We start from the raw sequence: 115,343 nt of genomic DNA on the forward strand, positions 1-115,343 counted from the left end.
AAGGACGTTCTTTTTGCGCACCAGACCACCGTAGAAAAGAGCCAAGCCAGGAAGGGTCATGAAAATGACCAGGGCAGTGCTCGTCATCTGCCAGGCGTTATGGCCAGGGCCAGGGCCTGCGATGTTGGACTTCCACTCGACATCACCGTCTTTACCGGCCTGGCCGTTGGTGACGTATTTTTCCAAGTCAAAGATCCGCTGCTCAACCGTTGGAGCGGCGGGTTCAGCAGCCGGAGCTTCAGCGGCTGGCGCTGGGGCTTCTGGGGCGGCAGTCTCCTGAGCTACCATATGGCCCAGGGAAAAAAGAGTAGTGACAGCGAGACCGCACACAAAGGTGCGCCAAGAGCGGGTGACCGGAATCATAAGTGGTTGGTTATATGTTGAAGGTTAGCGGATGCGGTTGGATCCGCTGAGCCATCAAAAATCAAACGGAAGCACCATTCATGCCAAGCCTTCATTTATTCATAACCCCTTGATCCACAAGCCTTTTTAGACCAACACAGTGCGCACATGAAGATTCTGAAACAGGTCATCCATCCAATACACCCATCTGCCCCTTCTGAAATTCCTCGAATGCCTGCTCGATCTCCTCATCCGTATTCATAACGAAGGGACCATGCCCCACCACGGGCTCGTTCAGCGGCTCGCCGTCCATGACCAGAAAATGAGTTTCCGCACGGGCATGGATATGGATGCTGTTTCCCTCCTTTTTAAACATGACCAGATCTCCCTCCTCAGCCTGGCCTTCATCGTTGACCAAGATCTCTCCCGCCAGCAGCAGCAGGGCGGTCGTATGGCCATCCGGCACGGGCAGCGTCACCGTCTTCCCCGCCCCAAGGGTCACATCCCAAAGCTGAATGGGGGAAAACGTCTGGGCAGTGCCCGCGTGGCCATCGTATTCCCCGGCGATCACCCGCAGGCTGCCCGCCCCGTCCGGCAACGCCACGGAGGGGATTTTTTCTTTGAGCAAAGTTTGGTAGCGGGCAGGAGCACCCTTGTCCGTAGAGCGTAGATTCACCCAAAGCTGCACCATCTGTAGCGTGCCGCCCTGACGGGTAAAATCAGCTGAATGGAACTCCTCATGGATGATCCCCCGCCCCGCCGTCATCCATTGCACATCCCCAGGGCCGATCTTGCCACCGCCGCCGCTGGAATCACGATGCTCCAGTTCCCCTTGGTAAACGATGGTCACCGTTTCAAAGCCCTTGTGCGGATGCGCCCCCACGCCGCGCTTTTCCTTTCCCGGGCGGAAGACGTGCGGGGCCGCATAATCAAGCAGAAGAAACGGGCTCAGCTCCCGGCCCAGGCCGTTGTAGTCAAAAACGGAGCGCACAGGAAAGCCGTTGCCCACCCAATGCATGGCGGAGCTGTGTTGGATACGATGGATCGATTTCATAGTTCTTAGATCGGTAGCGCAGTCTGGAGGGGATTCATCCGCCATCGGACCGCACAGGGGGTTGAAAATTCAGTCGTTCGCCTGGAGCAGAGCCTGTAGATCCAGAGCACGTGTAAACATGGCCAAGCTGCCATCGGCATGGCGGGGCCATTCAGCCTCTGGCCGGTCCCAATAAAGCTCCACACCATTCTGGTCCGGGTCATGCAGATACAGCGCCATGCTCACGCCATGATCCGCTGCGCCATCCAGGGAGATGCCCGCCTTTTGCAATCGGCGCAGAGCATCCGCCAGGGCACTGCGGGTGGGGTAAAGGATGGCCGTGTGAAACAGTCCCGTCGTCCCCGGCGCAGGCGGCTTCCCCCCGCGGCTCTCCCAGGTATTCAGGCCGATGTGATGGTGATATCCGCCCGCCGAAATAAACGCCGCGTCTTTTCCATAACGCTGCATCAGCGTGAACCCCAGCACCCCTGTATAAAACTCCAGCGCCCGCTCCAGATCCGCCACCTTCAGGTGGACATGACCGATGCGTACTTGCGGATGAATGGCCGGTGCTGCTTCAGGAATCATATTGCAACCATGACTCATTCTATACTCCCCTAAAATGCCAGTTCCTTGGCCTCAGCATGTTTGTGCTTTGGTCTAGGATATAAACAAAGACCCGCAGCACCGTTCGGCCACTGCGGGTCTTTTCGAATCTGTTTGGTGCGGTCGCTTCTTATTCAGCGGCTGTTTTGCGGATGGGCAGCATCTTTTGAGCAAAGGCGGCGGTGAGCTGATTGGAGGCGAAGCTGATAGCCGCACGAGCAGAGTCCACCACAGCAGCCATGCCGAAAAATTCGTGGGTCACACCTTCGTAGTTTTTGAGGGTGACGGTCACGCCTTGTTCCTTCAGTGCTGCGGCCAGCTTTTCACCATCGGAGCGCAGAGGGTCGATATCGGCGGTGATGATGGTGGTGGGTGGGCAGCTTTTCAAAGCGGCACCGGCCAGGGCAATGGAAAGCAGGGGATCCTTCGCATCCGCAGGGCTGGCCAGCGTGTGCTTGGCGAACCACTGCATCATCGGCAAGTTTAGGGGCTTGGCATTGGCGTGTTCACGATAGGAGGGCGTGTCCATGGTGGTTGCATCTGTCACCGGATAGACCAGCACTTGGTGCCGGGGCAATGGCAGGCCCTGGCGGGCGGCCATGAGGCTGACCCCCGCTGCCAGATTGCCACCAGCACTTTCACCTACCACGGCGACGCGGGACGCATCCCCGTTTAGCTCCTTGGCATTTTTCAGCAGCCATTGATACGCGGCAAAGACATCATCATGCGCCGCCGGAAACTTATGCTCCGGGGCCTGCCGATAATGCGTGGAGACCACCACCATCCCGCCAGCATTGCAGAGCGCGCGTGGGGTGGCATCATACGTATCCAGATCAGCAATGACCCAGCCGCCCCCATGGATGTATAGCACCATGGGAAAAGGGCCCTCACCAGCAGGGGTATAGATGCGCACCTTCACATCCACATCCCCATACTTGAAGGTTTCATTTTCCACATCGGCCACTTCTTCAGGAGCCTTAATGTCACGTTTTTTGATGAGGCTGGCGACAGCATCCGCAGGGCCGGGCTGCTTACGTGCCTCCGCTGGAGTCAGTGTTTCCAGCGGCTTGGGATTGAGCGCGGTCAGCTCATCGAGAACGGCCTGCATCTGGGGGTTTGGCACCGCCACAGAGGCTGCCGGGGTTTCGGTCTGCGCAGTCAAGGAGCCGCAGGTGAGAAGCATGGCAGCGATGCCTGCCGCCCCCTTGGCAATGCGGGGGATGGATGAGCGTGTGAAGTTTTTCATGTCAGAGTGAAGTTTCGTTTTCCAACGGCTTGCGGTGTCCTTTCAACATGAAGCACCCGCTCGGTTGACCGCTGAAGACAAAGGTGTTCGGCGGTGTGTCGGAAAGCGGTTGCATGCAATGCGCCTGCGGGATGAATCTTATTAGGCGCGACAGGTGTGCCATCCCCGATTTTATCCAGGCAGCGGCAGAGATGTGTTTCTTCAAAAATATAAACCAAACCCTCCTGACATAGGATTGTCAGGCGCCTCTGGCATCCTCTCACTCAGCTTAGGAATAACCAAAAAGATGAATACCGAACCCACTCCAGTGATCACCCGTTTTATTGAAGCCATGAACGCCCAGGATGGTGCCGCCTTTGTCACCTTGTTCACACCGGCCGCCATCGTCCATGATGAAGGACACACCCACCAGGGCCACCCGGAGATCCAGGCCTGGATTGAAAAAGCCTGGTCCAGCTATTCCCCCAAGGTGGAATTGCGAGATGTGCTGACGGCTGGCCCCAGCACTGTCTTTGCTGGCGAGGTTTCGGGCTCATTTGATGGCAGCCCCATCGTGCTGAAGCATCACCTGACCATCGCGGATGATCTGATCACGGAATTGCAGATCGCCCCCTGAGAACCGGGAATAAAAGTCCCGCCGGTGGCTCTGACGATGCACCTGACTACGACGGCTGAATGCCGCTGAATCCGTTGCATCGTCACCCCTCATCGCCATCGTTCACTCAACCATGAAAGCCATCAGCTTCCACCAATCCCTGCCCTGCCAAGATCCTGAAAGCCTCGTCGATGTGACCCTCGCTGAACCTGTTCCGGGGCCTCGTGATCTGTTCGTGGAAGTGCGGGCCATCTCGGTGAATCCGGTGGATACCAAAATCCGTGGTGGCGGCGGACCCGTGAGCCCTGGCCAGGCACTGAAAATCCTGGGTTGGGACGCCGCCGGGATCGTCAAAGCCGTGGGGGATGAAGTGACGCTTTTTGCCCCTGGGGATGAGGTCTATTATGCAGGTGACGTGGACCGCCCAGGCTCCTATGCAGAGCTGCAATGCGTGGATGAAAGACTGGTCGGTAAAAAGCCAAAAACGCTGAGCTTTGCGGAAGCTGCCGCACTGCCGCTCACCACCATCACCGCCTGGGAAATGATGTTTGATCGCATGCGCATCAGCGCCACGGAGCCGGGCGCCATCCTCATCGTCGGCGGGGCAGGCGGAGTCGGCTCCATCGCCATCCAGCTAGCCAGACAGCTCACCGCTTTAACCGTCATCGCCACCGCTTCACGCCCAGAGACTCAGGCCTGGTGCCTGCAGATGGGTGCCCATCATGTGATTGATCATGGCCAGCCACTGGCCGCCCAGATCAAAGCCCTGGTGCCGGATGGACTGACCCATGTGCTGGCGCTGACGAAAACGGAAGATCACTACGATGAAATCATCGAAGCCATGGCCCCGCAGAGCGCCATCGCCCTCATCGAAAATCCGGCCCGGCCTCTGGAACTGACAAAGCTCAAGGCCAAGAGCATCTCCCTGCACTGGGAGTTCATGTTCACCCGCGCCCGTTATCAGACGCCGGATATGGGCAAGCAGGGAGAGCTTCTCATCGAAGTGTCACGCTTGGCGGATGCAGGCCAGATCCAGACCACTTTAAAAACGGACCTCAGCCCGATCAATGCCGCGCAATTACGCCAGGCCCATGCGCTTATCGAAAGTGGCCGTAGCATTGGCAAGGTGGTGTTGGCGGGCTTTTAAACCTGACTGATTCACCACCGCTGCCTTCCTGCAAATCGCAAGTCTAACCAGCGGATTTGATTGCAAAACGCAGCTGTTTGCAACCCTGCCAGACTCAGATGAAATTCGCAAGAATCTCACGCTGAACATGTTACGCCAATCGCTCTCCTTTGGCACTGTCTATGCACTAATTAGCAATTACTGGTCGCCCCCTTAGTTTGATTCGCTGTCCGTGAGAGCAAGAGCAAACGGGGGCAAGCGACTGGTGCAAATTTTTAGACTTTCGTCGCTCCGGGCCTGTCGGAGTGGTTTGATGGATTCGGGAGATCTTTCATAACCACTCCGCAGGCCGGAACGGCGACCAACTGCGACACTTCTCCAGTTTTCCTGACCATGATTTTTGACCTCGTCCTCATCATCGCCTTATCAGGTGCCTTCGGCTTCACCGCAGCTTATACGCTGACACCTTGAGCGGTCGTGCAGATGAAGCGATGGATGTTTGACGCTCGACTTAGCCGCAGAGGGGCGGAGGAGCAGAGAGGGCTAATTTTTTGTTAGGCACGGAGGTTAAAAAGCCCCCCTCAAGCATGCAGGCAGGAGTGCCCGCATCACTTTCTGGCTCCACGCTACGAATGGCCAATTGATGAGTATTCTTCCTTCATCTCTCTGCCTGCTCTGCCCCTTGGCCTCTTTGCGGTGAATCGATCGATGTTTAATGCCCGCCTTACCCGCAGAGGGGCGGAGGAGCAGAGAGGGCCAAGCTGTCTATTATGGTGCAGCTTTCGTGTGCGCTTTGAAGAACTTCACGATGATTGGCGAGGTGTCCTTGCGGAATTCATGCCCTCCCGGATGCAAGGCGGTGACGACTGGATTTCCCCGAGTGGATGGGTAAATGGTGCACCGGTCATCCGCCTCCCAGGTCTGCCCGGCAGCGCATTCATTCAGACGTTTCAGCACTTCGATCGTCGCCTTCTGCCAGGTGAACTTCACTAGCGGATCATTCTCCCCCGCGATGTGCATGACCGGTTTTGGCTTGAGCAGTGACATCACTTTGGGTGCTGCCGAGGCTGAAGGAGCCACGGCAGCGAATACATCGCCACGCGTCCCCCAGAGCAGGTAGGTGAAGCCGCCCCCGTTGGAATGCCCCGTCGAATAAATGCGCCGCTCATCCACCTTCAAATCCGCCTTCAGACTGGCTAAAACGGCATCGAAGAATTTTAGATCGCGGTCTTCCATCGCCCCTGGTCCAGACTGCCAGCCGGGCTTTTTCCCTTGAGGATCTGTCAATTGCCCCGGCGTATTCAGCCCCTGCATGTAAACCACCACCGCCTCCGGCCATAGGGACGGGAAAGGAAACATCCGGGAAGCGTTTCGCATGTTTCCGCCATGGCCATGAAAAGCAAAGATCAAGGGGGAGGGTTCCCTCAATGCCTGCGGCGGGACATAGAGCAGCGCCTCACGATTGACTTCATCCACCATCCAGGTTCTGGACTGCAAAGACTCGGCTGCATGGAGGCTGGCAGCGGCCGTTAATAGAATGAGAAAGGAAAATACCCGGTTCATGCAACCATGGAACACCGCCCAGGCGCACGGGTTGCACCTCAAAATTCAGTTCCGCTGCTTCACACAACCACAAAAAAGCCCCGCTTTGCAGCGGGGCTTTTGAAAACAAAACAACGAAACAACGAACGCCAGCGGTTAACGCTTGGAGAACTGGAAGCGCTTGCGGGCACCTGGGCGACCTGGCTTCTTACGCTCTTTAGCACGGGAGTCACGGGTCAGAAGGCCAGCCTTCTTGAGAATGCCACGATGCTCAGGATTCACAGTGATCAATGCGCGGGAGATGCCCAGCTTGACTGCGCCGACCTGACCGGTGATGCCACCGCCGCAGGCGTTGACATTGAAATCGAACTGCTGACGTGTGTTAGTCAGGGCCAGGGGGGTCAGGATCTGGTTCTGCAGGGCGACAGTCGGGAAGTATTCTTCGAAGTCGCGACCGTTGACCGTGATGGATCCGGAACCGGCCAGGATGTGCACGCGGGCGATGGCGGTCTTGCGGCGGCCAGTGGCGTTGGTGATGGGCTTGCTCATGTAACGTGAATCTTAGAGGCTGAAATTAGGCGACCACTGTGAATGGCTTTGGGTTCTGAGCAACGTGAGGATGCTCTTCACCGGCGTACACTTTCAGCTTGGTGATGATAGCGTTGCCCAGGCGGTTGTGGGGGACCATGCCTTTGACAGCGCGGTGCACGAGGAGAATAGGGCGGCGCTGGCGGACTTTTTCCACCGTCTCCACCTTCTGGTTACCGATGAAGCCACCACGCTTGCTGGTGTAAGTCTTCTGCTGCTCTTTTTTACCCGTCACGCGGACTTTGTCAGCATTGATGACGACGACGAAATCACCCGTGTCCACATGGGGGGTGAATGTAGGGCGGGTCTTGCCACGGATCAGGTTAGCGGCGGCCACGGCGACCTGGCCCAGGACTTGGTCCTTGGCGTCAATGACCCACCATTGGCGGTTCATGTCGTGGGCTTTGGCAGAGAATGTCTTCATAAGGTTCTTGTGAAAGCGCGGTGAATGGCAACGAGCCGCCGCGTTAAAATGAGGGCCGCGAGAGTAAAAGTTTCTCGCCAAGTGTCAAACGGAAACTCGGTCTTATTCAGAGAGAATCTGTTTTCAGATCCATCCAAAAGGCCGCGCAGACCGTTTTTTCCTCCCCGTTGGATCGGGGTACCCTTCCCTCATAACTGGGGCGGAAGCGAAAAGAAAGCTTCTCTTGCACCTTTTTCCTCGCTCCATGGACGACTCATTTTATTTATTAAAATTATGAAATTTCTGTGGATCTTCTCATTTATGCTAAAATAAGATGTTTTGATTCTCTCAGTGCCATTTCTCCCGTGAAATTCATGACTCCCCCCGTCCCCTTTGATGAGCAGGAAAGGCTCGCCGCTTTGCATGAACAAGCCATCCTGGACACTCCAACAGAGGGGGAGTTCGATGAAATCACTGCCCTGGCTGCAGAGATTTGCGGGACCCCTATCGCCCTCATCACCCTCGTGGATGAGACTCGGCAGTGGTTCAAATCCCGCCTCGGAGTGAATGTACATGAGACCCCACGCGAGGTGGCCTTCTGCTCCTACTCCATTTGTGGGCAGGGGCTGTTCATCGTCCCGGACGCAGGTATCGACCCACGTTTCTCACAAAACCCGCTGGTGCAGGGGGATCCCCACATCCGCTTTTATGCCGGAGCTCCGCTGCTGAGTGATAGTGGTTCAGCCCTCGGCACCCTCTGCGTCATTGACCGGGTGCCCCGCCAGCTCACAGCGCGCCAGCAAAATGCCCTGGCAGTGCTCAGCCGCCAGGTCATGCGCCAGATGCAGTTCCGCAAGCAGGTACAGACCCTGAAAGAAAATGAGACCGTCCTGCGGGAGCAGGCCACCCTGCTGGACAAGGCGCAGGATGCCATCCTGGTGAGGGATCTCCATCACCGCATCCTCTACTGGAACCGCAGTGCCGAGCGGCTTTATGGCTGGAGCGCCCAGGAGGCCGCAGGCCGCAGCATCCATGAGCTCATCTATGATGATACGGACGCTTTTTTCTCCTCGCTGGCCCGCACTCTGGCAGAGGGGGAATGGACCGGAGAGCTGAAGCAGGTCAGTAAAACCGGCAGCCCGCTCACCGTCGAGAGCCGCTGGACACTCGTGAAGGATGACCAGGGAAAGCCCAAGTACATCCTCTCCATCAATACAGACATCAGCGAGCGCAAAAGGATGGAGCAGCAGTTCCTCCGCGCTCAGCGCATGGAAAGCATCGGCACGCTGGCCGGCGGCATCGCCCATGACCTCAACAACGTCCTGGCCCCCATCATGATGTCCATCGAGCTGCTTAAAATGGACGAGCGGGACCGCACGCGGCTTAATATTTTGACGACCATCGAGGCCAGTGCTCAGCGCGGGGCAGACATGGTGAAGCAGGTCCTTTCCTTCGCGCGTGGGCTGGAGACCCAGCAGATGAATATCGAAACCTCCCAATTGCTGCGCGAGATCGAAAAAATCTCTCAGGAGACCTTCAATAAGAGCATCGAAATCCGCAGCGACATAGCGGCAGACCTCTGGCATGTGGAGGGAGACCCCACCCAGCTCCATCAGGTGCTGATCAACCTTTGTGTGAATGCGCGGGATGCCATGGCGCACGGCGGCAGGCTGACCATCACGGCCAAAAATGTGAACCTGGATGCGGCCTATGAAGCCGCCAATATGGAGGCCCAAAAAGGGCCTTATGTACGCATCCAGGTGGAGGATACCGGCATCGGCATGAAACCCGAAATCCAGGAACGCATCTTTGAGCCCTTTTTCACCACCAAGGAGCTGGGAAAAGGCACCGGCCTGGGCCTGTCCACCACACTCGCCATCATCAAAAGCCACGGTGGATTCATCCGTGTCCACAGTGAGCCCGGCCACGGCACCCGCTTTCGTGTTTACCTGCCTGCCGCACCCAATGAGGCTGCCGTCTCTGTGCCCATGCCGGAGGCGGAACTGCCACGCGGCCACGGCGAATGCATCCTCGTCGTGGATGATGAAAGTGCCGTCCGCCAGATCACCCAGCAGACTCTTTTGGCCTTCGGCTATCGTGTACTCCTGGCAGCGGATGGTTCCGAAGCCATCGCCATTTATGCCAGCCGCCATCAGGAGATTACCGCCGTCATCACGGACATGATGATGCCGGAAATGGACGGCCCCGCTGTCATCCGGGTGATTAAGCGCATGAATCCAAAGGTGAAGATCATCGCCGCCAGCGGCCTCAATGCCCACAGCATGCTGGCCAGAGCCACCGCCGGGGGTGTCAATCATTTCATTCCTAAGCCCTACACTGCTGAAATACTTCTGAATACCGTTCACAGCGTATTGTCGGAGGCCGCCTGATCCCTGCCCACACAGCACAGCCCTTGTTTCCAGGCAGACTTCGGCGCTGGCACCCGTTATAACGTCCTACAAGAAAGGACAATATTGGCCGCATCATGCAGGTTGCACAGGGGGGCTGCATGCACGTCACTTCGTTTGGTTTCAAATGAAATCATTTCTCCGATCCTTTCCCTTGTGAACTCCCCTATCGTCAATCCAAGTTCCCCCATGCCTCTTCAGATGGAGTGGCAGGAGGCCGTGTTGGATTCGATTCCCGCTCACATTGCTCTGTTAAATAGTGCGGGAGTCATTCTCGCCGTTAATGAAGCGTGGAGGCGCTTTGCCAAAGCAAATTCTCTCCAGGACCCAAATTTCGGGATTGGTCAAAGCTATTTAAAAATCACTGCTGGGAGCTGTGGCGAACTGCCCCCAGTTGAGTTGCAGCCAGCCGAAGGTATTCGCCGCGTGCTCAATGGTGAATCCATGGAATACAGCCTGGAATACCCCTGCCATTCCCTCACTGAAAAAAGGTGGTTTCAGTTGCTGGTCACTCCGCTGAACAGCCGCAGTTTCAAAGGGGCAGTGGTCATGCACATCGATGTGACCGAGCGCAGACTGGCCGAAGAAAAACTGAAGGTGAGTGAGGAAAGATTCCGCGCCACTTTTGAGCAGTCCGCTATCGGCATCGCCCATGTCGCCATGGATGGCAGGTTCTTGAGGGTTAACGAAACGCTCTGCAACATCACTGGTTATGCGGAGGATGAACTGTTGGAAATGAAATTCCACCAGCTCACTCTACCGGAAGAGCTGGCGGACAGTGAGTCAGCACGCCAGGCCTTAGTGGCCGGGGAGATCCGCGTCTTTTCCACAGAGAAACGCTACCGCAGAAAAGACGGCAGCCTTATCTGGATCAATCTCGTCGTCACCTTGTCCGATGATGCCACGGCCACTGAAAAATATTTCATTTCAGTCTTTAAAGACATCACCCCGCGCAAGCTCGCGGAATTTCGTCTTCAGCGTCTGAACCGTCTATACGGCGTCCTCAGCAAAGTCGCGGAGGCCATCGTCCGCACGGGGGATCTCCAGACTCTCCATCAAGAAGCCTGCCGCATCCTGGTGGAGGACGGGCAGCTCAAGATGGCCATGGTGATAGAAGTGGAGCCCACCAGTGGCGAGTTGCACACTGTCGCCAGCCATGGAGAGACCGGAGATTACCTGACCGATTTAATCATCACTTCCAAAGATGAGCCCCATGGCAGAGGCACCATCGGCACTTCTATCCGCACGGGCACTTACGATGTTTGTAACGACTTCGCCACAGACCCACGAATGGCACCGTGGCGTGAGGTCGCCCTCAGGCATGGCTATCTAGCGACAGCCTCCTTTCCTCTGAAAATGGGAGACTCCACGATGGGAGCGCTCGTCATTTTTGCCGATGAAGCCGGGTATTTTGAAGAGGATGAAATTCGCCTCATGGTCACCGTCGCCCAGGATCTTTCCTTTGCCATCCAGACGCTGCGAAAGGAGCAGCAGCGTTTGCAAACGGAAAAGAAACTGCGGGTCAGCGAGTCCAACATGGCCCTGGCTCAGAGCATCGCCCATTTTGGCAGTTGGGAGTTGGATTTGGCCCAGGCTGAAGACATCGACGCCAATCCCCTGCGCTGGTCGGATGAAATGTACCGCATCGCTGGTTATGAGCCGGGCGGTGTGGAAGTGAGCAACGATTTGTTTTTTCAACTGGCCCATCCAGAGGATCATCAGATCATCCGTGAGACCATCCGGTCTGCTATCCAAGAACGCAGACCGTACTCCGTGGTGCACAGGCTCATCCGCCCCAGTGGAGAAATCCGGGTGGTGCATGAGACTGCCCAGCTTTTTACAGATGAAGCCAGCGGCCAGCCACTGCGCATGGTCGGTACGGCCCACGACATCACCGAAAGCCAGCGGGCGGAAGAGGCCCGCCGGGACAGTGAGGATAAATTCCGCCAGCTCGTGGATAACATGACGGATGTCTTCTGGATCACCTCCGCCGACTCGCAGTCTGTCCACTTCATCAGTGCCGCTTATCAGCAGATCTGGGGCCGGTCACCCGAAAGCCTGTGCTCTAATCCAAACCAGTGGTTAGAATCCATCGTCCCAGAAGATCAGGAGCGTGTGAGTACTCTCTTTGCCACCCTGCATACGGACGCCCCCAAAGTCTCCTGCGAGTACCGCATCCACCAGCCAGATGGCAGCATCCGCTGGATCCATGACCGCGGATTTCAGATTCGCGATTCCGCAGGCCGCCTGCTCCGTCTGGCCGGCATCGCCACAGACATCACGGAGCGCAGGACCCTCCAGCAGCAGTTCCTCCGCGCCCAGCGTATGGAGAGCATCGGCACCCTCGCTGGAGGCATCGCCCATGACCTCAACAATGCCCTGACGCCCATCCTGATGTCCATTGAGCTGCTAAAGCTCAATGAAACAGATCCCTCACGCCTCAAGGTACTCAATACCATCGAGCAGAGTACCCAGCGCGGCTCAAACATGGTCCGGCAGGTGCTCAGCTTCGCCCGTGGTGTGGAAGGTCTGCAACTGGATCTCCAGGTGGAACCTCTCCTCCGGGAAGTCGAAAAAATCTGCAACGAGACCTTCCTCAAAAACATCCAGGTCCAGTGTCACATCCCCCCGGACATCTCCATCGTGCGCGGAGACCCTACCCAGTTGCATCAAGTACTGATCAATCTGTGCGTGAATGCCCGGGATGCGATGCCCCATGGCGGCACGCTCAAGCTCGCTGCCAAAAACGTCCACCTGGATGAAAACTATGCCGCCATGAACATCGAGTCCAAGCCGGGCGACTATGTGCGGATCCTGGTGGAGGATACCGGCGAGGGCATGCCGCAAGACGTGGTGGAGCGGATTTTCGAACCCTTCTTTACAACGAAGGAACTCGGCAAAGGCACCGGCCTCGGCCTTTCCACCACCCTGGCCATTGTGAAAAGCCACGGGGGATTCGTCCGTGTGTATAGCGAGCCGGGCACAGGTACGCGCTTCCATGTTTATCTCCCCGCGTACAAAGAAACTAGCGAAAGCACCGCAGATACAGTGCCCGAGGAGCTGCCGCGTGGGAAGGGGGAGCTTATCCTCCTGGTGGATGATGAGGATGCGGTGCGCCAGATCACGCGACAGACATTGGAATCCTTTGGCTACCGGGTGCTCCTCGCCGGGGACGGCTCAGAAGGCACCGCCGTGTATGCCACCAACCTGCAGGACATCTCCCTCGTCTTGACGGATATGATGATGCCCGTCATGGATGGGGCTACCCTGATCCGCATTTTGAAACGCATGAACCCACAGGTGAAAATCATCGCCGCCAGTGGCCTGGGTGCCGGAAGTATGGTCGCCAATGCCGCTAAAGAAGGCGTGCATCATTTCATCATGAAGCCTTATACAGCCCGGACACTCCTCCTCAATGTACGGGATGCCCTCGCCAAGGATCCCTAAAAAGCCTCTTGCTCGCCACTGGCACGATTGATTGCCAACAGTCCTTTATTTAAAGGAAGTTAAAATCCGTGAATAACCCGTAAATGACATGCAATTTTCACCAGGATTGTTTGACTCTCTAATCAATCGGATTATGGGCGCGTGTGGAATCAACAGCAACACGGCAGCTCAATTCTCCGATTAGGCCGTGGCAGACTCTGCTCAGTCTCTTCGGTAATACCAGTCTGCGCACCCGGGCCTGGTGCATCGCTGGCATCTATGCGGTGCTGGCCACCCTATGGATCTATTTTTCGGATGCCGCCCTTTTGGCCCTGCTTGATGCTCCTGAATTGATGGTCAAGTGGAGCGTCTATAAAGGCCTCGGCTTTGTCACCGTTACAGCCGTGGCGCTGCTGCTGATGATGCGCTGGGCCTTTGGCACTATCGGGGACGGCTATGAAGCACTCAAAATCCATGAGAAGGAAATCGACCGGCTCAAGAAGCTTTATTCGGCCCTGAGCCACATCAACCAGTCCATCGTCTGGACAAAATCCCGGGAGGAGCTTTTCCCCCGCATCTGTGAAAGCCTGACGCTGCATGGCGGATTTAGCATGGCATGGATCGGCTGGTATGAAGCGGAATCCGGCACCCTGGCACCCGTTGCATCCTCTGGAGACGTAAACGGCTACCTCAAGGATATCCACATCAGTACAGATGACCGCCCGGAAGGCTGCGGAGCCGCAGGCACGGCCTATCGCGAAGCCCGACCCGTCATCAGTAATAATCTGTCAGAAGACCCCTCTGCCCTTCCCTGGCATGCCAAGGCCCCCCGCCACGGGTTGCTGGCATCCGCCGTTCTTCCCATTCGCTTTAAAGGGACTGTCTGCGGCACCCTGAACGTTTATGCCAGTGAGGCAGGTTTCTTCCAGGAGCAGGAAAAGGAACTCCTGGCGGAGGCCGTCAACGACATCTCCTACGCGCTCGAAAACCTGGCCAGCGAAGCAGAGCGCCAGCGTGCTGAGGCACTGGCCCAAAGAGAGATGCAATTCTCCGCCACCATGATCGAGACCATGCCTGGCATCCTGTATTTTTACAATGACCAGGGCCGGTTCATGCGCTGGAACAAGAACTTCGAATCCGTCTCCGGTTATACCGCTGAGGAGATATCCACCATGCACCCCCTGGACTTTTTTTCCAGTGAGGATCAGCGCCCTTTAGAGGAGCGCATCGCCGAAGTTTTTGACCAGGGAGAATCCTACATTGAGGCCCCCTTCCAGTCCAAAAATGGGCGCAGCTCCCCCTATTATTTCACCGGCAGGCGGGTGGAATACGATGGTCAGCGGTGCCTCGTCGGTGTCGGCATTGATATCTCCGAGCGCATGCAGGCTGAGAAGGCCTTGAAGAAAAGTGAGCAGCGCTACCGCTCCACCCTGGAAAACATCCTCGAAGGTTGCCAGATCATCGGACACGACTGGACCTACCTTTATCTGAATCACGCCGCCACAGTGCACAACCGTCGGCCACGCGAAGAGCTCATCGGCAAACCCATGATGGAAATGTGGCCGGGCATTGAAACCACGCCGATCTTTACCCTTCTCCAGCGCAGTTTGAGGGAAGGAATCGCCCTGCATGAAGAAACTGAATTCACATTCCTGGACGGCACCAGCGGCTGGTTTGATGTCCGCGTCCAACCCGTGCCTGAAGGCATCTTCGTCCTCTCCATTGACATCACAGAGCGGCATCAGGCAGAAAAAGCCCTGCGCGATCTCAATGAAAGCCTGGAACTGAAAGTCATCGAGCGCACAGGCCAGCTCCAGCAGGCCCTCGTACGCGCAGAGGCGGCAGACAGGTTGAAGTCAGCCTTCCTGGCCACCATGTCCCATGAGCTGCGCACCCCGCTGAACTCCATCATCGGCTTCACCGGCATCCTCCTCCAGGGGCTGGCAGGTCCTTTGAACCCTGAGCAAAACAAGCAGCTCGGCATGGTACGCGGCAGCGCCCGGCATCTGCTGGAACTCATCAATGATGTCCTGGATATCTCCAAGATCGAGGCCGGGCAGTTAGAAGTGCGCGTGGAACAATTCCCCCTGCCGGATTCCATTGAGCGCGTCCTCGCCTCCCTGAAGCCATTGGCGGAAAAAAAACGCCTCTCCCTCATATGCCATCTTTCCCCAGAGATAGGCACCGTCACAGGAGACCGCCGCCGGGTGGAGCAGATCCTCATCAACCTCCTGAACAATGCCATCAAATTTACCGAGCATGGCAGCGTCACCCTCACCACAGAAATGGAAACCACAGGCCCCTGCCCCGTCCTCCGCCTCAGCGTGGCAGATACCGGCATGGGCATCAAGGAGGAGGACCTAAACAATCTCTTCCAGCCCTTCCGCCAGATCGATACCGGCCTAGCGCGCCAACATGAAGGCACCGGCCTGGGACTGGCCATCTGCCGCCGCCTCATCGCGCTTATGGGCGGGGAAATTTCAGCTTCGAGTGAATGGGGTAAAGGCAGCCTCTTCACCGTCACCCTCCCGCAAAAACCCAAGCCTGCTTCCCAGCCATGAGCCGCACCATCCTGATGATTGAGGACAATGAGCAGAACAGTTATCTGGCCACGTTTATCCTGGAAACGCAGGGCTACCGCGTTCACTCAGTGCCAGACGGCCTCCAGGGTATCGAACTGGCGCAAACTTTGAAGCCGGACATCATCCTTCTCGACATTCAACTGCCAAACATGGATGGTTATGCCGTGGCCAAAGCTCTGCGCTGTATTGACTCTTTAAAGCAGACTCCCATCATCGCCGTGACCTCTTATGCCATGCAAGGGGACAGGGAAAAATCCCTGGATGCCGGTTGCACCGGTTACATCGAAAAGCCTATCAACCCCGACACCTTCGTCACCGAGATCGAACATTTCGCCGCCCGCCCTTCTCTCCCATGACCCACGTTCTGATCGTCGATGATAAGGAAGAAAATCTGTATTACCTCCAGGCCCTGCTGACGGGGCATGGCCATCAGGTCACAGCGGCGTGCCATGGCGCTGAGGCGCTGGTGAAGGCCCGGCAACAGCCACCGGATGTCATCATTTCGGACCTGCTCATGCCCGTCATGGATGGCTATACCCTGCTGCGTCACTGGAAGGCGGATGCACGGTTGAAAAAGATCCCCTTCATCGTCTATACCGCCACTTATACCGAGGTGGAGGATGAAGAATTGGCCCTCAATCTAGGAGCGGATGCTTTCATCCTCAAACCGGCGGAGCCGGAGGACTTTCTGGAAAAACTCAGGGGTGTACAAGCGAATGCAGCAAGGCTCATCCCTGAACCGCCCCGCATCCCCAGCGCCGCCACGGAAGAGATTTTCCAGGTGTATAGCCAGACACTGATCCGCAAGCTGGAAGAAAAAACTCTCCAGCTTGAAGAGACTAACCGCGCCCTGGAAAAAGACATCCTCGAGCGCAAGCAGGTGGAAGCCTCCCTGCGCGCCAGTGAAGCCAGTCTAACCATCGCCCAAGGCATCGCCCATTTTGGCAGTTGGGAGCTGGATCTGGTGAGCCTGGACAAAATGGATGAGAACCCCCTTTCCTGGTCTGAGGAAATGTACCGCATCGCCGGTTTTGCACCCGGCTCCGTCGATGTGACACCCACCCTGTTCATGCAACTGACCCACCCGGATGACCGGACCCAGGTCAGGCAGGCAGTCTTGCGTGCCGTACGGGATCGTCAGGTCTATTCCATCGTCCACCGCCTCATCCGTCCAGATGGCCAGGAACGCATCCTCCATGAAACGGCCCAGATCTTTTATGATGAGGAATCCGGCCGCCCTCTGCGCATGGTGGGCACTGCCCATGACATGACAGAGGAGAAGCAGGCGGAATTGGAGATCCAGCGGAAGACGGACCTCCTCCGCGCGGTCGCGGACAGCACTCCAGATGCCGTTTATATCAAAGACCTCCAGGGCCGCTATCTCCTTTTCAATGAAGGAGCGGCCAAACTCGTCGGCAAAAAAGTGGAGGAAGTCATCGGTCAGGATGATCTCTTTCTCTTCGGCCAGGAAGGTGCCCGCATTGTCCATGAAAGTGACCGTCAGGTCATGCAATCTGGCGAGGCCCTCACCACGGAGGAGATACTCACCGCAGATGGCGTCACCCGTACGTACATGGCCACCAAGGCCCCGTATCGCGACAGCCGTGGAAAGATCCTCGGCCTCGTCGGCATCTCCCGGGACATCACCGAAAGCCGTCGTACCCAGGAGGAGCTGAACAAGACTGCCGCCCGCCTTTCCACCACCCTGGAAAACATGTCGGATGCCTTTTACCTCCTGGATCCACAGACCTGGACTTTTGTGTATCTGAACGCCGAAGCGGAAAAACTGCTGAAACGGAAGCGTGAGGAGCTGTTAGGCCACGTCATCTGGGAAGCTTTTCCTGAGGCGGTGGAATCTGACCTGTATCACACTTACCACCAGGCCGTGCAGGAGCATCGGACCCTCCGGCTCGAATTCTATTACCCTGAGTTGCAAAACTGGTTTGAACTCCATGCCCATGCCTCCAACGAGGGTCTGGCCGTTTATTTCCGCGTGGTCACCGAGCGCAAGCAGGCGGAGATCGCCCTGCGCACCATGGTGAAGGAAAATGGCGACCTGCGCTCCGCCCTGGACGAACACGCCATCGTCGCCCGCACGGATGCCAAGGGAAAGATCACCTATGTCAATGACCGGTTCTGCGCCATCTCCCAATACTCCCGCGAGGAGCTCATCGGGCAGGATCACCGTCTGGTAAACTCCGGTCATCATTCCAAGGAGTTTCTGGGGGACCTCTGGAAGACCATCAATGCAGGCCGTGTGTGGCGGGGTGAAATCAAAAACCGCGCCAAGGACGGCAGTAACTACTGGGTGGAGACCACGATCGTCCCTTTCCTTGATGATGAAGGCAGGCCCGTACAACACGTGGCGATCCGGGCGGACATCACCGAACGAAAAAAAGCCGAAGAAGCCATCCAGGAAAGTGAAAGCCGTTACAAACACACAGCCAACCAACTGACCAACGTCCTGAACTCTTCCCTGGACGTGATTTGCACCGTTGATGCTGCGGGCAGATTTCTGCAGGTCAACCAAAGCTGCAAAACCATCCTTGGTTATACTGTCGAGGAGTTGTTGGGAACTCCTTACATGGACAAGGTGTTGCCGGAAGACCACACTAAAACGGTGGAGGCAGCCAAAGCCATCATGTCGGGAGAGGCGACCAGCCATTTCGAAAACCGCTATGTGCGCAAAGACGGCAGCATCGTCCACATCCAGTGGTCCGCGCGCTGGTCTGAGCTGGATAAGGTCATGTTCTGCGTCGCACGTGACATCACCGAATCCAAACTGAATGCCGAGCGCATCGCGGAGCAGGCAGCCCTCCTGGACAAGGCACAGGATGCTATCCTGGTGCGGGATCTCGATCACCACATCCTCTACTGGAATCGCAGCGCAGAGCGCCTCTATGGCTGGTCCGCACAGGAAGCCATCGGCAAGTCCATCCAGGAACTCCTTTACCGGGAGCCCTCCGCCTTCATCGCCGCCACCCAGGCCACCATTACGGCTGGCGAATGGACAGGTGAACTCCAGCAGATGACCAAGGACGGCAAGCCCATCACCATTGAAGCCCGCTGGACCCTGGTGCGCAACCAAGCTGGCGAGCCGAAGTCTATCCTCGCCATCAACACGGACATCACCGAGCGCAAAAAGCTGGAGCAGCAATTCCTCCGCGCGCAGCGCATGGAGAGCATCGGCACTCTGGCCGGTGGCATCGCCCACGATTTGAACAACGTCCTGGCCCCCATCATGATGTCCATCGAGCTGCTGAAGCTCAATGAACAAAACCCACAGCGCCTGAGCATCCTCAACACCATCGAAACCAGCACTAAACGGGGTGCGGATATGGTGAAGCAGGTCCTCTCCTTTGCCCGGGGGATGGAGGGGCAGCAGCTCGAAGTGGCCGTGGCACCGCTCCTGAAGGAAGTGGAAAAAATCTCCAACGAGACCTTCCTGAAAAACATCGAGGTCCGCAGCACCATCCCCAATGATCTTTGGACTGTAGAGGGAGACCCCACCCAGCTCCATCAGGTGCTCATCAACCTCTGTGTAAATGCACGGGATGCCATGCCCAATGGCGGCACCCTCACCATCGCCGCCACCAATGTCCGCCTGGATGAGCATTATGTGGCCATGAACCTGGATGCCAGGGTGGGTCCATACGTGGTCGTCAATGTCGAGGATACCGGGACGGGCATGAGTCCGGAAGTGATGGAGCGCATTTTTGAGCCGTTCTATACGACCAAGGAACTGGGCAAAGGCACCGGCCTGGGCCTCTCCACCACCCTGGCCATCATCAAAAGCCATGGCGGTTTTGTCCGCGTTTACAGTGAGGCAGGCCACGGCACCCGCTTTCACGTTTACCTCCCCGCCCACACCGAAATCCGCGCCAAAAACCCGGATGAATCCGTGGAGGAACTGCCACGCGGCAGTGGTGAGCAGATCCTCCTCGTGGATGATGAAGCCGCCGTGCGCCAGATCACCCGGCAGACGCTGGAGGCCTTTGGCTATCGTGTCCTCCTGGCCGCCGATGGGGCTGAAGCCACGGCCCACTTCGCCATGCAAAAGGATGACATCTCCGTCGTGCTCACGGATATGATGATGCCCGTCATGGACGGCCCCACCATGATCCCCGTACTCATGCGCATCAAGCCGGAAGTCCGCATCATCGCCGCCAGCGGACTGAATGCCAATGGCATGGTGGCCAAAGCCGCCAATGCAGGCGTGAAGCATTTTATTCCCAAGCCTTACACCGCCGAAACCCTGCTGAAGACACTCCGCAGCGTACTGGCCGAATAAGCCCCGCCCTCGCCACCCGCCCAGTTTTAAAACTGCTCCACATCCCGGTAATGCCGCACCTGATACCCGCGCTGCCTCAGCAGCGGGATCAGCCCCTTGTCTGCGGCAAAGTGGCCCGTGCCCACCAGCAGCATCACCTTCTCCCCCTTCTTCAGCATCTCCTCCAGCCGCCCCATCCAGGCCAGATTGCGGTTAAAGAGGAAGAGATCCATCAGGTCAGGAAACTTCGCCTGCTCGCGGAAAAGCATCTCACTCAGCGAATCCAGCTCCCCTTCTTTCCAGGAGGTGATCATCTCATCAAACTCCTTCGGCAGCGTGCTTACCTCCCCCAGCGTCTGCACCAGCATCTCATTCTGCTGCGCAGGAGTCAGCTTCGCAAAAAGCTGCAATTGGAATTCCACACTCTCCAGCCCATCCGCAGGTTTTTGATCCCGCTTCGCCCGCTCCTCAAAGTGGTGATCCACCCCCCACTCCGGCTTCGCCCCCAGCGCTGCGTATTCGGTGGAAGTGATCAGCAGACTCACAAACCAGGGCCGGTAACGGTTCAGTGATCCTGGGGATATCCCCCGCGTCGCTGCCCACTGGCTATACTCCTTCCACGTCTCCGGCGTCACATTCTGCTCCAGGGATTCACCCTCCGGATACATGCCCAGCTCCCGCATCCGCGTCGTCATGGATGGCCCCTCTCCCGCCCCAGGCGGCAGCTCGAAGATCACCCGGTCCGAGTTCGCATACGCCGCCTCATACGCAGGGGAGAGCGGATAATCATCCTCCCTCAAAATATGGATCGTCCCGCACAGGAAGAGTCGTCCCCCCGTCTCCGGCGCATCCACCACCCACACACTGCCCGCCTGACTGGCCGCCGAAACAGGCGTATCCGGCGTGCGCTCCCCCCCCCTCTGGTTGCACGCAGAAAGGAAAAACAGGCAGGTCACTGCCAGCGGATGACGAATATTAAACACCCCCCGATTCAAACACGCACCCCACCCCGCTGGCAACCGCGATATAGAGAGAAACCAGTCCTGGCCCACTTGGCTTTTCCCCTCAATCTTTTGTAGTCCACTTGAGATGGAGACCCTGCCGGTTCAGCATTTCCAAATACTCTTCAGCCGTCAGTGCAGGATTTTTGAGGCTCTCATGTTGCATCCTCATCGCTTTGAGAACTGCCGTTGGCTCGCTCTCCATAAGCCTTGTTAAAAATAGATCCGGAGTGACAGCTTCGATGCCATACTCATTCAGGATCTGTTTTGGAAAGTCTTTCAAATTCCAGGTGATGATGAATTCCGCCCCACACTCGATAGCCGCAGCAAGAACGTGCCGGTCATTCAAATCCGGAAGCACTAGCGCCGGGATGTGTCGCTCGTAATCAGTCACCACCGCATCCAAGGCGTGACGATTCATCAGGTCACGCGTGCGTTCCAATTGCGCGCGGCTCAAGTCCTGCCGCTCTCGAAGCACGGCCGTCATCCATTCTTCATGTATCCTCTCCGTCCATCGGGCATGGATGGTCTCGTTCACAGCAAGATACATGAACAGACTGCGCAAAGCGGCAGGATACAGAACACAGGCGTCCAGAATAACGGTCGGGGAAATCATTGAATGCCCAAATTCAGACTTTGGTCATACGCTGCCAATTCCTCCAGGGCTTTGAGACGCGCCTGTTTCTCCCTCTCCTTATAGGCGATCACTTCACTGGCCAGGGCTCTACGGTGGCTCCCCACCTTGCGGCTAGGGAAGGCCCCTTCATCGAACAACCTTGCGGCAAATGGACGCGAGACATTCAATAATTCGGCAGCCTCCTGTGGGGACACTTCTTCCTCAATAGATTTGAGGGCAACCCCCTTCCCTTCAGCCACTTTGGCCAGCGCATCGAATAGAATACCGCACAATACCCCAGGAATCTCTACCTCCTGACCTCCAATCTTGATACCCATCGGAGCGTCGCGACCTTCGCTCAACTTTCCGAGTATGCGGTATGACTTTTGAGCAAGAAGCACATCACTTTGCGTGGGTACTATGGGATGATCGGTCGTTGGCATAAGCTTCTTCCTTTTCAAATCGTAGCATACGCTGATTCCAACTGCAATATCTGAAACAAACGTAACAATTGAATGCATTCCCGCATAACCCAGGACACCCTATCGCACACCCAATAAGCCTCCCACCTTTCCCTCACTTCCCGGTTGCTCCCCTGCCCGGAAACTCCTACCGAATCAGCATTCTACCATGACACACGATACACCCCTCATCCTGCCCTCCCTCCTCGCTGCCGATTGGTCCAAGGTCGCCGCTGAAGTGAAACGCGCTGAAGAGGTGGGCGTACAATGGCTGCACCTGGACGTGATGGACGGCGCATTCGTGGATAACATCTCCTTTGGCCCCCAGATGGTGCAGACCGTGCGCAAGTGTACGGACATGTATCTGGACGTGCATCTCATGATCCACCGCCCGGACCATTTCCTGGAGCGATTCCTCCATGCGGGTGCGGATAACATCACCATCCATGTCGAGGCCCGTTATGACACCTCCGTCATCGAGACCCTGCGCCGCATCCGTGCCGCCGGAAAGCATGCCGGCATTGCCCTCCACCCGGACACCCCTTTTGAGGCCGCCATTCCATACGCGCATGAAATTGATCTCCTCCTCGTCATGACCGTCGTCCCCGGCTTCGGCGGGCAGCCGTTCATGGAAAAACAGACCATGCCAAAACTGGCCGCCGCGCGTGATTACCGGGATGCCCATGGCCTGAAATACCACCTCGAAGTGGATGGCGGCATTTACACCAACACCGCCCCCATCGCCAAGGCGAACGGAGCCAATCTCTTCGTCTGCGGCACCTCCTTTTACGGCCCCGCAGACACCCCACAGGCCATGGCTGAGCTGACCGCTTGCGTGGCCTGAGGAAGCTCCTCCGCCTTCCCCTGCCCCTTTGTGCGTAACTACCTGCTGCTGCATTTGGTGATCCTCGCCTGGGGCTTCACCGCCATCCTGGGGAAGCTCATCACCCTGCCGCCCATTGAGGTGGTGCTTTGGCGCACTGCCATCGCCTCCGCAGGCTTTGCCATCCTGGTCCTGTGGCAAAAGCAGCGCCTCCAGGTCAGCCGGGCGGATCGCTGGAAAATGCTGGGCATCGGTGCCCTCCTGGGCCTGCACTGGATCCTCTTCTTCCAGTCGGCACGCCTCGCCACGGCCAGTGTCAGCCTGGCCGCACTGCCCACCGCCATGCTTTGGTGCAGCCTCATTGAGCCCCTCGTGGATGGCACCCGCCGCTGGCGTCCGCTGGAGCTGCTCGTCGGCACCGTCATCGTCGGTGCCGTGTGGATGATCTATGAGGTGGAGTTACGCTATTGGTTAGGCTTCACCGTCGGCATCATCTCAGCCTTCCTGGCCGCCCTCTTTTCCGTGACCAATAAGCAGCTCGTGGCCCGCCAGCAGTCCTTCGTCATGGGTTATTACCAGATGCAGGGTGCCCTGGTGGTCACCGCCCTGGCCTGGATCTGCACCACCCCATCCCAACTCACAGTTCCCGGCCCGTGGGATGCCCTCTGGCTCTTCATCCTGTCCACCGTCTGCACCGTCGGCGCCTACGCAGGGTATATGACCGCCCTCCGCCACATGTCCGTCTTCACCGTGAACGTGGTTTATAATTTGGAGCCTATCTATGGCATCGTCCTGGCCGTTCTCATCTTTGGCTCACAGGAGCACATGAGCAGCGGCTTTTACATCGGTGCCAGCATCATCATCGGCAGTGTCTTGCTCATCCCCTGGCTCAACCGATGGGTCACCGGAGAACGCACGGCTGCCGTTAAAGAGCCGCCTTTCATACCGTAAAGTCTGGATGCTCCCATCCACCTCCCGCCGCGCCTTTCTCAGCAGCAGCCTCGCCTCCCTTGCTGCCACGGCCATGGCTCAGGAAAAAACGTCCCCACCAGGGACAGCCGCGCCGGAGCCGGTCATCGACATCCATCAGCACACCCATTTCCACCAGCGGGGGGATGACCACCTCCTCGCCCACCAGCAGGCCATGGGCATCACCACCACCATCCTCCTGCCCGCAGGCACGCCCACCAGCCGCCCCTCCACCCACGAAGGCCGCTCCAACGGCCTCGGTGCACAATGTTTGGGCACGGAAACTTGCCGCAAAATCGCCCAGGACCATCCCGGTGCCTATCTGTGGGGAGCCAACGAAGTCACCGACCAGGACACAGCTCCCGCCGAAATCGAAAAATGGCTCAAGCTCGGAGCCTGCATCATCGGCGAGCAAAAATTCGACGTGGAATGCGATTCCAGCCAAAGCCAAAAGCTCTACGAACTAGCCGCTGCCTATCACGTGCCCATCCTGATGCACTTCCAAAACGAGCGTTACAATCGCGGTTACGAGCGCCTCCACACCATGCTCGCCAAGTATCCCCAGACCACCTTCATCGGCCATGCCCAGACCTTTTGGGGAAACATCGACAAACATCACCAGCCCAAAGATCTTTACCCCAAAGGCAAAATCACCCCCGGTGGCCTCACCGACCGTTTCCTGGCCGATTACCCCAATTTCTTCGCCGACATGTCTGCCGGTTCCGGCCTCAACGCCCTCACTCGGGATGAAGAGCACACAACCGCCTTCTTCCAGCGCCACCAGGATAAAATCCTCTACGGCAGCGACTGTGCCGACCACTTCGGCCGTGGACCCGGCTGCCAGGGTGCCCAGACCATCGCCATGATCCGCAAGCTCTCCCCCACCCAGGCCATCGAGCGCAAAATCCTCTTCGCCAACGCCCAAAAGCTCTTCCGCCTGGGCTAACCGGAGATTGTCTAAATTGGGATCCAGTACAAAACAGCCATTCCACAGTCCGCCTCCACTTGCCTCATTGTTTTTTCCTGAGTAAAATCGGCACTACTAAAAAACAGAATAGAAAGACCGCTCCACTCAGTTGGGCTCCAGCCAGATCATCAGCCTCTGTCCTCGGCCGCTTTGGTTCATTCGCGACACTTAGCCAAAGTGCGATTGCAATGACAAAATAGGCGAATAAGGCAAGCATGAAGGAACACCCACATCTCTGGGTATAGACGTACTTTAATTTTCCAAAGTATCGGTCCAATAGCTTCATGAAGTGTTTTTACGCTCAAAGCTGAATCTAATCCACCAAGCGCAATCCGACATTGGCACGCCAGATGATCGCTATCCCAAAGAACTCTGTCACGCTTTAAATTGAATCACCATCCTGTCAACTCACGCCCAATCCTCCGCCCCCAGTTGACCGCCGCCCTGCCTGCCCTTATCCTGTTCGCCCCCATGCTCACCAAGCGCATCATTCCCTGTCTCGACGTCAAAGAAGGCCGTGTGGTCAAAGGCACCCAGTTTCTGCAACTGCGGGATGCCGGAGACCCTGTGGAATGCGCCAAAGTTTACAACGCCCAGGGTGCCGATGAACTCGTCTTCCTCGACATCACCGCCAGCCACGAAGAGCGCAAGACCATGGTGGATGTCGTCGCCCGTACCGCCGAATCCTGTTTCATGCCCCTCACCGTCGGGGGTGGCATCCGTACCGTCGCCGACATGCGGGAAATGCTCCTCGCCGGGGCAGACAAAGTCGGCATCAACACCGCCGCCGTCAAAACCCCGGAAGTCATCGACGCCGCTGCTGAAGCTTTCGGCTGCCAGTGCCTCGTCGTCGCCATTGATGCCAAGCGCAACGAGCGCGGCTCCTGGACCGTTTACACCCACGGCGGCCGTTATCCCACAGAGTTGGATGCCGTCGAATGGGCCGCCGAAGTCTGCCGCCGCGGTGCCGGGGAAATCCTCCTCACCAGCATGGACTCCGATGGTACCAAAGCCGGTTACGACATCGCCCTCACCCGCGCCGTTAGCGAGGCCGTCACCATCCCCGTCATCGCCAGCGGCGGTGCCGGAAATATCCAGCACATGGCCGATGTCCTTAGCGCTGGCAAAGCCGATGCCGTCCTCGCCGCCAGCATCTTCCACTTCGGCGAATACACCGTCCGCGACGTCAAAAAATACCTCGGCGACCAAGGCGTCCCCGTCCGCTTGGTCTAAAAATCCCGGGGCCCCGTTCTGCCGTTCTGTGCCGTTCTGTAGTCCCGGCTTCAGCCGGTCCCCTCCAAGGAGTAGGGGCGTCTCGCCTCTACAATGAGGCCCGGAGGGCCTCAGTCCGCCCGGTCTTAATCAACAAAAAAGCAACTATCCCCGCAGAGCAAAGCGAGGTGCCCCAGTCGGGGCGAGACGCCCCAACCCCTTGGGTTGGGCGGCGGGCATTGTACAAGGAGTGCGGGGCAACGCTGAAGCAAGGAGTAGGGGCGTCTCGCCCCTACAATGAGGCCAGGAGGCCTCACCCCCTAGCCACACTCCCGCATCACTTCCCCGAAGCCATCCGCACAAACTTCGCCAGGTCCTCCTTCTGCTTCTTCAGGTCCGGCAGGTTCAGGTACATCATGTGCCCCGACGTATAGTCATCCTCCGTGACGTTCTTCATCAGCTCCGGATGAATGTTCAGGTGTGAAAAGGTATAACGAGAAGCATAGTACGGCGTCGCCATGTCATAAAAACCGCTGGAGACATGCACCTTCAAAAACGGGTTCGAGGTCATGCTCTCCGCCAGCGTTTCAGAAACATTGGTAAACTCGTTTTCCGCATCCCAATTCCATTTTCCTGGGCTTGTCAGGATGTTATAAGGCTGGTCATCCTCAAACTTCAGATCGTTACGCACGTAATGATTAAAGGTGGAAGTAAACGCACTGAAAACAGCATCCGCACTCGGATCACGCTCAGCGGAGTTGTTCACCGCATCGCGCATGTAGCTCGTATATCGGCTGTCAAACCGGCCCACCACCAGACGTTGATCTCGCAGCAACTCCGCACTGAAGCGGTTCAGGGAAACCCGCAGGTCGGACGCATCCACATAGCTCTCCTTCAGCCCCGTCAGCCGCGCCATTTGCTTCACCACCTGCACCCGCTGGGCCGCAGGCAGCGCCGCCCCCATGAGCAGCGCCTGATTATAGTCCCCGCTCGCAAAGGCCTCCACCTCCTTCAGCACCTCCGCCAGCGGCTTGCCCTGCAGATCCGCAGGCAGCTTTTGGTGATACCACGCCGTCGCCGTAAAGCTGGGCAGGTACAAAACAAACGGCAGATCATTCCCGTCCGCCCCCCAGATGGTCTGAAAGTTCAGCACCGTGGAGACCAGCATGATCCCATTTAGATTCATCTTATGCGTCCGCAGCAGCTCCCCGCTCAGCGCCGCCGCCCGCGTCGTCCCATAGCTCTCGCCGATCAAAAACTTCGGCGACAACCACCGCGATTGCTTGGTCACATACAGGCGGATGAATTCGCCGATGCTCTTCGCATCCTCATTCACCCCATAAAAATTCTTCGCCTCCTCCGGCTTGCTCGCCCGGCTGTAGCCCGTCCCCACCGGATCAATAAAAACCAGGTCCGTTTCATCCAGCAGAGAGAACTCATTCTCCACCAGCTCATACGGCGGCGGCACCGCAAAGCCATCATCCCGCAGCTTCACCCGCTTCGGCCCCAGCAGCCCCAGGTGCATCCACACCGATGACGACCCCGGCCCACCATTGAAGGAAAACGTCAGCGGCCGCTTCGCCAGATCCGGCACCCCCTTCTTTGCATAGGCCACATAAAAAATGTCCGCCGTCACCTTCCCCGTCCCGTCCTTCAGGCTCAGCATCCCCGCCGTCGCCGTATAGTCCACCTTCTGGCCATTGATCACCAGACTGTGCTCCGTCACCTTATTCTTGTCCGCCGCATCCTTGCCCGGCTTCTCATCCTTCTTCTCATCGCCCTTCGCTTTCTCATCCTTCCCAGCCGCATCCCCCTTTTCCGCCGCATCCTTGGGCACCTCAGGTTTAGCCTCCCCCTCACCCCCACCCGGCGCTTGAGCCAGAGCCAGGGACGAAGTCACCGCAAACAATGAAAGGAACCGCAAAAAGGAGGTTGGAGGAAACATAGCACCACCATAAACGGAAAACCCGCCCCGCATCTTTTGAATCCATCATTTCCTGAAAAAAGAACTGGCAAACCCTCCACAAGCAGCTTAACTCCTCGTCCACCCAATCGCGCGGTTAGCTCAGTGGTAGAGCATTGCCTTCACACGGCAAGGGTCGCAGGTTCGAACCCTGCACCGCGCACCATCCTCCTTCGCCACGTTGCGATATTTTGAGGTAACAGTTGATTTTTTAATTCAATGGATAGTGAACACCATCCGTCGGTACAATTGGGTATTCAGGGTGACCGTCTCTAACATCCTCCCAATCCCAACCGTCAATAACGGTGCTTCCTTTACATTGAGGATATGGGCACATTTGAAAGCCATCTTCATCCCGATACTGTCCCCGATTATACGTTCGTTCGCAATGGAGGCACCATAGGAAGTCCGAGCGCCGCTCTTCAATAAATGCTTTGTCTCGATGATAAATTTTGTTCATGACTTTCCTCCATGTGTTGTTGACAACTGAGAAAGAACATACTCATTCGAACACGTCAAACAAAAATTCGATTGTAAGAATTTCAAGCATACAATGAGGTCTGTAGAATGCTAGAGGCCCGGCCTCGTTAGCATTCGAAACGACAATGTCCCATGAAAACCATGGGGCATCGAGGCGGGCAGGCGCTACGCTTGGCAAGTCCCGGTATCCCCTCAGGCCCGGGAGGGCTAATTCTTCTTAGCCTGTGAAGGGAACCGTCTTGTTCTGCTGGTTAAACCGGGATGGCAACAAGCTCGGCTATTTTTTCAGCAACCATTGCCAGTGAATCTTCTGCAGTATCCAATCCGGTTCTGGAAGCAAGCAAGGGACTAACGTTGCGAAGAGCTGCATACGTAGTGTTGTGCACGATTGGAACAAGGTTGTTACCTGCCAGGAGTGCAGATAGTTCTTTGTCGGCAACGCTCTCTTGAGGCAGTCGGGCTAGCAGTGCCGGGGTCACAAGCACAAGGCCGATTCGTGAATTTGCTAAGCCCTTGTCGATAGCGCGCATCATCGGAACTCCGAGGCCGAGATCCTTCTCGCTGAACCAAACTTTGACCCCAGCCGCCACGAGCAACTCGTGCAGTTCTTTGGCTACCCCCTGTCGGTCGCCCCACGCGTGGCATAGGAAAACGTCACGAAGATCAGATTGTTCAACTGCGCGCCTCTCAACGGTTTTGCGGATTGGCTCGAGTGATTGCACTTGGGCAGTCGTATATGACACGGAGGAGCCTGCTCTTGACCATCGCGGTTTTGCCCTACCTCCTGACCCACCGCCACTGCTCGTTGGTGGGGAGTAGGGAGCGTAGGAGGAGGACGCGTATGACGAGCCGTAACCACCGTAGCTTCTGTTGCGGCCACGGCATGCAGGGCAGGCCTCTGCAGCGCTCGATAAGCGATGCCCATTTACTGGTGCTGTGCATCTAGACATATGATTCTTAGTAGCGACAATTATTCATTACCTCAAGTGCTAAAATTAATTTTTATATATCGGAATCACACGAATTTTAAAAAAACAATAAATCATCACATTAACAACAATCGCTGATCGTTCAACGCGCGATGGCAAGACCGCCCTGAAATTCCCCAACAATGCGATCCTGGAGCCGCCACCTAACAATCTATTGTTCCACATATAACAAAGTTACGATTATTGTTATCCCTGGCGTGACTGCTCCAAAAAAGAAGAAGATGGCCGATCTAATCGCTTCACGGCCCGCACAAATAAATCAGCATCACACATCATGCGCACCCGGTCATTGTTCCTTGGTTTCCAACGTTTGGGGAGCTTGCGAATATCTTTCCGAAGGAGATTGACCGAGAAAGTATGGTTCCTCCATGGATCCATAGGAACAACCTCCCGCCGTCCAGCTCGATGGCCTCCTTGTCTTGATACATCCAGAAGAGACGAGGGCTTCTCAGCTCTCCATGACGATCCAACTTTGAGTCCGAGCCATGTTTTACAGATTTCAATGTTTCCCAGAATAGACGTCCTCCAACGCGCCAGTACTGCTCATTTTCAGCCTTCAAGAATCGCTTCCAGCGACTGCTTTCGACATCCTTTTGCACCTTCTTGCGAGCGATGCGCCGGAGCTGGTTGGCGGTCCTTTTGTCCAGTTCTTCCATTTCTAGCTCCACTTCGCCAAACCATACGAAGTGTTGCGTCCCCCGCCTTCATTTTTGACCAGCACACCGCGATCAACCAGGATGCGGATATCGCGGAGGGCGGTGTCTTCGGAGCACTTGGCCATCTTGGCGTATTTGGAGGAGGTCAGTTTGCCTTCAAAGCCCATGAGCACCTTGTTCAGCACCTTTTGCTGGCGCTCATTCACGGGGCCTTGATTCACCATATGCCAGATCTTGGCTCTCCACAGCACGCCGGAGATGGTTTCTTCGGCCTGTTCGAGGGCGCGGGTGAGGCACGCCAGGAACCATTGCAGCCATGGCGTAATGTCCAGATCGCTGCGCTGACTGCGCTCAAGTTGGAGGTAGTAGTCTTTGCGTTCCACCTCGATCTGGTCTGACATGCTGTAGAACCTCTCTGGCGTGCCGTCGGCTCTTGCCAGGGCCATATCCGCAATCGCCCGCGCGATGCGGCCGTTGCCATCTTCAAAAGGGTGGATGGTCACAAACCAGAAATGAGCCACACCTGCCTTGAGGATGGAATCCACCCCGTCCTGTGCCTCGAACCACTCCAGAAAAGCCGCCATTTCATCATCCAGCCGCTCCGCCGGTGGGGCGACAAAGTGAACCGTTTCACGACCAAGGGGGCCAGACACCACCTGCATGGCCCCCGCCTCGGGTGGACGCCAGGCTCCCACCGTAATGCGGCTCAGGCCACTATAGCCCGCAGGAAACAAGGCAGCATGCCAGCCGAACAACCGCCCGGGCGTCAGCGGCTGCGCAAAATTTTGGGTGGCATCCAGCATCATCTCCACAATGCCTTCCACATTCCGGTTCACCGCTTCTGTCCCGGCATAGTCCAAGCCGAGCCGACGGGCTATGGATGACCGCACTTCTTGGGCGTCCAGCTTTTCACCTTCAATCGCACAGGATTTGACCACATCTGCCGTCAGGGTGGAAAGAGTGGCTTCTGAGCGAAAAGAAAAGCCAAGATCCTTCATGCGCCCCTGCAAATGCCCTTGGCGCTGCCTGATCCCCGCGACCTGAGGCCACAGCTTATCCTTGTCCCACTTTAAGTGAGGCCAGTTTCTCAGTTCGTGAATGTACTCCATAATCTCCGCTTCCTGTGCGGAGATTGTATCCGTATTCCCCGCAAATGCAATATTCCCCGCATCCGATGCGGCGAATAATCCATTTATCCCCGCAAGCCCCCTTATACGCGATGGCGTATATTTTCAGATCCGCCGGTCCAATAGTAGCCTCTCCACGTTGGGGGGAGCGCGAGATCAGCTCATCAATTTGATTTAACCTTTACGTTCCCCGAGACACGACGCTGAATCATCTGCAGCGTCTCTGGAAGTCCAAAAATTTTCTCCGCTGAATACCAGTCCTGAAGAGGGCCTGTGGCATCAAGCTCCTTCAGGATAGCTGCCATCCCGTCCCCATTGACCTGGGCTTTGCGCATCCACTGATCATAGGTGCTCTTACCATTTCTAGCCTTGTAAGCCTCTGCACATGCAGCGGTGCAGGCAGATGCTGCTGCCATGAAACGAGCCTGTGCTCTCAGGCTTTGATTGAAGAACTGCTGGCCTTGATCACCCAAGTGCGGGGCAAGATCGTCGCAGCGACGGGCCACTTGTGCGAAGCGCTCGGCTGCTTGTTGATTGCATTGGATCACAGCCTCGACCTTAGAGGTGGTGTCGCAGTTTTCGGGCACGATGCGATAGTAACCGATGCCGCGATCACCCAGCAGTTCTGATTCCTGCGAAGTATGGAGGGTGGCTCGCATGAGATCCCGGGCAGCGCGGACGACGCGAAGATCATGGAAGATGTATTGACGAGGGAAGCCGGGAATATCGGGCTTTCGCTGCTGCCAGTAGGCGTTGAAGAAGTCTCGGTACAGGACGTCAATTTGAGGTCCGTACTTGGCTCCCCAGTAGCCCTTGCAGAAGTCCGCCAGAAAACGGTCACTCGTGTAGCTGGCGAAGTCCCACATCATACTGGCATGGGCCGATAGACTGAGAGGGAACTCACGGATGTTCCCGGAATTGACGATGGAAAGTTGCAAATTGGGGCCGGATTCCAGCAGCATACGGTGGTTTTGCTCCATCTTCCACGGGCCTTCACCATCGGCGAGGTGAGAGCCGGTATTGGTGAACTGCACATTGAAGTAGTAGCCGAGCGGACGAGCGGAGGGAGCACGATAATTCCGAAGATCAGCAGCCGGAAAGTGGTCATGCCGCGCGGCGCTAAAGTTCCAGATGAGGCTGGGCAGCTCAGGTGGATGCAGCAAGCCCGCAGCCATATAGTCTGAGGCTTCATCGTAGATCACCGTGCGCATGAGTGGATGCTGCTCACCTGTGACACGCTGCAAGAGTGCGATCTGACGGTGCAGCACGTCCTGAAGGACCCTGGCACGCGCGGCATCATCCGGCGGTGCATCGGTGAAGCTTTTGTAAAAACCTTTGTCACCATCCCCACGCAGGCCGATCATCCAGATCATTTCAACCTTCTCCTGTTGGGCGAGGCGGATGTGGTGCTCCCAAAACTGCTCAAGCTGCGGCATGTCAGCCAGGCGGAGCGGCGGTGTGCTGGCACGGCCCTGTTTTGTCCAAAACTTCGCCCAATCACGCAAGGAAGCGCCAAAAGGGGCGAGATGAGTCGTGGTCACGGCCAGCCCCCGATCACGCGGCACGCGCAGCTTTCGCAGCGAGTCGTCAGAGAACTCGCCGACATCCAGCAGATTGAGTTTGAGCCGCAGCATGGTTTCGAGAACGCGGTCCCAGTGGGTGGCGTAATTGCGCTGAATCCATGGAGACAGTAGATCCGTGTCATTTGGAAACCAGCCACGCCAGCGAACCTGCGGGGATTGCCAAGTGAGTTTAGCGTCTTCTGGAATTTCAATTTGGGACTTCGTCTTTGGCTTCCACTCAGCCCAAAACCACCAGGGTGGTATATCCAGGAAGCGCTCGCAGAAGCTGTAGATGGCGTAAATGGTGCCACGCATGTCAGTCCCCAGAAGCTGCACCTGTGAGCCTCGGCGAATGATCGCATGCGACTCGGGACCCGTAATACCCCCCTCAGTGACTGAGCTGGAAATGACGATGGCCGGGCTGGCATTGTCAGGCAGCTTCCTCATCAACGGGGATGGAACCTTCAACACCCATTCCAGATCACGGCATAGGTCGTGGGCAGCCTTCTGAACTGGAAGAGGCTCTGATTCATCAACGATGACTGGAACGCCGGGAGGCAGACGAAGGGCTCCCGCTGTCAGACTTGTGTCGAGCATTCCTCCCCAAATAAACAAATGCAGAACAACTTTTAGAAGTGGAGATCGAAGCATGATATCGACTCAACTAAACGCTGAAGACAGTCGTCGCAAGCAGAGGAGGGAATCCGAACGGCTTCCGCCATTGAAGGATAGGCCACAGAACTCAGTGGTTATTCCCTGACACAAAGCGCTTTCAATGCCTAACGGACGATCTGCAAGAAGAAGCAAAGTCCTTTTACCGGCATGCACCCCTAAACGCGAGGGCGTATATTTTCATTTATACGCCCATTCGAACAGTCCTTTCTCCAGGATCTGCAAGCATACCCACGATGCATCCCAGTGTATGAACCAGTACCAATGCGGCCAAATAAGCCATTACCTCGGACTGCGCCCTCATTTGAATCTATGATTGAGAAATTCATAGTTCCAAGCAATCAACTCACGACTTCTTCCTTTTCTTCTCCAGGCGGTTGATCAGCATGTGCAAAGGCAGTGCATCGGTTAGGTCATAGGTGCCGCAGCTTTCATCAATATAGTTTTCAGTGGCGATGATCTTGCCGCCATTTTTCTGAACGATTTGAATCCAGTCTCTCGTCGTGCAACCGCCTCGGGTGTTATGTCGATAATAGGCTAACAGCCCGTCCAATTTCACCAGATCCTTGTCCTTGAGCTCCAGAGTGCCCAGGTCAATGGGCTGCAATGCCTGCTCCCGCATCAACTCCTTATTCCAGAGATGTGGGTGGTGGATGACCTTGACGCTCACCGCATCCTCTTTGGAAAATTCAAAGTCATAATGGTGATTGTGGATACAGCCCTGGCTTGAAAAAGTGACATAAATGGTCTCTCCCGCCGCCATCTTTTGAAACGATAGGGCTTCCGCAGCCCAGGTGAAGGCAGGGACAAAAAAGAGTAGGCTAACCAAAAAGGGGTTCATCAGACTTGGAAGAATATCCAAAGCTCCGGCTTCAAGCAATCCTCAAAACTTCACTTATTCCGTTCACCCCACCCTCAACACCCCACTGCTGCGGATCTTCGCTCTCAGGCCGCCGCGAAATTCGCCTTTCATAAAGGCCTCCGCACCATCCGCGATGACGCGGTCCATCCACTGGCAGGGTTTGCATTCCTGGCTGCCTTCAAATTCGATGCCTTGGAAGATGAACCTTTTTCCCAGTCCGGTCTTCAGGGGCATGCCACGGACGATGAGGTTGCGCCGGAAGACGGAGGCAGGCAGTTTCGGCAGTTTGAAGATGCGTCGGATTTCCTCCACCACCGCCGCATCGAAAAACGTCACCTGCCCTTTGAAGTCTGGGCGGAAGCCAAAGTAACGATCCCCGCGAAGGCCCATACCAGCCACGCATTCGATTTCTCGAACCTCTGTGATCCCGCTCTGCATCCGGCCTTCTCCCTGCCGCCCCCAGTAATCATGGCCGCCGGAGATGTAAATGTGCACCAGATCCCCTGTCCACACCGGCACCTCCACCGGTAGCGATTCCGTCTCTGCGGCTGGGGTCTGGGGGTCCGGGGTTTCCATGGGCACGTCCAATTGCGGATCTGATCAAAATTGTGAAGCTCATAAACACATCGCGCGAAGGCCGCTCCCTGGCCTCCATGCGATTCAGTGACGGTGCCTTTGCATCTGCATCCTCACGGCACCCCATTTTCCAGTCCTAGCCCTCAACGTCTCTGTGCCTCGCTCTGAATGAACTCCCATGAACCTCTCGCCATCATCGGCAGCGGCCCCTCCTGCATCTTCCTGTTAAAGCATCTCCTGGATCAGGCGGAGATCCTGAAGCCGCATTTTCCAGAAGTCGCCATCTTTGAAAAAAGCAGCCTCACCGGCATGGGCATGCCCTACAATCCGCAGACGACGGACCGGTATAACATGTCCAATATTTCCTCCGAGGAACTGCCAGAGCTGCCCACCACCCTGGTTGACTGGCTGCGCAATCTGGAGCCAGAAGCCCTGCGTGAGCTGGACTTGGAAAATGTCGAAATCAGTGAAAGCGAGGTGTATAGCCGCCTCGCGCTCGGCCAGTATTTAAAAGCCCAGTATGATGCCTTGATCGCCCTCCTGGCCCAGGCAGGCATCCGCGTCCGCGAGTATCCGGACAGCGCCATCACGGATGTGCAGGATCATCCCTCCGGCAGCGGCGTCACCCTCACCACGGCCACGGGCAGCACGCATCTCTTTGACCGCATTGTCATTGCCACCGGTCACCATTGGGCGGAGGAAGACAAACCTGCCCAGGGTTACTACGCCTCCCCCTGGCCCATAACCAAGCTGCTGCCACCGGAGGGCAAATTTCATAATTTTCCCATCGGCACCCTGGGGGCCTCCCTCAGCGCCTTTGATGTCGTTTCCTCCCTCACCCACCGGCATGGCCGTTTTGTAACGGAGGAGGATGGTCACATGACCTACCAACCTCATCCAGGGACAGAAAACTTCAAAATCACCATGCACTCCTCCGAAGGTCTGCTGCCGCATTTGCAGTTCGATCAGGTGGAACCCATGAGAAAAATCTACCGCCATCTGAATCGCAACTCCTTGTTAGGCCTGATTGATGATTCCGGGTTCCTACGCATTGAGACCTACTTTGACAAAATCTGCCGCCCGGCGCTACGCACCGCCTTTGAAAAGGACGAGATGAAAGAGATGGTCCAGCTCCTGGATGACTCGGATTTCAGCCTCACCGACTTCGTGGAAAAAATGAGTGCCAAGCACGAATATGCGGATGCCTTCGAAGGCATGCGTACGGAGATGGTGGAGGCCAAGGAATCCGTGGAAAACCACCAGCCCGTGCACTGGAAGGAGGTCATGGATGACCTGATGTACACGCTGAATTTCCATGCCGGGCTCATGCCAGCGGAGGATCATCTGCTGCTGCACTCCGAGGTGATGCCCTTCCTCCTGAATGTCGTCGCCGCCATGCCGCTGAATTCGGCCGATACCATCCTGGCCCTGCATCAGGCGGGCAAGTTGGAGATTGTCGCTGGCAAGGTGACCGTGGCCGAAGAACAAAAAGAACCCGGCAGCACCACCATCACCGTGGCGGATGAAGACCAGGAAAGCACCCTCAGCTATCGCATGTTCATTGATTGCAGCGGGCAAAAGCCCCTGGAGCTGGAGGACTATCCCTTCCCCAGTCTTGTCAAAGACGGCACTGCCCGCAAAGCCCGCACCACCTTTGATGATGCCCACACGGCCGCCCCCAAAATGCCAGACAGCAAAAAAGAGCACCTGTTTAAAGAAAATGGCCGATGGCTTTACCACACTGGCGGCATTGATATTGACGGTGCATACAGGCTCATTGATTCCAATGGCAAGTCCCACCCGCGCATCCACGATATTGCCTTCCCTCACACCTCGGGCAAACGGCCCTACTCTTATGGCCTGCAGGCCTGCAATGATACCAGTGCCATCGTCGTTCAGGCCTGGGTGGAGGAATGCCAGCGGTCCTCTCCCGTGAATGATTCCCCGGCCGCGATCACCCGCATTTACGAAAAAATACAGGCCGCAGACTAGCATCAAATCGGCAGCCGAAGCTGCTGCTGCGTGGGCGGCACCAGAGTGGAAAGGCCGATGCCTAACAAACGCAGCGGCCCGGTCACCAACTGATGCCGCGCCAGTAAAAAACACGCCACCCGGTAGATCTCCGCCGCCGTGGTCACCGGATCATCCAGGCGCAACTGCCGCGTCAGGGTGGTGAAGTCACTGTAGCGTACTTTCACCTGCACCGTCAGCGCCCCCACTCCGTGCTTGTCCAGCGTTTGCGAGACATCCTGCGCCATCTCTTTCAATGCGGATCGCAGCTCAGGCCGGTGATCCGTGTCCTTCAGAAAGGTATTCTCCGCACTGATGCTCTTGCGCTCATCACTCAGATCCACTGGCCGATCATCAATGCCCATGGCCCGTTCCTTCAGCTTCCAGGCAAAGGAGCCCGCCACGGATTCCAGGGACATCTTCGTATCCTGTAGATCGCCCACCGTCATCAGTCCCATCGCCTCCAGCCCCCGTGCCGTCACAGGCCCCACACCATGGACTGTGCCTACCGGCAGAGGTCTCAAGAAGGCCAGCTTGTCACGGTCCAGGATGACGGTCAGGCCATCCGGCTTTTGGAAATCACTGGCCAGCTTGGCCAGAAACTTATTGGAGCTTATACCCACACTTGCTGTTAGGCCGCATTCCTCCCGGATGCGTTTTTTAATGGCCGCCGCCATGGGCCGCGCAGCTTCGATCGCCTCATCCAGCTCTGTCTTTTCCGCGACCAATGCACTCACATCCAGATACGCCTCATCCACGGATACTTGCTCGATCAGCGGCGTGAACTCATGAAGAATCGTCATGATGCGTGCGGACTCCGCCCGGTAAACGTCCATGCGCGGCCTCACAAAAATCCCCTCTGGACACAGCTTGGCCGCCGTGCGGGAGGGCATCGCCGAGCGCACCTTAAATTTCCGGGCCTCATAGCTCGCCGCACAGACCACGCCACGCTTGTCCGGTGGCGACCCGACAATCACCGGCCTGCCCCGGTAAGACGGCTCATCACGCTGCTCCACGGATGCGTAAAATGCATCCATATCCATGTGCAGAATGACCCGTGGCGTACCCATATCCGTAATACGCTCCAGATGGCCATGCCGCGCCTCCTCGTCAACCCCTGACCCGGAGAACCTCACCTGCTTGGCATCACTCCGCCGCCTTCATGCTTCCCAGCATTTCCAGCAGGCGCGCCGTGATCTTCACACTGGCCTGCACCTCCAGCCGGTTGGTGCCCAGCCACGTCTCATACCCACCCAGTTCATGATGCTCCGGCGTCGGCAGGTATCCATAATATCCACTGGCGATGCTATGAGTAAAAGTCGGCTTAAAAGGACTCTTCTGTTTCAGCTCCAGCCCGGTCTCCACAAAGGTTTCACAAGGTATCGCACAGATACCCACCGCACCGATTCGCAATGTCTGTAACGGCAGGTCAATCTGCGGCGGTGCATCCTTCAGCTTCAGTGTCCGCTCCGCATAGGCGATCTCCAGCACGGAGGTCTTCCCGCCAATGAGACGTGGTTTGTCCAGCACTCCCTGAGCCCAGGTGACCAGCTCAGGCGTGGGCTTGCGGGCTTCCAGTTTCAGCTCGCTAAAGCGGGCATCCAGCGGCACCCAGTCCTGATACGTGATGCCCTTCATGGCCGCCACCGTCGCCTGCGCCACATCATCCGCCACCTCACGGATCTTGCTATAGGGACCGCCAGACTTTGCCGGCGTTTTGGAGTAATCGTTGTTGTTGATGTTCCCGCTCGTGCCGTTGCTCATCATCGCCACGAATGGCGGGTCCTGCCGGTCCGCGCCTAACAACTGTTGCAATCGGTCACAAAACACCCCGTAATAGTCCGAGGAGATGTGATTCGACCCCACGCCCCCCACATAGTGCAGGGAATAATTCGCCAGCACCGCCAGCGGTTTTCCATCCAACGTCTGGAGGGAGATGATGCTCACCTCCGGATCCGTTGGCCCCGCAGGCTTTACCAGATTGGCACCCCGTGGCGGATTCATCTTCACTTTGTCAATCCCGCCAAAGGGATTCGGCGGCACCGTTCCCTCCTTCATAAACCAGCGGCGATTAAACACCTGATCCGGCTCCTCCCCCACACCCCAGCCGATGCGCGCAGGCACCAGGTTATTCACCGCCCGCGTCACCCCGTCCGCGATGCGGCGTGCCACAAAGGTCTGGTATTCACTTAGCGGCTCATCCAGCGAGTAACGGTTTTCACTCAGCGCACTGGAGGCGGAATGCGTATGCGTGGCGGACATCAGCAGCCGCTCACGTGGGATACCCGTTTGTGCCTCCACCAGCCGCGCCGCTTCATCATACATCTGCCGCGCAGCCCCCAGCAGGTCACACACCACGATCGCCACCCGCTTCTCCCCATTGTCCAGCACCAGGCAGCGCGCATGCAATTCATCATGCACATGCGTGGAGGCAGAAGGGCTGAACCCGCCCACCACCGGCATGCCGATGGGCGGCGTGATGTTGCTCGTCGCCGCTCCTGCGAGAAACTTTTTCGAAGGCTCCTGTGCAGAAACACAGGCGAGGCTAAGGGCGATCCAGAAGACGAGTTGGCGCATCCATGGAATACGCCTTTTTTTCATCCCATCCTTCGTCCCATTGTGACCAAACACGATACCTTCGTGAGCAAAGTAGCCCGCTCAGTCCCCTGTGCAGATGCAGCGCCGAAGCCCCAGTCAATCACCAGCCAACACCCGGCGCCGAAGCCCCAGACCTCACCCCCTAAACACCCCCACCAACAGCCCGTCTCGTCCTACCGGAAATAACCACTCACCTTCAGCTTGCGGCTGAAAATCTTATCCCCGGCGGCCACATAAAGAATGTCATGGTCCTTGCCGGCAAACTCCGTGCTCACCACCTTGCCATCCATCACCGGTTTGGCGATGATGCCAGCTAGGCGACCCGCCGGATCAAAGATCTGGATGCCCAGCTCCGTGGTCACAAAATACCGTCCTTTGGACTCCGTGGTGGCTCCATCCCCAGAGGCCGTTTCCTTGCCTGTGGCCAGCCACATCGTCATGAAGGGAGCCCCGCTGGAAAGCGTGCCATCCTCCTCGATACGCCAGGTCCACACATGCTTGCCGCCGCTTTCGGAGACCGCCAGTGTGGCTTCATCCGGGGAGATGGTGATGCCGTTCGGCTTGGCCACGTGACCCTCATCGGCAATGATGTGCTTCTTGTCCGCCGTGATCAGGTGGATGCGTTGCGTCGGTGTCTCAGTGAAATAAACATTCCCCTTCTTGCTCACCACTAGGTCATTGCACTTCACACCCGTGAGAAGCACTTCCACTTCCCCTTTCATCGTGATGGCGATGACTCGCTGCTCACGGTTATGGCAGGCGTAAAAGCGACCATCTGGCCCTATTTGCAGACCGCTGATCCCAGGCAGGTTATCCAGAAAAAGATCCGTCTTCCCCGTTTCAGCATCCAGTTTGTAGATCCCCTTCCCGGCCTTCACATCGGTGAAGTACAAGTGGCCTGCCGCATCCGTGCACAGCCCGTCGGTAAAGGTATAGCCGCTCACCGCCTCCTTCCACGGCTGGTCATCGCTGAGGTATTCGTGCAGGGAGGTATCCTGCGCATCAGACAACAGCGGCAGAAAGGCGAGGGATAAAAAGGCGAGGTGTTTCATGGTCGGTCTAACAAAATGAATGGTGTAATGACAAGGCTGCTTATTTCTTCCACAGCCAGCGCAACGTATCCGGCAGCATGGACGCCCCGTGCTTGCCATTGTGAGTGCCTTCCCCCAGGACAAACTGGAAATCGTATCCGGCGAATTTCAGCGCCGCAGCCATGTCTTGGTTGGCCAGGGGCCAGTTACCAAACTGGTTATCCAGATCATTCTTGCCATCTTGCAGGAAGACCTTCAGAGGCTTCTTGTCACTCTTGCGGATCAGCGCTGGATACACATGACCGCCACGGATGTTGGTAAAGGAACCGATGTGGCTCACCACCTTGCGAAATTCATCCGGCCGCTCCCAGGCCACGGTAAATGCACAGATGCCACCGCTGCTGTTTCCACAAATCGCACGCTCATCCGGATTCGTCGTCAGAGTATAATCCTTCGCCACGGCGGGCAGGATTTCTTCCAGCAGAAAGCGGGCATACAAATCACCCAGGGAATCATACTCATAGCTGCGATTGCTACGCGGCTTAACCTTCGGGTCCTGGTTCGCAAAGTTCCCCGGCTGGATGAAAATGCCGATGGTCACTGGCATCTCCCCTTTGGCGATCAGGTTGTCAAACACCACCGGTGCACGGAACTGGCCGTCTGGTTTGACAAAGCCCGCTCCGTCACAAAACACCATCACCGCCGCAGGCTTCTCCTTGGTGTATTGGGCTGGCACATAGATCCACCAGTCACGCGTGGTACCAGGAAAGATCTTGGATTCCGTCCAGGCGGGCATCTGCGTCACCTTTCCCTGGGGCACCCCGGCCTGCACTTGGGAATCTGGCCCCAGCACGTATTGATCATCCTGCGGGGCAGCGTGGAGTCCGAAAGAAAGGGCGAGAAAAAAACAGGCAGCGGAAAACTTCATACAGAGCGTGAACAAACGCCACCCGATGCCTCATGTTGCAAAACACTTGGCCATTCTGGTGGCGCGTTCATTCATGGCTCACGCATTCACTGCCACAGATGCGGGTGAATCTGCACCCGCATCTGCACGCAAACTTGAGCCCTTACCCACCTTGCGGCAGCTTAAACAGGATCTCGCCACCCCGGATCTTATTAGCCGCATCCGCAGGCAGCGGTGGCAGTTGGAAATTCCCGGCACCGATGACCCCATCCGTATCCGTGACCGGCGGCTGACGCAGCACCCCAGTGAAGGGCACCGTGCGCTTCACCACCTTCGTCGCACTCGCATTGGCAGTCGTCGGCGCAGGCACCACATCAGACACAGAGAAGCTACCTTTAAAAGCACCCGTGGCCGGAGTGAACGTCACCGCCCACTTCGTCGGATTTGCAGGCACCAATGCTGGCAGCGTCACCAGGACTTTGTTCGTCGTTTGCAGCTGAACCTCCGTCGGCAGCGTAGCGAAGCCGTCTGTATCAAAATTACTGTGCTCCACCTCGATCTTGGCATCCACACCCAGTCCCAACCGTTGGGAAAGAGGAATGGCCGTTACATTTCTGGAGGCAGCCACCGGAGGCAGCCACGGATCCAGGGTAAACTGTGAGTTCAAAGGACCGAAACCCAGGGGATAAGACTTGTCATTGCCACCTGGCTCTTTTTTCCAGACGAACTTGGCCTCAGAATCATAGTCCACGTATTTGCGCCCGGAGAGCGTCGGATGATCTTCCAGTGAGATCTGCCCGGCCACAAAACTGTCCACCCGCTTATAGGGAATCAAGAACAGGCGATACCCGGCATCATAGTCAGCCGCCAGCGAGGCCGTGAGCACCGTGCCATCCGCCAGCATCCCGGCGATTTTCATCAGCCCTTTCGCATCAATGCTCACCGTCGCCTGCCCATAGCCGCCAGGCAGGACATCCGCAGAGACATTGATCTCCTCCCCAGGATCCAGCACCAAGGTATGCGCCCCCACATGGGAAAGCGTCTGCCCCTTGAGCAGCACCAGCAGTTCCTTCCCGGTTGTCGTCGAGCCGAGAGGCACTTCCACCAGGCCGTCCATAACGACCAAGTTTGCCTCAAACACGCCTTCCAGGCGCAGCGTAAAGTTCAGTCTGTATTCGGTCGTCCCTTTCTTGAACACCGATGAGCCAGTCACTTCTTCATCATCAGGATCAATGGTCAGATCGCCTTTAAAGGACAAAGCCGCCAGCTCCCGCGCCATCGTCACCTTGCCGCTGAAGGTCTTGCTCGTATTGACCACCGTCATCTCCAGCTTGGCGCAGGGCAGTGTGTCACTGCCCGTCAAAAGAGCCTCATATTGACCGCCAAATCCATCCACCGTCAGCGTCCCGGGCACATAGACGAAGGCATAGTTCACGGCCACCGCTCCGGCCGCTTTGATGGGGTAAAGTCCGCCGGGGCTGGCCTCCTTGGCCGTCGTCGTCACCGTCGGTGCCTTCACGGCAGGGCTGGCCTGCGGATCAGCAAAGATGGTGTCTTTTGAATCCCCCGGCATAAAGCCACTGTACGACAGTGTCAGCTCAGGATTGACCGATCCCACCAGCTTGCGCTGGTCGTCCGCTTTCACGAAAAGCGGGGCCTTGTTGACTGTCAGGCTTCCGGTCTTCCGCACCGTACCGGCAGTCGCCACGATGGCATACTTACCGGCCTTGACCGGCGGATTTGGGCTGCCTGCATAAGTGATCGTCACTTCCGTCTCTTCATCCACGCCTGTATAGCCCACCACACGCGGTGTCCCATCATAGGTCTGCACCAGATTTGTCATCGTCAGGGCAGCGGGGCTGACCAGGATTTTGATTGTCTTGGCCACACTTTTCGCGGGCAGGTAGGCAGCCGTACCAGCTTGGCTGGCCGTGATTTTCACCGTCCCCACAGCATCCAGACGCAGGGTCGTCGGCCCAGTCATCGTCCCTGGCCCGTCTGTCACAGTATAAGTCAGTGGCAGGCCAGAATTGCAATAGCCTGTCAGCTCCAACGTTTCATCATCCAGATAGACACTGGCGGGTGCCACCCAAGTGATGGTCTGGGCAGTCTTCACCACCGGAGTATTCCCGCTCATGAAAAAGCTCTGCGTCACAGGTGCTGCCGCTGCCCAGAGGTTATTCCCCGCCTGCTTCGCACGGATCGTCACCGCGCCGCTGGCCCCCTTCGGAGTCACCGTCGCACCTTCCAGAGTCACAGGACCAGATAGCAGTTCAAATTCCACCGGCAGACCGGAAGAAGCCGTCGCCGTCAGGGTGAAGTCACCATCCGCCACTAGGCGATCCGCCAGTGCTGCAAAGGTGATGCTCTGGGGTTCCGGGACAGGCGGGATGTCCAGGGCTTCAAAGCTCTGCACCACATCCACAGCCGCCGCATAGTTATCGTCCCCCGCCAGGCTCGCCACCAGGGTCACTTCGCCCACCGTGCCATCCAGAGTCAGCGTATTCCCATCCAAAGTTGCCGGACCAGACTGCTTCGTGATCGTCACCGGCCGCCCTGAGCTTGAAGTCGCACTCACCGTAAACGGCACACGGTACATCGACTGGTCACCAATCGTCGCAAAGGTGATCGTCTGGGGAGTCTTCGCCACCGTGAAGGTATGCACCACCGGCGTCGCCGCCGCGAAGTCATCATTCCCCGCCTGCGTCGCCGTCAGCGTCACCTCTCCCGCCCCGGTGATCGTCACCTTATTGCCGGAGATTATCGCAGGATCCCCATCCGCCACTTCCACCGTTACCGGCAGTCCTGAACTGGAAGTCGCCGTGAAAGTAAAAGTATTCGCCGCCGGGTTAAACGTCCGGTCCGCCGGTTCTGCAAACGTGATCGTTTGTGGTGGCAGCAGTCCGTTCTTGGATTCAAACGCTCCACCTCCTAGAATGACAAACCGGTTCCTCGGCTGCCCATTGTAAGTGGTGAAAGCACCCCCGGCATAAATGCGACCTTGCGCGTCTATAGCCAACGCTTTGACCGAGTTGTTGAAGCCTGTGCCGATGTTGAATGAAGAGTCCACCGTGCCATCCACCGCAGCACGGTAAAGATGGTTGGTAAAACCTAGAAAAGTCCCAAAACTGGTGTTGAACAAACCCCCAATAATCAGTTTTCCATCTTCTTGCTGGACCGAAGCATAAACGAGCTGCCCCGGATTCGGGGTGAAGCCTAGCTGCGTCCCATTGGTAGCATGGTATCGCTGCCCATACACGCCAGGAGCATTCTGACCTGCAAAGATGCTCCCATCTTTCAATTCATTGAAATGCAGACCGGATTTCCCGAGACCCGCAGAAGCAAAGGCCGGATCAAGGTTACCATTTGAAGACACCAGAAAAACGCCAACTCCCGCCCCGAATGTGCCCCATGCGTTATTGCTAGCACCAATCAAAAGTTTGGTTCCTCTCAACATCAAGGCGAAGACTTCACCGTTGTCATTGATTTTGGATTTAAAGCCCGTGTCCCGGACACCCGTATTACCCAGCCTCACAACGGCACGCACATCTGCTGTAGTGACCCCACCGACATTTTCAAAATCTCCACCAACATATACACTTCCATTCCCAAGAGGTGCTAGAGCATTCACAGACCCCAATTGTGGCCCTGTCGTGGCCGTGTTAAACGTCGTATCCAAAACCCCGGATGAAGTGAAACGAGCTACCCGTCCCAACTGCGTGGTCACTCCGCCAATGGTCACACTTGTAAAGTCTCCACCCACAAAAATCTGGCCAGCCGCGTTTACCGCAATGGCTCTGACATTATTGTTAAAACTAGGGGTGAAATTAGGATCAAGAGTTCCGTCGGCCAAGAAGCGTGCCAGCCGTCCACGCGGCTGTGGCGTTCCGCCATCGACACGCACCTCGGTGAATCCGCCGCCCACCAAATAAGACCCATCAGGATACATGTGGATCGCGCTCACCTCATCGTTTCCGCCGTTAAAAGTGGGCTGAGGCCTGTCCTTCGACAGTCCCCCAGGCCTTTTTTCCACGGTCAAAATCGCCTCGGTGGTCATCACGCTTTCGTTATCCTCCGTGATACGCAGCTTGTAAGGTCCTGCACGGCTAAAGGTCACGTCAGAAATTGTCAACGTAGGAGAGGTCGCCCCCTCAATACCATTGCCATTCTCCACCATCGTCGTTCCGTAAAACCATTGGTAATAGAGTGTCCCTGCTCCCGTTCCCCCTCCTGTAAAAGTCACATCAGATCCATATTCCACGGACGTACTTTCTGGATTGTCATTCACCGTTGGTGCCGCCTGGATCTGGCAATTTGCCAGCATTCCAAAGACTAAAGTGAATATCAGCAGGAAGGTAGAGTGCCGAGCACGAGAAGTTGCCATAGTTGAGAAAGTTGGGGTGTGTAACTTGGTCTCTATAGCAACGTTTTTTTCGGATGCAACTTACAGTCTAACTACTTATTTAACATCATCTGTAAACTAACTGTAACCTTACCTCTGACTTAGAGTATAAACCGAGCATTCTGCAATAAAATGACAAAATCACACTACCTTTGGTGACATATAAAAAGATTCGCCTATGCTATTTGCATGAGAAACATTTTTCAGCGGCTCCTAGCAAGCATCTCACCCTCCTTTGATGGCGAACAACGGCGTGGCATTGGCTGCCATCCGCGCGTCATCATGGCCCTGCTCATCATTGGCGGCACGCTCGCTTATCATTACTTGGGCACCACGGAGTATGAGAATGAATTCACCGGTCGCACGCAGCGCCTAGCCTTTGCCACGCCGGAAGAAGAAATCGCCCTTGGCTTGCAGTCCGCACCCATGATGATCCGCGAGATGGGTGGCCAGTCACGCGATGCGAAAGCGCAGGCCCAGGTGGACCGCGTGGGTGCCAAGCTGGTGCAGAGTACCCTCGCTCGGCAGACACCTTATCGCTTTGAATTTCACCTGCTCGCCGATACCCAGACCATCAATGCCTTCGCCCTTCCGGGCGGACAGATCTTCATCACGGAGGCTCTCTATCGCCTCTTTAAAAATGAGGACCAACTCGCAGGTGTCCTCGGACACGAGATCGGCCATGTGGTGGGCCGTCATTCCAATGAACAAATGGCCACGACCAAGCTCTGGCAAGGACTGGCCCAGGGTGCAGGCGTTCTCCTTTCCGATGGCCAAAGCAGCGCCGGTCATCAAATCGCCAACATGGTGGCCAACATGCGTGTGATGAAATATGGCCGCGATGATGAACTGGAGTCCGACGCCCTCGGCATCCGCTTCCTCATTGATGCCGGATACGATCCCGAAGCCATGATCGGCGTCATGGACATCCTGGCCAGCGCCTCCAAAGGCAGCGGCCAGCCTGAATTCATGAGCACCCATCCCGCGCCAGAAAACCGCGCCGAGCGTATTCGCCAACTCATCGCCGAATACCGGAAAAAAGGCTGAGCATATCGAGAGCTTCTTCATCATCGACCTGCCGCACCATGCCCAAACGTGTACTCTGCCTGCTAACCGATCACTTTGAAGAGATCGAAGCCATTACGCCCGTGGACCTCCTGCGCCGCGCCGGGGTGGAGGTCGTGATGGCCTCTATGCGCGAAAGCATCCAGGTCGTTGGCCGCAGTGGCATCCTCATCAAAGCAGACTCCCATTTCGCCAGCGTGGACCCGACCACCTTCGACCTCCTTTTTATCCCAGGAGGCCCCGCCGTCAAAGCCCTCCGTGAAGACGGACGCGCAGCCGCTTTAGCCCAATCATTCATCAGCGCTGGCAAAACTGTGGCCGCCATCTGCGCTGCGCCCCTGGTGCTGCATGATGCAGGTCTACTGACCGGTAAAAAATACACGGCGCATGATTCCACCTATGAGGAGCTGACAGAGGCGGACCCCGCCCAGGAGGTCGTGACGGATGGCCTCATCATCACTTCCCGTGGCGCAGGCACTGCACTCGCTTTTGGTCTTGCCCTAGTCGCCCAGCTCACCACTCCAGAAGAAGCCGCCAAAGTCGCCCGGGCCATCATGGCCTGATCCTCCAAGCCCGTCCGTCAATCCTTCACGCCGGTTTTTCCTGATCTCGAAATTGAGTCGGTGTCAGCTTCGTCATCCGCTTGAAATCCTTGCTGAAGAAAAACTGGTCCGCGTAACCCACCTGACGTGCGATTTCCTTCACTGGATCATCAGATTCGATGAGGCGGCGCTTCGCCTGATTGATGCGTTCCCTGCGCAACCAGTCGATCGGGCTGGTGCCGATGGCGGATTTAAACTGGCGGCTGAAATGGCTCTCGCTCATTCCTGCCAATTGCGCTAGTTCCACCACCCGGATCGGCTGGTGAAAATAAAGCCGCATTTTCTCCAGCGCCTTCTGCACTGGCATGGGCAAATCTGGACGAATGAGGTCAGGATCCGACAAACGCGCATCAAAAGCCTTGGCAATGATAGCCGCGATGGCCGCATTCACATTCGCCGCATCGCAGGGTCGATTGCCATCCAGATAATCAAAACTGCGTTCAAATTCCACCGCTGCTCCCGTGGCGTCAAATCCCCCCATCACAGGCATGGAGCGCACCTCCAAAAGCTGCGCCAAACGGTCCAGCGACCGCCCCTCCACCCGCACCCAATACACCTCCCAGGGATCTTTTGAAATAGCCCCATACGCATGAGGATGATGGCAGTTCACCCACACAAGATCTTGTGGCCCCACCTCATGCCGCCGCCCGGCCACCTGCACCCACCCCTGCCCGCTGAGGCAGAGGATCAACTCATGCCCAGGATAGGTCTCCCGCTGGATGCGATGCTCCACACTCGCCTTCAAGTGCCCTGCCCTGACCACGGAATAAAACAAGTCCCGCTGCCAGTCCGCCGGGGTGGCATATAAGTTCTTGAGAAACAAAGTCTCTGGAGGCGGTACGTTCATAGCAGTATAATACAACATGAGGGCCGCGCAAATATTGACGGGGGCATGGTTTTTTTTGAGATCGACCTCCTCCTTCCTCCCCAGATCAAAAAAATTGCGTGTGACACTCACGACATCTCCAAGACATCTCTGGCGCTCCCCGAATCAGTGTGCTAAGGCAACCAGTTCCCCCGGTCTCTCCGCCGTGGGGCTTTGTGCTCATGCCTGACTTTGCTACATCCCTCCCCAGCCTCCTCCAGTCCTTCGATCCACGTCTCCGCCAGGAGGCAGAAAGACTTGCCGATGATGATGCCATCCGCGGCCTCGACATTGTCGAAGATGAAGTCCTTGCCGAAGTCGTCCTGGATGACCGGCGGGTAAACGTCCGCTGGGCTTTGGAAAACGATGCCTGGCAGGCAGAAAGCGATTGTGACGAGGAACCGCTCCATTTTCTGGCCCTGTGCGCCACTCTGGTCGCCTCCCAGCGCCGCTTCGCCCGGCAGACTCAGGGCAGTGCCACCACTCCTTCCCTACCACCGGAAGAAACCTTCCAGCTTGGCCTGGAGCGCCGCCTCGCCCGCCAGCTCACCCCGGAGGAGGAAGGCTACCTCAGCAAGCTGGAAAAACGTTTCCAGCGCGTCCGCCAGAGCGGTCATATTTATGATCAGGACATGGTCCGCCTGCATCCGCGCTGGAGCATCCAGAGCGTGGATCCCCTGGCCCTCTGGCCCGAGCCTCCGGTGAATCTCAAGGAATTCTGGGAATACGTGGCCCTGGCCCTGCATGAGCGCAGCCTGCCCGCCCCCTCCTTCCTCCGCGGCAGCGTGGACATTGATGCCGTGCGTGCCCGCCTCAGCGTCTGGCGTCAGGAGCGCACCCTGCCCCTCTGGCGTGAGCGTATTCGAGATCTCCTGCGCAGCCTCAATGATGCCCCGCCGAAGGGCCGCCGTAGCTGTGATTTCAGGCTCATCATCACCCCTTCGGAAGCCCGTCTGCAAATCCGCTCCAGCGATGACGCCGCCTTCCGCAATGTGGCTGGCAGCGAGCTGGCCAACCTGGAAAATGAATACGAACGCGGTGCCCTGAACCTCCCCGCCTCGGCGGAGCTCCTCCTCCTCGCCTGCATCAGCCAGACCGGGGCCAATCCGGGAGACGTTTGCCGTTTTGACCTGGAGACTCATAGCCGCTGGCTGGGCACCTTGTTCCAACAGCCCGCCCTCCAGGCCCGCCTGCTGACCCTGGATGAAATGCCCTTCCGCCGCGTCAGCGAGCCGCTGACCTGGTCCAGTGAAGAAAACACTGAAACCGGCCAGCTCAATCTCACCCTCATCCAGGCGGATGGCGCTCCCGCTCCGCTGCCTCTCCGCGTCATGCATGGCGCAGAGACCCTGTTCCTGTCGTCGGATTCTGTTTTCCCAGGCCCGCTTTGGTTTCCTGAAGAAACACGCCTGGAAGCTCCTACCGCCATTCCTTTGAATGCCCTGGCCACCCAGGACGGCATCGCCTTTCTGGATAAACTGGGCCTACCCCTGCCTGCGGACATCGCCGGGCGCATCCGCCATGAGCCCCTGCATGTGCAGATCCGCGCCGGATGTGTGGCCCGCTCCCATGCCACCAGCACTGAGCACGCCGTCTTTCAGGTGGAAGCCGCCACTCCAGATGGCACCATCCGCGAGGTCCTCCGCTATGGCGGCTGGCAGCCCACGGAAAACGCACGCCCGGAGGATGATGACCACAGCATCATCTGCCGTGACCGCAGCGCCCTAGCCACCGCTGAGGCCACCCTCCAGGAAATGCGCCCGGTTTATGACCCGGAGTATGAAGGCTTCCGCGTCCGCCTGACCAAGACCTTTCCAGACCAGTTCAACACCTGGGCCAAAGGTCTCCCCGAAGGCATGAGCCTCACCGCCGATGAACGCCTCCAGTCCATCCTGGCAGATCCACTCATCGCCCGCGTCCGCATTGAGGCTTCTCAAACAGCGAACATCGACTGGTTCGATCTCAAGATGGTCTTCGAAGTCGAAGGAGCAGACCTCAAAGCTGCCGATATCCGCCGCCTCATCTCCGCCAAAGGCGGGTTTGTGCAGCTTGCCGATGGCACCTGGCGCCGCGTCAAGCTGGAGCTGAGTGAAGAGCAGCAGGAAATGATGGACCAGCTAGGCCTGGACATGGATGAATTCAGCAATGAAGCCCACCGCCTGCACTGGCGCCAGCTCACCGGCCAGGGGGCCAAAGAGATCATCAATCCCCGTGCCTGGCAGAACCTGACCCAGCGCATGGAGCAGGCAAAGCTGGATGAAAAACCCGCCGTCCCGGAAGGCCTCGGCGTCACCCTGCGGCCTTATCAGGAGGAAGGCTTCCACTTCCTCTCCTACCTTAGTTTAAACAAATTTGGCGGCATCCTGGCGGATGACATGGGTCTGGGTAAAACCATCCAGAGCATCACCTGGATCCTCTGGTTGCGCGCCCGCTATCGCAACGCATGGCCCTGCCTCGTCGTCTGTCCCAAATCCGTCCTCGACGTGTGGGCCACTGAATTTGCCAAAGCGGCTCCCGGCTTGAAAGTGCAGGTCCTGCGTGACAAAGAGGAGCTGGATCTGGAAATCCTCTACAAAGACTATCACGTGATGGTCATGAACTACGCCCAGCTCCGTGGCTGCATCGAGCTGCTGGAATCCGTCAAATGGCTGGCCGTCATCCTGGATGAAGGGCAGCACATCAAAAACCCGGACAGCAAGGCCGCCAAGGCAGCGCGCATGCTCAAGGCGGAAAGCCGCCTCGTCCTCAGCGGCACACCGGTGGAGAATCGTTTGTTAGACCTCTGGAGTCTGATGACCTTTGCCGCCCCCGGTGCGCTCGGTGACCGCAATTATTTCCACCGTCATTTTGACCGCCGTAAAGATGCCAAGGCCAGCGAGCGCCTCTCCGCCCGCCTGAAGCCCTTCCTTCTCCGCCGCACCAAATCCCAGGTGGCCAAGGATCTGCCAGCCCGCAGTGAGGAAGCCATGCTCTGCGAAATGAGCGGCACCCAGGAGCGCCTGTATCGTGAAGAACTGGCCAAGGCCCAGCACATGGTGCTCACCGCCTCCGGCTTTGAAGTCCTCACCCGCAAGCGCTTCGCCATCCTCCAGGCCCTCACCCGCCTGCGCCAGATCTGCTGCCATCCTGCCTTGGTGGATAAAACCGCCGGGGACGATGACAGCGCCAAGCTCACCGCCACCCTGGAGCTCATCGAAGGCCTCCATGCCGAAGGCCACAAGGTCCTCCTCTTCAGCCAGTTCGTCACCATGCTCAGCATCATCCGTGACCGCCTGGATACGATGAAGATCCCGCATTACTGGCTCACCGGCAGTACGAATAACCGCTCCGAAGTCGTCCAAAGCTTCCAGGAAGATGCCGACCCATGCGTGTTCCTCCTGTCCCTGAAAGCCGGCGGCAGCGGTCTGAACCTCACCGCCGCCAGCTACGTAATCCTTTATGACCCCTGGTGGAATCCCGCAGTGGAAGCCCAGGCAATTGACCGAGCCCACCGTATCGGCCAGACGCAGCCCGTCATGGCCTACCGGATGATCACCAAAGGCACGATCGAGGAAAAAATCATGCTGCTTCAGCAGAAAAAAACCCTCATGTCCGCCAATATCCTGGGCGAAGGCGGCTTCTCCAGCACCCTGGAGAAATCCGACTTCGAATTCCTCTTCGGACTGGAAGCTGAGGAAGCTATGAACGCCGAAGACTGAGTGGTCTCATAGGATTGCATTTTGCCGGAACGCATTGGGAAAAGGGGATCAGATATTCCCTTATCCTGATGCGTCTGTGTATTTTTATGCTGAAAACGGGGCTAGGCTGGCTATATTGGTCTGCCCCCCATGAAAACAAATGCCTTTAAATCGGCCCATGGCCTAGCCATGCACCGGATCCATCTGTGCAGCACCTTCGGGGCGCTACTTTGCCTGCTCTTCGCAGGAAACCTTTCCGCCCAGTCCCTCACCTGGGATGCCAATGGCGACACGACCAACGTCATTGATGGTGGCGGCACCTGGAACACCACCAACTACAACTGGTGGGATGGCTCTGATAACGTCCAGTGGGATAACGCAGCCAATAACATCGCCATTTTCGGTAACAATACCGTTGTTGGGACCGATGAAGCGACCTCCACCGTCACCGTCAGCGGCACCGTCAATGCAGGTGGCCTCCGGTTTGCCCGGATTGCAGGCACCTATTCTTACCGCCTCACCGGTGGCACTATCGCCCTCACGGATGGGGCTGTGATTCAGGTCGATGACAATACCACGAGCACAAGTACAGCAGGCCGTCTGACCATCAGTTCTTCATTGTCCGGGAACGATATCTCATTCACCAAGTCTGGTGGAGGCACTTCTTATACGACTTTAAGCGGGAACAATACTTGGACTGGAACCTTGACCCTGACCAGCGGCGGTGGCGGCAGCTTCCTCAACATCGGCAACGTGAATTCCGTCAATACCCTCAGTTCCATTGATGTTCAGTCGGGTAATACTTTGGTTCTGGGATACTCGACAGGGGTCTTGAATACCGCACTCTCCCTGGCAGGAACCGGCATCGGCAATCGCGGAGCTATTCGTTTTGACCGCGTTTATACACTGGACAGCGATATCACCCTGACTGCGAATACCGGCATCTCCGTCAACAATAACACCATCACTGGTACCATCGCCGGGGATATTGGAGAATCCGGCGGTAGTCGTACCCTCAGCATTAACACGTCAAGCATTACTGACGGTGCAACAACAGGTGCCACTATCGTGCTGAGCGGGAACAACACCTTCACCGGCGGCGTTAACCTGACCCGGGGCACTCTGCGGATCGGCAGCACAGGCGCATTGAACTCGGCCAACCCCAATCTCCTTTCCTTCACCAACAGCGCCGAGCCCAAATCCGTCGTGTTGAACGGATTCTCCGTCGCCGTCAGCGGCCTTTCCACCTCAGGCACTTTGGGTTCTGTCACCGTGCAGAACATCAGTGCCACGTCTGCCACCCTCACCATCAGTGGCAGCGCCACCAATACCTTCAGCGGCGTGCTCGCCAATGGCACCGGCGCAGGAACATTGTCGTTACTTAAGACCGGTACGGGCACCCAGATCCTGACGGGGGCCAGCACCTATACAGGGACAACCACCGTCGCCGCAGGCACCTTGAATCTGGACTTTAGTGGCACGGGTGCACCCGCAGCCAACATCCTCGGCAGCGGTACCAGCCTGGTCATGAGCGGCGGTACCCTCACCCTCACCGGAGGGAGCACCACAGCCAATTCACAGACCGTCAACGGGCTCACAGTCGCCGCTGGTCAGTCCACGATTTCTCTCATCACGAATGCCACCGCCCAGGACCTTCTGCTCAATTTGGGAACCATTACAGCTCAGGCAGGAGGCACCTTTAATTTCCTTTTGCCTACAGGCACCCAAACAGTCACCAACGGCATTCGCACCACCAGCAGCAACGATGCCAGCGGTATCCTTGGCACCTGGGCCACAGTCAATGGCACTGAGTTCGCCACCGTGAATGCCAATGGCAACATCGTCGCTTATGACGACTACGACTTAGTCACCGTCCATAGCGCCGGAGCAGGTGCCGTCGGTCCCATCCCCAACGATGCCACCGCCAATATCAAAATCATTGATGGTGGCCAAACCGGTAACATCAATCTCGCGGTCGCCACCGGCACCACCGATATCAATACCCTCCTGAAGACGGCGACAGAAGCAGCCACCATTAACATTGGCACCGGCCAGACTCTGCGCCTTGGCGTGGATGGCATCATCCGTCTGGCTCAGGGTGCGGGCAACCTCACCATCGGCAGTTCCAGTGGTAAACTCACCGCTGGCGGCACCGGCACGGATACCCCTGGTCGCCTAGTTTTTAACGACTTTGCCTCCACTCAAAACACCACCGTCAATGCCACCATTGTGAACAATGGCAGCGGTGCCATCAGCGTCGTCAAGAACGGCCCCGGCAGCCTGAACCTCGCCAATGGCAGCACCTACAGCGGTGGCATAGTCATTAACGGCGGCACCGTCATCATCGGTGCAGATTCGGCCCTCGGGGCCGTACCCAGCGCCGTGGATGCAGACAATCTCACCTTCAATGGAGGCATCCTCCAAATGACCACAAGCTTCAACCTGAATGCCCTGCGTGGCATCACCCTGCTGGAAAACGGCGGCACCATCGATACTGGCACTTTGGCAGGCACTTACAACATGACTTATGATGGAATCATCACCGGGTCAGGCCCTCTCATCAAAAAAACCACCTATCCCGCCGGCACCCAGGCCACCACCGTTTCAGGCACTCTGACCCTGACGGGTGCCAATACTTATACAGGAGAAACCATCGTACAGACCGGCATCCTTGTGGTGTCGAATAATCAGGCACTTGGCTCCACGAGTGGAGGCACCGTGGTCGCCACCAATGGCATCCTGCGTCTGACACCCGGCATTAGAATCACTGGTGAAACCCTCACCATCAACGGGAATGGCAACAATCAAGGAAACCTTCAGGTCCAGGGTGGCGGTGCTGAATGGGCAGGCAATATCATCCTCGCCAACAATGCGGCTCGCATCGGCACCGGCACTGGCGGCATCCTGACTATTAGCGGCATCATCCAAAACGGCGCTGGCACCAAACTCAACATCAGTGCCCAGAATGGAACCGTCATCTTCACCAACGTCAATACCTACACGGGTTATACCGAGATGATCCGGGGCACTCTCCAACTTGGCATCGACAACGCCTTGTCCTCCTCCACCGTCCTTTCCCTCTTGACCAACAATATCGTCACGGAAACCGTAGCCGTGGATCTTTACGGATACGACCTGACCGTCGCCGGCTTGCGTCATGATGTTGTCAGCCTAGTGGACAACCTCTCCATCACCAATTCCAGGCAGAATACCGAAACCGAATCCTTTGAATCGACACTCACCATCGACCAGCCCCTCAACCACACCTATGCCGGCAAAATCACCGGCAACCTGGCCCTCATCAAGGACGGTGTTGGCACCCTGACATTGACCAACACCTACAACTCCACCATGGCCAGTGTCAGCACTTACACCGGCAAAACCACCATCCAGGGCGGCACCCTGGCCCTCTCTGGCCGGGGGAATCTGACGGGCACTCCCTGGATTCAGGTGGATCAAGGAGCCACCTTCAGCATCTCCGCACGTACCAGTGGGGACTATACCCTCAATAACCAGGTCCTCTCGGGCCGTGGCACCGTCAATGGACAGCTCATCCTCACCGGTAGCAGTTATCTCAGCCCCGGTGATTCCAGCGGCCTCATCGCCAATGCGGGTGATGGCCTGGGTGAGCTGACCCTCAATAACGTCACTCTCACCGGCGGCACGCCTACTGTTCGTGCCCTTCTCGAGCTCGGAGGCACCAGCAGTAATCTCGCCAATAATACCTTTGCTGAACTCTCCCTGGCAAGTTCCGGCGGTCTCTATGACAGCATCCAGGTCAATGGTGCACTCGCCCTCAATGCAGGCAGCACCATCAAAGTGACCGTGTCGGATTCCTACGTCGCCCAGGAAGGGGATGTCTTCAATCTCTTCGACTGGGCCAGCCTCGTTCTTGATGGCGATGGTGCTAACGGCAATGCCCCCTGGACCCTGGCCGATCTCGACCTCTCCGAAGCCAACGCTGCCCTCAATACCAACTGGTATTTCGCCACCGACCAGTTCCTGCAACACGGCATCATTTACGTCGTCATCCCGGAACCCTCCCGCGTCCTCTTCCTCCTCTTCGGCCTAACCATCCTAATCCATCGCCGCCGTCGATAAGGTCGCAATTCCGTCCGGCGCTACTTCAACTTCGCCCGCCGTTTGGCCTCTTGGATTTCCTCAACCCCGGCACTCTTGAGAGATCCTTTTCCAGTCTTGGCATAAACCGGCTCTGGAGAAAACCGGTCCTGGATCGCCAGCCCCTCCTTCAGAATCATCTGGGCAAGAGGATGGTTGGCATACTTTGCTTTGAGTGCCGTGTTCATACTAAAAATTAACGCCTCCCTGCCAAAAGACCACCCGGAGGTTTGTCTCTCCACAAGGAGGCGTGCATCAATGCAAAAAGGTAATCTACTTACTTCGCCTTTTTCCATTCCCAGGCTTCACCAAAGAAACCTGCATCGGCGATGCCGCCCGGAGCACGCGTGGTCTTCGGCTGTGTCAGGTCCACGATGGCCCAGTCTGGCAGCTTGGCCACCTGGCGGGCGTTGTTCAAGTAATCGTATTCACGGTAGGTGAAGCTGCTGTTGATGACCACATAGCGCTTTGGGTTCAGCGGATTGGGATACACCAGCACGGGCGCGTGGGTATTCACATCATAGGTCTTGCCATTGGCCACCAGCTTGTCCTTCGTCCATTCGATGGGCAGTTTCGCAATGACTTTCGCCATCACCGCATTGCTCTGTGGATCGCCCCAAAGCACCAGATTGTTCGCGGCGATGTCCGCATCGCTGATGTCCTTGTCAGCCTTGGACAAGGCATCTCCACGGAACTGGCGACGCCATTCGAAGGCCGCGCGCTCCATCTCCGCCTTCGACCATGCGCCTACCTTGTCATTCATCGCCTTGCCTGTCGGGGTCACATTCATGAAGCTGTCCATGAAGGCATCGTCAATCGGCCCGGAAAGACCATGATGCTTGGCCAGTTGGCCCTCTTCCTGCGCGCTCGCCACCTGGGTCCAAGCGCCCTTCACCTGGCGCAAATGCACCTGCCATGAGCGGTCGGATTTCGGCTTGGCCACACTCAGTTCCTTGCCATCAATCTTCACCACCGGCACATCCAGCACGCTGAACGGGCAATGGCCCGCTGGCATGTCCAGGGTCAGCGCCGTGACGTTTTCCGTCTTGAGGGTCACCTCTTTTTCACCCGTGATCTTCGCATGCACGCGGGCCTTTTTCCAGCTCTCGCCCAGACCATCCACGCTGATCCAGTGCATTTTGTTATACCGCAGGAACCACGTGGTGAAATGAATCTCCTCCGGGGTTCGGTCACGGCCCACCGCTGTGATGTCAGCCAGGCGGCGCTCAATCTCGATCAGCGAATCCGGATGCATCTTGTGCGCCGTCTGCGGCCCAATGATGTGGATCATCTCGATGTTCTCCGCCTTCAGGTATTTCTCCATGATGTCGGCGGCCTGCTTCTGCTTATCGATCTCGCCACTGTAGGCAATGGTCGGCGTGTTGAAGAGATTCAGTGCGCTGTCCGTTGCGTTATACCAATGCCAGAGAGTCTTTTCATACTCGGGGATGGCGCTGACATCTTCGGTTTGGAAGACCTTCAGGAACTCAGGTGTCTCGGCAAATCCCGCACCTGGGCTGGCTGCACACCATTTGTCTGAATAGTTCACGGCGAACTGCCAGACGGCCGCGCCTCCCATGCTGAAGCCGCGAATGACCATGCGGTCCTCATCCAGGTTGTAGAATTTCTTGGAGTGCGCCAAGGCCTCAAGAAGGTCGATTTCACCGGCAAATTTGTTGGCGCAGCAGTAGCGGCCATAGAGATGCAGGACGATGGCATTGGCAGGAGTCGCCAGCCCGCTTTGCTTGCGCCGCTGATCCACAAAGGCCAGCTCACTCAGCATCTCGCTGCGGCCATGGCACCACACATCCAGCCGCGTGGCTGCACCGCTGTAGCTTTCTGGAATCACCAGGCCATAAGGCTGGATGGAACCGTCGATCTTGGAGCGATAAGCCCGCACCACCAGGCCCTTTTGTGTCGTCCAGGGGGTCTTGCCCTCCTTCAGTTGCCCCGCACGCAGTTTGCCTTCCGCCAGCGCTTCCTGGGCTGTCTTTAGCTCCGTCAGTTTATGCACTTCCTGATACTTCAGCGCCCAGTCCACGGATTTATAAAAGATCTCCACATCCGGCAGCAGATCCGCCAGCTTCGGATTCTTCGCCTGCGCTTTGGCTGCGGCATCAATGGCGCTGCGCAGTTCTTTCAGGCCTTGCTTCAGTGCATCTGCATCCGCCGCAGGCACCTCGACACCCAAAGGCGGCACAGGCCGCACATCGTCTGCCAGATTGTCCTTCGGTCCATCGGCCAGGGCCAATGCGGGAATGAGTAAAAGAGGGAGGTATTTCATGGTTGGGGAAAACGGGAGAGGGCTACGCTTTACGACGGGTCTTTTTGGCAGGTTTTGTGGCTTTCGCTGGCACGATGAGATCGCAGCTATGGATTTCAAAAGGAGCACCTGTGGCACTGTCAAACTCGGCTGAGGCTTGAAGCCCTGCTTTGACGATATCCACCGCGCTCTCACAGTCATCATAGGCCGTATGCATAGCCCCCAGCGCAAAGTCCCGCCCTGAACCCGCCGCCCAGAATTTATTAAATTGCTGGGCACTGCGGTAAGAGTATAGGGCGAAGATACCATGAGGATTCGCAATCAAACCATAGAACTGCGTCGTCTCATACTCCTCCCCCTTGTCCGCCATCGTGGACATGAAGTACTCCGCCTTCATCCAATGATGCGCATGGCGGAAGGTCTCAAAAATCATGTCCGTGGATGAGAAGTCACGCGGCCGCTCCGGATTAGCAAAGTAGCTGTTCATCACCACTAGGCTGGTGGAGGTGCCCGTCAGCCCCACATAGGTATCCCCGAGCTGGATGATCTTGCTCTTGTTGACGATGTGATGAGCCTTCTGGCGCAGCGAGCCCAGACAGCTCATGGTATCTGCGCCGATGCAGGCGACTCCGTTCTTTTGGGCGACGACGATGGTGGACATGATGGGCCGGGAGTGTGGCAGGTCCTGATTTCCGCGCAAGAGCCATCACGGAATGGATCTTGCGCAGAGGTTGACAGAAACCTTACCTCCGAGAAATCTGCTACCTCGGTCATCAATAAGCCCGCTATGAACATCCCGGAAGCCAAACTCCAGTCCATTCAGGACCAGGTAAACTCCAAAATCCATTGGGATACTGCCGAAGACGAAGTGGCAGATTGGCTGGAGGAAAAACATGGCATCGCCGGAGAACTCGCCACTTCCATGATCACCCAGGCCTTGCGTAAGCGCAGGAAGGAAATTCGCGAGCGCGCTTTTTATCTCCTCATCTTCTCCGCCGTGGGCATGAGTATTCCCGGCAGTTATCTGGCCATGCAATGGATGACCCGGCGAATCTCCCTGTTCCTCACGCCCATTGCCGCCGTGGTTTTCCTTATCTGCTTCGCATCCTTCTTGCGAGCCCTTTCCCGTTTACTTTCCGGGCAGACTGACGCCCCGATTGATCCATAAACCAGACCTGCCATACCCTGCGCGGATCTTGCGCTGACAAAGAACTCCGTGAGACTTTTCCATCGCGGACGTTTGTTTTCCATGCCCCGCTTCATCCTCCTTTTCAGCCTCTGCCTGCTGGCCACCAGCAGTCACGCTCAAGAGGACGGAGCAGCACTTTTCAAAACTGTTTGCGCCCAATGCCACGGCCCTCAAGGCGAGGGGAATGAGGTCCTTAAAACACCCTCCATCGCCAATCTGCCCCACTGGTATGTCGAGCGTCAGCTCACCAATTTCCACGAAGGCAAAAGAGGCAGCGATGCACAGGCAGACCCTCAGGGTGCCTTGATGGCCGCCATCGCCAAAACCCTGAATCCGGATCAGATCACCGCCGTCGCCAGCCACGTCCAGTCGCTGACTCTTGTCGTACCGCAGGAGCGCATCCTCGCCGGGGCCGATGTCAAAGCTGGAGGCGAACTCTTCTACGAACGCTGCATGGAATGCCATCGCTACAACGCCAGCGGTGAGCAACTCTTCGGCAGCCCGCCCCTCGTTGGCAGGCAGGGCTGGTATTTGCTGGCCCAGCTCAAGAAATTCAAAAGCCTGCACCGGGGCAATGCCAAGGGGGATGAAAAGGGTGCCAAGATGGTGATGATGACCACGCTATTCGTCGAGGATGAACAGGTGATGAAAAACGTCGTGAGTTACATCCTGACTTTAAATCCGCCGTGATCAGCCTGGGGCGCAGGGTGCGGCATAAAAAGACCGAAATGCTCACCGCTACAGGCGATAAATCCGACCCATGCCTACCCACAGACGTAAAGTGGCCATGCCCAAAATCGCCATCATCGGGGCCGGACTCGCAGGCATCGCCTGCGCGCGCCTTCTGACCCAACGCGGAGCCAGTGTCACTGTGTTTGAGAAATCACGTGGCTTTGGCGGCCGCTGTGCCACCAAGCGCTGGCTGGACTGCCGTGTGGACCATGGCGCACAGTATTTCACCATGCGCGACGGCGAATTTAAACAGGCCATCGAAGAAGCTTGCGGTGATCAGGTAAGCACGCTCAATGCTCCCCTTTTTCATCGTGAAAGCGGGGAGTCGTCCATCAGCCCGCGCTATTATCATCGGCTGGGCAATAGCCATCTCTGCCGTGACTTGGCTCAGGGACTGGAGGTGCGATTTGAACAGATCATCGACCAGGTCACACCTGATGGATACTGCTGGAAAGTTTTAGGGGAGGCTTTTGACCAAGTTGTCAGCACGGCCCCCCTGCCTCAAACACTCCGGCTTTTGGGGCAGCCGCCGATCCGCGATTCATACATTCCCTGCCTTGCCTTGCTGCTGATGTATCGTAACCCGCCGCAAGGTCTCACTGCCAAATATTATGGCATGACCAGCAGGCCGGATGAGGACATCGCCTGGTCTGCATGCGAAAATCACAAGGAGGGTCGGGTCACTCCCGGGCACTCGGTCATGGTGGTTCATGCAGGGGAAAAATTCAGCCGCCAGCATCTGGAAGAAGCCCCCGAAGCCTGGTCTGCATTGCTGCGGCAACAGCTTGAGCGCCTGTGGGAAATACCCGCACAAGACTTCCACGCCCAGGCCACCCACCGGTGGAAATTTGCCCGCGTAAACGCCCCGGTGTCCCCTCCCATCCTGCCTGCGGGACTTCACTTTTGCGGGGATGCATTGGGTGAATCGCGGGTGGAATCCGCATGGTTGCAAGGACGGGCCAAAGCAGATGCGGTGATGGTTTTCTAACTAAGCGGCCCGCGCCCTTACCGAAGGCCCCTCAATCCACTCCGGTGGAATCAAAATCTGCCGAGGCACCTCCGGCACACCGCACTCATTTTGCAGCAGTTGCGTCGCCACCAGATCCACACCCGCAGCCGCCACATGATCCCGCCGCTGATGGATGCCCGCATAGCTTTTCATCGCCGGAGTCCAGTCATGCACCACCAGGCCGATGTCCTCCGGCACCCGCAGCCCCAGGCTCTGCAACCACTCTGGAATATGCTGATCAAAGGTGATCAACGCATCCGGCTGCTCAGTCTTCATCCAGTCGATAAACACCTTTCGGCAGCGGCTGAATTCATTGTGAGGAAAAAGCAAAACTGGCACCCGCTGCGCCACCGGGATGCTCTGCTGCACATGCAGCATCGCCCCACTGTAAGATCCCTCTGCACGATGATCCACCCACTGCGTGACCGCCAGGCCGATGCGCTGATAGCCCCTGGCCCGCAGTTCCCTCACGGCCAATTGAATACCCAGATTCATGTTACCCGCCGCACGGTGGAGCGACGGATTCGTCAGCCCGAAACCAAAGGTCGCCGCCGCAAAGGGCGTGTAATCAAGCTGCGCGCACAGCATCTGGGATGACTGGGGGGAAACGATAATCCCCTCGATCCCCCGCGCCCGCAGGATGCTGCCCAGCCGCACAGCATCCAGCCCATCGCGGCCTAACCAAAATTCCTCCGCGTGATAGCCATGCTGCTCCGCACGCCTGCGGATGGCCTCAATCGGCACATACTGATACACCGTCTTTTGCAGCGCATCCTCCGGCACGGTCTCACGAATGACCGCGATGACCGCACGTACACGGGATTTCTTCCGCCCGCGCACCATCGTCATCATGCGCGCCAGATGCGGATCCGGCTGATACCCCAGCGCCTCAATGGCCTGCTGCACCCGCTCACGTGTCGCCGCCGAGACACGCGGCGAGTGGTGCATCACCCGGGAGACCGTCATCGACGAGACGCCTGCCGCCTGGGCGATTTGCTGGAGGGTGACCGACATGTGCCACGCACTAAGCGCAAAGCGCTACTTCTGCAAAAGCTTCATCGCCTCCGCATAGCGCACCCCAAAAGTCCTCAAGGATGGAGTATCAAAGTGGACTTTATCCCCCTTGTCCTTCAGCCCTGTGGATTCCACCACCGCCGTCTTAGCCACCCGTGACGGGATGGAGGCGATCTGTTCATTCACCAGCGGCCAGTAGCAGGGCGTCTGAGTCTTCGTTTCCATCGCCAGGAATTCTCCCAGCTTGCCTGCCACAAAAGGCACTTCCCCGGCACCCAGGTCCGCACGCAGATCCACGATCATCTTGGCCAGCCGGTCCGCATAGGATTTGGATTTTCCCTCATCCCCGGAATCCCCTTCCCCCTGGTGCCACAGGATGCCCTTCAGTGTACCGTCCTTCATGGCCAGCCGTGCCCGCTCCAGAGCTTGGGCATACAGATCACCGCCTTTTACCCATCGCTCCAGCGGCGTCCCGCCCACCGCGCACGGGATGACGCCCACGGTCACACCACGATTCGCATCCGCCATTTCGCGGGCAAAGCTCATGCCCAGCCCGGCACCCACAGCCGCCGGTTTGTCATAATGCAAAGGCTCCACTCCATAAGTCCACTTATTGTTAGGCGAGAACTTCAACACCCGCAGCTTGGACACGCTTTTCTCCGTATCCAGCAGCCCGCGCCCGGCCATGTTGGACTGGCCGATGAGCAAATACAGATCCAGCTTCTCCTTCGGCGGCAGCTTGGTCGCCAGGTCATTTTCAGTCCGAATGTCCGAATGATTTCCATAGCCCAGGGCCCGGCTCACCAGCAACCGCTGGGCCGACCCTGCGGAGGTAATCTTGCCTGCACGGATGTCGGCCTCACTGATGATGGCCACCAGCACCTCCTTCTCCCCCGCATTGTAGCGGCCATGATCATAGGTGATGTAGATGCGTCCGTCCGGGGCCTGGATCGCATCCGGATAGGACACGCTGCTGCGCTCATCCACCATCACCTTGTGCGGCCAGGTGCGCCCTTCATCATCGGAAAGCCAGGCCATCAAGCGCGTACGGGGATAGGCCCCATTTTCGTTCTTCTTCGCATCGTGATAGATGAGCATGAAAGCTCCAGAGGCCAGCTTCATCATGCAGGCACGTGTGGACGGCCCTTCATAGGCAGGCATCGCGATGGCATCCGACCAGGTTTTCCCACCATCCGTGGAGGTGCTTTCATAGAGGCCTTTCGTGGTGCGGATGACTGTCCAGATACTGCCATCCTTGCGCTGGGCCAGGGTGGCCTCACTGAAGTTACGCAGGTCTTCCGGGATGCTGGTACCGCCGTGCCACTCCCAGGTCTCACCTTCATTGCTGCTCAGCAGAGTGCATGTCTCCGGCCTTCCCGCCTGATTGCCCATCAGGAAAAACGGTGCCAGCCAACCGCCGCCAGCTCTCACGATCGGCTTGCCAAAAAGAATCCCGTCTTCAGCCACCAAAAACGGCTCGGACCACGTCGGCTTGGCACTATCCGGGTCATCACAGCGGATCGCACAAGTCCCACGAATGGTCGGGCTTGTCTCAGTCTTTGCGGTGAGCTGGTTGTAAAAAACCCACAGGCGACCTTTCGGGTCCACCCAGGGAATGGGATCGCCGATCTTCGTGCCCTTGTTCCCTTCGATGGCCACCACCGGCTTGGACCAATGTTTGCCATCATCGCCACTCGTGGCCACCAGCGCATAGTTTCCGATGGCCCCCTCCCCTTCATCCCCGCTGTACCATGTCACCCACAGACGCCCCTTCGGTGCCCGCTCGATCCCCGGTATCCCCTGCCAGACGCGCGACACATCATCGTATCCTTTTCCAGGATTGAGCAGGACATTGGCCTGCGGGAAAGCAGGTGCCTGAGCTGAAACGGCGGAAACGCTTGAAACGGATAAAACAGCAGCCAGTAAAAAACGACACATCATGGGTTTATCAAAACGGCCCCTCCCCGCCATTTCAAACAGCTATCTTCAGGGAATCCAGAGCCGCGCTTTGACATCCGGGGCTGTCCCGCCACTCTTAACCCCATGTCCGATCCCGCCCCCCTCCTGCGCACACCCCTTTATGACAGCCATGTCGCCCTGGGCGGGAAAGTCATCCCCTTTGCCGGTTGGGAGATGCCCGTGCAATACACCGGCATCGTCCAGGAACACCACGCCGTGCGCAAAGCCGCAGGCGTCTTTGACATCTCCCACATGGGCCAGTTCATCGTCAGCGGCAGCGATGCCCTGGTTTTCCTCAATCGCGCCCTGACCAATGACGTATCCAAATTGGAGATCGGCCAGGGCCAATACACGCTCCTGCTCAATGACCAGGGAGGCATCATCGATGACCTCATTCTCTACCGCATCACCGCCACGGAATTCTTCCTCGTCGTCAATGCCAGCATGATCCAGCAAGACTGGGCGCAGTTTCAAAGCCTGCTCACCGAGGCTGACGATGTCCAGATGGCCAATCTCAGCGATGCCACCGGCGGTCTCGCCATCCAGGGTCCCCGCAGCCGCGCCGTGTTTGAAAAAGTCTTTGGCCAGGAAGCCATCTTCCCGCCGCATAACAGCATCTTCGTCTCCGCAGGGGACGCCGGTTCCATGTGGCTGTGCGGCACTGGCTATACCGGTGAGGAAGGCTTCGAATTCTTCATGCCCGCCGCCATTGCCGTGGAATGGTTCGACCGCTTCGTGGCCGCTGTCCGTGAAGAAGGCGGCCAGCCCTGCGGCCTCGGTGCCCGCGATACCCTGCGCCTGGAAATGGGCTACCCACTGAATGGCAACGACCTCTTTCCTGACAAGACCCCACTGCAAGCCGGACTCGGTTTCTTCGTCGCCCTGGATAAAGAAGACTTCGTTGGCAAAGCCGCCCTCCTCGCCCAAAAAGCCACCGGCTTGCCCAGCAAGCTCACCGCCTTCAAAATGACCGGCACCGCCCCGCCACCCCGCCCCCATTACCCCGTCCTTTTCGATGGAAAAGTGATCGGCGAAGTCGCCAGCGGCACCCAATCCCCCAGCCTCAGCTGCGGCATCGCCATGGCCTACCTGCCCCTGGAGGCGACTAAAATCGGAACCTCGATTGAAGTGGAAATTCGAGGGAGAATGTTCCCGGCAGAGGTCGTGAAGAAGCCGTTTTGGAAGAAGGAAGGCTGACTCTCCATGAAATTTGCTGCTCGCCACTGGCTGTTAAAAGGGTTGGCCCTATTGGCATGCACTAGCTTCCTTACAGGATGCGGTTTTGTTCACGATGAAGTAGTTACCGGCCCATACCGTCTGGTCGCCGTTGATATCGATGCCGATATGAGTCTTTGCTATTCACTTGGTAACGATGCGATTGGTCGTGTGAATGAGACTGTTTTTGCCGTTGGCTGGAATGACACTTATGTAGTGGCTAAGCAACACCCGGACAATGACCGAAAAATTACTCATTATTATTTTATTGAGCGGTCAAAAGACGGTCCGTACGTTGACCCTCCAGAATGTGTGACAGGTCCCCTGACGGAGATGGAATTTCGTCAAAAGCAGCAAGAATTGAATTTGCCTGCTTTCTCTCGAACTATTTCATCTCTTGAATGACTGAAAACAGCCCCATCTCAGTCTAGTATTGCCATTCATCTTTCTCCGCCAGCCCCCATGTCCGACCCCATCTACGTCATCGGCCACCGCAATCCTGATACGGACGCGATTTGCGCGGCCATTGGTTATGCGTCTTATCTTCGCTTGGTACGGGAGGATGAAGTCATCGCCGCCTGCTGTGGGGAGATCAATGCCCGCACGAACTGGGTGCTCAGGCTGGCCGGTGCGGAGGCACCCAAGCTGCTGCTGGACGTGCGCCCCACGGCTGCCATCGTCTGCCGCCGCGATGTCCTCACCGCCTCTTCGGATGAGACCTTCCTTTCCGTCTATCGCAAGATGCTGGAGAACAATTTCCGCTCCATTCCGGTGGTGAATGCGGATCACAAGCTCATCGGCATGCCCACCATCCAGGAGATGGCGCAGCTTTTCCTCCCTAGCGAATCCAATCACAAAGCCGCCAACCGCGAAGTCCGCACCAGTGTCAAAAACATGGTCATCGCCCTCGGCGGCACCTTGATCGGCGATACCACCCAGGTGGAAGCCGTAGAGGACCTCATCCTCGTCGTCGCAGCCTCCAGTGAGGAAACCTCCCGCGACCGCGCCAAGCAGTTCCCCCCCCGCCAGCTCGTCCTCGTCACCGGCGACCGCCCGGAGATTCACACCCTGGCGCTGGAGCTGGGCGTGCGCTGCCTCGTCGTCACTGGTGGCTTCATGCCGCAGGAGAGCCTGCTCCAGGAGGCCAAAGAAAAAGGCATCTGCGTCATCGTCGCCCCGCAGGATACGGCCAGCGCCTCGCAGCTCATCCGCTTCTCCCGTCCCATCGGCGAGGCCGCCCATGAGTACCTTTCCTTCACCTCCCGCACCCCTTTGCGTGAGATCATCCATGTGGTGCAAAATTCGCATCAACCTCTCTTCCCCGTCATTGATGAGGAAACGGGCAGCCTCCAGGGCGTGTTCTCCAAGTCCGACCTCGTGGAAGTCCCGCGCACCAAGCTCGTCCTCGTGGACCACAACGAATTCAGCCAGGCCGTGGCCGGGGCCGATGAAGCGGAAATCATCGAAGTTATCGACCATCACCGCCTCAGCGGCAACCTGCGCACCAAGGAGCCCGTGCGTTTCATCAATGAACCCGTCGGCAGCACCAGCACCATCGTCGGCATCATGTACCGCATGCGCAGCATGACACCGGACAAGTCCACCGCCATCTGCCTCTGCGCCGGTTTGATCTCGGATACGCTCAACCTCACCAGCCCCACCACCACGAATACCGACCGCGAAATCCTCGCCTGGCTGGCCGGGGTCGGCGGCATTGATGCAGCCCAGTTTGTGAAGGACTTCTTCGCCGCTGGCTCCCTCCTGCGCGAGGCCACCCCCGCCCGTGCCATCGAGGGTGACCGCAAGGTCTTCGAGGAAAACGGCTGGCGCATCAGCATCAGCCAGATCGAGGAAATGGGCCTGGACGAATTCTGGAAAAAACAGGCCGAGCTCCACGCCGCCCTCGTCTCCCTCTGCGCCGCGCACAATCTCCACTTTGCCTGTCTCATGGTCACCGATATCACCGCCCATCACAGCGTGCTCTTGGTCGCCGGAGATAAGCGTGTGGAAACCGCTATTGACGTGGATTACCACGAGCGCAGCCCACAGATCTATGACATGCCCGGCGTCGTCAGCCGCAAGAAGCAGCTCTTCCCCTACCTGAGCAACCTCGTCGGCAAACTCACCCCTCCTTGAGGTTAGGCCTGCATTCCCGCCACCAGTTGCCCTGCTGAAGAACTCACTTCGCCCGTAACCACGAGCGCCAGTGCGGCAGCAGCCATAGCACGATCAAAAGGATCCACAGCGTCCCTACACAGCAGGCCAGCCCCAGGCTGGAAATGCCACGGTTACCCGCAAAGAAGAGGCTGGAAAATCCGATGACCGTGGTCATGCCGGAAAAGAACACCGCTTTCCCCGTCGTCGCCTGCACATGGCGGATGTCATTGCCCGTGCGTTTGAGCGAAAGCAGGATGTGGATGCCATAGTCAATGCCCGTGCCTAGCAGCAGCGGGATAGCCGCCAGGCTGGCCAGGTTCCATCCCAGGTTCAGCAGGCTCATCGTCGCCGCCAGCGCCCCCAGGCCACCGCCTAGCAGCAGCACTGAAAGCAGCAAATCCTTCACACTGCGGAAGGTGATCAGCAGCGTCAGACTGATAAGACCCAGGATGGGTAAAAGCTGCTGGTTCAGGTCATGCTGCACCAGGGTGGACAGCGCCCCGCCCAGCGTCTCCCATCCCGCCACCCAGGCCCCCGTCTCCGGCGTCAGCAGCCGCTGCACCTCCGCCAGTTTCGCCCGGTCCGGCAGCCCCGGTTTACCTGCTAGGCTGATGGAGGCCAGCGCCACTCCCTGGCCCTTGTCCATGTCCGCATTCTCAGCACGCGCACCCGTCGCCAGCAGTCGGCCCAGCACCGGAGCCGCCGCCGCATTCGCCTCATCCTGCGGCCAGGGACCCGCCAGTGCAGGCTTCCACACCCCGCAGACACCGCGCAGCAGTCCCACCGCTGCTTCCGCAAAACCCGCCGCATCCACTTCCTTCTCCAGCCTCGGCTGCTCCGCCAGCAGCCACTCGATGAACTCCCGGTTCGCCACCTGCGCCGCCGGATCGCCGATCAGCAGCGTCGGCATCGCCTGCCGAATCAGCAGCCCTTCTTTCACCGCCGCATCCAGCTTCACGGACAGGCTTTCCACACGGTCACGCAATTGGTTAGCCGGACCCGTGATCAGGATCGGCAGGCTCGCTTCATTCAGTTGCCCCAGCCGGTCTTGCATCCATTGCAGCGTATCCATCGCCTCACTGTTTGTCGGCCTCAGAGACTCCGCACTCGTCTGAAACTTCGGCAGACCCACCAGGGCAAACACCGTCGCCATCCCGCCAAAGAGCAGCACCGTCGCCACCACCGCCAGCCCATGCCGCGCAGGCGGGCCTGTCGTCACCACCACCGTGTTTGGTGGCTGCTTGCCTGCGGTAAATTTCGGCGCAAAGGCCAGCATCACCCCCAGCCCCACCAGCACCCCCAGCGCCACCAGCAGCCCCAGCTCCGCCAGCCCCGGCAGCCCGCTAAAAATCAGCGAGAGAAACACCGTCGCCGTCGTGCAGGCTCCCGCCACGATACCCGGTGCCGCCAGCCTGCGCAGCCCTTTGGAATCCAGCTCCGGATGCTGCCGCGCCTCCTGGATGATCAGCACCGCATAGTCCACAATGATCCCCAGCACGATTGCTGCAAAACCCAGGCTCATGATCGAAAGACTGCCCACCAGCAGCCCGCCCGCCCCCAGCGTCAGCACCATGCTCAGCATCAGCAGACCCTGGATCCACAGCAGCGGTTTCAGCCGCCGGAACATCGCCCAAAACAGCAGTGTGATCAGCACCTCCGTGATGCCGATCGTGCTCGACATATCCTTCTCGATCCCCGCGCCGATCTCCGCCTGGAAAGCCGGCTCACCCGTGTAGCGCAGCGTCAGCTTTCGCTCTCCCCGCCACTCCGCGATCTCCGCCTTCACCTGCTTCAGCCACGCCTCCGCCGCCTTATAGTTTCCCACCCCCGTCGCAGGCGTCACCAGCAACAGGCGGAACCGCCCATCCTCAGACACCAGGCCAAACATCGATCCCTCCAGCGCACTCATGGCCGAGGCATCCAGCCCATCCAGCAGCCCCAGCGGATCATAAGATGCCCGCTGCACCTTCTCCGCATCCAGCGAGTTCGCCACCGCCTGGAGGGATTGTTGCAGCTTCACCTTCGCTCCCTCGCCCTCCAGCCTTTCACGCACCACCTTCAGCTCCGCCGGGTCCGTGTTTTGCAGTGCCCAGGCCATCAGCGCCGCGCCGGACTGCGCCTGCTGTTCCATCGGCTGGGCCCACCGCACCTCCTTCACCAGATCCGTCCGCTTCTGCAGCCTCTCCACCAGCGTCGTCATCGCTTCTTCGGATTCAAACTCATCCTCCGCCTCCAGCGCGATCAACAGATCACTCCCCCCCGCAAACCCGTCCCGCAGCAGCTTCAGCGCCTTCACCTCCGGCACCTCCCCCGGCAACGTCGCCAAGATATCCGTCTCCAGTTTCAGCCGGATCATCCCCGCAATGAAAAGAGGCAGGATCAACAGCCCAATGAACCAAGGTTTCGAAAAAAGCGCGCGCATGAAGTGAAGCCCCTATCAAACGACCACCTCCCCCATCTGCAAAGCATCATTTTCGCTGCTATCCACGTGGCCACATTCTTTTTATAGCCATCTGACATGGGCCGACCAGAAGCTCATCCAGCATACCAAAAAGAAATAATTCCCCCTGCTGTTTGAATTTATACTCCTATTTTGCCTCGATTGGTGAGTATCTCCCCTCCATCGATATTAAGCATATAACGCACCATTTTTGGATTCACTTAAATATTAGGCACATTTAATGCTCCTAATTTATTTATGAGTAATTTGATGCTAAAATTTGATTCGCTTGATCGTATCACGACATTCAAGAGCAGAAATCTAAGTCTAATCTTTAAATAAAAGATATTTATGGAAAATACCAAAAAGACAACATCTCTTTTGGAATCCTTCAAAGAAGCTTACCCAAAGTTGCGAAAAACACTTATCTACACACTCATTGTAGCACTAACCACGTCCGCACTAATTGAAGATCCGAAATACAAAGCAACAGTGCTTTCCATCCTGGGAATTACATTATTATTTCTTCTTTTTGATATTTACAATACCCTCACAACTAGACTTGAGAAAATCGAAGAATGCGTAGCGGCCCCAGCCCCGCCACATTTTGATGATTTTCCAGCAGCTTATGATCACCTATATAAAGCGATCGAAGATGCTCTCGTGGAACGCCCAAGTATTAAAATTCAATTTCTAACGGTTTCAGGAAGCTACTCTTGGCCTTTTCTAGAAGATGCTATTAGACGTCTGGACAAGCGCTTTGGTCCAACTAAAGCATTAGATATCACCTTTTGCTTGATACAACCAGACAGCTTCGACACGTGGAAATTATTTAATTGGAAAGATAAATCTCAAGTTACTATAGCACACATTGAGGAATTTAAACACCGGGCCATTTATTTGCCACGCATTGAATCGGGCAAACTATCAATAAGCACAATATTGTTTGATAATATCCCACATTGGCATGGAGTGCTAATAAACGAAACTATTTTGTTTATGGGTAGAACTGAGTGGGAATTCCCTGCCGACGAACAGGATGGCGCACCTAACTTACTCGTTGGGCAAATAGAGTACAGGAAGTTCCATAAGTCCGATCGATTTGGGGGCGATCAAAGGATCGATAGATTCAAAAACTGGGTCAAGCGCTATGAGATGCGAAGTAAAGAACTTGAACAGCTAAAAGCAGAACAAACGGAAACAAGTAGCTTACAGTCCGGCAATTCTTGAATCTACACATGCTAAGAAAAGGGATTCAGGCAACTTGAGAGCCTGCCCCCATCCCCCCAAGCCTACATCCAAGGCTTCCAGCCCACGGCCTCAAACCAGGCCTGGGCCAACAGGGCACCGGGGCGGGCGGACCATTCACCCAGGGTCGCTGCCTGTTCCCCGTAACCGTGCAGGTCCAGACGCCGCGCCAGAACCCCGGCAGCCAGCGGGGTCGGAGCAGCGATCTCGTAGCTGGCGGAGGGGGTCACATGATGAAAGCCTGCCGCACGCAGCCAGGCGCTCAGTTTCCGCCCGGCATGGGCATCCCCACCGCTGGCGGATTGCACCTCACGACAGGCGTCCAGCGCCTCCGCCACGGCATCGTCCCACGGCTCCATGACCGTCCCGCCCCAGTCCGCACTGCGCAGTGCGATGAAGGCTCCGGGTTTCATCACCCGACGCAGCTCACGCAGGGCCTGTACGGGATGCTCCAAATGCTCAAACAGCGCGTGTGAAAACACCCCGTCGAACTCTGCCGCACCGAAGGGCAGCTCATACACCTGGGCCTGGAGAAACGCCGCATTCAGGCCGCGCTCCGCCGCTTTCTCATTGGCCTGCGCCAGAGCCCCTGCGTCCAGGTCAATGCCGATGGCACCGCCTGGCCTCACGCGTTCCGCCAGCCCCAGGGTGATGGAGCCGGGGCCGCAGCCGCAGTCCAGCAGGCGCATCCCTGGCCGCATCAGCGGCAGGGCAAAGGCGGCATGCGTACCCGCACTCCGCCGCGCCTGCACATCCACAGACGCAGCCGGTGGGGGAAGCGGTAAAGTTAAGTCATTGATAAGGAGAGCATTCACTTGGGAGGACGGGAGGAACGGGTGATGAGGATCACGGAAAAGATAATGAGAGCGCCTGCGATGATGACGCTGTGGGGGATAGGCTCATTCAGCACCCACCAGCCCAGCAGCACCGCCACAAAGGGGTTCACATACGCATGGGTGGAAACACGGGCCGGGGTGCTCACCTGCAGCAGCCAGATGTAAGCCGAGTAACCCACCAGCGACCCAATGAGGGTCAGGTAAACAAAGGCCCAGGCGGAAGTGGGCGTGATGGCGCTCACCTCCAGGTCACTCATTTCGCCCAGGCACAGGCCTAACAAAAATTGCAACACACCGCCACAAAACATCTGCATGGCCACGCTCAGCAGTGCCGAGGCCGGTTTCCGCGCATGGCGGATATAAATGGAGCCGCAGGCCCAGGAGATATTGCCCAAAACCAGCACCACCGCCGCCATCGGCTCGATCATCCGCTGGCCCAGCGCCCCACGGCCCAGGACGATGACAAACACGCCCGTCATGCCGATGACGAGGCCCGCCACAATGCGTTTCGTCGGCCTCAAGCCAGCGGGTCGCAGCCAGTCCACCAGCATGATCCAAAGCGGCACCGAGGCCACCACCAGGGCCACCACGCCACTGGGCACCGTCTGCTGCGCCCACACCACACCGCCATTCCCGCCCATTAGCAGCAGAGCGCCTGCGATGGTGGAGCTCTTCCAATGGCCGAAGTCCGGACGTGCCTCCCCGCGCAACCGCATGACGGCATATAGCAGGCACCCGGCGATGACAAAACGCGTGCCCGCCATCAGCAGCGGCGGGATGGTATCAATCGCCAGCCGCATCCCCAGATACGTGGAGCCCCAGACCAGATACACCGCCACAAAGGCCGCGATGACCAGACTCATCGGCGGGCGCAAGGCAGCACCCGTGCTACATGAGCCGGATGAAAGAGAGGTCGTACTACTACTGCTGCTGTTCATGAAGGGTGATTCCTGGAATCACACAGCGGTAGAAAAAAACCCACCGCCGGTGTCGGGGTGGGTTTGGGAGATGCTTTCGAAAAAAATGAATGCTCGATGATCTCAACCCACCTCACGTGGCCAGGCCACAATGACAGCCCAACGCTTCGCTGGGGATCCAGCGACCGCATTCAGGCAAGCATGATTGAGAGGGTTCATCGTATGTCCATGCTGATTAAACCTTCCGTTAGACCCTGTCAAATCCTTCCCTCCTCACCGCCCAGTCTTGTTCAAAAAAGATGAAGCAACTTCGCCTGACCCCTCCTTAATATTTCGACAGCATTATGCCGGGTCAGGTTTCTGGGGGGTGCCTTCGTATGGGCGTCATGGGATTGGGGAACGGAGTGGTTTACACCACCGATTTCTATAATCTATGATGTTTTGGAATATTTGGCAAGATGAGAAATTGGGGGTGGGGCGAGGAGGTTTTACACCTCAGAGGGTGGATCACCGCAAGGGTTGCGGAGATGGGAGGCAATGGTGTTGTCTCTTCCCAGGCCGTGCGCTGGGCTTTTTTGTTCTGCTCCGTTGGAACTGGATTTCACGCAGTTTCCCTGGCCCCGTTTCCCGGAATGAAATGTAATGTTTCCCTTAACTAATTCTTTTGATTGCGCGACTATATATTAAGCTTATTTTTAGCGAAATATAATACAAATGTCCTTTTCTGACACTTTTCTCTACTATCCTTTTATCACAATACCTGAAAAAACTCTGGTTCACTCTCTCCTTTTTCAAGAACGTGTGCGCAGGATTATTCCATCATCCGATCATATGGATCAAAGGAGGTACCAAGACGCACAGCAGCCAAATGATATATGCAGGCAGTATCTCGGCTACAATTTTATAGAAGATGCAGAATTCTGGGAAGCTAGCAGGGAGGTGGCGGAAATGTTTTGTGCGTTTCTACAAGACGCATCGACCGCTAAGCGAACCAAGAAGTTTGAGTATCTACTCGGCCAGCACTACAAACAGCGATTTGCTCTTAATTCGCCCACTAGAGTGTTAAGTACACAGTATTTTGTTTATGCACAGAAATTCGATCCTCAGGTATTTGATTCGCTCATGAACCTAGGTTGGGCACGCTATGATAACCAGAGGCAAGCATGCGAACTAAGTAATGAACTGTGTAATATTTATATGGCACTGCTAGCATGCTGCATATCAAAAAAGAGCGGCCGACCAATTTCGACCGATGTAAGTGTCGCAGAAAGTATGACGCGAACACAAATGTTCAAAAAATACTTTGGAGATGCGCTCCCAAAGACTTCATCGGACGAACCCCTGCGAAATCTATGCGTATCACTGCTCATCAATGGCGACGACGTTTCTTCTGGTAATCATCTCCCGATGGAACAAGTTCTTACGATTCATGAAGCTGCTAGAATCAGAGCTGGTCTGGAATTGGAGCGTCGCAGCTTTAGCGATTGCGTAAGCCGTATGATTGCCAAGGCTAAGATATACAATACTATTTCAATTTCTGAGTTCCTGGAATTAGAAGCGAAGGAAGTAATTGATGAAGCCGAACATTATAGGAGTAAGGCTAGATCATTGGCCAGTGAATGTATTGACAAGAAACGTAAAAGTCTTATCAAGAACATTAGTACAGGCATCGCTATAACAATCCCTTTAGCCAAAATCGCCATTGAGGCAGTGGGGAACACTACAATTCCAGGCATGGGCAACATTCTCGGGACTGGGATTGAAGTTGCAGCAATTGTGACGACTGCGGTTATGGCAGGCGAGGAACCATTTATAACTCAGCCAGCTCCATCTGAGCCGGAAAAAGTTCATCTCTTTATGAATCGACTGTGGGATGCTAGAAGCCAACGTGTGGAAACCACGATATGAATCTAGAGAAATGAGCGAGCTCAATAATTTCGAATTTGCCGTTCCCATCCATATCGACGGAGGCACCGGGCATGTGCATGTTTTCTGGTCCTGCGATGCTTCACAAATTCAACGGTTTCTAAAGGAACGATATGATTTAATTGGGCCTGATCGAGATAGTTGGGAAGGCGTTTGTATTGCTTTTCCGGAACTTGATGAGAAAGCGGGTTGCCCGACCGCATTGATTGCTTTGAGGATGTGGGAAGCAAATGCAGAGAAGTTTGCTCTGCTGGCGCATGAGTGTTTTCATGCGGCGGAGTGGATGCTTAAACAATCAGGATACAAACCGCCGACGGACTGGATGGATCTGCCACCAGAGGGAGGTCCAAGACAAGCCTGGGAGGACGCGGCTTATCTCTTGCAATGGATCATGCGGCGAAGTTTGGAGGGTATTTTAAATGATGCAGCAGGCTTCGTCTCTAGCACGATTAAAACTCCTGTGCGAGCTGGTGCTATCTAGAGAACTGCCCCAGGAGGATTTCACGCGTTTTAAGCCTAAATCGATCACACGAAGAGGTCTGAATAACTAACAATTTTCAGCTATTTTCTGGAAGTATCAAAGCAGACGGTAAGCTTATTGGGAAGTCCCTAGTATCAGTGGGTGATGTTTTCGCAGCAGGTTGTACAGTTTTTTTCTCAACTGACTCAGCAAGCCATTTATCCTCGGGGTCTTCTGGATTAAGTGCTCCCCATCCTCCCAAGGGGGTCCAAAGAAAAGAGCACTTTCTCCCTTTTTTTAATAACCATTGCACAAACTGTTTTCCCTCTTCGGTCAGTGAGATGAATTGTCCGCTTCCAGATGGGCGCACAATACCGGCGGCATGTAGGCGATCTCGGCCATATGCTGCAAATGATCCCGATCCTCTGATGCCACTATTTTTGGTTCGGTATATATATGAGGTGTTCCTCGGCATATCGATCTGAAGCTCATGCATCAATATAAGTGCCTGGCAGTCAGAGTCGTCAGCCATTGCATCAATTAATTCAAACCGAGTATCCTGTCCAGCTTGCTCACGCAACTTGGAATTTTCTTCGCTTAAGCGAACCACCTCAGTGCCCAAGCGGGCCAGTTCAGTCAGCACCTCAGGACCGGGCATATTAGTCGCTCGCACCCATCCAGGCATTGGATTCAAGTTTTTTTGTTTGCTGAGCGCTGCCAGAACTTTGCTTGTGAGACTATCTGAATTGGTCCAAAAGCTGACCATTTTAGACATGACTTTAGATTTGAACGCTTCCAATTTTGATCGGCTGTCTGCATCTGCATCAATCCAAACTGGAGGCCATTCAACATTCTTATCTAAGATAAAACCCAGCACAGGGACTCCACGTTCCACAGCATAATCATACTCGCGCTCAGTGAAAGATACATTTTCAAAAATGGTGCCATAGCGATGTGCCACAAGAACAATGTAATAATCACTCTGCTCGATTTGGCGTTTAATTAGTCTCCATTGAGATTCATCAGCAGCGCTAAACATTTCCATTCCAACAGGAATATCGCCAATTTCAAGAATCGACTTTGCTACACATTCTCGCTCCGAGCGAAGATCTTCAAATGTCGAACTGACAAAGATTTGGAATTTTTTTTCCATAAAGCAATTAATTGATAACCAAGAATCCGGTAGTGGTTTACTCAATAGTTATTTGTGTTTAATCTTTAAAGGCAAAGTAATTAAATATCTAATATAATTAGGTATTTCACAATGGTAGCGGCTGGACTTGGAAAAGGCAACTCTGAAAGACGGTAGGCAGGAATGACGAGCTTAGGATAGATAAGAGGGTAATGTATTTCTGGAGGTGGAACGAAATGGTGTATACGCTCCTCTCGAGTCCTGGGGATGGGTTAGGCCTAGGGTCAGTGGGCGCTGCTGGCATCCCGCTGGGATGCGGCGTGGTGAGAGGGGGTGGGGTTCCAGGGGTGTGCTCTCCCGCTTCGCGGGATCGCTGTACCTTGGCTACCGGCTGGGATGCCTCCGGCATCCGGGGAGGCCTATGGAGAATGCAGGAACGGAGCGTGGGAGGGACGGAACCCCGTTGGGGTTCGGTGATCCAAGAGCAGGATGGGCTCGGCTTCTCGATATCTGTGCTCTCGGTGACATCTGTGGTTGGCTTGGGATTGAAGGGGTGAATTTTTAAACCACTTATGCCCAGCAATGAACACTAATGTTCCAATCCCCAAACCTCTGTCTCTGACATTAGTGCCTATTAGTGAGCATGAGTGGTTAAAAATCTGAGCACTGAACACCGCCCCTCACCTCCCCTTCCTCCCCCGCTTCGCTTCCTGTTTCAGAAACAACGGCTCCAGGTTCTCGCGGATCCAGGCAAAGGCCGCCTCCAGACCCTCGCGCTGATAGATTATCCCGATGCCTGCCTCCACCTTGGTCGGGTTGCCCACGCAGTTGAGGAACTGGTTGCAGGTGAAGCGGATCTTCATTTCCGCATCCACCTTGCCATGAGTCCTGAGGATGAGGCTGCGCACATACAGCTCCAGCACCGCATCCCCCACCCACGCATCTTGACGCAATTGATCGAGGGCTTCGGACTGGGTAGGGTTCGCCATAAATTTGACGCCCGATCCTGGCGAATATCAGGAGCGGAGCAACACCGGACCGCAAGCTTCGTTGGGATTGTTTGAGCAGGTTGGCAGAAGCACTTGTCTTTGATGCGCCGCCCTTCGTATGTTTGGCTGCTATTGTACTTCTCATGAAAATGCGTTTCCTCATCCCCATCTCCGCCGCTCTGGCATTCACGGCCGCCGCTTCCGCCCAGGAGCTGGTACCGGATACCGTCCCGGCAGCGTCCCCGCCTCCCATTGAGGCCCCGCTCATCGATGAATGGGAAGGCATCGTCAATATTGAGGTCTCCGTGCTCGTCCCGGATTATCGCGAGCCCTGGAACTCCGGCCAGCCTTCCGGCGGCTCCGGCACCGGTTTTCTCATTGGGAAAAACCGCTTCCTCACCAATGCCCACGTCGTCAGCAATGCCTCCAAGTTGGTAATTCGGACGACCAATGACCCCGAGCCCCATCCCGCCCGTGTCGTCTTCGTCGCCCATGATTGTGACCTCGCCATCATCGAGGCGGAGGACGGATCCCACTTTGATAAATTGAAGCCCCTCACCTTCGGCGGCATTCCCAAACTGAATACCGAGGTCATCGCCGTCGGTTACCCCATCGGTGGAGACCGCATCTCCGTCACCCGGGGTGTCGTCTCCCGCATTGACTTCCGCCCCTTCAGCCACACGCAGGTGGATTCACACTTGGCCATCCAGGTGGATGCCGCCATCAATCCAGGCAACTCGGGTGGCCCCGTCATCCAGAGCGGCAAAGTCGTCGGTGTGGCCTTCCAGGGCTTCAGCGGTCGTGTGGCCCAGAATGTCGGCTACATCATCCCCGTCCCCGTCGTGGAGCGTTTCCTCAAGGATGTGGAAGACGGCACATATGACCACTATGTGGACCTGGCCGTCAGCGATTTCGCCATCGAAAACAGCGCGCAGAGAAAAGCCCTGGGCCTCAATGGCGGCGGCATCGGCGTCATGATCGCCGATGTGGAGCCTGCTGGCAGCGCGGGCGATATCCTGAAACGCGGCGATGTCCTCCTCTCCATGGATGACAACCCCGTCTTTAACAACGGCCTCATCCGCTTCGAAGGTGAGCTGATGGACATGAACGAAGTCGTCGAGCGCAAGTTCGCCGGAGACAAGCTCAAGCTCGCCTACCAGCGCGACGGCAAGAAGACCGAAACCGAAGTCACCCTCAAGCGCTTTGATCCCTATGTGAAGCTGGGTGAGCAATACGACCAGCGCCCCCGCTACGTCGTGTATGCCGGCCTCGTCTTCCAGCCCATGGACAAAAACCTCATGGATGCCCACCAGATCGCCGACCGCGCGGCTAACTACATGTTTGACAATTTCCTCACCGAAAAACTCTATGTCGAACGGCCTGAGCCCGTCCTCCTCACCACCATCCTGGCGGATGAAGTGAATACCTACATCACCCCTTATGCCCAGAGCGTGGTGGATGAGATCAACGGTGTGAAAATCAAGAGCCTCAAGGACGTCAAAGACGCCCTGGCCAAAAAAGGGGAAAAGCCCGGCTTCGTCGTCATCAAGCTCCTCGAAAAAGGCCGCCCCCTGGTGCTGAAGCGGGACTTCGCGGATGCCGCCCACCCGCGCATCATGCAGACCTATAACATCACGGAAGATGCCTACCTGGGCGCAGACTGATCTCAGCCCCTTCGCCCCTCATTCACTTCCCTTTTTCGCGACTCATGAAGCCTTTCTTTTTCCTCATCGCCCTCCTCGCCATCGGCAGTGCCCAGGCGCAGACCGCGCCCGCCACGCCCAAGTTCCTTCCCCTGCGGCCGAAAGACCCCGCACCACAGCCCGCTCAGTCCCCGCAGGCCGTCATCCAGACCAGCTCCCTGCTGAAGGTCAATGTCACCCATCAGAGTCACAATCTGCGCATCCCCTGGCAGAAAGAAGGCGCAGGCGGCAGGCGCGGCCTGGGCGTCGTCCTGGAGGGAAATCGCATCCTCGTCACCGGCCAGATGGTTAGTGATGCCACCTACATCGAGCTGGAGCTTCCAGAGAGCGGCCAAAAAATCCCCGCCCGCGTCATCGCTGTGGATTATGAGGCCAACCTGGCCCTCCTGGCCCCCAGCACCACGCCCGAGCGCACCGCAGCCTTCTTCACCGGCCTCCGCCCCATGGAGGTGGATACCTCCGCCCGCATCGGGGATACCCTCGTCGTCTGGCAGACCGGCCGCGTTGGCGAGCTCATCGTCACCCCCATGCGCATCAGCAAAGTGATGAACCAGGGCTACGTCGTGGAAAACGCCAGCTTCATTGTCTATGAAGCTCAGGGCATCATCCGCAGCGAGGCCAACAGCTTCACCCTCCCCGTCGCCAAAGGTGGAAAACTCGCCGCGCTGCTCCTGCGTTACGATTCCAAAAACCAGCTCGCCACCCTGCTACCCGCACCCATCATTGAGCACTTCCTCAAAGACGTGGCCGATGGCAAATACGACGGCTTCCCCTCCCTCGGCATTGAGTTCCAGATCACCCTGGATGACCAGTTCCGGGAATACTTGGGCATGACTCCTGACCAGCCCGGCGTCTATATCAGCTCCGTCACCAAAGGGGCCTCAGCCGAACAGGCCGGAGTAAAAAAAGGTGACATCATGCTCTCCATCAACGGTTCTGAAATCGACTCCCGTGGCGATTACCAGGACCCTCATTATGGCCCGCTCAGCGTCAGCCACATCGTTCGTGGAAAAGCCTTCGTGGGCGATGAAGTGGAAATGAAAGTCATGCGCGAGGGCAAGGAGATCACCCTCAAGGGTAAGCTCACCCGCAAACAGCCGGAGGATTACCTCGTCCTCCCCTACCAGTTCGATAAAGGCCCGCGTTACATCCTCAATGGTGGCCTCCTTTTCCAGGAACTCACCCGCCCGTATCTGAATTCCTTTGGCAACGAGCAGCAGGGTGGCCCCATCCTCCGCCTGGCCCGCATCGCTGGCAGCCCCGAAGAGTATGAAAAGAAAGGCCGCAAAAAAGTGGTCTTCCTCAGCGCCGTCCTCCCCACCACCAGCACCCAGGGTTACGAGCGCCTCAGCGGCCAGATCGTGGATGAAGTCAATGGCATGGCCATCACCCAGCTTGAGGACATCGCCGAAGCCTTCAAAAAACCTCAGGACGGTATCCACATCGTCCGCCTGGATCAATACCCCTTTGTCATCCACCTGGACGCCGCCAAAGTGGAAAAGGATAACCTCCAGCTCATCAACGGCATGTTCCGCATCAGCAGCCTCTCCCGCCTGGATTGAATCTCATCCTGTTAATCCTGTCAAAACCAGGCCGCCAAATCCAGCCCATGAAATACAGTTACGCCGAGCTCGCCGGCATGATTGACCACGCCTTGCTCCAGCCCGGCATGACCGATGCCGAGGCCGAAGCAGGCTGCATCCTCGCCGCAAAGTATGGCGTCGCCTCCGTTTGCGTGAAGCCCTGCTTCATCCCCCGCGCCGTGGACCTCCTGGGGGAAACGGGCGTCATCGTCGGTTGCGTCATCGGTTTCCCCGCCGGTAACAGTGCAACGGAGGTGAAACGCTATGAAACGCAAATCGCCTGCCAGGAAGGTGCCCGTGAAATCGACATGGTCATCAACATCGGCAAAGCTCTCTCTGGAGACTGGGACTATGTGGAGCGGGAGATCCAGATCATCGCCGATGAAGCCCACAAGCACGACGCCCGGCTGAAAGTCATTTTCGAAAACGACTACCTGCCCAAGGACGAAACGAAAATCCAGCTCTGCGAAATCTGCGGCCGCGCCGGGGCAGACTGGGTCAAAACCTCCACCGGTTACGGCTTCAACAAGCAACCCGATGGCAGCTACAATTACAAAGGGGCCACCGAGCATGACCTCCGCCTCATGCGCCAGCACAGCCCGGCCCATGTCCAGGTGAAAGCCTCCGGCGGCGTCCGCGACCTGGATGGCCTCATCCTCGTACGTGACCTCGGCTGCACCCGCCTGGGCACCAGTTCCACCCAGGCCATCCTGGACGAATACCGCCGCCGGGAGCGCTCGGGAGAATCAGGCTCCCTCTCAGCAGACATCGGCAAAGGTGGGTATTGAATACAGGATCCGCTAACAACAGGCATCTTTCTTTACTCATCCTAATCCGATAAATAAAGTGTTGCCACACTTTCTGTATTCAGTATAATTTACATAAATTATACAAGTGATCGCGTTAACCGGCAGCCCCCCGAATACCGCACCGCTGCACTTTCCAGCAGCGAGCAAGGAGCGTCCGGTCATCCCGCAGACAGCACCCCCGGTCGATCCTTCCATCCTGGCCGCTGCGGAAAAATCCGCCCGTTTTGAAGGTGAGCTGCAGGAGCTGAACATGAGGAATGCCCGGCTCGGTGCCTGGTTTGTCATGGTCCTTGTCCCCTTCTGTGCGGTGCTGGACTGGCTGGCCTACCCGGCGCATTTTTGGGAGTTTCTTTTGCTCCGCATCCTTTGCTCCTCCATGTGCATTCCGCTGCTGTTGGCGCTGGATCGTCCCTGGGCTGCGCGTTATCATCGTGTTTATCCTGTGATCCTGCCATTGCTGCCAGCCATGGCCATCTGCCTGATGATTTACTTCTCCGGCGATGGCAGCTCCAGCTACTACGCCGGGCTGATGCTCTGCCTGGTAGGTACCTCCTTTGTCTTCCACTGGACCTTCCGGGAGATCGGCCTCACCGTCGCCCTAGTCCTGGCCTTTTACCTAGCCGCCACCATCCCCAATCTGAATTTTAATGGAGACCCGCGCTCCATCGGCCTGTTCATCAATAACACGCTCTTCATCCTACTGACCTGCGTCATCCTGTATTGCGGCAGCCGCCAGCACCACGCCATCCGCCTGCGGGAGTTTGTGAACCGCTGCAAGGTCGAAGCCCAGCGTGAGGAGCTGGCCCGGCGCAATCAAGAACTGTCCGCCACCCTCAAGCGCCTGAAGGAAACCGAGGCTCAGCTCAATCAAAGTGAGAAGCTCGCCTCCATCGGCCGCCTCAGCGCAGGCATCGTCCACGAGATCAATAACCCTCTGAATTTCGTCAAATCCGCCCTCTTCGTCCTCAAAAAGAAGACGAAAAACATGCCGCCGGAAAGCGTCGAATCCGTCGCCCAGATCCTAGCAGATATTGGCGAAGGCGTGGACCGCGTGGCCTCCATCGTCTCGGACCTGCGCACCTTTGCCCATCCAGAAAACAAAGGATCCTCGCCCGTCAGCCTTCATCTGGCCCTGGCCAAAGCCGCCCGCCTCATGGCGCAGCAGGTCGGTGATTCCCAGGCAAAGCTCCACCTGGAAGTACCGGAGCATCTCACCGCTTTGGGGGATGAAAACCACATCATCCAGATCCTCATCAATCTCATTCAAAACAGCCTGGATGCCATGCAGCACCATCCCTCACCGGAGATCTTCGTGCGCGGGGCCAGGGATGGGGATGAGATTCTCCTTAGCGTCCGGGACAACGGACCCGGCATCCCGGAGGAGAGCCTGCAGCGCATCTTTGATCCTTTCTTCACCACCAAAGAAGTCGGCCAGGGCATGGGCCTCGGCCTCAGCCTCTGCTACCGCATGATGCAGGGCATGGGCGGCAGCATCACCCCTTTCAGTCAGCTCGGTACTTTCACTGAGTTCACTCTCCGTTTCAAACCCTCAGCCGCTCCCGCCCCCGCAGCTGTATGAATCCTTCCCCCCAATCCAGCTATCACGTCCTGTATGTGGACGATGAGGATAAAGCTCTCCATTATTTCCGGCAAATGTTCGAGGATGAATTCGTCATCCACACGGCCAATAACGCTGCTGATGGCTACCGTATCCTGGAGGCCTATGGCTCCCAGATCGGCGTCCTCCTGACGGACCAACGCATGCCCGGTGAAAGCGGCGTGGAGCTGATGGACCGCGCTCGCAAGCTCCATCCCAATCTCGTCCGCATCCTCGTCACCGCGTTTACCGACTACCAGACCGCCGTCCGTGCCGTCAACGAAGGCCGCGCTTACCGTTACCTGCACAAGCCCCTGGACCCGGAGCAGCTCGCCACTGTGCTCCGTCAGGGCATGGAGTATTATCACACCCTCCAGGAGCGCGAAAACCTGCTCACCCAAAATGCGGAGCACATCCGCAGCACCCTCATGGCGGACCGCGTGGCCGGCATGGGCATCATGGCGGAGGGGTTGAACCATCACCTCCGCAATGCCCTCACCGTCGTCCGCGCCTTCATTGACCTAGCCCCGATGAAGCTGATGGAAGAAATCGAAGGCCGTCCCCCACGCGACCCCAACTTCTGGGTGGAAACTCAGCACCAGGCCCAGGCCCAGATTGAGCGCATCCAGACACTCCTCAATCACCTCGCCCACGCTTCCCATTCCAGGAAACTCGTCCGTGAGGACACCATCGACCTCAGCGTCCTTCTGGAAGAAATGCTAGGCACTTACCTCGCCCATTTCCAGGAACGCAACATCCGGGTCGAGTTCGATATCTCTCCCGACCTCCCTCCCCTGCTCGTCCATGGGGAGCGCTTCCGCCAGCTCTGGCGTCTCATCTTGATTGAAGAAATCACCCATCTCCAGACCGGGGACAGGGTGCTCATCCGGGCCACCCGGGAAAAAGACCCCACCGGCCAGGACCAGGCCGTCATGGTCCTCAGTGACAACGGTGCCTGGGGAGCACAGGATCGTGCCGCAAATCTGTTCGATCCATTCTTTACCCGCAGTCGCAAGCCGGATGACTTTGGCGTCAACATGATGGCCTGTTACGTCACCCTCCACCTCCACGGAGGCAGCATTGAAGCCAAGCGCCTGGAACCCCAGGGACTGGAACTCACCATGCGCTTACCTCTGGATCCCACCCAGAGCACTCAGGAGGCCGACGATTTTTTTCTTCGCGCCACCCAGCATGAGCAGCGGTGGCAGAAACGCGAAGAACTGGCCGCTTAAGCGCTAGCTTCCAAAAATATCATCAGGTGAAAGGCGGGAGCAGACGCTGCCCTCGTCTATCTCAGATCGCGTCTTCAGCGACAGGCGAAGCCAAAGTATTCCAGAGCTTTAGCCAGCCAAAACCGCACTTCCATTTTGGTTTCCCATTCAACCTTCCTCAGCGATGGCGTGCGCCTGAAGGTCTTCGAGATTCACCCATTCGATGGCCGATGAATGAGTGGCTTCGAGGCAAACCGGCGGGGCGACGCCGGCGTCAAAAGCTTCTTTCCAGCGAGTGACGCAGAGGCACCAGCGGTCCCCAGGCTGGAGGCCGGGAAAGTCCCATTGGAGGGATGGGGTGGAAAGGTCGTTGCCATGAGCGCGGGAAAATTCCAGAAACTCAGCCGTGACCTGTACGCACACGGTGTGCAGGCCAGTATCTCCTGCGCCTGTGCGGCAGTAGCCGTCCCGGTAAAAGCCGGTCATAGGCTGGCGGCAGCAGCATTGCAATTCTTGGCCGAGGACGTTCGTGGGCATGGGGGAAAGGGGACAGGATGGGGGCCGCGTCACGTGATTTTTTCCCGTGGGCGGATTCTGCAAAGCGGGCCGTGCCCTGTGCAGTTACCGGGAGGCGGTGAGGCTCCCGCCCTTGGCGCGCTGAAGACCCCAGGACATAAGCGCACGGCCATCGTCCCAGATGTATTTGGTCTGCGTGCCTAACTGGACAAGGATGACATCCCGCCCGCGATAGCTGGCTGTGGAAATAAGGCAGCGGCCGCTGGCCACGGTATAACCCGTTTTCATCCCGTTGCACTCAGGCATGTTGCCCAGGAGATTGTTGGTGCTCTTGAGGGTGACCGTATTGCCATTGTTTCTGCGGAAGGTGTAATATGACCTGCGCACGGCATCCCGGATGATGGGGTTGCGGTAGGCGGCCATGGAGATGCGGGCCATGTCCCGGGCGGTGGAATATTGACCGCTGACGGTGAGGCCGTGAGGGTTTTTGAAATTGGAATTTGAGCAGCCCAGGGAGCGGGCCTTGGCATTCATTTTACCGGCAAAGGCGCTGATGCTGCCAGCATTATCCCTGGCCAGCACATTGGCCACATCGTTGCAGCTTTTGATGAGGAAGGCATACAGCAGGTGGCGGCGGGTATAGACTTCCCCCGGACGCAGGCCCAGGCAGGTCGGCTCCACCTTCACATCGGCGGCAGTGACAGTGACCGGTTTATCCAGGTTACCCGCATCCAGGATGACTAATGCGGTGACCAGCTTTTGAGTGCTGGCCACAGCGCGTGCAGATTCCGCATTCTTGGAGGCCAAGTGCCTCCCGGTGTGCGCATCGATGAGCAGGTAAGCCGCCGCATGGATGGCTGGGCTGCCCGAGGTGGCGATGAGCTGCGGAGCGGCCTCCACGTCCCACCCGGGATGATAAGTGGCCGGGACGTAAGCAGCTGGGGAGGCAATGGGGTAAGCAGCCTGGACATACCCGGTATTGCTGCTGAAATCCCCTCCGCCCATGTGGCGCACGGTCCGCTGCGGACTGGGGCTGGAGCAAGCCGACAGGAGGGTGATCAAAAGTCCCGAGCAGGAGACCAGAAGGAAGCGAGAAAGGGGTGCGAGCATACGAGGGGGGAAAGAGTAAACGTTCGCCACGTGGCGCAAGTTTAATGCCTTTGTGAAACTTGTTGTTCATCTACGCGGTTAGGCCGCCGGGTGTCAACCCTGAGTGACTGCGCGAACACGGCGTCCACAGGGCGTTTTTCGTCTTGCTTGTGACGGCGTCCGCGCTCCGAATGAGACATGGCACTGATCATTAACGGCGAAGAAATCGACGACGAAGTCATTGAGGGAGAATTCCGCAATGTGAAGGGGCACTATGAACGCATGCTGCAAGTGTCCTGCTGTGAGCGGGACCAGGAGTTCCGGGGTTATGCCAAGGACAACCTGATTTCACGCGTGTTGCTGAACCAGGAATCCGTGCGCCGATTCCCCACCGTGGAGGAGGCTGAGGTGACAGCCCGGCTGGAAAAACTGATCGCTGAGGCAGGTGGCGAGACGCAGTTTTACATGAATATCGGCATGCCGTACAAGGATGAGGCCGTGGTACGGGAAAACGTGCAAGGCGGCGTGCGCCTGGACAAAATGCTGGGGGATGTCTATGGCCCGGAGCCAGTATTCAGCGAGGAGGAATTGCATGCAGCCTATGAGCGGGACCTGCCACTGTACATGACGGAGGAGATGATCCAGGTGGCCCACATCACGAAGAATCTGCAGGGCGCACAAAGCCGGACAGAGGTCTTCAAGACCATGCGTGACCTCCGCACCCAATTGCTGGCCGGGGCGGATTTCATGAAACTCGCGGAGGAAAACCGGGCGGATGACCAGCAGCAGATCGACCTGGGCTGGTTCAAGCGTGGAGAGTTCATGGAGGAGTTTGAAGTCATCGCCTTTTCCATGGGGGAAGGAGAGATCAGCCCTGTCTTCACCACCCAGCTAGGCTTTCACCTGTGCACCGTGCGTGGCCGCAAGACCCCGGAGGCCATCCCCTATGCAGCCGTGAAAGAAGCCGTGCGCCAGCGCCTGCTGGAGGCGCACAAAGATGCGAAGTTTAACGAACTCATCGCCAAGCTGAAATCTGAAGCAAAGATCGAAGACACCGAGCCTGAGGAAGGCGGGCACTGAAGCCAGGCCTGATGGGCATCCAACTCCAGGGCATAAATAAAACGTCCGATTTCAGGGAGCACCTGAAATCGGACGTGAAATAATGAGGCGTTCAGCCGGGAAACAATTAACGGCTGAAGTCGCTGATGGGCAGAAGCTCAGCAGAGACCGGAGTCAGGCCACTGGTGGTGGTCATGGCGGCGAGGCCGTCGTCTTCAAAATGCTGGCTCAGCAGGATGCCACTGATTTCCAAGACCTCGTCCTGAGGCATGGCTTTTTTGATCAGGTCGCTTTCCAGATCAAGGGCAAAAGCAGGCTTCTTTTGTAAGATGGAAGGGACAGAATCAGCGGAAGCGAGGTTGAAGTTCGATCCGTTGCTGGTGGTATTGCCAACAATGTTCAGCGTGCCCCAAGCGGCGACCACAGCAAAAGCAGCGGTAGCACCCGCGGTGGCCCACTTTGGAGAAACCAAGTCGCTGAAGAAAGTGTTCACACGCTCCCAGAGGAGGTCACGGGCGGAAAGACGCATGATTTCCGAGCGCTGCCGCTCCCGAAACTGAGCCAAGAAGTCTTCCACAAAATCATCTCCGGGTGTCTCATACTGTTTGAGTCGTAGCAGCCTTTGGATGTTTTCGAATTCGTTCATAGGTGGTGCGTCGGAGTTAGCGGGAACTTAGTTGATGAAGCAGGAAGTGTGTCACTTTACGAAATCTTCCAAGTATGTTTGGAGGAGCCGGTGTGCGTAGAAAAGTCTGGACCTCACAGTTCCTTCGGACACACCGAGAATCTTGCTGATCTCGTTGTGCTGAAGTCCCTGGACGTCGTAGAGCGTGACTACGGTGCGGTGGTCTTCTGACAGCTTCATCATAGCTGTGTTCAATCTTTTTTGCAGCTCATGGATGTTCACCTCGCGTACAGTGTCGCGATTGGCGGTGGTGATGCTGATGAAATCCGGGTCGTTATGGATGCCGCTGTCCACATCATCCAGGCTGATTTTGGCATGACGCCCCCGTTTTTTGAGGAAATTCAGGGTCATGTTCACCGAGATCGAATAGATCCAGGTATAAAAAGAGGATTTCCCCATGAACCGCTTCAGGGAGCGATAAGCCTTGGCAAAAATGTCCTGGAGGAGGTCGGCGGTATCCTCGCGGTTGGAGGTCATGTTATACACCAGACCGTACAGCTTGGGGGTGTATTTGCGCACCAGCTCATCAAAGGCGCGGGTATCCCCTGCCTGGGCACGCTCGACAAGCGCGCGGTCTTCCGCTGCGCTGCTATTGACTGGGGGCTGATCCGTCGGGGTCTCCATGCGTCCACTGATCGCACGATCCGAATCGCGTGATTCCTCAAGCAAACCACCCATCGGGGGATCAGACAAGCTTTTCTTGGGGGCAAGAGTGGGATTCACGGTCGGGAAAGACTTACGGCCACATAATCGCAGCCAGGTAAGATACGCTTGCGAAGGGTAATCGTGGCCGTATTTACGCCAAATTCGCTGAGGATGCACTGGGCCATCTCGGCGGCCAACGTCTCAATGAGCTGCCGGGGCCGCTCTGCGGCGAGCTGGCGCAGGCGCAGGGCTACGGCGGAATAATCCACCGTGCGGGACAGATCGTCCTGCATTTCCTCAAAACGTGAGCCTAATCCCAGGGTGATATCCGCCTGCAGGGTCTGCCAGGCCGCGCGCTCCTCCTCCGGCACGCCGATTTGTACAGGCAGGTCCAGACCCTGAAGGTGGATGGCATCTGGGGCGGGAGAGGTCATGCGGGGATTGTCGGCGAATGCATGAGCAGTGTCAAAGCGGACAGATTTTTCACCAAGATGTCCGGATCCGCCGTCATGAGAGTGGAGACGGATTCATACCCTGTGGCAGTGGCGATGGTGGTGAGCCCCCCTGCCCGGCCCGCCAGGATGTCATGACGCATATCGCCAATGAAGGCTGTCTCCTGCGGCAGCAGATGATGCTGACGAAGCAGGTGATGGACGTGAGCGCATTTATCAATGATGCCGCAGTGATAATGCTTGAAGTAATGGGCCACCCCATTGGTCTCCGCCTGCGCCAGCACATGCTCCATGGGCGCACTGCTGCAAATAAACATGCGGCGACCAGTGGCCGCGGCGAATTCCAAAAAGCCCTCCGCATGCTCGATCATCGGCACGGCATGCTGGTCCTCATTGGGGAAATGCTCCAGATAAAGCGCCTGGAGATCCGCCAGCGGCACGTCCGGCAGGATGTGCCGGTAAAATTCGGTATAAGGAAGCTGGAAGACCTCACGAAACTGCTCGCGAGTAAAAGCAGGCTTGTCGTAATGATGAAGCACCCGGTTGGTCGCAGCCACCACCGCGCCCAGGTCATCCGCCAGGGTGCCTGACCAGTCCAGAATGAGATTGCGAATCATGGAAGGCTATAAACTGTGATCCGTACCTTTTGCAACGTTTGAAGATGGGGTGCCCGGCTCGGGGGGCTTGCGAGCGGCCCGCCAGCGGCGGATCAGCCATTCAGCGATCAATAAATTGGGGATAAACCCCAGCCAAGCCACGATGCGGTATAGATCCATCGGCCGGGGCTCAAAAAACAATACCAGCGTGACCTTCCAGGCCCGCAGAGTGAGGGCGGATAAAGTCAGGGCATAACTGCGCATCATCCATTCCTGGTGGGCCATCCATTTCCGCTGGCAGGCATAGCGCCAAGCGGCAGTGGTGGTGAGTATCCAGCCGAGGGCCAGGAGGATAAAGGCGAGCCTGGATGTCCAGCCGCCATTGGCATAAAAAGCCATGACTAAGCTGGCAGGCCCCGTCACAAAACAGACATTCAGGACATAAAGCTTTCCCATCCAGCGGTGGACATGAGGGGCTTTGCGTAGAATCGCCGGGAAGAACTGCGTGAAGCCCGCCAGCAGGGCAAACATGCTGGTGAAAACATGAATCCAGAAGGCCATCCGCCAATGGTCAATGGCCAGATACTGCTGCTTGATCTGGAGAAAACCAGCATCATCCCGGAGGGGATAATAACCGAGAGTGATGCGCAACATCAGCCATGAAAACCAGGCCAGCGCCAGACACAGCCCTACACGGGCTACAATGGCAACTTTTGGCTTGGATAACATCTGTGGCGAATCATAGTGCGGACCATGAGGAGCCTTCAATCTGATTTGATCATACTGACCGCAATGCTGGGACTGACATGCGCTAACCCGGCATCTGCCCAGGCTCCAGACAATGCCGATGTACAGACTGCGGATACCCAGGCAGCGGCTGCGATCGGAACCTATGTGGGCATGTTCGGCCCTCACAAGATCACCGTCAGCATTGAGAAAATCGTCGGGCGGACGGTCTTGGGATACAGCGTGGTTACGGGCAATGAGCGTGCTTTCAGTGGTTCCTGGCAGACGGTGGCGGAGGGTATCTCTTTCATCGGCAAGGAGCCAGGGGATCATCCAGAGGACGGGGTCTTTAACCTGTCTTTCAATGCCACCAACAAAACTCTGGCTGGCCGCTGGGATGCAAATGACAAAAAGAAACCTTCCGTGGACCTGAGTCTAAAGGCGAGGAAGTTTAAATATGACCCGTCAGCCGGGGAATACGCCCAGGCTTCCTCCCGAGTGCTCAAAGAGAAAGATGTGGAAAACCTGACCCAGGCTGAGCTGCGGCTGATGCGCAATGAGATCTATGCCCGGCATGGTTACTCGTTCATCATTCAGGACATGCAGGAGCACTTCGCCAAAGTGGACTGGTATATGCCCGTGGCCCTGGATGTGGCCGACCGGCTGACCCCTTTGGAAGCCAAAAATGCCGCCTTGATCAAGCGCTACGAAAGTTACTCCTCGGAGTACTATGACAAATTCGGCCGCTAAGTGCCTGAGATTCGAATAAATTCGATGCTGGACATCCTCTGGCGCGTCGTTTCCTATAGCGCGCGTGCCTGGAAACGGGTGCGTTTTTACGACTTCCAAATCCACTAACCGACAGCATCATCCTATGGCAAAAATCGAATTTGGCTCCCAGGTCTATACCTGGTTCATGCAGGGTACCGGCAAGGGCTATGATAATAAACTGGACCACATGATCGAAGTCGCCTCGAAGGCGGGCTTCACAGGCATTGAGCCAATGGTGCTCGAAATCTCCGAAAGCGCCCTGGGCTGCGGCAAATACTGGCTGGGGGATTTCTGCGATCCAGTGCGCCTGAAGGATGCGCTGCAAAAGTATAACATGAAACTGGCCGGCCTGGCCCTGGTCTGCGCCTGGGATGCCGAAGAAGAAACCCCTGCGGAAAAGGAAGCTGCAGATTTCACCCTGAACCTGCTGAAGCATTTCCCCGGTGCCATGCTGGGTACCGTGACCCTGCCGAGTGGCCGCAAGAACGACCTGCAACGCCGCCGCCTGAACGTGGCCCGCAACGTCAACAACGTCTCCAAGCGTGCAGCGGATCTGGGCATCAAGGCCTCCTACCATCCCAACAGCCCCCCAGCGTCCATCGTGCGCACGCAGGAAGACTACGATGTGGTGCTCAGCAGCCTGGACCCCAAGGTCACCGGCTGGACCCCCGATGTGGGTCACATCATCCGTGGTGGAATGGACGTCATCGCGACCCTGAACAAGTGGCAGCACTTGGTGAACCACATCCATTACAAGGACTTCTCCGGCGACGGTCCTGAGCCATGGGCACAGATGGGCACCGGCAAGCTGGACTTCCACAAGATCACCGAATGGCTCGTGTCCCGCGACTATGAAGGCTGGATCATCTGCGAAGATGAAGCCCACGTAGCCGTGGAAGATCCCGATGGTGTGACCCTGCAAAACGGCGAGTGGTGCAAGGACAACCTGCACCCCATCGTGGCGTAAACAGTAGCTCGTTTATAAGCTGTACTTCAGACGATCAAAGGCAGGCCACGGGGCCTGCCTTTTTTGTGGGCCTGTGCAGCTCGATGACGAAATCCTCTCCAAAAAGCCTCACGAATCCCCCAGCACGGCACGCAGTTTCCCAGCCGTTTCATTCCAGGCCTCATCATTCATCGCAGGCACGGCAGCGGCAGCCAGGGCCAGCCCTTCCTCAGGCAGGTTCACCCAGGAACGGCAGCCACCGTAGCTTTTTGAATACGGGAAGCTCCAACGCTCCGGCAGCTTATACGCACGCACCAGCGCCACATGCAGGCAGCTTTCGTCATCGTAAACGAAGCGCTCTTTCACGATCTCCTCTTTCCAAATATGCAGCGGAGCGATGGCCTCCATCTGTGCCCAGTCCGTGACTTTCCACACCTGTTCCAGGGTGGCATACCCGTCGATGTCCACACTCGTCCGCTCTTCCTCAGGCGGAAACGACGTGGCCCCTTCTGGCGACCAAGTCAGCCGTTCCGACTGGGTATGAAACCAGGTGGGAAACAGGAAAAACTGCCGGTGCTTCCATTCAAAGCCACCCCGCCCTTCATGGATTCCACCCTTGCGCAGGATCAGCGACTGAACGCCCTGCACCAGGGAATCACACACATAGGCCCATTCCTTGAAGCCCGCAGACGAAAGAGGTAGATCAGTTTTCAAAATCAAAAAAGCTCACATTCAGCCGCATCAATAGCGCGCCATTTCAGGCTCCACCAGGTCCGCCCAGACATCGATGCCGCCGCGCATGGACTGCGCCTGCTTGAAGCCATGCTGCCGCAACCAATTCGCCGCCCGCTGACTGCGCATCCCGTGATGACAGTAAATGATGATGTGCTCCGCCGGATCGGAAAAGCGCTGCGCTGCCAGTTCGCCGAACTGGGATAGCGGCACCAGCTCCGCACCCTGGATGCGGCAGATCTGCCATTCATCCTCTTCCCGGCAGTCCACCAGCCTCGGTTTTACCGCTCCAGGGCGGTCCATGAGGTAGTGGGTATCATCCACACTCACTTCGAGGGGCAGTTCCGCTGGCTGCATGGCAGGAAAGGCTTAGTGGCTGGGATCAGGGCCGCACAGTGACCGGGGTGCCCTGGGTCACGTTGTTATAAAAAATCGCCGCCATGTGCGGGGGCATACGCACGCAGCCATGGGAGGCCGGATAGCCAGGGAGGAACCCCTCATGCATGCCGATGCCACCCACGAAGCGCATGAAATGATGCATCTTGGAACCTTCGAATCGTGTTCCAGGAGGTGCCTTGTCCTTCGTCACATCCACGTTGGCCACCACCACATTGCCGCCCGCGTCCACAAAGTCTCCATACAGGTTGGACTTATGCCACTGGTCCTTCTGCGTGATCTTGAATTTGCCCAGCGTCGTCGGGTGCCGCTCATCCCCGGTGGATAGAGCCGAAACCCCGGCCAGGGAGCTGCCTTTATAAAAATAAGCCTTCTGGTCACTGATATCGATCACGATGCTCGGTGCACCGGACATCCCGTCACCATCCCAGTAGGAGTCCATGTCCTGGTTATACAGGGCCGAATGCGGCACCGTATTGGAAGCGAATGCCTCCAAATACTGCGTCTGACCGCTTGAGGAGCCGGACGGGGAAACACAGGAGGCGAGGAGCACCGCCAAACAACCGAGGGCGAGCAAACGAATAGCAGCGGGGGTCATCGGATAAATAGCGTGAGAAAAAAGGTGTGATGTGACAACCTGAAAGCATGGATCAACCAGGGCCTTCTGTCCAATGCTTCCTCGTCGCAGAATGCCCGCCCAAGCACTGATATCTTTTGCACGATCACATCGTTTTATCCCCCCTCACATGAATCCCATGAACCGCCGTCGCGCCCTTCAGACCCTTTTTTGCTCCAGTGCTGCCCTGTCCCTGAACCTGCGCAACCAGGCCTATGCCGCCGTCGCGCCGGAAGCGATTCACCTCCTCGCCATTGGGGATTTCGGCACCGGTGGGCAGGACCAGAAAAACGTCGCCCAGGCCATGCAGAAATACGTGGCGGATCAAAAAATCAAACCCGCCGGCCTTTGGTTCATCGGTGACAATGTTTACGGCCCCACCTACGAGGAAACTGAAAACTCCGACGGCAAGAGCATCAAAAACAAGGACAAGACCCAGGAGAAGAAAGAGCCTAAAAAGAGCTTCACCGTCAAGTCCCGGCGCTGGAAGGACGAGATCGAAGACATGTATCCCGTCTCCGTTTTCCCCGGCCCGCAGTGGGCCGTCCTTGGCAATCACGACTACCACGACAACGAAGGTGGTGAAAAGGTCCAGCTAGCCTATGCCAAAGAAAAAGGCGTGCGCTGGCACATGCCAGAAAAATGGTACCGCGTGGACCTCGGCAGCCCGAAACCCCTGGTCACATTCCTCGCCGTGGACACCAATTTCGAGTCCATCAGCGGAGGCAAAAGCAGGAAAACCGGCAAAAAGCAAACGCACATGAGCGCCAAGGAGGAGGAAAAGCAGCACGAATGGCTCAAGGCCGAGCTCGCCAAACCGCGCGCGCCCTTCACCGTCGTCGTCGGCCATCACCCGCTTTATTCCAATGGCAGCCACCGGGATACCCAGCCCCTCATCGAAAAATGGGGAGACCTCTTTCAGGAACAAAAAGTCCACGCCTACCTCTGCGGCCATGACCACGACCTCCAGCACCTGGAGCTGGAGGGCAAATTCACCTCCTTCATCCTCTCCGGCGGTGGCGGTGCCCGCATCCGCAAGCTGACCAACACCGAGCGCAAGATGCCCTACGGCCTGGACATCAATGGCTTCACCCACCTCCAGATTCAGCCGGATTCACTCACCTTCACCCATCACGGTCTCGACGGCGGCGTCCTCCATCGTTTTGCCAAAAAGCTCGACGGCAGCGTGGTGATGTGAGGGCGATCCAGCACCATAAGAACTCGTTCTCCTCATTCCTGTTCTACCTCTCATGAAAGATCTCGGACTTCTGAGTTCCATTTTAGTTACGATCGTCCTGCTCCTCATACTGATACCTTTTGGAAGCAGTCTCCTGCATGTGTCCCTGCATCCTGATAGTGTCGAAAATAAGACCAAGGCAGAGATAGAGCACTATCATCAAATCCAGATGGCCTCCAATATCAGCCCCGTTGGTGAAGAATCTGAGAGCTTACATGCAGCCGTGAATTATGTGACAGGTGTTGCCCACGGCTCAATGTGGCTGAAAATTATTCCTGTGAGGATTGCCTGCTACCCTAAAATTGCATCGGTCTGTCTTTTGGCCCTTATCGTGTTTGTGGGATGCTGGATCGCCCTCGTCCTCCTGCCCCCTCCGTCATTGGCCGGATCTTCAACCTTCAAGAATGGCACATCCCAGATTGAATGGACCAGCACTCTTGATGTGCTTCGTTCTGATTCCAGCGAGCCATGAGAGACCTTCCGATAGAGACATTGTGCTCACGCCTCACCTCCCCAGCACCCGCACATCTTGCGCCTGGTTCATCTCCTGCTGCCGTTCACTCGGCAGCGGGGTGTTTAAAAGGGTGATGATCATGCTGCCTAGCACATAGATCAGGCCCGCACCACCGCGCTGCGACCGGTCGGTCACGGGCGAGTGAACCTCACTTCGCCTGAGACTTTTTCGGGGCTCGGGGCACTTGGCAGGGCGGGCAGCAGGTAGTGGCCGTCGCCGATCAAGATATCGGGTGCCGTGGCAGGCTGGCGTAGGACTCCGATGAAGGTCACGACACGCGGTTTTGCACCCGTGTCGGCGAGTTCGAAGCTGCCACTGAAGAGACCCGTCGTCGGCACCAGCGTGGTTTTCCACTTGGTGGGGTTCACGGGCGTGGTCTCGGGAAGTTGCACGCTGACGACGTTCTTGAGGCTCAAGCCGACGCGGGTGGGGAGATTGCCATTCAGCGTGCTGCCTGTGTCGCTGTGCCACACGCCAAAGCTGCCGTCGGTCAAGCCGAGCCGTGCCGCTAGGGTGATGGCCGGGGTTGATCCCTTGGCGGCGACCGGGAGCAGCCAGGGGTCGAGCATCATCACCGTCGTTACCGGGCCGAAGCCGACGCGATACGTGGCATCCGCAGCGAGGCCCTCCTTTTCCCAGATCAGGCCGGCCTCTTCGACATAACGGCGGTTTGCCAGCGTTGGGTGCGGCAGCAGGGTGAAGACTCCGCCGAGGCTGGACTCCCTGCGTGATTTGTAAGGCTGCACAAAGAGGCGGTAGCCAGGGTCTGGGTCCTCATCCGGGGCCAAGGAGGTGGTGAAGACGGTGCCATCCGCCAGCCTTCCCGCCAGGGTCATCACACCCGTGGTGCTGAGGGTCGATTTCGCCCAGCCGGCTCCTGCAGGGATGTCTCCGGCTGCGGGCAGCGCGGGCTCCAGCACGACCGTGTGGGCACCGCCGTAGAGCACCTTCCCGCCTTTGGGTAGGAGCAGGAGCTTGCGGCCCGTCACGGCTCCGCCAAGGGGCTGGGCAGCGCGCGAGGCGGTCACGAGCATGTCCCCCTGCATCGGCAGCGTGAAGCTGACGACATAGGGTACGCTGCCCTTCATCACGGTGCAGGTTCCGGTCGCGAGTTCGTCGCCCACGTTGGTCGTCAGACTGCCCTTCAGGGACAAGGCGGCGGTCTCCGTGGCGGTGGCGAGCTTGCCGGTGAATGCCTGGCCGGTGAGCGGCACCGTCAGCGTCAGCTTGCCCACGGGCAGAGCGTCGGCATCCACCAGCAGTGCTTCATAACTCCCGCCAAAACTTTCCACCACCATCGTGCCCTGCTGATAAACAAACAGGTAGTTAGACGCAACACCGCCGCTGGCCGTGATCAGGTAGAGCCCACCGCCACTGGTGGCCTTGGCCGTCGTTTTCAGCACGGGTGTTTTGGTAAACACCGCCACCGTGTCCGATTCCCTGAAGCCGCTGTAAACGACCGTCAGTTCGGGATTCTCTTGGCCGGCGAACTTGCGCTTGTCATCGGGCGTCACGTAGAGCGGGGCCTTGTTGATGGTGAGTGAGCCGGTCTTCGTGCCGCTGCTGTCCGTGGCCTTCACACTGTATTTGCCCGCAGCCGTCGGGGCGGTGCTGCCAAAGACTGTGCCGATCTTGTATTCGATCATCACCTCGCCGCTGCCGCCCAGGGTGCCGATGGCGCGCGGCGTACCCGTGTAGGTCTGGGCGAGATCGACCAACGTCAGCGTTGCGGGCGTCGCTTTCACCGTGATCGTTTTCACCACGGTCTTGGCGGCGGCATAACTGCCGTCCCCCGCCTGCACGGCCTGCACCTTCACCTTGCCGATGCCGGTAAAACCCAGGACATTCCCCGCGAAGCTGGCCCCTGCGGCGGTGGTCCCGACGGGCACCACACTCAGGGTCACCGGCAGCCCCGAGCTGGCATAGGCACTCAGGTTCAGCGGACTCTGGCCGAGGTAAACCGTCGTCGGAGGAGTAAAGGTGATCGTTTGGGCCAGCGGCTTGGTCAGGCCACCGAAGCCGGTGATGGTGAAGCTGTAAATGCCGTTCGCGCCATCATCACTGGCCACCGTCACCGTTGCCGTGCGGAGGCCCGGTAGGAGGGGATCGAAGGTGATGGCGAAGGTTGTCTGGTCACTCGCGGCCACAGCGGCAGCGGGGGGCGTCGTCACCTTAAAATCCGCCGCGCCGGGGCCGCTGAGGACCACGGCGGGGCTGGCGAGATTCAGCGTAGCATCACCGCCATTGGCGATGGTGAAGAGGTGAGTCACGGGCGTGTTGATCAGCGCCACGCGGCCAAAGTCGGTCGCGTCCGCCGCATCAGGTGTAGTGTCGCCATTGGTGATGGGCTGGTCCTTGCCCAGGATCGCGATCACTGGCTCTGCCACGTCGAGAATTGTGAGGGTGAAGACCTGCTCATGGAGACCGCCCTCGCCGTCATCGGCCTGTACACGGATGCTGTAGGTGCTCTTCGTTTCGTAGTCTGCGCTCACTGAGATTCGCAACTGCGTGTCGACGATGCTGAAGGAGTCGTTGTCCGTGTCCCCGGTGCCTTCGACGAGGCTAAAGGTGTGTGTTGAGTCTGGATCGGGGTCTGTCGCACTCAGCGTGCCCACCGTGGCATTGGCCAAGTTGTTCTCAGACACCGTGCTGCCGCTCAATGCCAGGGCCGTCGGCGCATCATTCACGTCCGTGATCGTGATGGTAAAGCTGTTTTCAAAGATCAGGCCGCCGGAATCAATCGTGCTCACTCGCACGCTGTAACTGCTCTGGGTCTCATAGTCGGGCACGTCAGTGAAACGCAACGCACTGCCGGAAATGTTAAAGGCCGCATTGTCCGTGCCGCCTGTCCCTGACACCAGCGTGTAGGTAAAGGTGTCGCCCGCATCTGGGTCCGTGCTGCTCAAGGTGCCCACCGTGCTGTTGGGAGCCGAGTTCTCAGGCAGCGTGTCAGCACTCAGAGCCAAAGCCGTCGGCGATTCATTCGAGTTCGTGATCGTGATGGTAAAGCTGTGCTCAAAGGTCAGGCCACCTGAATCCGTCGTGCTCACTCGCACGCTGTAGCTGCTCTTCGTCTCATAGTCGGGCACGGCAGAGATCCGCAACGCATCGCCGGAGATGTTAAAGGCCTCATTGTCCGTGCTGCCCGTGCCTGTCACCAGTGTGTAAATGAAGGTTTCAGGGCCATCCGGGTCCGTGCTGTTCAAGGTGCCCACCGTGCTGTTGGCCGCCGAGTTCTCATGCAGCGTGGTATGGCTCAGTGCCAGGCCCGTCGGTGCCGAATTGCTGACGGTAGCCACCTGCACCGCCGGGTGGCTGCTCAGGCCATGGGTGGTGACCACCGCGTTCAAAGCACCCGGCCTCAGGCCGCTGAGGCTGGTCACGGTCAAAGAGGTGGCCGTGGAGGCCGTCACGGTGCCGGAGCCTGCGGGGCTGAAAACCACGGTGTTGTTCCCGGGCGTCGCGGCGTCAAAGTTCGTGCCGGTGATGGTCAGGGTGGTCGCAGTGCGGATCAGGCCCCCGGTGTTCAGGGCCACCGTCGGGGCGGGCACCACATACGTGTAGAGCGAGTTCGCCACAGACTGGCCGCCGGACGTGGTCACCTGGAGGCTGACCGGGCCTGCCTCATGGGCCGGAGCCGTGGCCGTGATCGTGGTGTCATTGACCACTGTAAAAATCACCGCCGCCACCCCGCCAAAGGTCACGTCCGTAGCCCCGGTAAAGCCCGTGCCGGTGATCGTCACGGTGGTGCCGCCTGCGGTGCTGCCGCTGGCGATGTCCACCCCGGTCACGGCAGGTACAGGTGCCACCGGGCCCAGGCCGGTGAAAATATAAGCCGCTCCAGAACCGCTGGCCAGCTCATTGGGCGTGCCGTTGATCCCCGGCGTGCCGCCGTCCTCCTGATACGCCCCGACCACCACCGTGTCCCCGCTCACCGCCACCGAAAAGCCAAAGTAGTCACTGGCCGTGACCTGCGCCGCCTTCAGATAGGCCTGCTGGCTCCACTCCGTGCCGCTGCGCACAAACACATACGCCGCTCCAGAAGCGCTGGCACTCTCATCAGGCGTGCCGTTGACCCCCGGCGTGCTGCTGTCCTCCTCCCTCGCCCCGACCACCACCGTGTCCCCGCTCACCGCCACCGAAAAGCCGAACTGGTCACTGGCCGAGACCTGCGCCGCCTTCAGATAGGCCTGCTGGCTCCACGTGCTGCCGCTGCGCACAAACACATACGCCGCTCCAGAAGCGCTGGCACCCTCATTGGGCGTGCCGTTGACCCCCGGCGTGCTGCCGTCCTCCTGATACGCCCCGACCACCACCGTGTCGCCGCTCACCGCCACCGAAAAGCCAAAGTAGTCATCGCCCGTGACCTGCGCCGCCTTCAGATAGGCCTGCTGGCTCCACTCCGTGCCGCTGCGCACAAACACATACGCCGCTCCAGAAGCGCTGGCACTCTCATCGGGAGTGCCGTTGACCCCCGGCGTGCTGCTATCCTCCTGAGTCGCCCCGACCACCACCGTGTCCCCGCTCACCGCCACCGAAGCGCCAAAGTAGTCACCGCCCGTGACCTGCGCCGCCTTCAGATAGGCCTGCTGGCTCCACTCCGTGCCGCTGCGCACAAACACATACGCCGCTCCAGAATTGCCGACCAGCTCATCAGGCATGCCGTTGATCCCCGGCGTGCTGCCATCCTCCAGATACGCCCCGACCACCACCGTGTCCCCGCTCACCGCCACCGAATCGCCAAACTGGTCATTCATCGTGACCTGCGCCGCCTTCAGATACGCCTGCTGGCTCCATGTGCTGCCGCTGCGGACAAACACATACGCCGCTCCAGAATTGCTGGCATTCTCATTGGGCGTGCCGTTGACCCCCGGCGTGCTGCTGTCCTCCTCCCTCGCCCCGACCACCACCGTGTCCCCGCTCACCGCCACAGACCAGCCAAAGCAGTCACCCACGCCGGCATACCCCAGGCTCTCTAACGAGGGCTTCACATAGGCCTGCTGGGCGATAGGGTCGATGGTGATGGGGTAGCGCGCCGCGCCCTCCTGCACCCGCAGGATGATGCCGCCCGCCGGCCCAGCAAGGAAATGCGAGGCCAGGACCTGCCCGTCCGCATCCCAGACCTTCAGCCCGGCGTAAGTCACCACCGGAGCGCCTGCGGCATCGCGGAAATAAATGGTCTGCGCATCCGCCGCCACGCTGGCCTTCAGCGTGCCGCGCGTGCCCAGCACCACGTCCAGCTCCGCCCCGGCCGCCGCGCCCTCAGGACGGCGGGCCATGGTGAAGCCATGCTCCAGACCGCGCTCGTCATTGACGAACCACTCCTGCACGTCCGCATCCCACTGGTAGCTGAGGCGCTGCCCCTCCGCCTTCACTGCAGGCCGGCCTGCGACCGCCCGCTGCTGCCGCCCGAAGCCGTAGCTGCGCAGTTCCAGCCCCCACTGCCAGTCAGCCCCTTTCGGACGCGCCAGAAATCCGCGCCCGTCGAACTGCGTGATCCACTGCTGGCCGCCATTCCGCGCCTGCCAGCCGTCCTCCATGGGCAGGAAACTGTGCTCCCAGGCCTTGTGCGCCGCGCGGATGTTTTGCCAATCGGACTTGCCCAGCCCCTCGGGCACTTGGTCAGGGGAGGTCATCTGTTGGGGCTTGCCCGTCGCAACGGGAGTCTGCTCGGCCACCTGGGCGGGCTCGGCCTGAATCTGCGTGGCAGCGAAAAGCAGGGTGACCATCAGGCCACAGATGACATGGGAAACAGGCAGACGGATCATCATAAATGAAAAAGCAGGTGAGGACGAGGGGCCCGGTTTTTTCGCATTCGAATTGCCTACTAGGAAGGTCCCCTCATAACAAACGCTGTTCCATTTATTTCACGCACCCTGTTCTCATGTTTAAGAAAATTGAAGTTGATTTTCCCCTAAACATTTTGTTTATTCACCTATACAGTTCAGGCATTACCTATGAGCATTAATGCCATCCACGTGCTGAACACCCCTGCTAGCCCTGGACGACGGCAGCGCCACCCATGAGGTCGAGGTCGGCCTGAAACAAACGATGGAGGCAGACCTGCGCCCTCATCGCCGCCCTGAAGGGGGACACAACGGCTAAGCCACCCACGGCGGGACTCATCATCCAGCACATGCACCTGGAGCTGGAGGGCAAATTCACCTCCTTCATCCTCTCCGGCGGCGGCGGTGCCCGCATCCGCAAGCTGACCAACACCGAGCGCAAGATGCCCTACGGCCTGGACATCAATGGCTTCACCCACCTCCAGATTCAGCCGGATTCACTCACCTTCACCCATCACGGTCTCGACGGCGGCGTGCTGCATCGCTTCGTGAAAAAGCTCGACGGCAGCGTGGTGATGTGAGGGCGCCCACGCCTCACTTCCCCAGCACCCGCACATCCTGCGCCTGGTTCATCTCCTGCTGCTGTTCACTCGGCAGCGGCGTGTTTAAAAGGGTGATGATCATGCTGCCCAGCACATAGATCAGGCCCGCACCCAGCCCTGCACCGATGGCGATCAGGCGGCGCTGCATCACATTTTCCCGGTCGATAACGGTATAAAATCTCATGCACAGCAACACCCAGAGGGCGCTGAGCAGAAACAGGGCGGCTTTGGCGAGCATTCCCTCATTCAACCAGAGCTTTCTGGCCCTGACGAGTGAAAATCACCTGTGGGGTGTCGGACACATGGCAGATTTTTTTCAGAAATTTCCCGTTCATTTGCTTGACGCTGGGCCTGGGTGCCTATCCTTCCCACCTTTCCCCTCCTGCTGATGAACGAGACCCAGATCCAGAAAGCCGATGTCCTCCTTGAAGCCCTGCCGTACATGCAAGGCTTTCGAGGGTGCACCTTTCTCATCAAGGTCGGCGGCAGCGCCATGGAGGACCCTACGGTGGTGGATACTTTCCTCAAAGACGTCGTCTTCCTGGAAGCCGTCGGCATCAATCCTGTCATCGTTCATGGCGGTGGCAAGGCCATCTCCAAAGCCATGAAGGACAGCGGCCTGGAGGCCAAGTTCATCAACGGCATGCGCGTCACCGATGAGGAGACCATCAAAATCGTCGAGCAGACCCTCGCCCGCGTCATCAACCCTGAAATCGTCAACAAGATCAATGCCTTCGGTGGCAAGGCCGTCGGCGTTCCCGGCACTGAAGTCTTCACGGGCGAAAAGATGAAAGGCGACCTCGGCTGGGTCGGCGAGGTCAGTGATTGCAGGCTGGGCCTTATCCAAGCCGCCGTGGCCGGTGAATTCGTCCCTGTCGTCTCCCCCGTCGCACGGGAAACCGCCAGCGGCAAAACCCTCAACGTCAATGCCGACCTCGCCGCCTGTGCCCTGGCCACCCGCCTGAAGGCCACCAAGCTCATCTTCCTCAGTGATGTGCGCGGCGTCATGCGCGACCCCAAGGATGACACCACCCTTATCCCCAGCCTGAACCCGGAGGCCATCGAAGGCCTGAAAAAAGAAGGCATCATCAGCGGCGGCATGATCCCCAAGGTGGATTCCTCTCTGGAATCCCTCCGAGGTGGCGTGGGGAAGGTGCACCTCATTGACGGGCGCATTCCTCACGCACTCATTTTGGAGATCTTCACCGATGTGGGGATCGGCACAGAGATTCACCTCTGATCGCCCCCGCTGAAAGCTCAGCGGACAGGACTAACCAATTTTTCAGGATTATACACGATGGACAGATTGAATGATTTCGACCCGGCTTGGATGGACCAGTATGTGATGCCTAACTATGGGCGTTTCCCCCTGTGGCCAGAGCGCGGCGAAGGGCCGTACCTATGGGATACCGACGGCAAAAAGTATGTGGACTTCGCCGGTGGCGTGGCTGTCTGCCCGCTGGGCCATGCCCATCCGGAGGTGGCCGATGCCATCGCCGCGCAGGCACACAAGCTCATCCACGTTTCCAACTGGTACTGCATCAAAGGCCAGGCCCAGCTCGCCCGTATCCTGGTGGAGGAAATCGTCCGCATTCCAGGGAAATGTTTCTTTAGCAACAGCGGTGCTGAGGCCAATGAAGGCATGATCAAACTGGCCCGCAAATACGGCGTCACCAAGCCCCTGCCGGATGGCAGCCCGCGCTATGAGATCATCACCTTCACCGGCAGTTTCCATGGCCGTACCTTTGGTGCCATGAGCGCCACGGCTCAGGAGAAAATCCATGGTGGCTTCGGCCCCATCGTGCCCGGTTTTGTTTACGTGCCCTTCAATGATGCCGCCGCCCTGAAGCAGGCCATCACGGAAAGGACCGTCGCCATCCTCTTTGAACCCATGCAGGGCGAAAGCGGCGTCAATCCCGCTACCCCGGATTTCCTGCGCACCGTCCAGTCCCTCTGCCAGCAGCACGATCTGCTCATGCTGCTGGATGAAGTCCAGTGCGGCCTCGGGCGCACCGGTGAAACCTGCGGCTGGCGCTCCATCATCCCTGGGGATGAAATCCAGCCGGATGCCATTAGCTGGGCCAAGTCCATCGGCAGCGGCTACCCCCTCGGCTCCTTTTGGATCAAAGACCGCCCCCTGGGTGAGGCCCACCCGCAGAAGCTCTGCGACCTCCTCGGCCCCGGCACCCATGGCACCACTTATGGCGGCAGCCCCTTGGCCTGCGCCGCCGGTCTCGCCACCCTGAATGTGATCCTGCGGGACAATCTTCCAGCGCACTCCGCCACCCTCGGTCGCAAGATCGCAGGTGAAGTCGCCTCCTGGAAACAGCCTCTCATCACCGACATCCGCGCCTTTGGCATGATGATCGGGTTTGAGCTGGCTGAAGCCGCCCTCATGGCCAAAACCGCCATCAGCACCTCCGGCAAGATCGCCTCCATCTATGTGGCCAAAGCCATGCTGGATGCCGGCCTCCTCGTCGTTCCCGCCGGACCCAAAGTCGTCCGCTGGCTCCCCCCCATGAACCTCACCGACGCCCAAGCCGCCGAGGCCCTGGCCATCTTTAAAACGGTCCTCAGTGATTTAAGCAACCTTAGTTAGACCGGATTTACAGGAAGAAGCCCTTCAGCCTTCAACTCCCCCTCCTGTTAATCCTGCAATCCTGTCCAAAAACTCCACAGATGAAACATCTCCTTTCCATCGAGCAGCTCAGCGCCGCTGAGATCGAAAGCCTGCTCGAGCAGGCCGCCGTTCTGAAGAAGAACCGCAAAACCTGCCCCCAGGTGCTGGCGGGCCAGAACTGGGCGCTCATTTTCAGCAAATCCTCCACCCGCACCCGCGTCAGCTTCGAAGTCGGCGTCCGCGAGCTCGGTGGCCAGGTCATGTTCCTCTCTTCGGCAGACATTCAGTTAGGCCGGGGTGAGCCCATCAAGGATACCGCCCGCGTCATGGGCCGCATGATCGATGGTGCCATCATCCGCACCTTCGCCCAGCAGGATGTCGTGGACTTCGCCGAATACAGCGGCATCCCCACCATCAATGCCCTCACCGATGACGAGCACCCCTGCCAGATCCTGGCCGACCTGCAGACCATCAACGAGCGCTTCGGCTCCTGGAAAGGTCGGCGCGTCGCCTTCCTCGGCGATGGCGATTGCAACGTCGCCCGCTCCTGGATCTGGGCCAGCGCCCGCCTCGGGTTCGAGCTGGTCATCGGCGCTCCCAAAGAGTTTCAACCTGCCGCCAGCTTCATGGCGCAGATCCCCGGAAACACCGTCACCATCACCGATGATCCCAAAGCTTCCGTGGACGGCATCGATGCCATCTACACCGACGTCTGGGTCAGCATGGGCAAGGAAGAGGAAGCCGCCGGCCGCATCGAAACCCTGCGCCCCTGGCAAATTAACAGCGATCTTTTGAAACACGCCAAAAGCGACGCCATCGTCATGCATTGCCTGCCCGCCTATCGCGGCAAAGAGATCACCGAAGAAGTCCTCGAAGCCCAGGCCAGCGTCATCTTTGACCAAGCCGAAAACCGCCTGCATGCGCAGAAAGCCGTCCTCGTTGCCCTGGCCCGGAAGTAATCCCTCGTTGACCTCGGTGGCCTGAGAACCGAGCACTGTCCCATGCACCGCCACACCCTCACCGACCGCGTCCAGTTCGCCGATACGGACATGGCGGGCATTGTCCATTTCTCCAATTTCTTCCGTTACATAGAGCGTGTGGAGCATGATTTCTTCCGCGCTCTAGGCATGTCCATCTGGGACAAATCCGCCGAGATTCCCGTGGATGAGCGTGTGGGCTGGCCGCGGGTGCATGTCTCCTGCGACTTCCGCGCACCGCTTGTTTTTGAGGAGGAATTCACCATGGAGCTCCTTGTGGAGGAAGTGCGGCCCAAGACCCTCCGTTACCTCGTCCGTTTTTGGAAGCAGGATGGCGCACTGAGTGCTGAAGGAAAACTCGTCGCCGCCTGTGTGCGCAGAGATCCTGCAACAGGCAAAATGAAAGCCGTCACCATCCCGGATCGTATTCGCTCCCGCATCACCGCCGCTCCACCCGAGCTGCTCGCCCCCGTCTGATCTCACTCCCTCTCCCGCTCTCATGGATACCTATTTCGTCGCAATCAATGGCCAGCAGCAGGGACCTTACGGGCTCGCCCAGATCGAGGTCATGATGAATACTGGCAAGATCAAGCCCAGTGATCTCTGCTGGCAGGAGGGCATGCCCGCCTGGCAGCCCATCCATTCCGCCATCCCCTCCCTGGCCGATTACGTCGTCCCATCGGATACCTTCAATCCCTACGCCCCGCCCCAGGCCGTCTTGACGACTTCGGCTCCTTCTCTCAAAGGCAGTTACGGGGGCATCGGCCGCCTCGCTTACTTCGGCACCAGCTTTCTGGTCGGTGTCTTCAACGCCATTGCTTCCGCCGCCCTGAAGGACAGCGTCGCCGGGACCCTGGTGGCCTTGGCCTTCATCATTGTCGCCTCCCTGGTCATTGTTTATCAGCGCCTGAAAAACATCGGCATGAATCCCTGGTGGTGCCTGCTCAGCATCGTCCCCATTGCCAATTTTTTCATCGCCTTCCGCTGTCTGGCCTTTCAGGAAGGCTATGTGGAAACGGGTAAAATGGATAAGGCAGGTGTTATCGTTGCCTGGATCTTTGGCATCCTCATGGCCTTGATGTTGGTAGGCATTGTCATGTTGCTCAGGAATGCCTAGGCTCGGCACCCCATCATGACCCGCGAAATAACCAGGAATGGCTCCTGGTTATTTCTCCATTCCATCACCTAAGAATTGACAGGCGGTGCAAACAGTCCATTTGAAGCAGCAGACGCATCTCCTGAAGCCCGCTGCATGAACCCTTACTACGTCGCCCCCAACGGTAAGCAACAAGGTCCTTATACCCTGGCCCAGTTGCAGGCCCTGCTCAATGCGGATCAGATCCAGACCACCGACATCTGCTGGCGTGAGGGCATGCCCGGCTGGCAGACCATCCACAGCACCATCCCCAACCTGGCCAAGGAGACCCCTCCTGCCCCCCCTGCGCCCGGTGGCATCATCCGCCTTGTGCGCCCCACGCGCAGGTCCCTGACCATTTACAACAATAGCAGTCATGGGGGCATCAGCCGCCTTAGCTACATCGTCATCACCTTCTTTTTCATCATCCTTGCGGGGCTGGGCTATACCCTCATGAAAAACGACCCTGGCCACATCCTCATCAGCAAATACAGCACCCACATCCTCATTGGTTTTGCTCTCCTGGTGTTTTCCTCTATCTTCCTGCGGCTGCAAAACATCGGCATCAATCCGTACTGGAGCCTCTTCCTTTTCATCCTGCCCCCGGTCCTGATCCCCATGAGCATTCTCTGCGCCGTCTGCCAGGAAGGATTTGCCAGTGAACAAAGCCTCGACCCCAGCGGCAAGATCATCGCTTTCATCGCCGCCTGTGTCTGGATTCCACTCCTCATTGCCGCCGGGTTCCTGGTTTATACGCAATTGCGTTTCCTCCGTTGATTCGGATCACCTCACCCGCCTTACACTTCAGGCTCAGAACCAAGAATAACTTGGTTCATGAAGGTTTTTGATCCACATAAGCCGCCTCCAACGTTTCCCACCGACGTGAATCCCTCAACCCCCAAATCCACCATGCTTCCCAACTGGCTCATCTTCGCCCTGCTCACTGTGCTCTCCTGGGGCGTTTATGGAATCATTCTTCACAAAGGCCGTGGCCTCATGCCGGATGGCACCCTGCCTGGGCCAGAGACCGGCAATGCCAGCCTGAAAGCCTTTTTGTTCGTCGGCATCGCCTATTTCGTCGTCGCCGTGCTCGGCCCGGTGCTCGTGCTCTGGCAGCGCGGCACGAACTGGAGCTTCACCGGCAGCGGCATGACCTGGAGCTTCATCGCCGGCGTCGCCGGTGCCCTCGGTGCCTTCACGCTCGTTCTCGCCCTCGGTGCCGCCGCCGCCATCTATAAAGGTGCCGCCCCGGCCGCCGTCATGCCCATCGTCTTTGCCGGTGCGCCTGTCGTGAATACCGTCGTGGCCATGCTCCTGCATCCGCCTGCCGGTGGGGTGAAATCCCTGCCCTGGCAGTTCGTCGTCGGCATCCTGCTGGCCGCTTGTGGAGCCTTCATGGTGGCCAAATTTGCCCCTACCAACCGCCCGGCTGCCAAGGCCCCAGGCGTCGCCGCCAAGCACTGATGCTGCAAGCAGCCACCCACGTCATCCGCACCCTGCGGGACCATGGCCACCAGGCCCTCCTGGCGGGCGGCTGTGTGCGTGACTTCCTGTTAGGCAAGGATCCCAAGGACTACGATGTAGCCACCAGCGCCACGCCGCAGCAGGTCATCGCCCTCTTTCCCGGCGCACTCACCGTCGGTGCCCATTTCGGCGTCGTCATCGTCAAGCGGGACGGCCACCAGATCGAGGTCGCCACCTTCCGCACCGATGGCAGTTATAAGGATGGCCGCAGGCCGGAAAGCGTCACCTTTGCCACCGCGGAGGAGGATGCCCAGCGCCGGGATTTCACCATCAACGGCCTCTTCCGCGATCCTGTGGAAGATCGCATCATTGATTATGTAGATGGTCAAAAGGACCTGGATGCCCGGCTACTGCGTGCCATTGGAGATCCCTCACGCCGCTTTGCCGAAGACCGCCTGCGCCTGCTCCGGGCCATCCGTTTTGCCACCGTGCTGGATTTTGAAATCGAGCCCGCCACCTGGCAGGCCGTCTGTGATCACGCCCAGGCCATCACCACCGTCAGTGCCGAGCGCATCCGCGATGAACTGGTGAAAATCTTCCTGCATCCCAACCGCCTGCGCGGCTTTGACCTCCTGGTGGACAGCGGCCTCATGCAGGGTGTCCTGCCGGAGATCCTCGTCCTCAAAGGCGTGGAGCAGCCCCCGCAGTGGCACCCAGAGGGGGATGTCTTCATCCACACCCGCCTCATGCTCAGCCTCCTGCCGGAGCAGGTTTCCCTGCCGCTGGTCCTCAGCGTGCTCCTGCATGACATCGCCAAGCCCGCAACCTTCACCGTGGATGAGGGCACTGGCCGCATTCGCTTCAATGGCCATGACAAACTGGGCGCGGAAATGACAGGCGACATCCTGCGCAGGCTGAAATTTCCCAATGACGTCATCGAGCCTACCCAGGTGGCCGTGGAGCACCACATGGCTTTCAAGGACGTCAAAAAAATGCGCAACAGCACCCTCAAGCGCATGATGGCCCGGCCTACTTGGGAGGATGAGATGGCGCTGCACCGTGTGGACTGCCTCGGGTCTAACGGATTGTTGGACAATTACGAGTTCATGAAGGAAAAGGCGGAGGAGTTCTCGCAAGCACCTCTCATTCCTCAGACACTCATCAACGGCCGCGATCTCATCGACCTCGGCTGGCAGCCCGGCAAGGTCATGGGGGCCGCCCTCATCGCCGTCCAAAACGCCCAGCTCGAAGGCCTCGTCACCACCCGCGAGGAAGCCCTGGCCTGGATCCAGGCGAATTGCAGCCCGTGATCCTTCCCTAACATTCCACCACGCATCCTTTCCTTTTTATGGCCGAAGTCCCCTCCACCCGCATCCTTCCCCTTGGCAGCATCGCCCCCGAGTTCGAACTCCCCGATGCCACCGGTCAGACCTTCACCCTGGATGATGTGCGCGGCCCACGTGGCCTGCTGGTGATGTTTGTCTGCAATCACTGCCCCTTCGTCATCCACCTCGCTTCAGCCCTCAGCGCCTTTGCCAAAGAGCTGGATACCCAGGGCATCGGCGTCGTCGCCATCAATTCCAACGACATCGAAAAATACCCCGCCGATGCTCCGGACAAGATGCTCGCCTTTTCCGCCCAATACGACTGGCAGCTCCCCTACCTCTACGATTCTGACCAAAGCGTGGCCCACGCCTACGTCGCCGCCTGCACCCCGGATTTTTACCTCTTCGATGGCGAGCTGAAGCTGGCCTACTGCGGCCAGTTCGACAGCTCCCGTCCCAAGAATACCACCCCCATCACCGGGGATGACCTCCGTGAAGCCGTGCGCGCCATGCTGGCAGGTGAAGCCCCCCTTTCCACCCAGCGCCCCAGCACCGGCTGCAACATCAAGTGGAAGCCCGGCAACGAGCCGGATCATTTCAAATAAGACTAGACCGCTCCCTCGCCCCAGGGATTGGGGAGAGGGGCTCATCGAACTCTGATGTGATGTGGATAGGGTTTCCGCCTCATTGCCCCCCAACGCATCACCTCCTACTTCTTCACCTCCGTCACCTCAATCGGCGTGGATTCGATCTTCGATTCCACCCCGCGCAGATGCAGGTCGAAGAACTGCTTCAGCCGCTGGTCCAGCACCTCACTGCGAAAGCCGTGACCGCCCCCGGTCATCTCTTGCAGGATGGAAGGCACACCCGCCTGGGTCAGCGCCGCATGAATCTCCTGCCCCTGGGCAAAAGGCACCACAGGATCCTTCGTCCCATGCGCAGTGAAAAAGGGTGCGTCACCCGCGCTGGCATGCGTCACCGGGGATGCCTCTTTGGCCACAGCTTCACGCTCCGGCACCGGCCCACCCAGCAGCAGCGCCTCCGGGTAGTCGCCACCCTGGGTACGGTTGATCGTGCTTTTCTGCTGGATCATCGTCAGGAAGTTTTCCGGCCCGTAGTAGTTCGCCACGCAGGTCACCTTGCTGTCCTGGTCCAGGTGCTGGCCCAGGCTGCCTTCCAGCTCCTTCACATCCCCGCTTGTGCCCAGCATGGACACTAGGTGCCCGCCAGCGGAGGTCCCCCAGACGCCGATCTTCGTCGCATCCAGCCCATACTCTGCCGCGTGCGCCTTGATCCACCGGATCGCCGCCTTGCAGTCATGGATCTGCGTGGGCCACTGGGACTCCCCCGTCAGCCGGTATCCCACAGACACCCCTGCGTATACACCAGTGGTCACAAAGCGGCCTAGCCCGCCGATGCCCCCGCTCTTGTCCCCATTGCGCCAGCCACCCCCATGAATGTAAACGATGACCGGCAGCGGCTTTTCTCCCTTCCGCTCCTTCGGCAGATACAGGTCCAGCTTCTGCCGTGGATTGTCCGTGCCCGCATAAGCCAGGTCCAGCTTTGCCTCCACACCCGCAGGCAAAGGTCTTTTTCCTGCTGCCGGACGCTCCGGTTTCCCGCGCCCTGCTGCGATGGCCTGATGCTCCTCCTTGGAGATGAATCCATCCTTGTCCGCATCCACCCGGTCAAAGTTACCCCGCATCCGCTCCGGCAGCTCTTCTTTTCCCAGCTTGCCATCCTGGTTCGCATCCATCTGGGTAAAGATTCGCGCCAGCCGCTCCGCCGGAGCCACTTGTTGGGCCGAGGCATTCAGCGCGAGAGAAAATAGACACGGGAATAGCAATGCAGACTTCATGGTCCCGCATAAACTCACCCCCCGGCGAAAAGTTTCACCTTATTCCGCAGGCTCCATGGAGGCCTTCATCGACCCCACGCTTTCCTTCATGCGCGGGTCCGCCCCGTATTCGTGGATTTGCTCCACCCGCAGCTCCGCCAGTTCCTTGTGGCAAGTCACCACGATCACCCGGTCACTCTCATCCACCTCGCAGGCGATCCGGTAACCCTTCTTCTCATCATAGCCAAAGATGGCCATCATCATCTCGATCACATACGCATACGTGTGCGTGTCATCATTGTGCAGGATCACGTGATACGGCGGCTCCAGGTCCGGCAGCATCTGCGGCTGGGCAGGGGCTGTACGCGGCCGCTCCGGCATCACAGGGGCTGCCGCGCGAAAACAACGGATCTGAAGAGTTTCTTCCACATCCTTACCATGCACCAGATGCACCGTTTCTCAACCCCCACCACAACAAAGCCCGTGCCCCACACAGGGACACGGGCCTTGGTCAAATGCTGGCGGATCAGTTCTTGTTCACCATGAACAGCATCGTATCACCGGCACGATAGACCTTCAGCAGGATGGTTTTCTCGTTCGTCTTCGCCATTTCGCGGGCCTCACCCACCGCACGGACCGGGTTCTTGTTCACATTCATGATCACATCCCCCTCCTCCATGCCCATGGCCGCTGCCTTGCTTTCCGTATCCAGTTTCGTCACGATCACGCCCGTGATTTCCTGGGGCACGTCATAGCGCTCCCGGGTCGCCGGGGTCAGGTTCTGCACCGTCACCCCAGGCAGGATTTCAGCCATGTTCTGGCCAGTCACCCCACCGCGTCCAAATCCATTGCTACTCTCCTCCGTCTGCGCCACCGGGCCGGAGCCTGGCAGCTCACCCAGCTTGGCCTTGATCGGCATGCTCTGCCCATCACGCAGCACCGTCATCGTCACTTCCGTGCCCGGCTTGCGGGCACTCACGATGAGGCGCAGCTTCGCACTGCCGTCCACACGCAGACCGTCCAGCGCCGTCACCACATCACCCACTTCCACTCCGGCTTCTTTCGCAGGGGAGTTGTCCGTCACCCGGCGCACCAGCGCACCGCCCTGGTCCTGCAGGCCAAACATTTCTGCCTTCTCACGGTCCAGATCTTCCAGCTCGATGCCCAGGAATCCACGACGCACAGAACCGTTGTCGATCAGGTCCTCCACGATGCGCATCGCCATGTTCACCGGAATGGCAAAGCCGATGCCCGCATTCATGCCGGAGCGTGAAAGGATGGCCGTATTGATGCCCACCACACGCCCCAGTGCATCCACCAGCGGTCCACCGGAATTCCCCGGATTGATAGACGCATCCGTCTGGATGAAGTCCTCATACCCCGCCGTGCGGCCACGGCGCACGATGTTCATGCCGCTGCGGCCCAGCGCACTCACGATGCCCTGCGTCACAGATCGGTTCAGCTCCATCGGCGCACCCGCCGCCAGCACGATGTCTCCCACGCGCAGCTTGTCACTGTCACCCAGCGTTGCCTGCGGCAGGCCTGTCGCATCAATCTTGATCAACGCCACATCCGTCAGCGGATCCGTGCCGATCACCTTCGCCACATACGTGCGGGTCACACCATTGATCTCCACCACCGCTTCGATCTTGTCCGCCTCACCCACCACGTGGTTGTTCGTCATGATATAGCCATCTGTCGAAACGATGAAACCCGATCCCACACCGTTAGGCTTCAGGGGGGCCTCTGGCTCTGGCGCATTGCGGCGGCCATTGCCACCTCCGCGCTGTCCACCGCGTGGCTGGTCATCCTCAGTATCAGGAATGCCATCCTCACCGAAGAACCGGTAAAAGAAAGGGCGCAACTGCGGCGGGATGTCTTCAATCTCCGGCGTCTCCTCCCCTTTCCCACCATAGGCAAAGATGGTCACCACGCTCGGCAGGATCTTTTCCACCACCGTTGCATAGCTCATTTGCAGTTGGCCACCATCCGGCAGGGGCGTGGCATCCGTCAGCAGCCGGGAATGAAACTCGCCCGCGGCTAGCTTCGGCGGAGATTTGATGTCCGCAAAGCCAGGGCTGACGGATAGCGTCAGCAGCCCCGCTGCGGTCAGGATATGGGTCAGTCGTGTGGTTGTTTTCATGTTGGAATAAGGATTCAAAATGCGTAACTGCGCAGAACCTATGACGGAAACGTTGAGCGATTGTTGAAAACTATTGTACACACAAAAACGCTCCTCTGCGACGTTTAGCCGCCCCTCCTCCCAGGAAAGATCGACCCGCGATTCCCTCACTTTACCGCTTCAGCCCGCGCCTTGTCCATCACAGACTTCAGCGTCACCTCCGCACCGCCCTGGCGTTTGCTCTCATCCGCCGCCTCCATAAACGCATAAATCTCCAGCGTTTCCTGCGCGCTCACCGGAGCCACCCCCGTGCGAAAGAAATGCACGATGGAAACCAGCAGCGGATCATACCCGGCGGAGGACCCCACCGCCGCCTCCCCCTTTTCGCCCACCGCCTTGCCGCCATAGCCCTTGCCCTCGGTGAAAGTGCCCGTGCGCCCGCCCTCCCATGTGCCCACCACCTTGATTTTACCATCCTCTGTTAGGCCACGCTTCACCGAAACACAGCCCTTGCCCATCACCGTAAACAGACTCTCCACCCCATGGATGCCATACCAGAAAAGATCCGGGTGCGTCACCTCCAGGGATGCCGGGCTAAAAGTCTCCGCCTGCATCACCCGCCCGATGCTGCCCCCGCGCACCTCCTGGGTATCCTTGCCGAAACGCAGTGACGACGATGAAAACACCGGCACCCCCGCCTTCTCCGCCTCATCAAAGATCTTGATCGCATCCACCAGCGTCCCCGCGATGGGCTTGTCAATATACACCGGCTTCCCCGCCTTCAGGCACGGCAGCAGTTGCTCCAGATGCGGACGCCCGTCATTCGTCTCCAGGAACACCACATCCACCTTCTCCAGCAGCGCCTCAATGCTCGTCACGATCTCCACCCCCATCGCCTTCACCTTCTCCGTGTATTCAGGCACCCGCTTCGTGCTGCTCTCGATGTCTTTCGATCCTTGTGGGTAGGCCGCCACCATTCTCACCCCCATCACCTCCGGCTTCTGCGGATCCGCATTCAGCGTTTTAGAAAAAGCCAGCACATGGGACGTATCCAGGCCGATGATCCCGGCACGGATGTTTTGAGCTGAAACCGGCGAAACCGCCAGCAGGCCGGCCACAAGAAAAAAGAAGGAGCGCATCATGGAGCCTCACAATACGCCCACCCCGCCCCCGCCTTTCCGACTCATGACATCCGCATAGACATCCGTCACAATCCGCAGGGTGCGCCACACGTAGCTGCGCCCACCAGGGCGTGGAGGTCAATGTAGCTGCGCCCGCCAGGGCGTGGGGCTCAATGTAGCTGCGCCCGCCAGGGCGTGGAGGTTTGGGAAGTATCGAAGCCAGGAGAACCCCCACCCACTCGCTGGCGCGAGAAGCCACACGTAGCTGCGCCCACCAGGGCGTGGGGTTTGAGAGGTATCGAAACCACGAGAACCCCCGCCCACTCGCTGGAGCCACAGGTGGCTGTCGAAACGACGAGCGGGGGTTTTGCCGAGCTAAAGCTCTGGAGTACTTTGCCTGCCTCACGCCCCCTTACTCTGCGCTCTTCTTCAGCCCATCTTCGATGCGCTTCCTTACATCCGGTGATGTCGGCTGCAAATCGCGCGCCTTTTCAAACTGCTCACGCGCCTTCGCCTTGTTGTTCATCTTCAGATACACCTGGCCGATGTGCTCGATGATCTCCGCATCATCCGGTTGCAGACCGGGCAGCAGGGTCACGGCACGCT

95 protein-coding genes, 1 tRNA gene and 1 pseudogene (1 of these 97 running past the window's edge) are annotated in these 115,343 nt (G+C 57.8%); 46 read left to right on the plus strand and 51 right to left on the minus strand.

The window, feature by feature from the left end; translation table 11 throughout:
* The 4 genes and pseudogenes from EI77_RS17290 to EI77_RS17305 all read right to left on the minus strand — a co-directional run.
* Window positions 1-288, minus strand: a pseudogene (locus EI77_RS17290) (ammonium transporter); the annotation flags it as partial.
* Window positions 289-529: 241 nt separating this feature from the next.
* Window positions 530-1,396, minus strand: coding sequence for a pirin family protein (locus EI77_RS17295; RefSeq protein WP_133796557.1), 867 nt, complete (start codon window positions 1,394-1,396; stop codon window positions 530-532).
* 69 nt (window positions 1,397-1,465) lie between these two features.
* Window positions 1,466-1,963, minus strand: coding sequence for a VOC family protein (locus EI77_RS17300; protein WP_133796558.1), 498 nt, complete (start codon window positions 1,961-1,963; stop codon window positions 1,466-1,468).
* A gap of 148 nt (window positions 1,964-2,111) precedes the next feature.
* Complete coding sequence (locus EI77_RS17305; protein WP_208300398.1) at window positions 2,112-3,227, minus strand: alpha/beta hydrolase; 1,116 nt, start codon at window positions 3,225-3,227, stop codon at window positions 2,112-2,114.
* Window positions 3,228-3,513: 286 nt separating this feature from the next.
* On the opposite strand from EI77_RS17305, the gene EI77_RS17310 reads away from it, so the two are divergent.
* Complete coding sequence (locus tag EI77_RS17310) at window positions 3,514-3,843, plus strand: nuclear transport factor 2 family protein (protein ID WP_133796559.1); 330 nt, start codon at window positions 3,514-3,516, stop codon at window positions 3,841-3,843.
* A gap of 112 nt (window positions 3,844-3,955) precedes the next feature.
* Window positions 3,956-4,969: a zinc-binding alcohol dehydrogenase family protein gene (locus EI77_RS17315; RefSeq protein WP_133796560.1), complete on the plus strand. Its 1,014-nt coding sequence runs from the start codon at window positions 3,956-3,958 to the stop codon at window positions 4,967-4,969.
* Window positions 4,970-5,716: 747 nt separating this feature from the next.
* Here the strand turns inward: EI77_RS17315 and EI77_RS17320 are convergent.
* From EI77_RS17320 to rplM, 3 genes are all read right to left on the minus strand, one after another.
* The gene (locus EI77_RS17320; RefSeq protein WP_133796561.1) at window positions 5,717-6,511 is read right to left on the minus strand and encodes a CE1 family esterase; all 795 of its coding nucleotides are present in this window, start codon (window positions 6,509-6,511) and stop codon (window positions 5,717-5,719) included.
* A gap of 135 nt (window positions 6,512-6,646) precedes the next feature.
* Window positions 6,647-7,039: a 30S ribosomal protein S9 gene (gene rpsI, locus EI77_RS17325; protein WP_133796562.1), complete on the minus strand. Its 393-nt coding sequence runs from the start codon at window positions 7,037-7,039 to the stop codon at window positions 6,647-6,649.
* A 25-nt stretch (window positions 7,040-7,064) separates the two neighbouring features.
* Window positions 7,065-7,502, minus strand: coding sequence for a 50S ribosomal protein L13 (rplM, locus tag EI77_RS17330; RefSeq protein WP_133796563.1), 438 nt, complete (start codon window positions 7,500-7,502; stop codon window positions 7,065-7,067).
* Between the two features lie 353 nt (window positions 7,503-7,855).
* Between rplM and EI77_RS17335 the strand changes: the two genes are divergently transcribed.
* From EI77_RS17335 to EI77_RS17355, 5 genes are all read left to right on the plus strand, one after another.
* Complete coding sequence (locus EI77_RS17335) at window positions 7,856-9,871, plus strand: hybrid sensor histidine kinase/response regulator (RefSeq protein ID WP_133796564.1); 2,016 nt, start codon at window positions 7,856-7,858, stop codon at window positions 9,869-9,871.
* Between the two features lie 174 nt (window positions 9,872-10,045).
* Window positions 10,046-13,336: a PAS domain S-box protein gene (locus EI77_RS17340; RefSeq protein WP_133796565.1), complete on the plus strand. Its 3,291-nt coding sequence runs from the start codon at window positions 10,046-10,048 to the stop codon at window positions 13,334-13,336.
* Between the two features lie 143 nt (window positions 13,337-13,479).
* Entirely contained in the window at window positions 13,480-15,876 is a 2,397-nt protein-coding gene (locus EI77_RS17345; RefSeq protein WP_133796566.1) for a PAS domain S-box protein, read from the plus strand.
* Window positions 15,873-16,253 (plus strand): response regulator, encoded by a 381-nt coding sequence (locus EI77_RS17350; RefSeq protein WP_133796567.1) that lies wholly within the window; start codon window positions 15,873-15,875, stop codon window positions 16,251-16,253. Before EI77_RS17345 ends, EI77_RS17350 begins: the two co-directional genes overlap by 4 nt.
* Entirely contained in the window at window positions 16,250-20,188 is a 3,939-nt protein-coding gene (locus tag EI77_RS17355; protein WP_133796568.1) for a PAS domain S-box protein, read from the plus strand. The genes EI77_RS17350 and EI77_RS17355 overlap by 4 nt, the downstream gene beginning before the upstream one ends.
* Before the next feature lie 26 nt (window positions 20,189-20,214).
* Here the strand turns inward: EI77_RS17355 and EI77_RS17360 are convergent, their stop codons facing one another.
* The 3 genes from EI77_RS17360 to EI77_RS17370 form a co-directional block, all read right to left on the minus strand.
* Window positions 20,215-21,150: a TraB/GumN family protein gene (locus tag EI77_RS17360; RefSeq protein WP_166647330.1), complete on the minus strand. Its 936-nt coding sequence runs from the start codon at window positions 21,148-21,150 to the stop codon at window positions 20,215-20,217.
* A gap of 82 nt (window positions 21,151-21,232) precedes the next feature.
* Complete coding sequence (locus tag EI77_RS17365) at window positions 21,233-21,784, minus strand: PIN domain-containing protein (protein WP_133796570.1); 552 nt, start codon at window positions 21,782-21,784, stop codon at window positions 21,233-21,235.
* The gene (locus tag EI77_RS17370; RefSeq protein WP_133796571.1) at window positions 21,781-22,305 is read right to left on the minus strand and encodes a helix-turn-helix domain-containing protein; all 525 of its coding nucleotides are present in this window, start codon (window positions 22,303-22,305) and stop codon (window positions 21,781-21,783) included. Before EI77_RS17370 ends, EI77_RS17365 begins: the two co-directional genes overlap by 4 nt.
* A gap of 109 nt (window positions 22,306-22,414) precedes the next feature.
* On the opposite strand from EI77_RS17370, the gene rpe reads away from it, so the two are divergent.
* From rpe to hisF, 4 genes are all read left to right on the plus strand, one after another.
* The gene (gene rpe / locus EI77_RS17375) at window positions 22,415-23,089 is read left to right on the plus strand and encodes a ribulose-phosphate 3-epimerase (RefSeq protein ID WP_133796572.1); all 675 of its coding nucleotides are present in this window, start codon (window positions 22,415-22,417) and stop codon (window positions 23,087-23,089) included.
* 30 nt (window positions 23,090-23,119) lie between these two features.
* Entirely contained in the window at window positions 23,120-24,019 is a 900-nt protein-coding gene (locus EI77_RS17380; RefSeq protein WP_133796573.1) for a DMT family transporter, read from the plus strand.
* A 7-nt stretch (window positions 24,020-24,026) separates the two neighbouring features.
* Complete coding sequence (locus tag EI77_RS17385) at window positions 24,027-24,983, plus strand: amidohydrolase family protein (RefSeq protein ID WP_133796574.1); 957 nt, start codon at window positions 24,027-24,029, stop codon at window positions 24,981-24,983.
* Window positions 24,984-25,475: 492 nt separating this feature from the next.
* Window positions 25,476-26,237 carry an imidazole glycerol phosphate synthase subunit HisF gene (gene hisF, locus EI77_RS17390; RefSeq protein WP_133796745.1) on the plus strand — a complete coding sequence of 254 codons (762 nt, stop codon included), beginning with the start codon at window positions 25,476-25,478 and terminating at the stop codon, window positions 26,235-26,237.
* Between the two features lie 316 nt (window positions 26,238-26,553).
* Here hisF and EI77_RS17395 read toward each other — a convergent pair whose 3' ends face one another.
* Entirely contained in the window at window positions 26,554-28,161 is a 1,608-nt protein-coding gene (locus EI77_RS17395) for a S10 family peptidase (RefSeq protein ID WP_133796575.1), read from the minus strand.
* Window positions 28,162-28,270: 109 nt separating this feature from the next.
* Between EI77_RS17395 and EI77_RS17400 the strand changes: the two genes are divergently transcribed.
* A tRNA-Val gene (locus tag EI77_RS17400) sits at window positions 28,271-28,345 on the plus strand.
* Window positions 28,346-28,910: 565 nt separating this feature from the next.
* Here EI77_RS17400 and EI77_RS17405 read toward each other — a convergent pair.
* From EI77_RS17405 to EI77_RS17425, 5 genes are all read right to left on the minus strand, one after another.
* Complete coding sequence (locus tag EI77_RS17405; protein ID WP_133796576.1) at window positions 28,911-29,609, minus strand: toll/interleukin-1 receptor domain-containing protein; 699 nt, start codon at window positions 29,607-29,609, stop codon at window positions 28,911-28,913.
* Window positions 29,610-30,306: 697 nt separating this feature from the next.
* Window positions 30,307-31,413: a Fic family protein gene (locus EI77_RS17410; RefSeq protein WP_133796577.1), complete on the minus strand. Its 1,107-nt coding sequence runs from the start codon at window positions 31,411-31,413 to the stop codon at window positions 30,307-30,309.
* Between the two features lie 182 nt (window positions 31,414-31,595).
* Window positions 31,596-33,590: a glycosyl hydrolase 115 family protein gene (locus EI77_RS17415; protein WP_166647331.1), complete on the minus strand. Its 1,995-nt coding sequence runs from the start codon at window positions 33,588-33,590 to the stop codon at window positions 31,596-31,598.
* A 421-nt stretch (window positions 33,591-34,011) separates the two neighbouring features.
* Window positions 34,012-34,506 carry a hypothetical protein gene (locus EI77_RS17420; RefSeq protein WP_133796579.1) on the minus strand — a complete coding sequence of 165 codons (495 nt, stop codon included), beginning with the start codon at window positions 34,504-34,506 and terminating at the stop codon, window positions 34,012-34,014.
* Between the two features lie 63 nt (window positions 34,507-34,569).
* Window positions 34,570-35,103, minus strand: a complete 534-nt coding sequence (locus EI77_RS17425) for an MOSC domain-containing protein (RefSeq protein WP_133796580.1) — start codon at window positions 35,101-35,103, stop codon at window positions 34,570-34,572.
* A 168-nt stretch (window positions 35,104-35,271) separates the two neighbouring features.
* Here EI77_RS17425 and EI77_RS17430 point away from each other — a divergent pair, with 168 nt between their 5' ends.
* Entirely contained in the window at window positions 35,272-37,095 is a 1,824-nt protein-coding gene (locus EI77_RS17430; RefSeq protein WP_133796581.1) for an FAD/NAD(P)-binding protein, read from the plus strand.
* Between the two features lie 2 nt (window positions 37,096-37,097).
* Here EI77_RS17430 and dinB read toward each other — a convergent pair whose 3' ends face one another.
* The 5 genes from dinB to EI77_RS17455 all read right to left on the minus strand — a co-directional run bounded on the left by dinB (window position 37,098) and on the right by EI77_RS17455 (window position 46,033).
* Window positions 37,098-38,183, minus strand: a complete 1,086-nt coding sequence (gene dinB, locus EI77_RS17435) for a DNA polymerase IV (RefSeq protein ID WP_133796582.1) — start codon at window positions 38,181-38,183, stop codon at window positions 37,098-37,100.
* A 76-nt stretch (window positions 38,184-38,259) separates the two neighbouring features.
* On the minus strand, window positions 38,260-39,690 hold the full coding sequence (locus tag EI77_RS17440; RefSeq protein WP_133796746.1) for a neutral/alkaline non-lysosomal ceramidase N-terminal domain-containing protein: 1,431 nt from the start codon (window positions 39,688-39,690) through the stop codon (window positions 38,260-38,262).
* 194 nt (window positions 39,691-39,884) lie between these two features.
* Window positions 39,885-40,763, minus strand: coding sequence for an SMP-30/gluconolactonase/LRE family protein (locus EI77_RS17445; protein ID WP_166647332.1), 879 nt, complete (start codon window positions 40,761-40,763; stop codon window positions 39,885-39,887).
* A 40-nt stretch (window positions 40,764-40,803) separates the two neighbouring features.
* Window positions 40,804-41,670 carry an alpha/beta hydrolase gene (locus EI77_RS17450; protein ID WP_133796584.1) on the minus strand — a complete coding sequence of 289 codons (867 nt, stop codon included), beginning with the start codon at window positions 41,668-41,670 and terminating at the stop codon, window positions 40,804-40,806.
* 142 nt (window positions 41,671-41,812) lie between these two features.
* On the minus strand, window positions 41,813-46,033 hold the full coding sequence (locus EI77_RS17455) for an MBG domain-containing protein (RefSeq protein ID WP_133796585.1): 4,221 nt from the start codon (window positions 46,031-46,033) through the stop codon (window positions 41,813-41,815).
* A gap of 207 nt (window positions 46,034-46,240) precedes the next feature.
* On the opposite strand from EI77_RS17455, the gene EI77_RS17460 reads away from it, so the two are divergent.
* Both EI77_RS17460 and EI77_RS17465 read left to right on the plus strand, forming a co-directional pair.
* Window positions 46,241-47,098 (plus strand): M48 family metallopeptidase, encoded by an 858-nt coding sequence (locus EI77_RS17460; RefSeq protein WP_133796586.1) that lies wholly within the window; start codon window positions 46,241-46,243, stop codon window positions 47,096-47,098.
* 38 nt (window positions 47,099-47,136) lie between these two features.
* On the plus strand, window positions 47,137-47,679 hold the full coding sequence (locus tag EI77_RS17465) for a DJ-1 family glyoxalase III (protein WP_133796587.1): 543 nt from the start codon (window positions 47,137-47,139) through the stop codon (window positions 47,677-47,679).
* Window positions 47,680-47,704: 25 nt separating this feature from the next.
* Here EI77_RS17465 and EI77_RS17470 read toward each other — a convergent pair whose 3' ends face one another.
* Complete coding sequence (locus EI77_RS17470; RefSeq protein ID WP_166647333.1) at window positions 47,705-48,565, minus strand: AraC family transcriptional regulator; 861 nt, start codon at window positions 48,563-48,565, stop codon at window positions 47,705-47,707.
* 200 nt (window positions 48,566-48,765) lie between these two features.
* Between EI77_RS17470 and EI77_RS17475 the strand changes: the two genes are divergently transcribed.
* Together EI77_RS17475 and EI77_RS17480 are read left to right on the plus strand one after the other, a co-directional pair.
* On the plus strand, window positions 48,766-52,281 hold the full coding sequence (locus EI77_RS17475) for a DEAD/DEAH box helicase (RefSeq protein WP_133796589.1): 3,516 nt from the start codon (window positions 48,766-48,768) through the stop codon (window positions 52,279-52,281).
* A 129-nt stretch (window positions 52,282-52,410) separates the two neighbouring features.
* Window positions 52,411-56,361 (plus strand): beta strand repeat-containing protein, encoded by a 3,951-nt coding sequence (locus EI77_RS17480; RefSeq protein WP_133796590.1) that lies wholly within the window; start codon window positions 52,411-52,413, stop codon window positions 56,359-56,361.
* Between the two features lie 20 nt (window positions 56,362-56,381).
* On the opposite strand, the gene EI77_RS17485 is transcribed toward EI77_RS17480, so the two are convergent.
* The 3 genes from EI77_RS17485 to EI77_RS17495 all read right to left on the minus strand — a co-directional run bounded on the left by EI77_RS17485 (window position 56,382) and on the right by EI77_RS17495 (window position 59,303).
* The gene (locus tag EI77_RS17485; RefSeq protein ID WP_133796591.1) at window positions 56,382-56,567 is read right to left on the minus strand and encodes a hypothetical protein; all 186 of its coding nucleotides are present in this window, start codon (window positions 56,565-56,567) and stop codon (window positions 56,382-56,384) included.
* Between the two features lie 89 nt (window positions 56,568-56,656).
* Window positions 56,657-58,663, minus strand: coding sequence for a prolyl oligopeptidase family serine peptidase (locus EI77_RS17490; RefSeq protein WP_133796592.1), 2,007 nt, complete (start codon window positions 58,661-58,663; stop codon window positions 56,657-56,659).
* A gap of 22 nt (window positions 58,664-58,685) precedes the next feature.
* Window positions 58,686-59,303: an Ntn hydrolase family protein gene (locus EI77_RS17495; RefSeq protein ID WP_133796593.1), complete on the minus strand. Its 618-nt coding sequence runs from the start codon at window positions 59,301-59,303 to the stop codon at window positions 58,686-58,688.
* Between the two features lie 126 nt (window positions 59,304-59,429).
* Between EI77_RS17495 and EI77_RS17500 the strand changes: the two genes are divergently transcribed.
* From EI77_RS17500 to EI77_RS17510, 3 genes are all read left to right on the plus strand, one after another.
* Window positions 59,430-59,810 (plus strand): hypothetical protein, encoded by a 381-nt coding sequence (locus EI77_RS17500; RefSeq protein ID WP_133796594.1) that lies wholly within the window; start codon window positions 59,430-59,432, stop codon window positions 59,808-59,810.
* Between the two features lie 81 nt (window positions 59,811-59,891).
* Window positions 59,892-60,521 carry a c-type cytochrome gene (locus EI77_RS17505; RefSeq protein WP_133796595.1) on the plus strand — a complete coding sequence of 210 codons (630 nt, stop codon included), beginning with the start codon at window positions 59,892-59,894 and terminating at the stop codon, window positions 60,519-60,521.
* Window positions 60,522-60,591: 70 nt separating this feature from the next.
* Entirely contained in the window at window positions 60,592-61,551 is a 960-nt protein-coding gene (locus EI77_RS17510; RefSeq protein ID WP_133796596.1) for an NAD(P)/FAD-dependent oxidoreductase, read from the plus strand.
* On the opposite strand, the gene EI77_RS17515 is transcribed toward EI77_RS17510, so the two are convergent.
* Both EI77_RS17515 and EI77_RS17520 read right to left on the minus strand, forming a co-directional pair.
* Window positions 61,552-62,586, minus strand: a complete 1,035-nt coding sequence (locus tag EI77_RS17515) for a LacI family DNA-binding transcriptional regulator (RefSeq protein WP_133796597.1) — start codon at window positions 62,584-62,586, stop codon at window positions 61,552-61,554.
* Between the two features lie 24 nt (window positions 62,587-62,610).
* The gene (locus tag EI77_RS17520; RefSeq protein ID WP_166647334.1) at window positions 62,611-64,527 is read right to left on the minus strand and encodes a sialate O-acetylesterase; all 1,917 of its coding nucleotides are present in this window, start codon (window positions 64,525-64,527) and stop codon (window positions 62,611-62,613) included.
* Between the two features lie 102 nt (window positions 64,528-64,629).
* On the opposite strand from EI77_RS17520, the gene gcvT reads away from it, so the two are divergent.
* Genes gcvT through EI77_RS17535 form a run of 3 tightly spaced genes read left to right on the plus strand, consistent with a single transcriptional unit; the run spans window position 64,630 to window position 67,896 of the window.
* Window positions 64,630-65,742, plus strand: a complete 1,113-nt coding sequence (gcvT, locus tag EI77_RS17525; RefSeq protein ID WP_133796599.1) for a glycine cleavage system aminomethyltransferase GcvT — start codon at window positions 64,630-64,632, stop codon at window positions 65,740-65,742.
* Between the two features lie 6 nt (window positions 65,743-65,748).
* A complete protein-coding gene (locus EI77_RS17530) occupies window positions 65,749-66,165 on the plus strand; it encodes a hypothetical protein (RefSeq protein ID WP_133796600.1) in 417 nt (138 codons plus the stop codon).
* A gap of 57 nt (window positions 66,166-66,222) precedes the next feature.
* Window positions 66,223-67,896: a putative manganese-dependent inorganic diphosphatase gene (locus EI77_RS17535; protein WP_133796601.1), complete on the plus strand. Its 1,674-nt coding sequence runs from the start codon at window positions 66,223-66,225 to the stop codon at window positions 67,894-67,896.
* 43 nt (window positions 67,897-67,939) lie between these two features.
* Here EI77_RS17535 and EI77_RS17540 read toward each other — a convergent pair whose 3' ends face one another.
* The gene (locus EI77_RS17540; protein ID WP_133796602.1) at window positions 67,940-70,339 is read right to left on the minus strand and encodes an MMPL family transporter; all 2,400 of its coding nucleotides are present in this window, start codon (window positions 70,337-70,339) and stop codon (window positions 67,940-67,942) included.
* A 369-nt stretch (window positions 70,340-70,708) separates the two neighbouring features.
* Here EI77_RS17540 and EI77_RS17545 point away from each other — a divergent pair, with 369 nt between their 5' ends.
* The gene (locus tag EI77_RS17545) at window positions 70,709-71,587 is read left to right on the plus strand and encodes a hypothetical protein (RefSeq protein ID WP_133796603.1); all 879 of its coding nucleotides are present in this window, start codon (window positions 70,709-70,711) and stop codon (window positions 71,585-71,587) included.
* A gap of 62 nt (window positions 71,588-71,649) precedes the next feature.
* On the opposite strand, the gene EI77_RS17550 is transcribed toward EI77_RS17545, so the two are convergent.
* Together EI77_RS17550 and EI77_RS17555 are read right to left on the minus strand one after the other, a co-directional pair.
* Window positions 71,650-72,420, minus strand: a complete 771-nt coding sequence (locus EI77_RS17550; protein WP_133796604.1) for a methyltransferase domain-containing protein — start codon at window positions 72,418-72,420, stop codon at window positions 71,650-71,652.
* Entirely contained in the window at window positions 72,417-73,379 is a 963-nt protein-coding gene (locus EI77_RS17555) for an EamA family transporter (protein WP_133796605.1), read from the minus strand. The genes EI77_RS17550 and EI77_RS17555 overlap by 4 nt, the downstream gene beginning before the upstream one ends.
* 693 nt (window positions 73,380-74,072) lie before the next feature.
* Between EI77_RS17555 and EI77_RS17560 the strand changes: the two genes are divergently transcribed.
* Both EI77_RS17560 and EI77_RS17565 read left to right on the plus strand, forming a co-directional pair.
* A complete protein-coding gene (locus EI77_RS17560) occupies window positions 74,073-75,266 on the plus strand; it encodes a hypothetical protein (RefSeq protein WP_133796606.1) in 1,194 nt (397 codons plus the stop codon).
* Window positions 75,267-75,276: 10 nt separating this feature from the next.
* Window positions 75,277-75,765, plus strand: coding sequence for a hypothetical protein (locus tag EI77_RS17565; protein ID WP_133796607.1), 489 nt, complete (start codon window positions 75,277-75,279; stop codon window positions 75,763-75,765).
* Between the two features lie 76 nt (window positions 75,766-75,841).
* Here EI77_RS17565 and EI77_RS17570 read toward each other — a convergent pair whose 3' ends face one another.
* Together EI77_RS17570 and EI77_RS17575 are read right to left on the minus strand one after the other, a co-directional pair.
* Window positions 75,842-76,897 carry a DUF4062 domain-containing protein gene (locus EI77_RS17570; protein WP_133796608.1) on the minus strand — a complete coding sequence of 352 codons (1,056 nt, stop codon included), beginning with the start codon at window positions 76,895-76,897 and terminating at the stop codon, window positions 75,842-75,844.
* Window positions 76,898-77,556: 659 nt separating this feature from the next.
* A complete protein-coding gene (locus tag EI77_RS17575) occupies window positions 77,557-77,865 on the minus strand; it encodes a ribonuclease III domain-containing protein (RefSeq protein WP_133796609.1) in 309 nt (102 codons plus the stop codon).
* 143 nt (window positions 77,866-78,008) lie between these two features.
* On the opposite strand from EI77_RS17575, the gene EI77_RS17580 reads away from it, so the two are divergent.
* The 5 genes from EI77_RS17580 (at window position 78,009) to EI77_RS17600 (ending at window position 84,789) form a co-directional block, all read left to right on the plus strand.
* A complete protein-coding gene (locus EI77_RS17580) occupies window positions 78,009-79,529 on the plus strand; it encodes a S1C family serine protease (RefSeq protein WP_133796610.1) in 1,521 nt (506 codons plus the stop codon).
* Between the two features lie 44 nt (window positions 79,530-79,573).
* A complete protein-coding gene (locus EI77_RS17585; protein WP_133796611.1) occupies window positions 79,574-81,130 on the plus strand; it encodes a PDZ domain-containing protein in 1,557 nt (518 codons plus the stop codon).
* Window positions 81,131-81,177: 47 nt separating this feature from the next.
* A complete protein-coding gene (gene deoC, locus EI77_RS17590; protein WP_133796612.1) occupies window positions 81,178-81,939 on the plus strand; it encodes a deoxyribose-phosphate aldolase in 762 nt (253 codons plus the stop codon).
* A 106-nt stretch (window positions 81,940-82,045) separates the two neighbouring features.
* On the plus strand, window positions 82,046-83,539 hold the full coding sequence (locus EI77_RS17595; protein ID WP_133796613.1) for a sensor histidine kinase: 1,494 nt from the start codon (window positions 82,046-82,048) through the stop codon (window positions 83,537-83,539).
* The gene (locus tag EI77_RS17600) at window positions 83,536-84,789 is read left to right on the plus strand and encodes a hybrid sensor histidine kinase/response regulator (protein WP_133796614.1); all 1,254 of its coding nucleotides are present in this window, start codon (window positions 83,536-83,538) and stop codon (window positions 84,787-84,789) included. The genes EI77_RS17595 and EI77_RS17600 overlap by 4 nt, the downstream gene beginning before the upstream one ends.
* Window positions 84,790-84,936: 147 nt before the next feature.
* On the opposite strand, the gene EI77_RS17605 is transcribed toward EI77_RS17600, so the two are convergent.
* On the minus strand, window positions 84,937-85,305 hold the full coding sequence (locus EI77_RS17605) for a DUF2237 family protein (RefSeq protein ID WP_133796615.1): 369 nt from the start codon (window positions 85,303-85,305) through the stop codon (window positions 84,937-84,939).
* Window positions 85,306-85,389: 84 nt separating this feature from the next.
* Window positions 85,390-86,394 carry a D-alanyl-D-alanine carboxypeptidase family protein gene (locus EI77_RS17610; RefSeq protein ID WP_133796616.1) on the minus strand — a complete coding sequence of 335 codons (1,005 nt, stop codon included), beginning with the start codon at window positions 86,392-86,394 and terminating at the stop codon, window positions 85,390-85,392.
* 177 nt (window positions 86,395-86,571) lie between these two features.
* Here EI77_RS17610 and EI77_RS17615 point away from each other — a divergent pair, with 177 nt between their 5' ends.
* Window positions 86,572-87,453 (plus strand): peptidylprolyl isomerase, encoded by an 882-nt coding sequence (locus EI77_RS17615; protein ID WP_133796617.1) that lies wholly within the window; start codon window positions 86,572-86,574, stop codon window positions 87,451-87,453.
* A 106-nt stretch (window positions 87,454-87,559) separates the two neighbouring features.
* Here the strand turns inward: EI77_RS17615 and EI77_RS17620 are convergent, their stop codons facing one another.
* From EI77_RS17620 to EI77_RS17640, 5 genes are read right to left on the minus strand one after another with little or no spacing between them, the layout of a single operon-like run.
* Entirely contained in the window at window positions 87,560-88,078 is a 519-nt protein-coding gene (locus EI77_RS17620; RefSeq protein ID WP_133796618.1) for a hypothetical protein, read from the minus strand.
* Window positions 88,079-88,129: 51 nt separating this feature from the next.
* Complete coding sequence (locus EI77_RS17625) at window positions 88,130-88,810, minus strand: sigma-70 family RNA polymerase sigma factor (RefSeq protein ID WP_243838915.1); 681 nt, start codon at window positions 88,808-88,810, stop codon at window positions 88,130-88,132.
* A gap of 26 nt (window positions 88,811-88,836) precedes the next feature.
* On the minus strand, window positions 88,837-89,196 hold the full coding sequence (locus EI77_RS17630) for a dihydroneopterin aldolase (protein ID WP_133796619.1): 360 nt from the start codon (window positions 89,194-89,196) through the stop codon (window positions 88,837-88,839).
* Complete coding sequence (locus EI77_RS17635; RefSeq protein ID WP_133796620.1) at window positions 89,193-89,831, minus strand: HAD family hydrolase; 639 nt, start codon at window positions 89,829-89,831, stop codon at window positions 89,193-89,195. Before EI77_RS17635 ends, EI77_RS17630 begins: the two co-directional genes overlap by 4 nt.
* 6 nt (window positions 89,832-89,837) lie before the next feature.
* Window positions 89,838-90,539, minus strand: a complete 702-nt coding sequence (locus EI77_RS17640; RefSeq protein ID WP_166647335.1) for a DUF2306 domain-containing protein — start codon at window positions 90,537-90,539, stop codon at window positions 89,838-89,840.
* Window positions 90,540-90,584: 45 nt separating this feature from the next.
* Here EI77_RS17640 and EI77_RS17645 point away from each other — a divergent pair, with 45 nt between their 5' ends.
* On the plus strand, window positions 90,585-91,286 hold the full coding sequence (locus tag EI77_RS17645; RefSeq protein ID WP_166647336.1) for a YARHG domain-containing protein: 702 nt from the start codon (window positions 90,585-90,587) through the stop codon (window positions 91,284-91,286).
* Window positions 91,287-91,410: 124 nt separating this feature from the next.
* Window positions 91,411-92,274 carry a sugar phosphate isomerase/epimerase family protein gene (locus EI77_RS17650; RefSeq protein ID WP_133796622.1) on the plus strand — a complete coding sequence of 288 codons (864 nt, stop codon included), beginning with the start codon at window positions 91,411-91,413 and terminating at the stop codon, window positions 92,272-92,274.
* A gap of 108 nt (window positions 92,275-92,382) precedes the next feature.
* Here EI77_RS17650 and EI77_RS17655 read toward each other — a convergent pair whose 3' ends face one another.
* Genes EI77_RS17655 through EI77_RS17665 form a run of 3 tightly spaced genes read right to left on the minus strand, consistent with a single transcriptional unit; the run spans window position 92,383 to window position 93,979 of the window.
* Window positions 92,383-92,967: a DUF1802 family protein gene (locus EI77_RS17655; protein ID WP_166647337.1), complete on the minus strand. Its 585-nt coding sequence runs from the start codon at window positions 92,965-92,967 to the stop codon at window positions 92,383-92,385.
* A 27-nt stretch (window positions 92,968-92,994) separates the two neighbouring features.
* Complete coding sequence (locus tag EI77_RS17660; protein ID WP_133796624.1) at window positions 92,995-93,342, minus strand: rhodanese-like domain-containing protein; 348 nt, start codon at window positions 93,340-93,342, stop codon at window positions 92,995-92,997.
* A gap of 25 nt (window positions 93,343-93,367) precedes the next feature.
* Window positions 93,368-93,979, minus strand: coding sequence for a L,D-transpeptidase (locus tag EI77_RS17665; protein WP_208300399.1), 612 nt, complete (start codon window positions 93,977-93,979; stop codon window positions 93,368-93,370).
* Window positions 93,980-94,136: 157 nt separating this feature from the next.
* Between EI77_RS17665 and EI77_RS17670 the strand changes: the two genes are divergently transcribed.
* Together EI77_RS17670 and EI77_RS17675 are read left to right on the plus strand one after the other, a co-directional pair.
* Window positions 94,137-95,195 (plus strand): metallophosphoesterase, encoded by a 1,059-nt coding sequence (locus EI77_RS17670; protein WP_166647338.1) that lies wholly within the window; start codon window positions 94,137-94,139, stop codon window positions 95,193-95,195.
* Window positions 95,196-95,247: 52 nt separating this feature from the next.
* Complete coding sequence (locus EI77_RS17675; RefSeq protein WP_133796626.1) at window positions 95,248-95,706, plus strand: hypothetical protein; 459 nt, start codon at window positions 95,248-95,250, stop codon at window positions 95,704-95,706.
* A gap of 33 nt (window positions 95,707-95,739) precedes the next feature.
* On the opposite strand, the gene EI77_RS23440 is transcribed toward EI77_RS17675, so the two are convergent.
* From EI77_RS23440 to EI77_RS24010, 3 genes are all read right to left on the minus strand, one after another.
* Entirely contained in the window at window positions 95,740-95,883 is a 144-nt protein-coding gene (locus EI77_RS23440) for a hypothetical protein (protein WP_166647339.1), read from the minus strand.
* Window positions 95,880-101,519: a choice-of-anchor D domain-containing protein gene (locus tag EI77_RS17680; protein WP_133796627.1), complete on the minus strand. Its 5,640-nt coding sequence runs from the start codon at window positions 101,517-101,519 to the stop codon at window positions 95,880-95,882. The genes EI77_RS23440 and EI77_RS17680 overlap by 4 nt, the downstream gene beginning before the upstream one ends.
* 223 nt (window positions 101,520-101,742) lie before the next feature.
* Complete coding sequence (locus EI77_RS24010; protein ID WP_279586921.1) at window positions 101,743-101,877, minus strand: hypothetical protein; 135 nt, start codon at window positions 101,875-101,877, stop codon at window positions 101,743-101,745.
* Window positions 101,878-101,884: 7 nt separating this feature from the next.
* Here EI77_RS24010 and EI77_RS17685 point away from each other — a divergent pair, with 7 nt between their 5' ends.
* Window positions 101,885-102,115, plus strand: a complete 231-nt coding sequence (locus tag EI77_RS17685) for a hypothetical protein (RefSeq protein ID WP_133796628.1) — start codon at window positions 101,885-101,887, stop codon at window positions 102,113-102,115.
* Window positions 102,116-102,128: 13 nt separating this feature from the next.
* Here the strand turns inward: EI77_RS17685 and EI77_RS17690 are convergent, their stop codons facing one another.
* Window positions 102,129-102,374 carry a hypothetical protein gene (locus tag EI77_RS17690; protein ID WP_133796629.1) on the minus strand — a complete coding sequence of 82 codons (246 nt, stop codon included), beginning with the start codon at window positions 102,372-102,374 and terminating at the stop codon, window positions 102,129-102,131.
* 117 nt (window positions 102,375-102,491) lie between these two features.
* Between EI77_RS17690 and argB the strand changes: the two genes are divergently transcribed.
* The 9 genes from argB (at window position 102,492) to EI77_RS17735 (ending at window position 110,262) form a co-directional block, all read left to right on the plus strand.
* Window positions 102,492-103,376: an acetylglutamate kinase gene (gene argB, locus EI77_RS17695; protein ID WP_243838916.1), complete on the plus strand. Its 885-nt coding sequence runs from the start codon at window positions 102,492-102,494 to the stop codon at window positions 103,374-103,376.
* A gap of 66 nt (window positions 103,377-103,442) precedes the next feature.
* The gene (locus tag EI77_RS17700) at window positions 103,443-104,735 is read left to right on the plus strand and encodes an aspartate aminotransferase family protein (protein ID WP_243838917.1); all 1,293 of its coding nucleotides are present in this window, start codon (window positions 103,443-103,445) and stop codon (window positions 104,733-104,735) included.
* Between the two features lie 80 nt (window positions 104,736-104,815).
* Window positions 104,816-105,715, plus strand: a complete 900-nt coding sequence (gene argF / locus EI77_RS17705; protein WP_133796630.1) for an ornithine carbamoyltransferase — start codon at window positions 104,816-104,818, stop codon at window positions 105,713-105,715.
* A 42-nt stretch (window positions 105,716-105,757) separates the two neighbouring features.
* Entirely contained in the window at window positions 105,758-106,210 is a 453-nt protein-coding gene (locus EI77_RS17710) for an acyl-CoA thioesterase (protein WP_133796631.1), read from the plus strand.
* A 22-nt stretch (window positions 106,211-106,232) separates the two neighbouring features.
* The gene (locus tag EI77_RS17715) at window positions 106,233-106,850 is read left to right on the plus strand and encodes a GYF domain-containing protein (RefSeq protein ID WP_133796632.1); all 618 of its coding nucleotides are present in this window, start codon (window positions 106,233-106,235) and stop codon (window positions 106,848-106,850) included.
* A 135-nt stretch (window positions 106,851-106,985) separates the two neighbouring features.
* Window positions 106,986-107,645 (plus strand): DUF4339 domain-containing protein, encoded by a 660-nt coding sequence (locus EI77_RS17720; protein ID WP_133796633.1) that lies wholly within the window; start codon window positions 106,986-106,988, stop codon window positions 107,643-107,645.
* A 132-nt stretch (window positions 107,646-107,777) separates the two neighbouring features.
* Window positions 107,778-108,332 carry a hypothetical protein gene (locus EI77_RS17725; protein WP_133796634.1) on the plus strand — a complete coding sequence of 185 codons (555 nt, stop codon included), beginning with the start codon at window positions 107,778-107,780 and terminating at the stop codon, window positions 108,330-108,332.
* The gene (locus EI77_RS17730; RefSeq protein WP_133796635.1) at window positions 108,332-109,642 is read left to right on the plus strand and encodes a CCA tRNA nucleotidyltransferase; all 1,311 of its coding nucleotides are present in this window, start codon (window positions 108,332-108,334) and stop codon (window positions 109,640-109,642) included. The genes EI77_RS17725 and EI77_RS17730 overlap by 1 nt, the downstream gene beginning before the upstream one ends.
* Window positions 109,643-109,680: 38 nt before the next feature.
* Window positions 109,681-110,262 (plus strand): thioredoxin family protein, encoded by a 582-nt coding sequence (locus tag EI77_RS17735; RefSeq protein WP_133796636.1) that lies wholly within the window; start codon window positions 109,681-109,683, stop codon window positions 110,260-110,262.
* Between the two features lie 104 nt (window positions 110,263-110,366).
* On the opposite strand, the gene EI77_RS17740 is transcribed toward EI77_RS17735, so the two are convergent.
* From EI77_RS17740 to EI77_RS17760, 5 genes are all read right to left on the minus strand, one after another.
* Window positions 110,367-111,515, minus strand: a complete 1,149-nt coding sequence (locus tag EI77_RS17740) for an alpha/beta hydrolase fold domain-containing protein (protein ID WP_133796637.1) — start codon at window positions 111,513-111,515, stop codon at window positions 110,367-110,369.
* 39 nt (window positions 111,516-111,554) lie between these two features.
* Window positions 111,555-111,923: an ATP-dependent Clp protease adaptor ClpS gene (locus tag EI77_RS17745; RefSeq protein WP_208300400.1), complete on the minus strand. Its 369-nt coding sequence runs from the start codon at window positions 111,921-111,923 to the stop codon at window positions 111,555-111,557.
* A gap of 97 nt (window positions 111,924-112,020) precedes the next feature.
* On the minus strand, window positions 112,021-113,637 hold the full coding sequence (locus tag EI77_RS17750) for a Do family serine endopeptidase (protein ID WP_133796638.1): 1,617 nt from the start codon (window positions 113,635-113,637) through the stop codon (window positions 112,021-112,023).
* A 146-nt stretch (window positions 113,638-113,783) separates the two neighbouring features.
* On the minus strand, window positions 113,784-114,758 hold the full coding sequence (locus EI77_RS17755) for a Gfo/Idh/MocA family protein (protein ID WP_133796639.1): 975 nt from the start codon (window positions 114,756-114,758) through the stop codon (window positions 113,784-113,786).
* A gap of 391 nt (window positions 114,759-115,149) precedes the next feature.
* Window positions 115,150-115,343 carry the 3' end of a tetratricopeptide repeat protein gene (locus EI77_RS17760; RefSeq protein WP_166647340.1) on the minus strand. The gene runs 1,543 nt beyond the window's last position, so 194 of the gene's 1,737 nt are visible here — the last part of the coding sequence; the start codon falls outside the window, past its right edge; the stop codon is at window positions 115,150-115,152.

The sequence above is a fragment of the Prosthecobacter fusiformis genome (genome assembly GCF_004364345.1).
Taxonomy (GTDB): Bacteria; Verrucomicrobiota; Verrucomicrobiia; order Verrucomicrobiales; family Verrucomicrobiaceae; genus Prosthecobacter; species Prosthecobacter fusiformis.

Coding starts and splice junctions, on each gene's coding strand:
- EI77_RS17295 (WP_133796557.1), bottom strand. CDS start 1,396: ATGAAATCGATCCATCGTATCCAACACAGCTCCGCCATGCATTGGGTG.
- EI77_RS17300 (WP_133796558.1), bottom strand. CDS start 1,963: ATGATTCCTGAAGCAGCACCGGCCATTCATCCGCAAGTACGCATCGGT.
- EI77_RS17305 (WP_208300398.1), bottom strand. CDS start 3,227: ATGAAAAACTTCACACGCTCATCCATCCCCCGCATTGCCAAGGGGGCG.
- EI77_RS17310 (WP_133796559.1), top strand. CDS start 3,514: ATGAATACCGAACCCACTCCAGTGATCACCCGTTTTATTGAAGCCATG.
- EI77_RS17315 (WP_133796560.1), top strand. CDS start 3,956: ATGAAAGCCATCAGCTTCCACCAATCCCTGCCCTGCCAAGATCCTGAA.
- EI77_RS17320 (WP_133796561.1), bottom strand. CDS start 6,511: ATGAACCGGGTATTTTCCTTTCTCATTCTATTAACGGCCGCTGCCAGC.
- rpsI (WP_133796562.1), bottom strand. CDS start 7,039: ATGAGCAAGCCCATCACCAACGCCACTGGCCGCCGCAAGACCGCCATC.
- rplM (WP_133796563.1), bottom strand. CDS start 7,502: ATGAAGACATTCTCTGCCAAAGCCCACGACATGAACCGCCAATGGTGG.
- EI77_RS17335 (WP_133796564.1), top strand. CDS start 7,856: ATGACTCCCCCCGTCCCCTTTGATGAGCAGGAAAGGCTCGCCGCTTTG.
- EI77_RS17350 (WP_133796567.1), top strand. CDS start 15,873: ATGAGCCGCACCATCCTGATGATTGAGGACAATGAGCAGAACAGTTAT.
- EI77_RS17355 (WP_133796568.1), top strand. CDS start 16,250: ATGACCCACGTTCTGATCGTCGATGATAAGGAAGAAAATCTGTATTAC.
- EI77_RS17365 (WP_133796570.1), bottom strand. CDS start 21,784: ATGATTTCCCCGACCGTTATTCTGGACGCCTGTGTTCTGTATCCTGCC.
- EI77_RS17370 (WP_133796571.1), bottom strand. CDS start 22,305: ATGCATTCAATTGTTACGTTTGTTTCAGATATTGCAGTTGGAATCAGC.
- rpe (WP_133796572.1), top strand. CDS start 22,415: ATGACACACGATACACCCCTCATCCTGCCCTCCCTCCTCGCTGCCGAT.
- EI77_RS17385 (WP_133796574.1), top strand. CDS start 24,027: ATGCTCCCATCCACCTCCCGCCGCGCCTTTCTCAGCAGCAGCCTCGCC.
- hisF (WP_133796745.1), top strand. CDS start 25,476: ATGCTCACCAAGCGCATCATTCCCTGTCTCGACGTCAAAGAAGGCCGT.
- EI77_RS17395 (WP_133796575.1), bottom strand. CDS start 28,161: ATGTTTCCTCCAACCTCCTTTTTGCGGTTCCTTTCATTGTTTGCGGTG.
- EI77_RS17405 (WP_133796576.1), bottom strand. CDS start 29,609: ATGTCTAGATGCACAGCACCAGTAAATGGGCATCGCTTATCGAGCGCT.
- EI77_RS17410 (WP_133796577.1), bottom strand. CDS start 31,413: ATGGAGTACATTCACGAACTGAGAAACTGGCCTCACTTAAAGTGGGAC.
- EI77_RS17415 (WP_166647331.1), bottom strand. CDS start 33,590: ATGCTCGACACAAGTCTGACAGCGGGAGCCCTTCGTCTGCCTCCCGGC.
- EI77_RS17420 (WP_133796579.1), bottom strand. CDS start 34,506: ATGAACCCCTTTTTGGTTAGCCTACTCTTTTTTGTCCCTGCCTTCACC.
- EI77_RS17425 (WP_133796580.1), bottom strand. CDS start 35,103: ATGGAAACCCCGGACCCCCAGACCCCAGCCGCAGAGACGGAATCGCTA.
- EI77_RS17430 (WP_133796581.1), top strand. CDS start 35,272: ATGAACTCCCATGAACCTCTCGCCATCATCGGCAGCGGCCCCTCCTGC.
- dinB (WP_133796582.1), bottom strand. CDS start 38,183: ATGGGTACGCCACGGGTCATTCTGCACATGGATATGGATGCATTTTAC.
- EI77_RS17440 (WP_133796746.1), bottom strand. CDS start 39,690: ATGCGCCAACTCGTCTTCTGGATCGCCCTTAGCCTCGCCTGTGTTTCT.
- EI77_RS17445 (WP_166647332.1), bottom strand. CDS start 40,763: ATGAAACACCTCGCCTTTTTATCCCTCGCCTTTCTGCCGCTGTTGTCT.
- EI77_RS17450 (WP_133796584.1), bottom strand. CDS start 41,670: ATGAAGTTTTCCGCTGCCTGTTTTTTTCTCGCCCTTTCTTTCGGACTC.
- EI77_RS17455 (WP_133796585.1), bottom strand. CDS start 46,033: ATGGCAACTTCTCGTGCTCGGCACTCTACCTTCCTGCTGATATTCACT.
- EI77_RS17460 (WP_133796586.1), top strand. CDS start 46,241: ATGAGAAACATTTTTCAGCGGCTCCTAGCAAGCATCTCACCCTCCTTT.
- EI77_RS17465 (WP_133796587.1), top strand. CDS start 47,137: ATGCCCAAACGTGTACTCTGCCTGCTAACCGATCACTTTGAAGAGATC.
- EI77_RS17470 (WP_166647333.1), bottom strand. CDS start 48,565: ATGAACGTACCGCCTCCAGAGACTTTGTTTCTCAAGAACTTATATGCC.
- EI77_RS17475 (WP_133796589.1), top strand. CDS start 48,766: ATGCCTGACTTTGCTACATCCCTCCCCAGCCTCCTCCAGTCCTTCGAT.
- EI77_RS17480 (WP_133796590.1), top strand. CDS start 52,411: ATGAAAACAAATGCCTTTAAATCGGCCCATGGCCTAGCCATGCACCGG.
- EI77_RS17485 (WP_133796591.1), bottom strand. CDS start 56,567: ATGAACACGGCACTCAAAGCAAAGTATGCCAACCATCCTCTTGCCCAG.
- EI77_RS17490 (WP_133796592.1), bottom strand. CDS start 58,663: ATGAAATACCTCCCTCTTTTACTCATTCCCGCATTGGCCCTGGCCGAT.
- EI77_RS17495 (WP_133796593.1), bottom strand. CDS start 59,303: ATGTCCACCATCGTCGTCGCCCAAAAGAACGGAGTCGCCTGCATCGGC.
- EI77_RS17500 (WP_133796594.1), top strand. CDS start 59,430: ATGAACATCCCGGAAGCCAAACTCCAGTCCATTCAGGACCAGGTAAAC.
- EI77_RS17505 (WP_133796595.1), top strand. CDS start 59,892: ATGCCCCGCTTCATCCTCCTTTTCAGCCTCTGCCTGCTGGCCACCAGC.
- EI77_RS17510 (WP_133796596.1), top strand. CDS start 60,592: ATGCCTACCCACAGACGTAAAGTGGCCATGCCCAAAATCGCCATCATC.
- EI77_RS17515 (WP_133796597.1), bottom strand. CDS start 62,586: ATGTCGGTCACCCTCCAGCAAATCGCCCAGGCGGCAGGCGTCTCGTCG.
- EI77_RS17520 (WP_166647334.1), bottom strand. CDS start 64,527: ATGATGTGTCGTTTTTTACTGGCTGCTGTTTTATCCGTTTCAAGCGTT.
- gcvT (WP_133796599.1), top strand. CDS start 64,630: ATGTCCGATCCCGCCCCCCTCCTGCGCACACCCCTTTATGACAGCCAT.
- EI77_RS17530 (WP_133796600.1), top strand. CDS start 65,749: ATGAAATTTGCTGCTCGCCACTGGCTGTTAAAAGGGTTGGCCCTATTG.
- EI77_RS17535 (WP_133796601.1), top strand. CDS start 66,223: ATGTCCGACCCCATCTACGTCATCGGCCACCGCAATCCTGATACGGAC.
- EI77_RS17540 (WP_133796602.1), bottom strand. CDS start 70,339: ATGCGCGCGCTTTTTTCGAAACCTTGGTTCATTGGGCTGTTGATCCTG.
- EI77_RS17545 (WP_133796603.1), top strand. CDS start 70,709: ATGGAAAATACCAAAAAGACAACATCTCTTTTGGAATCCTTCAAAGAA.
- EI77_RS17555 (WP_133796605.1), bottom strand. CDS start 73,379: ATGAACAGCAGCAGTAGTAGTACGACCTCTCTTTCATCCGGCTCATGT.
- EI77_RS17560 (WP_133796606.1), top strand. CDS start 74,073: ATGTCCTTTTCTGACACTTTTCTCTACTATCCTTTTATCACAATACCT.
- EI77_RS17565 (WP_133796607.1), top strand. CDS start 75,277: ATGAGCGAGCTCAATAATTTCGAATTTGCCGTTCCCATCCATATCGAC.
- EI77_RS17570 (WP_133796608.1), bottom strand. CDS start 76,897: ATGGAAAAAAAATTCCAAATCTTTGTCAGTTCGACATTTGAAGATCTT.
- EI77_RS17575 (WP_133796609.1), bottom strand. CDS start 77,865: ATGGCGAACCCTACCCAGTCCGAAGCCCTCGATCAATTGCGTCAAGAT.
- EI77_RS17580 (WP_133796610.1), top strand. CDS start 78,009: ATGAAAATGCGTTTCCTCATCCCCATCTCCGCCGCTCTGGCATTCACG.
- EI77_RS17585 (WP_133796611.1), top strand. CDS start 79,574: ATGAAGCCTTTCTTTTTCCTCATCGCCCTCCTCGCCATCGGCAGTGCC.
- deoC (WP_133796612.1), top strand. CDS start 81,178: ATGAAATACAGTTACGCCGAGCTCGCCGGCATGATTGACCACGCCTTG.
- EI77_RS17600 (WP_133796614.1), top strand. CDS start 83,536: ATGAATCCTTCCCCCCAATCCAGCTATCACGTCCTGTATGTGGACGAT.
- EI77_RS17605 (WP_133796615.1), bottom strand. CDS start 85,305: ATGCCCACGAACGTCCTCGGCCAAGAATTGCAATGCTGCTGCCGCCAG.
- EI77_RS17610 (WP_133796616.1), bottom strand. CDS start 86,394: ATGCTCGCACCCCTTTCTCGCTTCCTTCTGGTCTCCTGCTCGGGACTT.
- EI77_RS17615 (WP_133796617.1), top strand. CDS start 86,572: ATGGCACTGATCATTAACGGCGAAGAAATCGACGACGAAGTCATTGAG.
- EI77_RS17620 (WP_133796618.1), bottom strand. CDS start 88,078: ATGAACGAATTCGAAAACATCCAAAGGCTGCTACGACTCAAACAGTAT.
- EI77_RS17630 (WP_133796619.1), bottom strand. CDS start 89,196: ATGACCTCTCCCGCCCCAGATGCCATCCACCTTCAGGGTCTGGACCTG.
- EI77_RS17635 (WP_133796620.1), bottom strand. CDS start 89,831: ATGATTCGCAATCTCATTCTGGACTGGTCAGGCACCCTGGCGGATGAC.
- EI77_RS17640 (WP_166647335.1), bottom strand. CDS start 90,539: ATGTTATCCAAGCCAAAAGTTGCCATTGTAGCCCGTGTAGGGCTGTGT.
- EI77_RS17650 (WP_133796622.1), top strand. CDS start 91,411: ATGGCAAAAATCGAATTTGGCTCCCAGGTCTATACCTGGTTCATGCAG.
- EI77_RS17660 (WP_133796624.1), bottom strand. CDS start 93,342: ATGCAGCCAGCGGAACTGCCCCTCGAAGTGAGTGTGGATGATACCCAC.
- EI77_RS17665 (WP_208300399.1), bottom strand. CDS start 93,979: ATGACCCCCGCTGCTATTCGTTTGCTCGCCCTCGGTTGTTTGGCGGTG.
- EI77_RS17670 (WP_166647338.1), top strand. CDS start 94,137: ATGAACCGCCGTCGCGCCCTTCAGACCCTTTTTTGCTCCAGTGCTGCC.
- EI77_RS17675 (WP_133796626.1), top strand. CDS start 95,248: ATGAAAGATCTCGGACTTCTGAGTTCCATTTTAGTTACGATCGTCCTG.
- EI77_RS17680 (WP_133796627.1), bottom strand. CDS start 101,519: ATGATGATCCGTCTGCCTGTTTCCCATGTCATCTGTGGCCTGATGGTC.
- EI77_RS24010 (WP_279586921.1), bottom strand. CDS start 101,877: ATGATGAGTCCCGCCGTGGGTGGCTTAGCCGTTGTGTCCCCCTTCAGG.
- EI77_RS17685 (WP_133796628.1), top strand. CDS start 101,885: ATGCACCTGGAGCTGGAGGGCAAATTCACCTCCTTCATCCTCTCCGGC.
- EI77_RS17690 (WP_133796629.1), bottom strand. CDS start 102,374: ATGCTCGCCAAAGCCGCCCTGTTTCTGCTCAGCGCCCTCTGGGTGTTG.
- argF (WP_133796630.1), top strand. CDS start 104,816: ATGAAACATCTCCTTTCCATCGAGCAGCTCAGCGCCGCTGAGATCGAA.
- EI77_RS17710 (WP_133796631.1), top strand. CDS start 105,758: ATGCACCGCCACACCCTCACCGACCGCGTCCAGTTCGCCGATACGGAC.
- EI77_RS17715 (WP_133796632.1), top strand. CDS start 106,233: ATGGATACCTATTTCGTCGCAATCAATGGCCAGCAGCAGGGACCTTAC.
- EI77_RS17720 (WP_133796633.1), top strand. CDS start 106,986: ATGAACCCTTACTACGTCGCCCCCAACGGTAAGCAACAAGGTCCTTAT.
- EI77_RS17725 (WP_133796634.1), top strand. CDS start 107,778: ATGCTTCCCAACTGGCTCATCTTCGCCCTGCTCACTGTGCTCTCCTGG.
- EI77_RS17730 (WP_133796635.1), top strand. CDS start 108,332: ATGCTGCAAGCAGCCACCCACGTCATCCGCACCCTGCGGGACCATGGC.
- EI77_RS17735 (WP_133796636.1), top strand. CDS start 109,681: ATGGCCGAAGTCCCCTCCACCCGCATCCTTCCCCTTGGCAGCATCGCC.
- EI77_RS17740 (WP_133796637.1), bottom strand. CDS start 111,515: ATGAAGTCTGCATTGCTATTCCCGTGTCTATTTTCTCTCGCGCTGAAT.
- EI77_RS17750 (WP_133796638.1), bottom strand. CDS start 113,637: ATGAAAACAACCACACGACTGACCCATATCCTGACCGCAGCGGGGCTG.
- EI77_RS17755 (WP_133796639.1), bottom strand. CDS start 114,758: ATGATGCGCTCCTTCTTTTTTCTTGTGGCCGGCCTGCTGGCGGTTTCG.